Origin of the sequence: Pseudomonas sp. FYR_5 (genome assembly GCF_043106315.1) — a bacterium.
Taxonomy (GTDB): Bacteria; Pseudomonadota; Gammaproteobacteria; order Pseudomonadales; family Pseudomonadaceae; genus Aquipseudomonas; species Aquipseudomonas putida_Y.
This window is the reverse complement of sequence record NZ_JBICMK010000057.1, coordinates 1-99,480: the sequence shown is the minus strand read 5'-3', so window position 1 is coordinate 99,480 and position 99,480 is coordinate 1. Positions and strand designations below refer to the sequence as shown.

The window sequence follows — 99,480 nt, the reverse complement described above, 5'->3', positions numbered from 1 at the left end:
GTTTTGGCAGGCTTCAGGCCCTGATGGCAATGCAGGGTGTATAGTGCCTGCTCGGGTGACTGTCGTTCAGTGGCTCATAACCGAGATGCCAACATGTCCCAGACGTACCCCAACGCGGCCCAAAAAGCCCATGTGCGCATCTGCGAGCAGGTCGAGGCCTTCCTTCAGCATGGCGGCCGCATTCAGCAGGTTGCGATCGGTGTCACCGGTTACTCTGAAGGTGTCTCCAGAGCGCAGTGGAAAAAAGGGCGCACTGTAAAGCCTTGAGGATGCCGGCAGCCGCCGTGAAACGTTCCTTTCAGGTGATGGTTCACGGCTTGTGCATTCGCGAGGCGGAGTCCGGGGTGGTCATGAAAGCTGAGCCTTGCCTCGGAACCGGAACGCGATCAGAAACCTTCCAGAACAATCTTGCCGCGTGCTTTCCCGCTCTCGATCAAGGCGTGAGCGCGTTTGAGGTGCTCGGCGTTGATGGTGCCGTAGTGCTCACCGAGGGTAGTCTTGAGCACGCCATCATCGACCAGCTGTGAAATGCGATCGAGTAGTTGATGCTGCTTGATCATGTCCTCGGTCTGGTACAGCGAACGCGTGAACATGAGCTCCCAGTGCAGGGAAAGGGATTTGCGCTTGAGCGGCATGACATCCAGTTGTGCCGGGTCGTCGATCAACGCGAGCTTGCCTTGTGGACGTAGCACTTCGACCAGTTGGGGGAGGTAGGTGTCGGTATGGGTCAGGCTGATCACATGATCGACCGGGTTCAACTTGAGCGCTTCCAGTTGATGGGGGATCGGTTTGGTGTGATCGATGACATGATGTGCCCCCAGTTCCTTGACCCAGGCCTGGGTTTCAGGCCTTGAAGCGGTGCCGATGACAACCAGCTGCGTGAGTTTGCTGGCGAGCTGGACCAGGATCGAGCCCACCCCGCCGGCGGCTCCGATCACCAGAAGGCTTTGGCCCTGGCCCCCGTTTTCTTCAACACCCAGGCGGTCGAACAGCAGCTCCCATGCGGTGATGGAGGTGAGGGGCAGGGCTGCGGCACTGGCATTGTCCAGGCTGCGGGGCTTGTGTCCGACGATACGCTCGTCCACCACATGGCGCTCACTGTAGCTGCCAGCACGGTCGATGGCACCGGCGTAGAAAACCTCATCGCCAGGTTGGAACAGCGTGACCTCTGGCCCAACCTCGCGAACAACGCCAACCGCATCCCAGCCGAGAACCTGTGGTTGCTCACCGCCGCGGCTCGCGCGGATTTTCGTGTCGACCGGGTTGACAGCAATGGCCTTTACCTCGACCAGCAGATCCCGGGCTCCCGTCTTGGGTTCGGGCAACTGCGCGTCATACAACGACTGCGGGTCCTGGATCGGCAAACCGGGTTGGGTGTAAACGACAGCCTTCATTGGCGCAACCTCTTGGGTAGGGGAAAAGTGAGCTCAGGCTAGTCGTTTCGATTAAGGCGATAAACTGGCCAAATAGCGCAAGACTTTCTCTCCTTCAGTGAAAATGGTGTGAGGCGCTCGTTACCAAGCTTAAGCGCCTCACGCGCAACCGTCAGCTGGCGCTGTACCGCGGTGCAAGCTGGTTGCTGGACAATTGGCCGAACAAGGCCTGGCGGGCAGCTTCGTATTGGTCGAAGGCTTGCAGATCTTGCATTGACGGCAAGGAGATCAGCACCCCGTTGTCGAAGTCCTGCAGCGCACCGTCCACCAAGTCCTGGGCCGACATCACGATGCCGGGGTCGAGGTTTTCGACCGGTAAGCCGCCGATTTGCCAGAAGTCAGTGGCGGTGGCCCCGGGCAGTACCGCCTGCACCTGCACCCCCTTGCCTGCCAGCTCCTTGTTCAAGGACTGGGTGAACGCAGTGACGTACGCCTTGCTGCCGCCGTAGACGCCGTTGAGCAGTTCTGGCGCCAGGCTGACGATGGACGAGATATTGATGATCGCCCCCCGCTCACGCGCCACAAAGCCAGGTACAGCCGCATAGGTCAGGCGGGTGAGGGCGGTCACGTTCAGGCTGATCATTTCGGCCATGCGCTCGACATCGCTTTCCAGCAGGCTGGTATGGGTGCCGATGCCGGCGTTGTTCACCAGCATGCTGATGCTGGCATCTTCGCGCAGTTTGCGTTCTACCTTGGCAAGGTCATCTGTATTGGCCAGGTCGGCCGGGAGCACTTCCACGTTCTGCCGGGTTTCGGTGGTGAGCCGGCCCGCCAATGCGTTGAGGCGTTCCCGGTTGCGGGCCACCAGTACCAAGTCATAACCGCGGCGTGCCAACTGCTCTGCGTAGAGCGAACCGATGCCGGTGGAAGCGCCGGTGACAAGCGCGGTGCCTTTGAATGCCTGTGCCATGGTGATACTCCGTTGCTTTGAGTGGGTGGAGCCATGATGCAGAAGACGGTTATTGTCTTAAAGGACGTATATGGTAGTGTTTCAGGACATTGCTCAGTGGGGTTCAACCATGCACCGGGTCGGCTATTTGTTAACCGAAGGCTTTCAAATCATGTCCCTGGCAACGCAAACCGTGTTCGAGTTTGCCAACCTTGTCGCCGGCAAAGCGGTTTACAGGCTCGAGAACTTTTCTGTCGGTGGCGGCACGGTGCGCTCCTCGTTGGGGATGTCTGTCGAGACGCTACCTTTGGCCGCCCCTGGCCTGGCCGACACCTGGATGGTGACGGGTACGCTGACGCCGTTGACGTCGCCCGGTGAAGAGGTGCTGGACAGCGTGCGGGGCTTCGTCGACGCTGCGCGGCGCACTGCGGGCCTTTGCACCGGCTGTTTCGTACTGGCGCAGGCCGGGGTGCTGGATGGGCGGCGTGCTACAACCCACTGGGCCTACGCGAACAAGTTGCGTGAGTTACATCCGAAGATCGACGTCGAGGAAGACCGGATCTTCATCGTCGATGGGTCGATATGGACGTCCGCCGGGATGACCGCCGCCCTGGACATGGCCCTGGGCATGGTGGAAAAGGATCTGGGCAACGAGATAGCCAGGTCGGTGGCGCACAAGATGGTCATGCATCAACGCCGTTCTGGTGGGCAGTCCCAACATTCCGAGTTATTGTCGCTGTCGCCCAGGACTGACCGTATCCAGAGCGCGCTGGATTACGCGCGCGGCCACCTCAGCCGCCCATTGAGCGTGGAAGAACTGGCCCAGGTGGCGCACCTGAGCCCGCGGCAGTTCACCCGTGTATTCACTGCCGAGACCGGGCAATCACCCGCCAAGGCCATCGAGGGCCTGCGGCTCGAGGCTGCCCGGCTGATGATCGAGCAGAGCCGGCACAGCCTGGAGGTGGTGGCCAAGGAAACCGGGTTCAGGGACCGCCGGCACATGCGCGAGGTGTTCATCCGTGGGTTTGGCGTCCCTCCTCAGGCGGTGCGAAGGGATGCTCGGCAAGTGTGACCTGCGCTTTCGTTGAAGCGCTTTTATTCTTGCGCCATCCCCTCAGGTTCATGACGCACAACACAAGCTGCAGCACAATCAAAGCCCAGGCCTGGGCATGCCACCCCCAGACTGACCACAGTATGTTGCTGGCGATAAAACAGCAGAAGCCCACCATGCGCCGTCCTGGGCGGTGCGACCCGATGCACCAGGCTGCCACCACCGTGACCAGCATGGCCGGCCACTCCAGCAAGTCGATCCAGCTCTCCATCGAAGCGAGTCCCCAACATTAACCCATGGCACCAGGGCGGGTCGATCGTGCCCGACCTGGCCTGGCGCCTTTGATTCACGCGGCCCGTTGCTCACCCTTCAGCAGTTTTTTCTGGGCTTGCATGGCGAGCCCCAGCTCTTCCAGTTGGTCTTTTCCGAGCAGTTTTTTCGCGGTGGGGAAGAGCTCTTCTTCCTCTTCCTCGATGTGGCACCGAGGCCCGCGTCAGCAGGCCCCGGCAGCACTTTCACAGAATAGGTTTGCCCCCTGTCACGGCGTAGCGCGAACCCGAGATGTAGCTGGCTTCATCGGACCCCAGCAAGACATAGATTGGCGCCACCTCCACAGGTTGACCCGGCCGCCCCATCGGGTAACCGGAACCGAAATTTCTCACCGCCTCATCAGGCATGGTGGCCGGTATCAGCGGTGTCCAGATCGGGCCGGGCGCGACGCTATTGACGCGAATGCCCTGCTTGCCCAGCAATTGCGCAAGGCCTGCAGTGAAATTGGCAATGGCCCCTTTGGTGGCCGCATAGGCCAACAAGCTGGGTGACGGGTCGTCAGAGTTGACCGAGCTGGTGTTGATGATCGAGCCGCCTTTTGGCATCGAGGGCAAAGCGCGTTGGCAGATGCGGAAAATGGCGGTGATGTTGGTATCGAAGGTCTTTACCCATTCATCGTCGTCAATGTCGTCCAGGCTTTCATGGGCCATCTGGAACGCGGCATTGTTGACCAGGATATCGATGCGACCAAACTGCGCCACGGTCTTGTCGACGATGTCATGGCAATGCTGTTTCTGTGCCAGGTCGCCGGGCAGCAGCAGGCACTGGCGGCCAGCCGCTTTGACCCAGCGCGCGGTTTCCTGCGCATCTTCGTGTTCATTCAGATAGGCAATGGCTACGTCAGCGCCTTCCCGGGCATAGGCAATCGCTACCGCACGGCCGATGCCGCTGTCAGCACCGGTTATCAAGGCGATCTTGCCTTCGAGGCGATTGTTGCCGGTGTAGCTCTGCTCGCCACAGTCCGGATACGGCTCCATCCTGCGCTGGGAACCTGGAACGCTTTGCGGTTGGGAGGCGAATGGAGGGGTAGGGTAGTCGCTCATGCTGGAAGCTCCTGCAGGTTGAAACGCTCATTTCCGTTCGAAAGGCGCGCCAAGGCAGTGTTGAAGTGGATCTTCGTGCTGAGCGACGAGCGGTTGATGCACCCACTTCCAATGAATTTTTACCAACCGCCTGGCTCTACCGCTGACGGGGCTTGCTGGCATGGGTGAGGCCCACGTTATCAAGGAGCCTGCAGTGCCTCGAATCATCACGCCTTCCACGCCGGAGCATGAGATCGACCAGACGAGCGAGAGGATGTTCGGTACGCCCAAAGAGCGACTGGATTTCTATCGACGCGAAATTCAGTATGAGACCACCATCCTGGCCAACCGCACTGACGCTTATCTTGCTGCCCAGTCGTTCCTGGTGATTGCCTATGTGTCATCGATGGGCAACCTGAACCCAGGCTGGGGCGAGATGTTCACCTTGATGGTGCCGGCTTTTCTCGCACTGCTCGGCGTGCTCAGTACACTGAATGCCTGGCCTGGCATCCGCGCGGCCTTCCGGATTATCGAGCACTGGCAGATGAAGCAGAGCCACCTGCTGCGCAGCGAGCCGATGATGGGCCTGGCCTATGACGAGTCGCCGCTGTTCTGCGAGGCCGAAACCTCTCAGGCAGGGCACCGTAAATCGCTGCTGTTTTCCTTGCGCACGCCCTGGATTTTCCTGTGCTTCTGGGTTTTGCTGGGCAGCTATTCGGTTTTCATCCAGCTGGCGTGACCAGCGCGTGCTGGTCGGTGCCATGGGCGGCCAGCACGCGCTGAAGAGCATCAGGCTTAGCCTGCCAATGCCTTGATCAACTGCTCATTGAAAGCGGGGATGTCATCCGGCTGGCGGCTGGTAATGAGGTTGCCATCGACCACCACTGGTTCATCCAGCCACGTACCGCCCGCATTACGAATGTCATCTTGCAAGGTTTTGTAGCTGGTCATCCGCTTACCGTTGGCCAGCCCGCTCGATATCAGCAGCCACGCGCCGTGACAGATGACCGCCAGCGGCTTGCCGGCCGCATCATGGCTTTTTAGCAGCTTCTGCGCGCCGGGCATCAAGCGAATCGTGTCCGAGTTCTGTACACCGCCAGGCAGCACCAGGGCATCGTAGAGGTCAAGCTGTGCACTGTCGAAAGTCGCATCCACGCTGAACCCGTCGGCGGGTTCGTCATGGTTCCAGCCACGTACCGTGCCTTCTTTCTCGCTCAGGATATCGACCACTGCGCCGCTGTTTTCCAACGCTTCACGCGGGCCGGTCAGTTCCACCTGTTCAAAACCATCGGTGACCAGAAAGGCCACGCGCTTGCCGTTCAGTTGTGCACTCATCATTCTCTCCTCGTGCTGATAGGCCTTTCATAAGGGCCTGCAAACAGCGAGCAAAGTTCCTGCTCGATGCTTGGCGGTATGGGGAGAACAGGCTAACGGTTGCGTACGGTATCCAATGCAGGCGACCAGACTGTATGAGCGCAACGTGAACACGCCAGGGTGTCGTGAGGCTCATGGTAGGCCGGAAAACCGCAGTTCACGCAGCAATGCAACCCGGCGCCGGGCGGTGATCTGTACTCTGGGCGATGCTCGAACGGCAGCACTGAGAGGCCGGGACGTGTGTCTTGCTGGTTGTAGAAATACAAACTGAGGTCGCCATCGGTTTCCAGAAGGCCCAGTCGAACCTGGCCCAGGTGCTCGACACCTTGCTGGCGTAGCTCCATGAACAGCTCATTCGGTGAAATGTTCATGTGACGCAGCGAATGGATTTCGTACATGCCATCTTTCACTACCGTGACTGGCAGCCCGTCGATCCAGGCCTCGCAGGTTCTGTTTCGCCTCATGAGGTAGACCGTTCCTCGGTAAAGCATGAACAGTGTGAGGAAAACCACGGCCACCGGAAGCAGCGGTACATCTTCGTAAAAGGTCACATCGCCGGCCGCTGAGCCCAGGGTGAGAATGACCACGAGCTCGAACCGGGACAGCTGTCTGATACCGCGACGGCCACTGAACTTCAGAAAAAAGAACACGGCCAGGAAGGCCGCTGAAACACGCACGGCAACTTCCAGCAGAAAGGTAAAAGGAAAGTCGCCTATCAGCATCCGTTGCAGATCAAACGAAACCATTCGTTCCACCCTTCCTTCTGCCGGTTTCAGATAAAGGGTTGACCGTTCTCGCGCATGCCTGGTTCATCAACTTGGCCGGGCGCTCTCCGTGCACGTCACCAAGGAATCGGCGTGCCATCCCACGCCCAGAACGTTCCGCTCTGCGCCGGGCCGTGACGGCTCACAAGCGCCAGGATGCAGGTGGCGGCAAACGCGGGCGAGAACAGCTTGTCCGGCGGCACATTGCCCTGAAAGGGTCGGGAAAGCTGGGTGTCGGTGGTTCCGGGATGCAATGCAAGTACCGTTGAAGCGGGGTTCAGTCGCTTCAGCTCGATGCTTGCAGTGCGCAGAAGCTGGTTGAGCGCGGCTTTGCTGGCACGGTAGCTGTACCAGCCACCCAGGTGATTGTCGCCTATCGACCCGACTCGCGCAGACAGGGCGACGAAGGCCATCGGTTGCCGACGCAGCAGCGGCAGCAAGTGCTTGAGCAGCAGAACAGGGGCGAAACAGTTGGTTGTGAAACTACTCAGCAACCCCGCCATATCAAGCTGGGTCAGCGCTTTTTCAGCCCGTGCCGGGCCTTCTTGCAGCACGCCAAGCGTGCTGAAGACCAGGTTCAGCTGGTCGCAGCAGGCGCTCACCTGCGCAGCCTGTGTTTGCAGTGCCTGCTCGGACCGGGCGTCGCAGTCGAGGCGAACCAACCGTCGCCCGTGTTCCTTGAACAAGGTATCCAGCGCAGGGCTGGTGGTGGCTCGTCGCGAAACGGCGAACACCAGCCCGATGTCATCGCGCGCCAGCAGCTGCGTGCACAATGCCAGGCCAATCCCTTCACTGGCCCCGCAGACCAGCACGTTGGCGGGTGTGTGAAGGTCGTTGATCAGGCTCATCGGAGTGTCCTCTTGGCTGGGCGCTGGCGCCTCGTCCTGTGATGCCCGCCAACGTTCTTGCAACTGGCAGGGGTGAGCTCACAGCAGGATATAGTCACTGTACTGCCGTAAGCCGGCATGGGGCCCTTCGATCAAGTGCACGTAACGGTCGTTCACCCAGTCGATCGGCAGGCAATCGTCGACGTCCAGTACCGCGTCGGTATGCGGCTTGAGCCAGTCTGCCTGCAGGCGCTGTTTGCCCAGTTGCCTGGCCTCGGCCTTGTCCTTCGCCACCACCAGCAGGTAGCGGTGTGCCTCGCCAAACACCCCGGGCTCGTAGCCGCCAAGGTTGATGAAGAACAGCCTGGGATCATGTGGGCCAGGCGCTACCTGGCTGAACGCGACGCGGTAGCGGTCAATACCGTCGACTTCCATCCACGCGTCGATGTGCAGGCCCGTTCGGCTCCCGAACCAGGCTTGGCGCAGATATGGGTAGGCCTGTTCAAGTGAGTCCGCCTGCGCGAACACCACGTCGTGGACCTCGATATTCGCCCGTGGGTGGCGTCCACCGAGCATGACGACGTACAGCATGAGCAATTCCTTCTATCTCGACTTTCATGGGTGTTCGATAACGGGGCGCGAGGCTTGCAGAAATGTGCATGCTCGGCATTGAAATCTGTACATGCCCCAGCAAATATGTGTACAAGAGTCTACTATTGTATAATATTTCCCGAAGTCCTCGAGGTCAGAATGGCGCACCCCGCACGTTGGACCTGTTTGTGCCTGCTGCTAGCCGCCATGTCGTCGGCGGCAGACTGGCGAGCGGAGCTGCCTGCGGCGCAACGGCTGGGCGCCGGTGATTTCACATGGTTCGGACTGCGGCTGTATACCGCCCGGTTATGGGCAGTTGGCCCGGTTCAGGGCTGGAACCAGCCGTTCGCCCTTGAGCTGCTCTATCACCGGTCATTGTCCAGGGACACGCTGGTCAAGGCCAGCCTCAAGGAAATGCAACGCCTGGATGGCGGCAGCATGACGGCGCAGCAGCGCGCGGCATGGACCAGGGCGATAGAGCAGGCATTCGTGGACGTGAGCCCTGGCATGCGCATCACGGGCCTGTACCTGCCGGGGCAGGGTTGCCGCTTTTACGTAGACGGAAAACTGAGCCACGCGATCAACGATCCGGTGTTCGCCCGGGCCTTCTTCGCCATCTGGCTCGACCCGCGGGCCAGAGACCCCCAATTGCGTCAGCGGCTGCTTGGGCTGGCTGGCGATGACCGAGGAGCCTGAACATGTACAAAGCGCTGTTGCTGGCTGCCTGCCTGCTTCTGGGCAGTTGTGGCAATGTCGGTATTGAGCACTATGCCCAGGAGCAGCCGAAGCTGGACCTGGCGGCGTTCTTCTCGCGCCCGGTTCAGGCGTGGGGGATGTTCCAGAAGCGTTCCGGTGAGGTGGTCAAGCGATTCCATGTGCGCATCGACAGCCGACGCGAAGGTGAACGACTGATCCTCGACGAGCATTTCCTCTATAGCGATGGCACACGCCAGCAGCGTACCTGGACGCTGGTGCCGGACGGCCCCGGGCGCTGGCGGGGAACAGCGGGGGACGTGATCGGCGAGGCGCGTGGGGAAGTGGCGGGCAACGCGCTGCGATGGCGTTACCAACTGGATCTGCCAGTCGACGGGCGGCACTGGCAGGTAGACCTGGACGACTGGATGTACCTCATGGATGACGACACCCTGATCAACCGCTCGAGCATGAGCAAACTGGGCGTGGAGATTGGCCAGATCACCTTGTTCTTCCGCCGCCTGCCAGAGGGCACACCATGAACCTGAACGCGCTGACCCAGCTGGTTTCGACCGGCGAAGCCAAGGAACTTGAACTGCTGTCGCTGGAGGGGGGCTTCTACCTCCTGCGTGCCCTGACCGACGCCGGCCCCGTGACATTGAGCGATGCCCAGGGGCAGCCCGTGCGCGTGCGCTCCACGACCGAACTGCGGCAGTTGCTGGCCGACCTGCCGCCGGTGCCGTGCATGCTGGTGCAGCAGGTGGTGCACGATGAGATGTGCGGGCAGCGCGACGGCCCCATTGCGCCGCTGCGCGTACCGGTAACGCTCACCAGCCAGTGGTAGTCCGGACGATGCGCCTGGGCCTGGTGCTGGGTGACCAACTGTCGTTCGACCTGGCAAGTCTGGCGTCCCTGGACCCTGCTCGCGATGCGGTCCTGATGGCGGAAGTGGAGGGGGAGGCCCGATACGTACCGCATCATCCGCTGAAGATCGTTCTCATCTTCAGCGCCATGCGCCATTTTGCCCAGGCCCTGCGTGAACGGGGATGGCAGGTGCACTATGTCAAGCTGGACGCCGAGGGTAACAGCGGCAGCATCGTGGGTGAGTTGCGTCGATGGCAACAAACCTTGGGCGCCACCCACATCCACCTGACCGAGTGCGGGGAGTGGCGCCTGGAGCAGGCCTTGCGTGATGCTGCGCTGCCGCTTGTGTGGTTTCGCGACACGCGTTTTCTGTGCTCCCGTGAAGCCTTCGGGCGCTGGGCTACAGAACGTCGCCAGCTGCGTATGGAGCACTTCTACCGTGGCATGCGCAAGCGAACCGGCCTGCTCATGGAGCCTGACGGCAGCCCGGCAGGCGGGGCCTGGAATTTCGATGGCGACAATCGCAAGCCATTGCCACGGCAGCTGCGTGGCCCGTTCGCTGCGCATTTCGCGCCAGACGACATCACGGCAGCGGTGGTGGCCTTGGTGCGCCAGCGCTTCAGCGATCACTACGGGGGCGTCGACGGTTTCGACTACCCCGTGACCCACGCCGAGGCACAACAGCTCTGGCAGCATTTCCTGGATTTCGGCCTGGCGGCTTTTGGGGACTACCAAGACGCGATGGCCGAAGGTGAGCCGTACCTGTTTCATGCGCGCATCAGTGCGGCGCTCAACATCGGCCTTCTGGATGTGCGTCGTCTGTGCGACGACGTCGACAAAGCCTGGCGCGAGGGGCGTGTGCCGCTCAATGCCGCCGAAGGCTTCATTCGCCAGCTGATCGGCTGGCGTGAGTATGTGCGCGGCATCTATTGGCAGCGCATGCCGGCGTATGCCGGGCTCAATCACCTGAACAACGACCGGGCGCTGCCAGCGTTCTACTGGACCGGGCGCACCCGCATGCGCTGCATGGCGCAAGCCATCGGGCAGACCCTGCGGTTGGGCTACGCTCACCATATTCAGCGGTTGATGGTTACCGGCAACTTCGCCTTGCTGGCCGGTATCGTGCCAACCGAGATTTGTGAGTGGTACCTGGCGGTCTACATGGATGCCTTCGAGTGGGTCGAACTGCCCAACACGCTTGGCATGGTGATGCACGCCGACGGCGGCTACCTGGGGTCCAAGCCCTACTGCGCCAGTGGTCGTTATATCCAGCGCATGTCCGACCATTGCAAGGCTTGCAGTTACAGGGTCGACCAGGTGACCGAAGAGGAGGCCTGCCCGTTCAATGCCTTGTATTGGCATTTTCTCATTCGCCATCGCCCCCAGCTATCGGCTAACCCGCGCCTGGCCCTGGTCTATCGCAGCCTCGATGGCATGCCTGCTGGCCGTCGCGATGCCGTGTGGCAACGTGGCCAGTCATTGCTGGCGCGGCTCGATGCGGGGCAGGCGTTGTGAAAAAGAGCCTTCTGCCCAGCAAGGTTTGCGTGGTGTGTGGCCGGCCGTTCACCTGGCGCAAGCGCTGGGCACGCTGTTGGGAGCAGGTGCGCTACTGTTCCGAGCGATGTCGGCGGTCAGCGCCGCGCCGCGAGGCGCGCCAGCAGGGGCAGGGCCAAAGCCCATATCGGCATCAGTAGCAGGCCGGTTTCCAGCGCGCCCAATGGCAAGGCGACATCTGCCAGCCTGGCGCCACCTACATAGGCCAGGGGGCCGCCAAGCGCCCCCAGCAGTGCGCCGATTCGCCAGTGCCTGCCGGCCCATGCCAGGCTGTGACGCATCCCGCTGGCCAGCACCAACCACAGCAGCGCTAGCCACAGCGGCAGGGGCCAGGCGTCGAAACCGAACACCCCCAGTGCTCCCAGCACGCTGTCGAGCACGCACCCGGCAAAGGTGACGCGCAACAGCGCCTTGACCTCGGCGTTGACGTCCGGGCACAGGCGCAGGTGCACGGCCACGCCAGGAATCACCAGCAGCAACAACAAGGGCCGTTCGGCGCCCAGCACGCAGACCCACCAGCCGGCTTGCAGCCAGAGGGCATTGGCGATCAGCCAGCGGCTGGGCATCAGGCACCGCCAGGCAAGGGCGCGCGGCGTGCCTGGGGGGCTGCCCAGAGCAGGTGCGCTACGCCGATGGTACGTTCCTCGAAACCGCCCTGGCAGTAGCACAGGTAAAACTCCCACAGGCGCTGGAACATGTCGTCGTAGCCAAGGTCCGACAGCGCAGTGCGTGCCTGACGCAGGTTTTCACGCCAGTGTCGCAGGGTGTGGGCATAGTCCAGGCCGAAATCCTCCATGTGCACAAGGTTCAACCCAGTGTGCCGGCTGGCGGTGTCGAGCAACACGCTCAGCGAAGGCAGGGCGCCACCGGGGAAGATGTAGCGCTGGATAAAGTCGACCGAGCGCTGCGCCTGGGCATAGCGCTGGTCGCGGATGGTGATCGCCTGCAATAGCATCAGGCCTTCAGGCTTGAGCAGCGAAGCACACTGGCGGAAATACACCGGCAGGTAGCGATGGCCGACCGCTTCGATCATCTCGATCGAAACCAGTTTGTCGAACGTGCCTTGAAGGTCGCGGTAGTCTTCGCGGAGCACTTGCACGCGCTGCCCCAGCCCCAAGGCCTTGACGCGCTCCAGGGTATGGCTGTACTGCGCCTCGGAGAGCGTCGTGGTGGTGACCCTGCAGCCGTAACGGGTGGCTGCGTGGATAGCGAGGCTGCCCCAGCCGCTGCCAATTTCCAGCAGGTGATCCTCAGGGCTCAGCTCGAGTTTTTGGCAGATGCGCTCCAGCTTGTGCAACTGGGCCTGCTCCAGTGATTGGTCAGGGTGTTCGAACCGCGCAGCCGAATACATCATGGTGGGGTCCAGCAGCCGCTCGAACAGGGCATTGCCCAGGTCGTAGTGCGCCAGAATGTTGCGCCGGGCACCGCGCTTGTCGTTGCGGTTGAGCCGGTGCAGCAGGCGCAGGGCAGGGCGGCCCAAGCGGGCCAGGCCGCCCTCGAGCGCGTCGAGCACTTCGAGGTTGGCGACGAACAGGCGGGTCACCCGCGCCAGGTCGGGGCTGCGCCAATAGCCGTGGATGTAGGCTTCGCCCGCGCCGATCGAGCCATTGCCGGCGATCAGGCTCCAGGTGGCGTCATCGAGGATTTCCACCTCCGCCTGCAAGGGGCTGTCGGCATCACCGAAACTCCATTGCTGCCCGTGGCTGAGCAGGCGCAGGTGGCCGTGACGCAGCTTGCCCAACTGGGCGAGCACGGCGCTTCGTGCCAGCCCGCCGAGCAGTGGCGCAAGGCCTGCGAACTTGCTAACGCTCAGGGTGGGATTCGACATCATCAAGGTCCTCGCAAGGTTGGCCGAGCGCCAGGTCACCCTGGCAGGCGGTGTGGTCATGCACGGGCGTGCGTTTGAGCAACAGGCGGAGCGCTTGCCAGTAGATGGCCGAGACAGTGCGCAGGCTCATCCATGGGAAGTTCAGGACATACCGGCGCAGCGCTGCTCCATCCAGTGGCGTGCGGCGCAGGGCGAGGTCGGCCTCGAACACCTTTGTGCCGCCTTGCCAGTTCTGCATGTGAATGCGCACATGGTGCGCGTCCAGGAAAAAGCGCAGGCGATAGTCCATGTCCAGCGGCATGAACGGCGACACATGGAAGGCCTTGCCGACGCTGAAGGGCCTGGCAAGGTCGCCTTGCACCGGTAGCACGTAGTGAAAGCGTTCACGCCAGGGCGTGTTGCGCACTTCCATCAGGATCGCGGTCAGGCGCCCGTCTCGATCATGGCAGAAATAGAAACTCACCGGGTTGAACGACAGCCCCCAGCACCGCAGTTGCGTGAGCAGCTGTACCCGGCCTTCGGGCATATGCCCCGTCGCCTGCCCGACCAGCAAGCGTGCAGCCTGGGCCAGCGATTCGCCTTGGCGGGTCTGGGCGGGCAGGTAGTCGGTCTCGCGCCAGCACAACGGCGCCAGGCGCCAGCGCCCCAGCCAGCGTGACAGGCCCATCAGCCAGGTTTGTTCGTCCAGGTCCAGGTAGAACATGCCGATCCGGTAGCGGAAAGCGTGGGCCCGCGGCGTCAGCCGACGGTGGCTGATCCAGCCCAGGCAGAGGCTGCTGTTCACAGTTGCTCTCCGAAATGCGCGGCCACTTTCAGTGCGCTGACCACCCCGTCTTCATGAAAGCCATTGCCCCAGTAGGCGCCGCAGAAGTAACTGTGCTGTTGCCCCTGCAGTTGCTCCTGGCACGCTTGCGCGGCGGACGCGGCAACGCTGTACTGGGGATGGGCGTACTGGAAGCGGGCGATGACCTGCGCCGGGTCTATCAGTGCGGTCTGGTTGAGGCTCACGCAGAAAGTTGTCGGTGCCTGGATACCTTGCAGAATGTTCATGTTGTAGGTCAGCGCGGCGGAAGCCTGCTCGGGGCCGCCCAGGCGGTAGTTCCAGCTGGCCCAGGCGCGCTGGCGGCGTGGCAGCAGACGGGTATCGGTGTGCAGCACCACGTCGTTGCTGGCGTAATCGATCGCGCTGAGCACGGCGCGCTCCTGGTTGCTGGGGCTTTCCAGCAGTGCCAGGGCCTGATCGCTGTGGCAGGCGAACACCACATTGTCGAAACGTTCGGTGCCGGCCGCGCTCACAAGAGTCACCCCACCTTCGTCGCGGCCGACCCGGTAAACCTTGCAGTTGAGGCGAATGCGCTCAGCGAACGGTCGGCACAGCGGCGCGACATAGCTGCGTGAGCCGCCTTTGATCACCCGCCACTGTGGGCGTTGGTTGACTGACAGCAAGCCGTGGTTGCGACAGAAGCGCACGAAGAACTCAAGCGGGAAGTGGAGCATGTCTGCGCGAGACATCGACCAGATCGCCGACCCCATCGGCACGATGTAATGATCGATGAAGCGCTGCCCATAGCGGTTCGCCTGAAGGTAGGCGCCCAGCGTGGTGCTTGCATCGATACGCTGGTTGTCCAGGTCGGCCAGTGCCTGACGGTTGAAGCGCAGAATGTCCCGGATCATCCCCCAGAACCCTGGGGACACCAGGTTGCTGCGTTGGGCGAACAGGGTGTTCAGGTCGTGGCCGTTATATTCCAGGCCCGTGATCGGGTCATGCACGGAAAAGCTCATCTCGGTCGGCTGCGAAGGGACCTTGAGCTGGTCGAGCAAGCGGATGAAGTGCGGGTACGTCCAGTCGTTGAAGACGATGAAACCGGTATCTATTGCATGGCGCTGGCCTTTCCAGACCACATCAAGGGTGTGCGTGTGGCCCCCGACCCATTGCTCGGCCTCGAAAACCGTGACTTCGTGCTTGCGTGACAGCAAATGGGCGCAGGTCAACCCCGCGATGCCACTGCCGATGATTGCTATACGCATGGATCATCTTTCCTGTTCATGACGGGCAAGGCGTTGGCCCAGCGCCAGGCGCACGCGCGCGGGCAGCGCCCCGAGCAGGCGCAACACCCAGGTGAAAAGGCCGGGGAAGTTGATTTCCAGGGGGCGGCGGGGCAGGCGCCTGGCGATATGCCGGGCGGCACGCTGCGCAGACCACAGCTGTGGCATGGGGAAATCGTTGCGGCGGGTCAGTGGTGTGTCCACGAAGCCTGGGCTTACCAGGGTGACCGCGATGCCCTCGCGATCCAGGTCGATTCGCTGTGACTCCACCAGATAGCGCACCGCGGCCTTGGACGCGCCATAGGCGCCAGCGCGGGGCAAGGCCAACCAGGTCACCGAACTGCCCATCACCACCAGGTGTGGGCGCTGGCCGGCGCGAAGCAAGGGCAGTGCTGCCGCCAGGCAGTAGCTGACGCCCAGCAGGTTGGTGCGCATGACGCGCTCGACCAACGCCGGATCGAAATGCCCTGGCTCCAGGTACTCGCAGGTGCCGGCATTGAGAATGGCCATGTCCAGGCCTCCCCAGGCCTGCTCGATATGCGCAGCGATGCCGGCGACCTGCTCCGGGCTGTCAAGATCGCCAATGGCCAGCAATGCCTGCCCAGGAAACCGTTCGGCCAGCGGGGCAAGGCGGTGGGCGTTGCGCCCGCCCAAGGCGACCTGGTGGCCTTGCTCCAGGAGGACTTGCGCGAGCGCGGCACCGATACCGCTGCTGGCGCCGGTCAGCCAGCAGCGGCTCATGCCAGCCTGCCTTTGAGCCAGCGGATCGCAGTGCCCATGACGGGAAGGTGCTCATAAAGCAGGGCGCCGGCGTCGAAATAGTCCTGGTGAAAATGCACACGGTCGCGCCAATGCAGGCAGCTGCAGCCTTGCAACGTGATCGGCTGGCCGCCGGCCAGGCGCGGGTGGCAAAACTGCAGTGTCCAACGCAGGTAGCCCTGCCCGGGCTTTACCTCGTCGGCGCTGGTGAAGGTGTAGCGGATATCGGTGGCGTTGGCGTACAACTGCTGGAAGTAGGCGCGCAGGGCCTGCAGCCCCTGTATCTGGTGCAGGGGGTCACGAAAGGTGACATCGTCGCTGTACAGTTTATCCAGCGTGTCGAGGCTAGCCCCATCGAGGCAGGCGAAGCGCTCGGCGAATTGCTGTAGGTACGCAGACATACTGGGCTCCAGGCAATCCTGTACAAAATTGAGTTGTTGTACAGGTATAACTGAAGCCTAAGCCTTTATCTATACAAGTCAACGGTCTTGTATAGGTTTTTTTGTCAGTGCTTGGCCTGGCCCTGCTTCCGACGCAATTCCGCCACTTCAGCCTCCAGCTCGCGAACCCTTTCCTCGGCGAATACTTGCGCTGTGACATCGCGCTGGATGCCGATGTAGTAGGTCAGCTGGTCCGCCTCATTGTGCACCGGTGTGATGGACAGCTCATTCCAGAACAGGCTGCCGTCTTTGCGGTAGTTGCGCAGCACCTGGCAGCAGGGGCGGCCTTCGCGGATCGCCTCGCGGATAATTGCGATGCCCGGCTGGTCGTGATCCTCGCCCTGAAGGAAACGGCAGTCCTGATAGAGAATATCGTCAGCGCAGTAGCCGGTCAGGCGCTCGAAGGCCGGGTTGACGTAGATAAGGATGCTCTCATTGCCTTCCTGCTCGGCGACAACGATGCCATCGTTGGAATGTTCGACCATCAGTTGCAGGAGTTTTGCGTTGATCATGGGGCTCACCTACAGATATTTCGTATGCGATATGCGCCAAAGGCTTCCGGTGCAGAAGCTTTTGGCGCCGTTTGTTGCATGATGAACCAAGGAGGCTCGCCGCAGAAGGTGCATCTGGGTTTAGAATGTATCACCCCCTGGATGACACCTCGTTATGACCGACGCCACCCCACCCGAATTGCTACCCATGCGCGATGTGGTCAGCCTGACCGGCATCAATCCGGTGACCTTGCGTGCCTGGGAGCGGCGTCATGGGTTGATTCGCCCGCAGCGCACCGAGGGCGGCCATCGCTTGTACACCGCCCAGGATGTGCAGCGCATACGCGACATCTTGCGCTGGACCGCCAACGGCCTGCCCATCAGCAAGGTTGGCGACAGGCTCGCCGGCCAGCCTGAGGCGCCTGTGCAGCAGCCCTCGGCCTTTGACGACTGGCGCGCCGCCGTTGCGCGCGCTTCCAGGGCATTCGATGCGCAGGCGCTGGAAGCGATCCATGGACAGCTGTTCACACTTTTGCCAAAGGCCACGGTGCTGCGGGACGTGCTGATGCCGGTTTGGCATGACCTGGCTTCAGGCACTGCGCCAGGCCAGCGTAGCCAATGGTTGTTTCTCGATACGTTCTTGCGCGCCCGGCTGCTGCTGCGCTTGCAGATGAACCAGGCCGACGCCCCACGGGTACTGCTGGCAGGTACCGAGGGTCAAGCCGAATGCCAGGTATTGTGCGCCGGGCTGCTGTTGAGCAGCGAGCGACAACGCATCGACGTGCTCGGCTGCGGGCAGCCGCTGGAAGAGCTCCCGCTGCTGTGTGCAGCGGTGCAGCCTGCGGCACTGGTGATCGCGCTGCAGCCACCGGTGAGCCCTGCCTTGGCCAAGCGCCTGCGCTCGCTGCAGATGGAAATTGCTTGTCCGCTGGCCTTGACAGGCGAGGGGCTGGCCGGTGTGCAGGCGGCCTTGCACGGGCTGCCGGTGTGCCTGCTGGACGAGCATGGTGCTGACGTCGCGCGCGTGCTTGACGCCTTGCTCCGAGGGGCGCTGGACCTTTGATCTCTGCCCTGCGCCCTGCCAAGGTGGTGAGGTGCACAGTTCCGTAACCGCGTCTACGCTCTCTAAGCGTCATTAAACCTACGCTGAACCGATACGGCGCATTGTTCAAAGGAGCTGGCAATGACTGTGTTCGTAAAAAGCTTCAGTACGCATCGTGCGGAACATGCGAAAGGGTGGATGCTTGCACCGGTTATCCTGTTGGCTCTCCACAGTAGCGACCTGTTAGCCGGAGGCATCTTCATCTATGAGGCCGGCCAGGAAAGCAACGGCTTGGCCAATGCTGGCTCGGCGGCGCTGGCCACCGACCCCAGCGTGCTGATGAGCAATCCCGCAGGTATCGCCCTGCTGCCTGGCACGCAGATCAGCGCCAACGCGCAGGTAATCCTTGGCGACCTGCGTTACTCACGCGACAGCAACAACCAGTTCGACGGCAACGAGGGCGGCAATGCCCTGCAATACCTGCCGGGCGCCAGCCTGTTCATCAGCCACCAGCTCGATGACCGCTCGGCCATCGGGTTCGGCATGTACGGTAATTTCGGCCTGGCACTGAACTACGACGATGACTGGGCAGGGCGATACTTCACCCAGGAAGCAGCAGTGATTGGTGTGTCTTTCCAACCCACCTTTGCTTACAAGTTCACCGATGACCTCACCGTCGGCGTCGGCCCGCGCATGATGCTCGGCTATTACCGCACCGAGGTGGCCATCAATAACAGCCTGCTGGGATTGGTCGAGCGCCCCGATGGCCAACTCGAATACAAGGACACCGATTTCGGCATTGGGGTGAACCTGGGCCTGCTCTACCAACTCGCCCCTCGCACGCGAATTGGCCTGGCCTACACCAGCAAGGTGAAACTGGAGTTTGAAGACAATCCGCACGTCAGCAACATCAACAATCCCCTCATCAATGCCGCCCTGAACCGCCTGGCGGTAGACACGCTGGAACTGGAGATGAATGTACCGCAGACCGCGACATTCAGTGTGGCCCACCAGTTGGACGAGCAGTGGACATTGCTGGGCAGCCTGGGTTGGCAGGACTGGAGCGAGTTCGGTGACATCGGAGTCGAGGTGGACGCCAATGCTGCCGGGGTCAGCCGCACGGTCGATCGCAAGTACAAGGACACCTGGCACGCTTCGGTGGGCGCCCAGTACCAGTCTACCCGCCAATTGCGCTGGAGCTTTGGGGTGGGCTATGACAGTTCGGCCGTGGATGACAAGGACCGGACCGTGGACAACCCGATGGGCGAGGTATGGCGCTTCGCAACCGGGGTGAACTATCAGATTGAAGAAGGACTGGACCTGCATCTGGCGTACACGCTGGTCTGGCTCGGCGACATGGACGTGGAGCAGACCAAAGCGCGTTCCGGCGACACGCTGTCAGGCCGTTTCGATAACGCTGCCCTGCACATCGTCGGAGGCGGTGCAACCTGGCGATTCTGAAGACGCTCATCCTTGGATAACCGCTCCAACGTGGAAGGAGAAGTTGCATGAAAAGTAAGTCTCTTATTGCAACCGTTTGTCTCGCATCGCTGTTACTGCATGGGTGCACGAGCAAATACGTGGAGCCTGATGAGTATTCCGGATTTCTGAAGGACTACAGCAAGCTCAAGGAAGACAAATCACCTTCGGGTGCCGAGGTCATGCGCTGGATCAAGCCTGGCATCAATGCCAACCAGTTTTCCAGCGTCTATGTCGAACCCAGCCAGTTTTACCCTAAACCGCAACCCACCGCGAAAATTCCGCAGCAAACCTTGCAAGGCATAACCCAATATTACGATCAGGCGTTGAAGAACCGATTTTCCACAGTCCTGCCGCTGGCGACGAGCCCTGGGCCTGGTGTACTGGTGGTGCGCCCGGCGATCACTGGGGTGAGCGCCAAAACCAAGGGGCTGCGCCCGTATGAGGTTATCCCGATCGCGTTGGTGGCCGCCGGCATCAGTACGGCTACAGGTATTCGCGACCAGGACACCAGCGTGGCCACGGAGGCCGCATTCATTGATGGAAGTACCAATGAGTTGGTGGCCGAAGTGGTACGTAAAGGTGCAGGCGCTGAACTGGACAACTCCTCGCAGATCATGCAGGCCAAGGACGCACGTGCCGTGCTCGATGGCTGGGCAAAGGATATGGTCAGTTCATTCCAGGCGCTGAAGAAATAGCCCGCATGTTCCCCTGTCGCGGAGGTGCGCCAAGGGAGCGGAATGTGATGCATGAATGCAATGCTTCAAGGGGGCCCCGATGAAAACGGTCATGCTCAAAATCAAACATGAATGCCTGAAAGTGCTTCCGCCCACCGTGTTTTTTTTCGTGATTCTGCACATCGTTGCGCTGATTCGCGCACTTATGATCAAGGGCTCAGGGGTGGAGCTGCCTGTCTCTGCCTCGGTGCTGATCGCCGCTCTGATATTGGGCAAGTCTGTGCTGGTTGCCGATATGCTGCCTTTCATCAACCGGTTTCCCGACAAGCCGCTAATCTGGAACGTTGTCTGGAAAACACTCATGTATGCAATGGTCGCGCTGATCGTTCATTACCTGGAACGTCTGTATGAGTACTGGAAAGAGGCTGAGGGCTTGCTCGATGCAAACGCGATGTTGTGGGCATCCATAAACTGGCCTCGCTTCTGGGCTGTTCAGATTTTGCTGATGACATTGATATTCATGTATTGCGTCATCGCAGAGTTGGCGCGCGTCATTGGTCGCGAGCGCCTTAAACGCATGTTCATCGGCCCGTTACCGTCAAAGCAGTCCGAGATGTCGAATCACACCGGATAGCCGAACAGCCCGGCCGATCGAAACGCAGTGACTTTCAGTTGACGGGTAATACTATGTCGAAAAGAAATGGCTACCCGCTTTATCTACTTGCCTTGCTGGCACATACCGGACAAGGGCAAGCGGAAGACTCCGCAGAGCTTGCCAAGAAAGCGCTTAACCCGGTTGCGGCCATGTACAGCTTGCCGGTGCAATATAACTGGGACCAGAAAATAGGCCCGCGCGGCAATGGCAAGCGCAGCCTGACAAACATCCAGCCCGTTCTGCCTTTCAGCCTGAATGAAGAGTGGAACCTGATTTCCCGAACTATCCTGCCCGTCATCGACCAACACGGCCTGGGGGGAGCAGCGGACACCTCTGGCGTGGGGGATGTGACCCAGAGCTTTTTCTTCTCACCGAAACAACCCACTGCCAGTGGCTGGATACTCGGTGCAGGGCCGGCGCTGCTGATACCAACAGGCAGCAACGACGTACTGAGCAGTGAACAATGGGGGCTCGGGCCGACCGCGGTAGCCTTGAAGCAATCCAACGGTTGGACGCACGGCATATTGGCCAATCATATCTGGGGGCTGGAGGGCAGCCCTGCGGATGGAAAGGAGAAGGTCAATCAGACCTTCTTGCAGCCGTTTCTTTCATACACCAATAGTACGTTGACCACCTTTGGTATCAACAGTGAGTCCACCTACGACTGGCAATCCAAAGACTGGACGATTCCGCTCAACCTGACCGTTACCCAATTATTGAAGGTTGGCGGCCACCCCATTACCGTCCAGGCCGGCCCGCGTTACTGGCTCGATTCACCGGATAATGGCCCGGACGGCTGGGGCTTTCGCTTTGCTGTGACGCTGCTGTTCCCCCGCTGAGCCGGACAGTAAGCCAATAATAACAAAGCGGATTTTCAGTTTGCGGCTATGATCAGTAACCAGTGGCCTGCAGGCCTGTCCGAGCGGTCGTTGGCGAACGGTGGGTTTCGGCTCTGTATGAAGAGCCTTGATATTCGGTGATGCTGCGTTGAAAACAGCCTGACCTTCGTCCAAAGGCTTTTCATGCACCCTAGGCAACAGCCTAATTACGCAGTCGTCGCTACTTGGCATGCCAGAAGCCTCCTCCAAGGGGCGCTGATTCGTTTGACCACGGAGCTAAAGGATGGCGCGTCGCAACGAAGGCAATATGCTGGGCTTGCCGTTTAAGGCCTTGTGCTGTTTGGCTGTTTTGATCATTTGGCTGTTTGGCCCAGTGGGCATCGCGTTCTCCGCTGATGAGGCGGGTTCTGTGCCTACCCCCTCGATCGCGTCCGAGGGCTATGTGGAAACCGCTACCTGCCTTGGCTGTCACGTTACCCAGGCCAAGGCCTGGAAGGACTCGGATCACGGTTGGGCCATGCGTGATGCCACCGAGGCCAACGTGCTCGGCAACTTCAAGGATGCTCGCTTCGATGAGGCCGGGGTAACGGCGCGTTTCTTCCGTAGGCAGGGTGGCTTCTTCGTCAATACCGAAGGTGAGGATGGCCAGCCGGCAGACTTTCAAATTCTCTACACCTTTGGCCACTATCCGCTGCAGCAGTACCTGGTTGCCCTGCCCAGGGGCCGCCTGCAGGCTTTGACCATCGCCTGGGACAGCAGAGCCAAGGGCGAGGGCGGGCAACGCTGGTTCTCGCTCTACCCAGGCCAACGCTTCGCGCCCGATGACCCCTTGCACTGGACCGGTCGCTACCAGAACTGGAACGGCATGTGCGCCGATTGCCATTCCACTCGCTTGATGAAGCATTACGACGATCGTCAGGACAGCTTCGCCTCCACCTGGAAAGAGCAGAACGTTGGCTGCCAGAGCTGTCATGGGCCTGGCAAGGCGCATGTCGATTGGGCGAATAAAACCAAACCAGCCGAGCAAGCCTATGCATCGGCCAAGGACATAGGCCTGGCCGTCGATTACAAGGCGCTGGGCAGTCAGGGCATGGTCGAGCAATGTGCGTTCTGCCACAGCCGGCGGCAGACCCTTGGCGTGGGTCAGTTACCTGGTCATCCGCAGCTTGACCAGAGCCTCCCGGCAACATTGCGCCGTGGCCTTTACCACGCCGATGGTCAGATCGACGGTGAGGTGTACGAGTACGGCTCGTTCACGCAAAGCAAAATGTACAATGCAGGGGTGGGCTGCACCGACTGCCACAATCCCCATACCACCAAGGTCAAGATCGAAGGCAACGGGCTGTGCCTGCAATGCCACAACGGCAATCCACCGGTTGCCCGCTTCGCCACCCTGCAGGCCAAGGACTACGATACACCCGCCCACCATCACCATGTCGCTGGCAGCCCTGGCGCTCAGTGTGTCAGTTGCCACATGCCGACCAAGACCTACATGGTCGTCGACCCCCGTCGCGACCACAGCTTGCGGATCCCACGTCCGGACCTCGCCGGCAAGGTCGACAGCCCCGATGCCTGCACCGCCTGTCACAAGGATCAGCAACCGGCCTGGGCGGCCAAGGCAATCGAGCAGTGGTTTGGCAAACCGCAGCGGCCGGTGTTGTTTGGCGAGGCGTTCCAGGCGGTGCGCGATGGCCAAGGTATCCCGTTGAGCCTTTTGAATACGGTGCTGGCAGACAAGACCAAGCCAACCATCGTCCGTGCCACGGCTGCCGAACAGATGGCCGACCTGGGCCCCCAGGCCCTCATCAGTCTGGGCTGGGCGTTGAAAGATCCGAGCCCCTTGGTGCGAGCCTACGCCACCTCTGGTTTCTCGAGCGTGCCACCAGAGCAGCGTCTCAAGCCGCTGTTGCCCCTGCTCGAAGACCCGTCCCTGGCGGTGCGCGATGAGGCAGTGCGGGCGCTCGCGGATGTGCCCACGGCGCAATTGCCAGCCCAGTCGATGGAGGCGTTCAGCACCGCGCTGGCGGACTATGAGGCGCGGCTGCGTGGCAATGCCGACCTGCCTGGCGGGCGTTTGAACCTGGCCGTCCTGTTGAGCCGCCAGGGGCGTCAGCAAGAAGCCATGGAACAGTACCGTCAGGCACTGCGCCTTGACCCATACTTTGTGCCGGCGCGGGTCAACCTGGCCAATCTCGCAACGGCCGAACATCAGCTCGATGAAGCGGAAAGGGTACTGCGTGCGGGCTTGGCGCTGGACAAGATATCGGCCCCCGACCACGGCAACCTGGCGTACATGCTGGCCCTGCTGCTGGTGGAGCGACGCCAGCCCGAAGAGGCCGTGGGACTGATGGAAACGGCAGCGGTCGCGCTGCCAGGCAATGCGCGCATTCGTTACAACCAAGGTTTGCTGCTGTCGCGCATGAACCGTCGGGATGAGGCCTTGGTGGCACTGGAGCAGGGCCTCAAGCAGGCGCCTGACAACGCCGACCTGCTTTACTCGTTGATCTACCTGCATGCCTTGGCCGGTGAACGCAGTGAAGCCTACGCCTATGTGCAAAGAATGCGCAAAGCGGCCCCTGACGATATACGCCTGCAAGGCATCGAGCCTTATTGGCAAAAGTACGAAAGCACAAACTGAAGCTGGCGAGGGCGCGGTGAGCGGCTAGATTTACCTCGTTGCCTTCAAGCAGTTGCGAACATCCGTGGGGCCTCTTGTCGATGCCCCGACTGACTAGGACCGGACAGTGGATATACGCGAGCAGATTGCTGAACTCGAAGCCCATGTGGCGCAGAGCGTGCTGGGCCAGGCCGACACCATTCGTCATGTGATTCTTGGCTTGCTGGCCAATGGTCACGTCTTGCTGGAAAGCCTGCCTGGGCTGGCCAAAACGCGTACGGTCAAGGCGTTGGCCACGCATCTGGAAGCCAGCATGCGGCGCATCCAGTTCACCCCCGACCTATTACCGTCGGACATCACCGGTGGCGAAATCCTCCAGCAGACCGCACAGGGCAACGAGATCAAGTTTCAGCCTGGGCCGCTGTTCGGCAACGTGATTCTCGCCGATGAGATCAACCGCGCCCCGGCCAAGGTTCAGGCAGCACTGCTTGAAGCCATGGAAGAACGCCAGATTACCGTAGCTGGGCAGAGCTACCCGATGTCGGGCCTGTTCATGGTGCTGGCGACCCAGAACCCCATCGAGCAAGAAGGTACCTACCCATTGCCCGAGGCGCAGATGGACCGGTTCCTGATGAAGCTGCAACTGGACTATCCCAAGGTGGAGGATGAAGCCCTGGTGCTACGGCTGGTGCGCAACGAGGAACAACAGGCAGGCCACCCGCACCAGGCGCCTGGGCGTCTGCCCCAGGAAGTGGTGTTCGCCGCCCGCAGCGCGATCGCGTGCATCGAAGTATCGCCCGCGATCGACCGCTACCTGATCGATCTGATCAACGGCACCCGCCACCCGGCAGAGCATGATCCGGACCTTGGGCGTTGGATCAAGATCGGCGCCAGCCCGCGTGGCGGTATCAGCCTGGATAGGGTGGCGCGCGCCCACGCGTGGCTGGCCGGGCAGGAGTACGTCACCCCGGACGATGTGCGTGCGGTCATCCATCCGGTGTTGCGCCACCGCTTGCAGCTCTCTTACGACGCCGTCGCCGATGGCATTGGGGCCGACCAGGTGATCGACCGGCTGCTGGACAAGGTCGCCATCCCAGCCTGAACGGAGCGAGCCCATGCAACCGACCCAGGATGGCTTCGTCTACGCTTCGCTGAGCCAGCTGATGGCGTTCGAGTACCGCGTGCGCGGTTTGAGCTTTCTGGCGCGTCAGCCCTTGGCGAGCATTCTGGCGGGCAACCATGCCTCACGCCTGCGTGGCCGTGGCTTGAGCTTCGACGAGCTGCGCCGTTACATACCTGGCGATGACCTGCGACACCTCGACTGGCGCGCCTCGTTACGCTATGGCAAGCCGTTCGTGCGCACGTTTACCGAGGAGCGCGACCGGCCGACGCTGCTGCTGGTCGATCAGCGCATGAACATGTACTTCGGCTCCAGGCGCAGTTTCAAGTCGGTCACCGCTGCCGAGCTTGCCGCGTTGTCGGCATGGATCGCCCTGCAGGCCGGTGATCGGGTGGGCGGGCTGGTGTTCGACGATCAGCAGGTGGTGCACATCAGGCCGCTGCGCAGCCGCGCACGGGTGCAGGCACTTTGCGCAGCAGTGGTGCGCAGCAACAATCGCCTCAGTGCGTCAGGGCCGGACAGCGAGCTGGAGGGGCAACTCGACAATGCGCTGCGCACTGTCCTCGGCCTGGCCGGGCATGATGCGCTGATTTGCATCATCAGTGACTTTGCCGGCGTGTCGGAGCAGACCTTGAAGCTGTTGCGCCAACTGAGCGCGCACAATGATGTGATCGCCATGCAGGTGTATGACCCCATTGCGCTGGATGTCCCTGACAAGGGGCGTCTGAGCGTGACGCAGGGTGAGGTACAGATCGACCTTGAGGTTGGGCGGCGCCAGGTGCACCGGCCGTTGGGCGACTTTTTCTCCGGGCGCCTGCAGGACGTGGCTCAGTTGCTGCGCCGCAGCCAGATACCCCTGATGATGATCAGTACCGGCGACGAGGTGCTGGGCCAGGTACAGCGTGAACTGGGGCGGCTTGGGGGAAGTGCCCGATGAGTGCCCGGCCGTCGCCTGCCGCCATCGACCAGCTCAAGGAGCTGCCGTTGCCGGTACCGCCGTTCAGTTACGCCCCGCACACCTGGGGCTGGGCGGTATTGCTGGCCTTCGTGGTGCTGGCAGGGCTCGCTTATGCCGTGTATGCCTGGCGGCGCTGGCAGCGCAATCGCTATCGGCGTGAGGCGCTGTTGCGGCTCGACGCGCTGGTGGGGGCGCTGGCCAAGCCCGAGCAGCGTCTGGCGGCCCTGCGTGAAGTGCCGGAGCTGCTCAAGCGGGTAGCGCTTTCCATGCCCGATGCACCCGCGGTACACAGCTTGTCGGGCGCGCAATGGCAGGTGTTTCTGCAGCAGCGGGCACGCTTTGCCTTGCCTGGGCAGTTCGCCGCGCAACTGCACACGCTGGCTTATGCGCCAGACCTGCAGGTGCAGGCGATCGGCGAACCTGAGCTGCGGACCCTGGTGAACACCTGCAGGCGCTGGATCGAGGCTCATCATGTGGCAGTTTGATTACCTGTGGGTGTTCTTGTTGCTGCCCTTGCCCTGGGTCGTCTACCGTTTCATGCGCCCTTATCACGAGGCGCGCAGCGCATTGCGGGTGCCGTTTTTCTTCGCCATGAGCCGTGCAGTGAACCAGTTGCCGGGCACCTCGCCACCCTCGGGCGGACGCTGGCAAGTGCTCGTGAACCTGCTGGTATGGGGTCTTCTGGTGGCGGCCTGCGCGCGGCCCGTACTGGTGGAAAAGGCCATTGAGCGTGAGCAACCGATCCGCGACATGCTGCTGGCGATCGATATTTCGCAGTCCATGCAGGCCAAGGACTTTACTGACGCCAATGGCCGGCAAGTGGATCGGTTGAGCGCGGTGAAAGGGGTGGTCCGCGACTTCATCGCCCAGCGCAAGCAAGACCGCATCGGCTTGATCGTCTTCGGCACGGGCGCCTACCCACAGGCGCCCCTGACCCTCGATCATGCCAGCCTCTCGCTGCTGCTTGATGAAGTCGGTGTGGGGATGGCTGGGCCGAATACCGCCATAGGCGATGCCATTGGCCTTGCCATCAAGCTGCTGGACCAGGCCAATGAGCAGGAAAAGGTGATGGTGCTGCTGAGCGACGGCAACGACACCGGCAGCGCCATAACGCCTGAACACGCGGCAGCCTTGGCCAGTGATCGGAATATCGTGGTACATACCATTGGTATCGGCGACCCCCAGGCCAGCGGTGAAGACAAGGTGGACTTGCAGGCGCTGGAGGGCATCGCGCGTACCACCGGTGGCTGGTTCTTCCGCGCCGATGACCGGGGCGCGCTGGCGCAGGTGTATGCCACGCTCGACCGGATCACCCCGCACCGCGTCAAGACCTTCAGCCATCAGCCCAAGCGTGACCTGTTCTGGTGGCCACTGGGGGCGGCCCTGCTGTTGCTCGCCTTGGGGCATAGCCTGGCAGCCATAGCCGGCCCGTTGCGGGCACGGCCTGCGCAGGGGAGGCCGTGAATGGACATCGACCTCAGCGCCTTGCACCTGCTACGCCCTTACTGGTTGTTGCTGTGGCTACCGGCTGCGCTGCTGCCGTGGGCCTGGCAGCGGCGCCATGATCTGAAGCGGCAGTTGCACGGCGTGATCGCTCCACACCTGGTCGAGCATTTGCTCATCGTCCCCGAGGAGCAACAGCGGGTGCGGCCCGTTCACCTGCTGGCAGCACTGCTCGGCCTGGGTGCCCTGGCCGCCGCCGGGCCGACCTGGCAGCGAGATATCCCGGCGTTCGTCGACAACCGTGCGCCGTTGATCCTGGCGCTGGACCTGTCGCCCTCGATGGATGCCGACGACGTCCCCCCGTCCCGCCTGCAAGCCGCCAAACATACCTTGCACGACCTGGTGATGCGCCGCGCGGGCGCGCGTACAGCGCTCATCGTGTATGCCGGCAGCGCGCACCTGGTGCTGCCCGCCACGGAAGACCCGCAGTTGCTCGATACGTTTTTGCAAGCGCTGACCACCGATTTGATCGCCAAACCCGGCAAGGACGTGGTGGGCGTGATCGAAGTGGCGAAACGCTTGCTTGCTGCCGAACAGGTGCCCGGCACGCTGGTGCTGCTGACCGATGGCGCCGATGCCGGGCAGCTGTCGGCACTCGCGGGCGCGCTGAAAGGCAGCGACCTGCAGGTGATGGTACTGGCCGTTGGCAGCCACGACAGCGGTGTTTTGCATGACGCCCAGGGCCGTACCCGCGTCGATGCCGAAGGGCGCCCGCTACAGGCGGACTTCGATCAGCAGGGCTTGAGGCAGTTGGCCAAAGCCGTCAACGGCCCGCTGGGCAGCCTGACCCTGAGTGACGACGACCTGGACTGGATCGAACTGCATGCGCAGCAGCATTTTCAGGCAGCCCAAGGCGACGCGCAGCAGGTGCACTGGAAGGACGCCGGCTACTGGCTGTGCTGGCCGCTGGCGCTGATCGCGCTGTTGTGCCTGCGCCGTGGCTGGAAGGTGCACTGGATGGCCACCGTGCTGGTGGCGGCATTGCTGGGCACGCAGCCGCAAACGGCGCAGGCCGGGCCTGTCGCTGATGCCTTCTTCACGCCTGACCAGCAGGGTCGCTGGGCCTTTGAGCATGGCCATTACCCGCAGGCTGCGGCGCATTTCAACGACCCTTACTGGAAAGGCCTGGCTGCCTACACCGCCGCCGACTATGACGTTGCCCTGGTCAGCCTCGGCAAGGTCGATACCGCCCAGGCTTTTTTCTACCGGGGCAATATCTACGTGCGCCAGTTCAAGTTCCCCCAAGCGGTCCAGGCCTACCAACAGGCTTTGAAGCGGCAGCCGGTGTTTCCCGAGGCCAGCGCCAACCTGGCATTGGCACAGGCGCTGCTCAAAGACTACGAAGACCAGCAAAAGGCAGGTACACCAGACGAGAAGGCCGACAAGGTGGTGGAGGACCAGACACCCTCCAAAGGCGCCCGGCAGAAGCAGCAAACTCCGCAGGCCGCTTCGGACCAGGTCTGGCTGAACAACCTGACGACGTCGCCGGCACAGTTCCTCAGGCGCAAGTTCCTGCTTCAGGACGCCTCACGGCAAACCCCGGAGGGCACCCGATGAAACGCTTGCTGTTGCTGCTAGGGCTCTACCTGCCATTGCTCGCGGTCGCGGCACCCGAGGCACGCGTGCAGGTGCGGCTGCTGCCGGCCGGTGACACGGTAGTAGGCGCGACGCTCGAGTTGCAGATCGACTTATTGGTGGACACCTGGTTCACCCAGCCGGCCGTGTTGCCGGTGATCGAATTGTCGGGTGCTACGGTGAGCGCGCCGAGCGGTGAAGCGCAGCATCTGAACGAGCGAATCGACGGCAAGACCTTCTTTGGCCTGCGTTACACCTATCAGATTACCCCGCAAACGGCCCAGGCCTTCACACTCCCGGCGCAAACCTTTCAGGTGTTCCCCGGCCAGGCGGATGCCCCGGTCACGCTTACCAGCGAACCGCTGGCGTTCGCAGCCAAGGCCCTGGCCGGCGACGCGACTGTGCACCGCCTGGTGGCACGAAACGTCAGCCTTGAGCAACAAACACAACTGTCGCATTCGCCGTTGCGGGCAGGGGACAGCGTTACCCGCCGTGTTATTACGCAAGCCGAAGGTGCGCAGGCGATGCTGATACCGCCGCCACCGTTGGTCGACATCAAAGGCCTTAAAAGCTATGTACAAACCCCTCGTATTGCGTCGCTCAGTGATGGCCGCGGGGGCTCGATAGGCGGCCAGCGCGAGGACAGTGTGAGCTATGTGGTATCGGCTGCCGGACGTTACCAATTACCCGCGATCGAACTGCAGTGGTGGGACGCGGCTACTGGTGAGGCCAGGCAAGCAACGTTGCCCCCCATCGACGTCAACGCCATCGAGGGTGGTTACAAGGCGCCGTTTTCCATCGACCAGGACCTGCGCGCGCTCGGCCGTCAGGCCCAGTTGCGCCTGCCCGGTTACGGGTTGTGGGCAGCGGGCTTGCTGGTGCTTGGCGGAGTGCTGATTTACTTTGCACGGCCGTGGATGCAGGTGGTGTGGCGGCATTTGAAAGGCTGGCGAACAGCGCGGCGTACGGCGCGGTTGCAGTCTGCCGACCATGCCTGGCGGCAGGCGCGTGCACAACTTGCGCAAGACCCACCTCAGCTCGACGGGCTATACCTGTGGATCCGGCGGGTTACCGGGCAGCGCACGGTGTCAGAATTTTCCTTATCTTTGCCATCCTCATTGCGAATACGTCTACTAGACTGGCTCCAGAACCGTTACGGCAATGGCAGTGAAGTACGCCAGGTTGCGCCGTCACTGAGCCCGATTCTGCCAGCGCTGCGGCGAGCGGCGGTGAACGGGCGGCAGGTCAGTCACCCTGAAGGCTTGAAACCACTCAACCCATGAGTTTTTGCCTGAAGTGGATAGGCAGCACAGAGGAGGGATACTTCATGCTCGACCTGCACCGTACGCGCTGGTGGTTGACCTGGTTGCTCGTGTTGCCTTTGGCTGTGCAGGCCGCGAACCCGCTGCCTTCCTGGCGGGAGGGTCCTTCACGGCAAGCCATCGAAGCTTTCGTGGGCGCCGTGACCACCGAGGGCGGCAAAGATTACGTGCCCGAGGCCGAGCGCATCGCCGTCTTCGACAATGATGGCACGCTGTGGAGCGAGCAGCCGCTGTATTTCGAAGTGCTGTTTGCCCTCGACGAGGTCAAAAGGCTCGCACCGCAGCACCCGGAATGGGCCACCCAACAGCCGTTCAAGGCCGTCCTTGAGGGCGGCCAGCAAGCACTCATTGACAGCGGCATGGACGGTATGCTGAAGATCGTGGCCGCCACTCATGCCGGGGTCAGCACCGAGGCTTTTATCACCAATACCCAGCGCTGGCTGGCGAAGGCCGTGCACCCTCGCACCCACAAGCCCTTCACCGAGATGGTCTTCCAGCCCATGCTCGAGCTCTTGCAGTACCTGCGGGCCAACGGTTTCAGGACTTACATCGTTTCAGGCGGCGAGGTGGCCTTCATGCGTGCATTCGCTGAGGAAGTCTATGGGGTGCCGCCAGAGCAAGTGATAGGCACCATACTGGAAGCGCGCTTTATCGACGACAACGGTAAATTGTCTATCGAACGGCTGCCCAAGTTGCTGCACAACGATGATGGCCCAGGCAAGCCGGTGAGCATCGATGCTCATATCGGCCGTCGCCCTATCTTCGCCTTCGGCAACTCCGACGGCGACCTGCAAATGTTGCAGTGGACCATGGCTGGCGACGGCAAGCGCTTTGCCGGGCTGGTCCACCACACCGATGCGACACGCGAATGGGCCTATGACCGCGACAGCAAGGTCGGGCACCTGGACAAGGCGCTGGATGCCGCCATGGGTGCGAACTGGACCGTAGTCGATATGGCGCGCGAGTGGCAGCGCATCTACCCATTCGAAAGCAACCAGGTTCAATGAAAGAGAACCGCAGGGCACAGGGAACCAGCCAAGCAGTAGGTCGATCGTGCACGTAGTCGTGGCAAATGCCAGTAAACGTGATACGGAGAAACCGCCTTATGAAGTCCAGTAGAAGATGGATAACCACATTCGCGCTCGCCGCTACTGCGGCGGTGAGCGTGTGCACGGCGAGTGCCGCGGAAAAACCCAATATTCTGGTGATATTCGGCGATGACATTGGCCAGACCAATATCAGTGCCTACGGCAAGGGCGTGGTCGGCTATCAGACGCCGAACATCGACCGCATCGGCCAGGAAGGGATGCTGTTCACTGACTATTACGCCGAGAACAGCTGCACCGCTGGGCGTTCTACCTTCATCACCGGGCAGACACCGCTGCGCACCGGTTTGTCCAAGGTCGGTATGCCTGGGGTGCCCGTGGGCTTGCAGGCGCGCGATGTCACCATTGCCCAGGCACTCAAGGCGCAGGGCTATGCCACTGGCCAGTTCGGCAAGAACCATTTGGGCGACCGGGATGAATACCTGCCGACCAATCATGGGTTCGACGAGTTTTTCGGCAACCTGTATCACCTCAACGCCGAAGAAGAGCCGGAGCGTGAACTGTGGCCTAAGGATGATGAGGCATTCGTCAAGGCTACCTCGCCGCGCGGTGTGATCAAGTCGAGCGCCGATGGCAAGATCGAGGATACCGGTGCGCTGACCAAGTCGCGCATGGAGACCATCGACGACGAGACCACCCAGGCGGCAATCAACTTCATCGACAAGCAAGTCAAGGCTGACAAGCCGTTCTTCGTCTGGATGAACACCACCCGTATGCACCTTTATACCCATGTACGTGAGTCGATGCGTGGGCAGAGCGGCATGCCGGGCAATGAGTATGCAGATGGCATGCTCGAACACGACGGTGATGTGGGCAAGCTGCTCAAGACCCTCGATGACCTGAAGATCGCCGACAACACCATCGTGGTCTACACCACGGACAACGGTCCTAACCAGTTCTCCTGGCCTGATGCCGCGACGACGCCGTTCCGCAACGAGAAGAACTCCAACTGGGAAGGCGCCTACCGCGTGCCGGCGATGATCCGTTGGCCGGGCAAGGTCAAGCCGGGCACGGTGTCCACCCAGATGTTCTCGGGGCTGGACTGGTTCCCGACACTGTTGGCCGCAGCCGGTGACACTGACATCAAGGACCGTTTGCTCAAGGGCACCGATGTGGGGGGCAAAAACTTCAAGGTGCATCTGGACGGTTATAACCAACTGGACTATCTGACCGGCAAAACGGACAAGAGCGCACGTAACGAGTTCTATTACTTCAACGACGACGGTGAACTGGTGTCGATGCGCTTCGGCAACTGGAAGCTTGTGTTCTGCGAACAGCGCGCCCCGGGTGGCTTCGCCGTCTGGAGCGAGCCGTTCACCTGTCTGCGGGTGCCCAAGGTCTTCAATCTGCGTATGGACCCGTATGAACGCGCCGATGTCGTCTCCAACCAGTACTACGATTGGGTGACCAAGAACGACTACCTGATCTTCCAGGGAACCCGCAAAGCTGCCGCATTCCTGCAGACGTTCGTGGAATACCCGCCGAGCCAGCGTCCGGCAAGTTTCAGCATCGACCAGATCCGTGCTGACGTGGACAAGAAGATCGAAGAGAAGATGAAGCAATAACGGCAATGCCCCGCGCCCGCCCTTGGCGGGCGCATTCTTTCATACCCAGTGCGGACAGGCGTGTGAGTCCGTTAAGGCTTGATGATGCCAGCAGTCGTGAACCTTCCCCGCGCCGGCAGCCCCGGCACCACCGAAACGCAAGCACCGCTGCAATGGCTGATGCCTGCGGCGCTGCTGTTCGCCTCTGGTGGTGCAGCGCTGATCTATCAGGTGCTTTGGGTCAAGCAGCTGTCTCTGGTGGTTGGGGTGGAGGTGTATGCCATCACCGCTGGCATCAGCGCGTTTTTTGCAGGGCTGGCCATGGGCGGCCTGCTGTTCGGTCGCTGGGCTGACCGCTTGCGCCACCCGGTCAGGCTCTATGCGGGGCTGGAGTTGGCGGTCGCTTTACTGGCGGTGGCGGCGACCTTGGGGCTGGCGCAGAGTGCGGCACTGTTTGCCCGCCTGGAGGCAAATGTCGGCTTGCTGGCCTGGCTGCTGCCACTGAGCCTGGTGGGGCTGCCCGCCTTTTTGATGGGCGGAACCTTGCCTGTACTGGTTCGAGCGCTGACCCCCAGTGACGCGCAGACGGGGGAGGCGGGTGGTCGGTTATACGCCGCCAATACCGCTGGCGCAATCTGCGGCACCTTGTTGGCGGCATTCGTCTTGCTGCCCCTGCTTGGCGTCACCGGGGCCGCCTGCGTAGCGGGGGCGTTGAATCTGCTGGCCGCGCTGGGCGCCTGGTGCGGGCGCGGCAGGGATGAGCGGGCCTTGCCTACCTCTGCCACTGCCTCGCTGCCGCGCACGCCGCAGGCTCGCTTGGCCATCGCCCTGTATTGCCTGGCAGGCGGCGTGGCGCTCGGTTACGAAGTGGTGTGGACCCAATCGATCGTGCAGTTCATGAGTACCCGCGCGTTTGCCTTCTCCGTGGTGCTGGCCACGTACCTGACGGGGTTGGTCCTGGGCAGTGCACTGTATGCCCGGCGCGCCGACCGCATCCGCGACCCTTGGGGGCTGTTCGGCCTGCTGATCGCGTCTGCCGGGCTGTTGGCGTTGTTGCAGATTGCCGGGCTCGGGCGGTGGCTGGTGACCTGGCAGACCCTGCTGGAAAGCCATGTACTGCAACTGACCGGCAGCCAGTTGGCTGGAATGTGCGCGCGCTTTGCGGCTGCCGCAGTGTGCGTGGTATTCATCCCGACCACGTTGCTCGGGGCGGCATTTCCGCTGGCCCTGCGCCTGGCCGTGGACAGTGGCCAAGTGGGGCGGGACGTGGGGGCGGTGATTGCCCTCAATACCCTGGGTGGCATCGTCGGTGTCATGCTCACGGGGTTTGTCCTGGTGCCTGGAATAGGGCTGGTGCGAACTTTGGTGGTGCTCGCTTGCCTGGCGGCGGCCATCGGGGCAGTAGCGACATGGCGCGGCAAGGCCGTGCACAAGGGCATGCGGGCAGCGGTCCTGCTGGTTGGCGGCGCGACCCTGGTTTCCGGCGCACTTACCCCACCAGAACGCTTGGCACAGTTGTTACCAGGTGCGCGTAGCGGCGAACTGGTGTTCTACCAGGAAGGCCGCGGCGGCACGGTAGCGGTGGTCAACCAGCAGCGTCAGGGACAAGCGTTCAACCGCCTGTACATCCAGGGTGTGTCCAACACTGGGGATGCCATGCCGTCACTGCGCTACATGCGCCTGCAGGCGTTGCTGCCATTGCTGATACATCGCGGCGAGCCGCGCTCGGTGCTGGTGATCGGCTTCGGCACCGGGATCACCGCCGGTGCAATGCTGCGCTATTCAGGCCTGGAGCATCCGGTGGTTGCCGAACTGCTGCCGCAGGTACTGGCAGCGGCGCCGCTGTTCTCCGGTAACTACGACGCTGTGAACGATCCGCGCCTTGACATCCGCCTGCGTGATGGGCGCCGGGAGCTTTTGCGTAATGAGCAACGATACGACGTGATCACCCTGGAGCCACCACCGCCCTCGGCAGCAGGGGTGGTCAACCTTTACTCGCGCGACTTCTATCAGTTGGCAGCGTCTCGCCTGCAGGAGCATGGACTGGTGGCTCAATGGCTACCGCTCCCCACCCAGAACGACGAGGACAGCCGCTCGCTGGTACGCAGCTTTCTTGACGTGTTCCCGCATGCCTCGCTGTGGACCACTGAGTTTCACGAGATGCTCTTGATCGGCTCGGCAACGCCGATGGTGCTGGATGTACCGCGCATCCGCCAACGCTTCGAGCAACCCCAGGTTTCGGCTGCCCTGGCCCAGGTCGGCGTAAGCTCGGTCGAAGCATTGCTGGCCACCTGGGTGACCGACCGGCAAGGGCTTGAGCGTTATGCCGGCGATGCACAGCCGGTTACCGACGATCGGCCCCGTATCGAGTACGCGCCGTGGGTACGGCCGCGCGAAATCACCCGCGTGCTACCGGCATTACTGGCGCTGCGGGTAGCGCCGCCATTGGAAAATGCCAACCCCTCGGTGCTCGCCGCGGTGAATGATGAGTGGGCGTTGCTGCGTCGTTTTTATGGGCTGTCGCTGCTGGCCTACAACGGCAATCGCCAGGCCTGGATGCGCGAGGCGCGGGCCTTGGCGCCGATCAGCGCAGAGAATCCTTACATGCGCTGGTTTACCGGCGGTAGGCGCTGAACTGAACCCACGGTTAGAAACTGCGTCAGGCCTGGCTATTACTGCATGTTGCGCCTGCACGGGGCCATGGCTGGGGCCTGATCAGCACCGGAGGGTTCATCGCTCACGCGGAGTTTTCAGGTTTGGACGGGGCCGCGTGCCACTGCTCCTTGGGCACCCATTTGGGTTGCTCGGGGTCGCCCAGGTAGTGAGGCGACATGATTTGCACCCCATACTCATTGAACACGTCCTGGATATTGGCGTGCAACAGGCTCAGGAGCTGCGCGCGTGGCCTGGGCTCTGACGGAATGGCCTGGGCCACTAATCGATACTCGGGGTAGAAATCCGACAGCGCCGTCTGGAATACCTGGGGCGCGGGCGTTTGCAGCACGCCGTCGGTGCGACGAGCCGCTTCCAGCAACATCGCCTCGACCTGACGCCAGGGGGTGTCGTAGCCGATGGTCACCACGGTATCGACCACATAGCCTGGCCCTTCCACGATACGCGAGTAGTTCTTGGTCACCGAGCCGGTAATCATTGAATTGGGAAGTGTCAGCACTTCGCCAAGCCCGGTGCGTATGGATGTGGTGAAGATGCCCACTTCGGTCACCGTGCCCTCGTAATCGCCCACGCGTACAAACTCGCCGACGCGCATCGTGCGTGTGTAGGTAAGGATCAATCCGGCGGCCCCTTGGCCGATGACACTGGTCGCCCCCAGTGAAATCATCAGACCGAGCAACACCGAGAGCCCCTTGAAGGCATCGGTACCCGAGCCGGGTAGATAGGGGTAGGCCATCACCAGGGCGAATAGCCATATTGCCAGCGACGTCAGGCGCATGGTCGGTTGCAAGGTTTCGGCGGTCAGCCATTTCAACGTGCCCGGGCGTGCCATGCGCCTTAGCACACGTTTGGAGAAGGCGCTGATACCGCGGGCGATGAAGAAGATCGACAGCGCAACTACCAGGCCGGGCATGGCACGTAAAATGCCGCTGACCAGGTAGTTGAGCAGCTCCATCAGGTGGATATTGAGGCTTTCACCCCAAGACCTTGTGTAGGGGAACTGAGACAGCACGAAGCCCAGCCACTGGTAGCAGAACAACAACACGACCAACCAGTACAGCAGCCAGAGTGAGCGGTCGATCAGGTAGTACAGGTTCTGCAGGTCGAACAGTTGCGTGTGGCCGACCTTGAGGCGCTCGGAGTGTTTGCCCATCAGTTTGGGCAGCAGTCCCAAGAGCTTGCGTCGACAGTAGCCTGCGGCCTTTACCAGCATGAAGAACACCAAGGTTGCCGCAGCGCCGTAGCCTATCGCCGTGAGCAAAAAGCGCAGGCTACGCGCCTGACGGGTTTCCTCGACGACAAGGCGCAGGTTCTCGGCGGCCTGCTCGGCGGCTTCGCCTGCTGTAATGCTATCGGCCGCAGCATCCAGCGGCGTCACGATGAATGCACGGCGCCCCCCCAGCAGCACCAGGTAGCTGCGCAGAATAGGGTCGACGCGAACCTCCAGATCGTTTGTTTCCTGGAGTGTTTCCTCGATGACCTTCTTGGCGCGCTGGGCGCGCACCTTGGGTGTTTCGCCCAGCAGCGTCGCACGAAAGACCAGCACCGTGCGGTTGATGACGGTCAGCGGGGCGGGCTCGGCAATGACACCCTCTACCTCTGGCCCGGACTGAGGGTTGTCTGCATGGAGCAGGGGCGAGAACAGCAAGTGGGTCAGTAGCACCAGCCAAGCAGCCCGTCCGAACCTGCGCTTCTTGCCCATTTGACAGCCCCTGTGCCGGCGTGTGGATTGCTACCAGCATAGTCGGCTTCAGCCAGCATTCAGTGGCTTAGTTCGCGTGCAAGAGGATCACGAAGTTCTTCTTCATGTCTTCCACTACGGTCCATTTGCCCTTGGCGCCCGGTTCGATAATGAACGTGTCGCCAGCGGCCAGTTTGACCGGGGCGCAACCCTCAAGCTCGATGATGCAGCATCCACTCAAAACGTGGCAGAACTCCCAGACTTTGTAGTCAATGCGCCACGCCCCGGTGCTGGCTTCCCATTCTCCGGAAATGCGACCTTGCTGTTCATCGTGATAGTACTTGGACGTCAGCGTGTGAGGGGTACCTTCCAAAACTTCTTCAAAGAAGGGCAGGTCGCGCAGCGGTTGGATATCCAGTTCGCGGAACACGGTCAGTTTCTGGTTCATGGCTGTTTCTCGAGCACGTTGTGAGTAGGGCGATACATTAAATAGGCTTCACCGGTTACACCGAGCATCGGGTGCGGAACGATCTGGCAGGTTTTCACGATCTGAAATCCATGACGTTCGTAGAAGCGGCGTGCACCGTGGTTTTCTGCGTAATCGATCAGGCACAGTCCATCGAGGCCAGCGTCGTCAGCGCGCTGCTGGGCGTGGCGAAGAAACTGGGCACCCAGCCCCTGGCTCCGCCAGGCCTCATCCAGTGCCAGGCTGGATATGTACAAGGTATCGGGTATTTCCATGTCGGAATAAGGCGCGAGGACGGGGTCGGTCTCGGCTGGCCTGTCAGGCGTCGCGCGCAAGACATAGCTATGCATCATGCCGATGACGCGCCCTTCGAAAGTGGCCATCAGGCAGTTCTTGTATGAAAAGTCGCCCTGTTCTCTGGCATAGCGAGACGCACCGACACTCAGCAGTGCTTCTCCGGGGGCAGCGAGCTTGCTCCATATGTAATCGGCCATGCCCTCCGATGTCAGTTGAAAGAAGCGCGCAATATCATGCGCGTCCGAGACCCGAGCGGGTCTGAAGTCGATAGACATGTACAGTGCTCCCAAGGGGCCGCGTGGTCATTTTGCAAGGGCTAAGCCTTTGGCTGCGGGGCAGGGTAGACGGTTTCAGCGGTTCCCATGATGCTCTGCGCGAACACCATCAGCACGGCGCGCGACACTGCCCTCATGCCCTCATGCCCTCATGCCCTCATGCCCTCATGCCCACATGCACGTGGCGCTATAAAAGGTTCGGGATGGCTTGGGTATTGGATCGTGCAACCCCTTTCAAACCGCCGACGAAGCCTCTGTGCAGAGCGTCCGTAAATCCACTAAATTGTGGGTAAATGTAGAAAACAAGCGATAAGACGCAAATTAAGGGAATTAGCTCGCTTGATAGGGCCTGGCGTTAATTCTATAATTTTGTGGATTAACTGGCACAGAGCGGGCTAGGTATACACTATGTTGGATTTAAGCTTCAGCAAGCCGAGTGAGGTCGTGAAGCGCCTCTGCGATCGCTTGCGCACAGAGCGCTTGGCGCGGGACATGACACAGGCGGACTTGGCCGGGCGTGCCGGCATCGCCACAAACACAGTGTCCAACCTTGAAGCCGGGCGCAATGTCGGATTCGAGAACGTCGTTCGGGTGGCGATGGCGCTTGGCCGGACCAAGGAACTGGAAGGCCTGTTCCTGCCAAAACTGGACAGCATCGAGGATATCCGGCGCTACGAAAACAGCGCCAATCGTCTTCGTACCAAGAGGAAACCCGGCAATGCTTGAGCAGGTGAACGTCTTCTACGAAGGATGGGGGGAGCGATGGCAATGGGGCACGCTGGTCTCCACGACTGCCCTGACTGGTCGTCCACTGATTGTGTTCGAGTACAGCAATGAAGCCAGGCAAAGGGGCTTGGAGCTGTCGTCCTACACGCTGCCGTTGGAGGGGGCTCAACTGCGCCGAGACTTTCCAGACCACCAACTGTACTTGCCAGGGCCTGTTTACGACGCCTTGCCGGACGGATGGGGCATGTTGCTGATGGACCGTATGTTCAGGCGCCGCGGGCTCACCACAGCGCGCATCGGCTCACTGGAACGGCTGGCCTATATCGGTGGTAATGCCATGGGGGCCATGACGTTTGAACCCGTGGCGCCCGAAGGGCAGGCGTCTGAAGTCCACATCCCGCTGGAGCAGCTAGCCGCCGAAGTGCAGGAAGTGCTCCATGGAGACGGCGGTGAGTTCCTGCAGAGGTTGCTGCTGGTGGGTGGCTCGCCTCAAGGTGCAAGGCCTAAGGCCCTTGTCTATCGTGATCCCGAAACTGGCCGGTTTACAACTGCCGTGACGGCGGGCTTTGAAGCCTGGCTGGTCAAGTTCCCGGCCAAGGAAGAGCATGCCGAGGTGTGCGCTGTCGAAATGGTCTACGCCGAATGCCTGCGCATGTGCGGTATCGAGACCCCTGACACGCAGTACTTCAGCCTGCCTGATGGGTTGGCGGCGTTTGCCAGCAAGCGGTTTGACCGTCAGGATGGCCTGCGCGTGCCCATGCAAAGCCTCGCGGCCTTCACGGGGGCGAATTACCGGTCTCCAGGCGTGTTGGACTACGTCAATTTCCTTCGGGCAACCCAGATGTGTACCAACGACGTGCGAGAGATGGCGGTGGCCTTCGAACGTGCTGTCTTCAATGTAGCGTTCAACAACAGAGATGATCATCCCAAGAACTTTGCCTACGTCATGTCGCAGGACGGTCATTGGAGACTGTCGCCGGCCTACGATGTGACCTTTTGCGAGGGATCAGGTGGATATCACCAGATGGATGTAATGGGGGAGGCCCTGTCGATTACCCGCACACAAATGTTTCGGCTTGCCGAGGAAGCCGAGGTGCCCCCGGAGGTTGCAGGCAGAATGATTGACGGCATTTGTGAGGTGGCTAGCCAGTTTGCAAGCATCGCCGAGAACCTGTACCCACAGGTCATTACGCCAGACACCTTGCGCACGATCCAAGGCCGCATCGATCAGAACGTAGCTCGGTTACAGGGCAACGGTTGCCATTGAAGCAGGGAGGAGCGGGCGCTCAGTCGGCGCGCCGATTTTTGGCAAGGGATATCGAAGGGCGGGATGGTGATGCCCTCATGGAGAGACCACCAAGTTGATCGGATAGCGCTCGGCGCTGGTTGGGAACAGCAAAGAAGGAAATTGTTGGAGAGCGTCCGGGGAAGGCCCAATGCGATGGGCTAACCGGTGATCCTTTAGCATTGAGGTCTGCGCATGGAATATCGCGTTCGTCCCGCCACACGCAACGATGCAGCAGCGATTAGCCGCGTAGTTCTAGCCGCCCTGCGTGAGTCAAATTCACAGGACTACCCGCCTGATGTGATCGCTCAGGTTGAGCGGAGCTTTGCTCCTGAAGTCGTCACTGCACAACTTGCCAAGCGCAGGGTTTTCGTAGCCTTGCTGGGCGATAACATCGTTGGCACTGCCGGTCTTGACGGTGATGTGGTCAGAAGTGTTTTCGTTGACCCGGCTCACCAAAAAGGCGGCATTGGCCGGCATCTGATGGATGTCATTCATGCGACCGCTGCCCACGCCGGCATTGGGGCTGTACGTGTGCCATCGTCGATTACCGCCGAGAAGTTCTATGCCGCCCTGGGCTATCAGAAAATCCGCGACGAGTTTCATGGGGCTGAGCGCACCATCGTAATGGAAAAACGGCTCCAGGATTAGCCCAGGCTAGCTACCCGTTTATTCGGCAACGACTCAGCACATCCTTGAGATCAACATACAGATCGTGCCCATTCATGATGACGTCGTCCGTAGCTGTCCGGCAGCAGCCATGTCTTCGTCTTCAGCGGCAAGCACTTCTTTGAGTGGCGTCTCTCCCACCCCCATCGCTCGCTCGATCAGCAGTTCGCTTCCATTACCCTGAAGCATCGCCTGCAGGCGCCCGAACTCGTTGCACCAGATCGTCTCGATGTCCTTGTCGCGCTGCGTGTCGCGATCACGGCTCAATGCCACCGCACGCACCTGCATGCGGCCATTCTCGGCCTTGCCGCCCAGCTCCACGCCATAGCCTGGCGTGGCCGACTTGCGCAGTACTATCTTGCCCGCGTCAGCCCAGGCGGTGGTCATGCCTTCGCGCACTTCGTAGCCGAGTTCGGCCAGGCCCTTGAGCATGGCTTCGCGACGGGCGAGGGCGGCTTGCGCTTGCACATGCATGGCGAGCAATGCTTCGCAGCGGCTCGTCAGCTCGCTCACCGTGGCTTGCGGGCTGGTGGTCGTGCAAAGGCGGACCTGCTCGAGCAAGGCCTCGTTCCCGGCGCCCAGGCGGGTTTGTACTTCGTTTGCCAGTTCGTGGAGCTTGGCGAGCGAATCGCGACTCAGCTGGAAGTCGCGGCTTTTGTCGGCCAACTCGATCACCAGGCTGTCGAGCAGCAAGTTGCGCTGTTGCGCCTGGGGCTGCGCTTCGGCCCGGGCCAAGGCTTGTACGAAGGGCTCAGCACAGGCTGTGCCTTGCAACAGGTGCAGCTCGGCGATATGCCGGTCGATCTGCTGCAGGCGTGGGTCGCGGGTGGCTTGTGCTCGCTCGGCCAGCCACGTGGTGAGGTTGGGCGTGGGGGCTTCATCCTTGAGGCGCCGAGCCAGCGCGCGTTGCTGTTCGTCCAGGGTTTGCGCTTCCTTGCTGCTGCTCAATTGGGCGAAGCCTTGGGCAAGCAGTTGCTCGGCATTGTCCAGTTGGGCGCCATCGGCCAGTTTTTTCAGGGCTTGCACCACCTGCGGGGCGGTGTCGGTGCGACTGATCAGGGCCTTGAGCAGAAGCGCTGCATTTTCCTTCATGCGGCGCTGATGCTGGCGCTGCTCGGCCGCTTGCCGAATTGCGCGCTCCTCGCGGGCAAGCTGGTCGCGCCGCAGGTGTTCGATCTCGATGGGGACGGCTTTCTGCAATGCCTGGTACTGGTCCTCAGTGAGCAAGGCGCGCAACCGCGCTTGCCGTGCCCGCGTGGCCGCGCGCTCCTGCTCGCTCAGCTGGCCAAGCTTTTCAGCCTGAGCTTCCCAGCGGGCCACAGCCTGATCAAGGCGGCGCAGATGGCCTTCGCAAAGGGCGATGATTTCTTCACGGGTGACGATGCGCACCACCTTTGGGCCACTCATTGGCAGATCTCCTTGTCGTTGGATGCGGCCACCGGCTGCCCTGCCTGCATGGCGTCCTCGATGGCTGCGCGCAAGCGGGCGCGCTCGTTGTCGCCGTCGTGATACCAGGCCTGGGACGAAACGCGGTGGATCTGCGGAATCGCCCGGCGCAGTACCGAGGGCCGCCAGATTTCCCGGGCCCGGGCGCGTTCGAGCAGGGCGTGGCTGGGCGCGTCGCATTCGATGCCGATGGCATAGGTTCCGGTCTGCGGGCTTGCGATGGCGAAGTCCAGGCCAAACGCGTCGCCTTCGCTGGCCGGGGCGGCATTCCAGCCCAGGGACGCGATGAACGCGCCAACGATCCTGGCGAAGCCGTCGTGGCCCTGGTCGTGCCCATGCACCTGCGTGCTGCGGTCCGTCTGCAGGCGGCCAAGCAGCTTGCCGCTGTAGTCGAATTCGCCGGCACACAGCGCGCGTGCATATTCCAGGTAGCCTTGCAGGTAGTCGCGCGGGCTGGCGGGCGCGCGCTGGGTGTTGAGCATGTCCGAAATGTCGGCGATGGGCATCGAGGTGATCATCACCACCTTGCGCCGAGCACGGGTCACCGCCACGTTCAGGCGGCGTTCGCCACCGGTCTGGCCGAGCACCCCGAAGTGGCGGCGGAAGGTGCCCTGGCTGTTGCGGCCGAAGGTGGAGGAAAACACGATCACGTCGCGCTCGTCACCCTGCACGTTCTCGACGTTCTTGACGAACACCGACATGTCTTCACCGCCCTCGCTGCGTTCGCGCTCCTGGGCGTACGCGGCGCGGAAGGCTTCGTTTTCGGCGGCGTGGGCTTCCAGGTGCTCCTCGATCAGCTCGGCCTGCTTGCGGTTGAAGGTCACCACGCCCACTGACGGGCGCTGCGCGTAAGGCAGCTGCCAGAGTGCCTCCAGGTACTGCACGACACGCGTGGCTTCGGTCGCGTTGCTCTGGTTCTGGTACAGGCCCTCGACCTGGATCAGTTCCAGTGGCTTGAGCTGACGAATGCTCGCCTGGGGGTGGCGCACCGGCACGTTCAGGCGGTTGCCGTAGAACGAGGCATTGGAAAAGCCGATCAGTTCGCGGTAGGCCGAGCGGTAGTGGATCTGCAGGGTGGTGCTGGGCAGGGCGTTGCGCGCCAGTTGCAGCAGGTCTGGGCAGTCCTTGATTTCGCGGCGGTTCCAGGTGTCTTCGAACGCTTCGCGTTGTTCCTCGTCGGCGTCCTCGTCAGGCTCATCGCCATCGAACAGCTCGGCCTCGTCACTTTCGACCCGGCTGGAGAAGAACGCCGTCGGCGGCATCTGCTTCTCGTCGCCACTGACCACGGTGACCTGGCCGCGGAACAGCGTCGGCAGGGCAAACTCCACTGGCATCTGTGATGCCTCGTCGTAGATTACCGTGTCGAACAAACCGTTCTTCAATGGCAGCACCCGACTGGCCACGTCCGGGTTCATCAGCCATACCGGGCGCAATGTCATCAGCCCCAGCGGAGCACCCAGTTCGAGGAATTCACGCAGCCGGCGCGAGCGCTTGCCGGTCAGCCGGGTCACATCCTCCCACTGCTTGCGGCTACCCAGGCGCGTGGGGTCGATACCGGTGGCCAGCAGTTGGCGATTGAGCTCACGCATCCGTGTATCGGCTTGAGCCAGGCTGGCAACCTTGGCCTGGGCCTCCTCCTGGCTGAACAGCAGCTCCGGGTTGGCCTGTTCGATGCGGTGTTTCCAGCCCAGCCGCGCTTCGCGGTTGAGCAGGCGGCGCACGGCGGCGTCGAGCTGCTCTGAGGGCAGCAGGTCGAGTTGCGCCTGGCGCTGGCGCAGCAGGGCGAGCAGCTCCAGGTCAGCCTCGGCGAGCTGCCCGGCGCGGGCGCGGAAGCCCTGGTAGGCCGCCAGATGGGGCAAGGCGTCGTGCAGGTGGCTGAGCGCCAGTTCGTTGCTCAGGTTGTGTTCCACGGCATACCGCAACTGTTGAGCCAGTTCGTTGCCAAGCCAGTCTTCGAGCCGCTTGAGCTGGTCAAGGCTGGACTGGCGCACGCCTTGGCGCAGCAGCGAGGCATCCAGCTCTCCGAGCAAGGCCTCCAGGTGTTGTTTGTCGCCGGTAAGCACGGCATCGTCTGCCTGGTGTGCGCGGGGCGACTGTGCCAGTGCCTGCGCCAAAGCCTGGACCTCGACGAGCTGATGGATATCAGCCTTTACCAAGGCAGCCAGCTCCAGGCCTGCCTGCGGAGCAACGCCGTCCAGGGCCAAGGCCTGGTGAAGTGCAGCCAGTTCGGCGCGCAGAGGGCGCCATTGCTGTTCCAGGTCGATGGCCGCGCGCAGCCCTGGCAGGGCTTCATCCACACGCTCATTACCTTGAGCTTCGAGGAAATCGTGCAGACGCTTGCGTCTGAGCAGGTGCATCGGGTTCATGCGCGTCAGCCAGGAGCGAGCGGCCATGACCTTGGTGCAATCGCTTTCCAGGCCGCGCAGCGACTTGCTGTCTACCAGGCTCAAGGCAGGCGACAGTGCTGTCAGGTAATCGCCTTCGGGCAGTTGGTCGAGCTGCTGCTGCAGTTGCCGCAGCTCATTCAGCATCGCTTCGCCACGCGGCAGCTGCTCGCCGTCCTTGCTGCGGAACAGGGGGAGCCAGCGGGCCAGGCGCAGTCGCTGCTCCTGGCTCAGCCCGAGCAAGGTCGCCACATGGGCGGCCATCCATGCCCGGTACGGCGCAGGGTCGTCGATCTCGAAGCTGGCCGGGTGTGCTTGCAGGGTCGTCTGGCGCTGTAGCTCAGCCTGGCTGAAGGCCAGCAGGCTGTCGGTAAAGGCCTGCAGAGTGGAGCGGTCAGTGGCGAACGGCTGCAACTGCACCAGAGGGCTACCTTCGTAGCGGGCAGGCAGCCACAGGCGTATCAGCGGCGCACAGTTTTCTTCCAGGCGTGTCAGGCTGGCAACGTCAAGCACGGCCAGGCGCTGGCGCAACGCCGGGAATTCGAGCGGTGGCGGCCCGTCTTCGAGCTCGATCAGTTCGCCCAGCAGGCGCCGGTAGCTCAAACCGGTTGCCGGGTCCGGGCGGTGCAGGCTCTGGTGGAAGCGGTCCAGCTCGCCTTCGAGTGTCTCGATGCGCGCCGCCATTTGTTCGCGTTGGCGGAGCAGGCCCTGGCCTTCATCGCCACCGATGAACAGGGTTTCCAGCTGTTCGCGAATACTGCGGATGATCGGTTCGCGGTCGCGATTGACGTCGTTGAGCATGACGATACGCTGCCCCAGCCCTTCGGCTACCAGGCGCTTGTACACCACCTCCAGCGCCGCGTGCTTCTGGCAGACGATAAGCAGGCTGCGTTGGCGGCCGATGGCATCGGCGACCATGTTGACGATGGTCTGGCTCTTGCCTGTGCCCGGTGGCCCCTCCACCAGCAAACCCGGGCCTTGGCGCGCTTGCAGCACGGCCGCCTCCTGGGAGGGGTCGCTGGCGACGGTGAAATAGCGGTGCAGTTCCGCCGGCGGGGCCACGGCCTCGTCTTCCTCGCCGGTCCTGAGCCGCAGTGCGGTCTCGAGCCCGCTGCCGGCAGGCGAGAGCGACTTCAGCTGGCGCAGGTCCTCGCCGATGGCCTGGCCCATGAAGGTGACGTGAAACAACACGCCGGCACATGCCAGTTCGTCCTGGTAAGGCACGACCTCCACGCTGCTGGCCGGCAGCCCGACGATGCTGCGCGAGCGCGCAGTGGCAAGCATGCCGAACGCATCCATCACATCGCTGGCGCGGATCGAGGAGCGGCCAAGCAACTCATCGGCCGTCTTGCGCCAGCGCTTGCAGGCCTCGGCCCCGAGTACGCTTTCCAGCGCCGGGTTCAGGCGCACTTCTTCGCGTTCGCTGTCGAAGGCCAGGGCCGCAAGGCCGCGGTTGCCCACTTCCAGCAGCAGCTTCACCGGCCACAACAACAGCGGAATGATGCGTGTGCGCGTGGTGCCGCGCGGATCGCGACTGAGCAGGAAAGGGAAGCCCAGATACAGCCCATCGATGCCGGTGTCGCGTTTGTACAGTGCGCTCTGCCGGTGCAGCGCGTGCAGGCGCGAGGCAATCTGCGGCGTGGCCTGGAAGCATTCAGGGTCCAGGTTCACGGGCCGTTCGTTGCGCAGCAGCAGGTGGTCGAGCAGGGCGGCAGCTGGGTGGCGCTCGCTGTGCAGTTCGTTGAGATCGACCCGGGCGGTTGTCTTGCCGATACTCATGCGCACCAGCGGGCCGCGCATCACTGCGGTTACCACCTTCTTCTCGAAGAACTCGAGGATCTGCGACACATACTGCTGCTTTTGAGGTTCAAGCCACTGGCTTGCCGGAATGGCCAGCAGCACCAAGGCTTGGGGCAGCGGCATGCGCCGTTCCAGGCGGAACTGCTCGGCCCATGCATCCACTTCGGCAACGCCGCAGCGGGCGAACCCGCGTATGCGCTCATCGACGCTGTGGTAAAGATCCTGGCGCGGGTACTGTAACAGCGCTGTGGCAGCGTCGCTGTCGAACCAGCCGACTTCGACACTGTTCGCCAGCTCAGCCGCTTCCTGGATGATCGCGTCCACCGAGCGGAATTGGCCGATCGAAGCGCTGAGCAACACGATCAGGTCTTCCTCGGCGATGATCCGTCGTTCCGCCAACGCCAGCAGGCCGGGGTGCGCGGTATCCGGCAGTAGGCGTTGGCGTGCCTGCCATTCGCTGGCCAGCTTTGCCCGCGAGGTTGACAGCAGGTATACCCTCAACGTCTCTTCGACCAGTTCGATCTGCTGATGCAGGGCACGCTGACGCACCTGCTCGGCGCGCAGTTTGAGGCGAGAAAGCCAGTTGTCGGTCTGCAGTTGCTCCAGCAGGTCGGGCACCGAGCCACTGATCAGTCGGTAGCCTTCCAGCGGATGCTCCAGCAACCAGCCCGGGGTGACGATCTCACCGCGGTGGATCAGCGGGATTTCCGGGTTGAGCAGTTTCAGCGCGAGCATCAAACGGAAATCGTCCTCCAGCCCGTCATGCTGCACCACTTGGCGCAGGCCGGCGAGCAATGAAGGGGAAAGGCCGAGCTGCTCGGCCCAGGTGACGATGACGCCGCGCAACAGATGGTCGAGCGCCTGCTGCCAGTGCTCGGCGTGCGCGGCGGCGAGGGCGAAGACCGCCGGCTTGTGGTAGCGCGTATCGCCCAGTTGCAAGGCAGCACCTTCGCCGTCGTCGCGCTCGGTGAAGGGTGAAGCCGGCGCCTGCACCGGGCGCCCGTCAAGCCAGGCCTCGACCTCGGGCCATTGCCAGCGCTGGTGCCGGTCGCGTGCCAGCAGGCCGCGCAACAGCAGGTTCAGCTGTGGGTCGAGGTCGTCGGGAATCGGGACACCATTGGCCAGTACATGGATGAGGAAGGCATTGGCATGGATGCCCTCGAAGCAGGCCCCTGCGGTCAGTTGCTCGAGCAGGATCATGCCGAGGCTCCACCAGTCCGAGGCGGCCGCCACACCGCCGGCGATGGCTTCAGGGGCCATGTAGCGGCTGGTTTCCAGGGGCGAGACGATGTCCAGGTCGAACTCCGACAGGCGCGCCGAACCAAAGCCGCTGATCACCAGGTCCAGTGGCTCGTGGGCACGTACCAGCAGGCTGCTCGGGCGCAGGTCACGGTGGCGCAAGCCGGCCTCGTTGAAGGCGTGCAGTGCCTGGCCCAGCTCCCGCAGCATATGGCGCACGCTGTGGGCTTCACGGATCACGCCGCCGAGGTCGGCCAGGCTGCCGCCGGTCAGTTCCTCGACCACTTCGAATGCACGGCCATCCCAGCGGCCGGTGGCGATGATTTCGGGCACATGCTCGCGGGGCAGGCGGCGGATCACGTCATAGACCGCTGGGTCCGGCTCCGCACCTGGTCGATAAAGGGTGAGCACCGCCTGGCGAGCGGTTTCCTGGTGCACTGCAAGGTAACGCTCGCGGACGCCGTCGGTATTGCTGATCTGGCGGATCAGCGACCAGCCGTCGATCAAGGTTTCGCTGGCTGCGGGCGCATCGTCGACCGGGGCAGCCGGCACACCGTTGGCCGCTGCTGACTGGGCCGGCGAAGCATCGCACTGCAGGCACATCAGGTCGCCAGGGTCCATGGCATGGCCGTTTTCACAGACGAGGCCGGGCGCTGGAGATGTGTCCGTCGGCGGGAGATTGTCCACGGTATGGATGATCTGCGGGCGCCAGCCGTCAGCGTGGATCGGCTCCCCGGCCAGGTCCCAGTTGCAGGGGTGCTGGTCGACGGTGCCCTCGCAGAACATTTCCTGTACCGGGCGTGCGGTGTTGCAGTTTGGGCAATAGCGAATCATTGGGCGAATTCCGGTCAGTGGCGGTGCACGCTGGTGCTAACCTGGTGGCCTTGCGCGTTCAAAAGGTCGCGCAGACGCAGTACGTCATCACGCCGAGGGATCCCTGCCATCCACACGCTACCGTTCTCGTCGAACATCAGGTCAAGGGCCTGGTCAGCGGGTTGCAGGGGACGCTGGTAGCTGGCAAGGCGTTCATGGCCGAGCGGGGTCAGCAGGTTCAGGCGCTGATTGTCGCTGCCACGCAAGGCCAGGGATTGTTCGCTGCGTTTGTCGAAGGGGTCGCTGATCAACGCATCGATCAGGCCTTCGGCTTGTTGCAGTTGGGGTTGCAGTTGCTCCAGCGAGTAGCCGCTGTACACCAGAATGTCCAGTGGGCTCGACTGGCGAAGACCTTGGAGCATGGCGAGCAGGGCAGGGAACTGGTCGAAGGGTTCGCCGCCGGAGACGGTGATGCCCTCAGCCTCGGCCAGCCAGGGCATCAGTTGCTTCAGCAACTGTGCGATGCCCGCACGGCGCTTGCCTGGCCCCCAGGTGTCGACGGAAATACACCCTGCGCAGCGGATGCTGCAGCCCTGAAACCAGATGCCCAGGCGACGACCAGGGCCGAGGGTGGTGACCGGGAAGTGCACGCGGGACAGGCTCAGTTCCATGGTCAACGGCGTTCCAGGGTCAATTCGCCGACACCCAGACGGCTGATGGTGAAATGCTCGCCAGGTTGAGCGTCCTGGTCGAACAGGGCCCGCGCCAGCGGGTTGAGCAGATGCGCCTCGAGCTGGTTGCGGATGCCACGGCCGCCGTTGGACAGGTCGCGCAGACACAAAGCGTGCAATGCCTGGCGCGCCTCAGGGGCGATGGCCACGTGCAGTTTCTGCTGCTGCAGGTCCTTGAAGGTGCCATCGACCATTTGTTCGAAGATCTGCTGACCGACATCCTCACGAATGAAGTCGAACACGATGACGTTCTCGCCGATACGGTTGAGGATCTCCGGACGATTGAGCACCTGCTTGAAATGCCGGTCGATCTCGCAGTGGACTTTCTCCCGAACCTGCTCGTAAGGCTCGCCCGGCAGCACGTTGGCAATGCGCTCGCCATTCTCGCCCAGGCGGTAGATGCCCAGGTTGGAGGTGAACACGATCAGCGCCTCGGAAAAGTACACCCGGTCACCGCGACCGGAGGTCAGTACGCCGTCGTCAAGAATTTGCAGGAACTTGTCGAGGATGCGCGGGTGGGCTTTTTCGATCTCGTCGAACAGCACCACACTGAAGGGTTTCTCGCGAATCGCATTGGTCAGTTCGCCACCGACGTCGTAACCGACATAGCCGGGTGGTGCGCCGATCAGGCGCTGGTCGGCATGTTCTGCACTGAATTCCGACATGTCGAAACGGATATACGCGCTTTCGTCGCCGAACAGCAGGCTGGTCATGGTTTTGGCCAGCTCGGTCTTGCCCACCCCGGTCGGCCCAGCCAGGAAGGCTACGCCACGCGGGCGATTGCCCTTGCGGCTGGCGCCGACGCCGGTCATTGCCCGCTTGACGATGTCGAGCATGTGGGTCACGGCGTGGTCCTGGCCTTTTACCCGTTGGTGCACCAGTTCTTCGCCCTGGCGAATGCGCTGGCGATCGATGCGCAGCCAGGGGTCTTCGGTGACACCCACTTTATACCGGCGCACGGCATCAGCGATCTGCACCATGCCCACACCTTCGACCCGTGCGAGTTGCGCGATGGCGCTGAGGTCGAGCAGCAGCAGGCCTTCGGTGTTCTGCACGAAGGCGTCCGCGGCCTGGGCGAGCGCTTCCAGACTCGCCTCTTGGCTACCGGCGAGCCCCTTGAGCAGCGCCGGGGCCAGGGCGCGGCGGGCCAGTTGGTCAGGTTTGGAAACGGGAATGTGGCGAATCCGGGGGTTGTCGACCAGCAGCCAGTCCGGCAGGTCGCCTTCTTTCTCCACCAGCCACAGCAGCGTATTGAAGAAAGGCTTGCGCGTTTGTGGCTGGGGCCGGCTGCGCGCCTGGTGGGCATGCACCAAGGCCTGAGTGAACAGCTGATGCTCGGCCGCGCTCAAGGAATCGCTACGTACCGCCAGGCGCGAGGCGAAGTCGATGATCAGGGCGACAGGCGTATCGGTGCGTGCCAGCAGCCGCTGCATGGTGGCGGCCAGCAGGTCGATACCCGCAGGCGCGGCGCCGTTCACCGGGGTCAGGCCGAGTTCCTGGAGCAGGGCTTGGCCCGGTGCCGGGTCGTTGCCGGGCTTGCCAAGCACACGAAAACCAGCCACCGGGTCCCAAGCCAGCACATGGCCATAGCCGGTGTCGAGCAGGGCATTGCACAGGGTCTGGTTGAAGCTCTGGGCCGTGACCGTGCCAGGAACGACCTCACAAGCCTGGAGGTCGCGGATGTTGCCCGACAGGACGAATTGGCTTTTCAGTGGCAGGAAGCGGACGAGGTCACGCATCCAACGCGGGGTTTGAAACGGTGTAGTCCCTGACATGTTCAACTCGTCTAGGTTGTATCCTTGGCAGGGTATTGGTCCTTGCGCGCATTTTCCAGTATTGCTGTCTGAAAGTTCAGCGCGTTGGAGGGCAGCATTTCAAGTATGCCTCGATACGTACCAAGGATGGCAGCCAGACAAGTCCATGAGTTCAGCAATGGTAGATTTCGGCGCTGATTCAAGGAATTGTGCGTGGTGCTATGGGACAGCGGCGCAGGCTGTAATAATGGGGGCAATTACACGGGCCATGTCATGCTGACCATCACCAATAACGTGCATCTGCCGGATGCCGACATCGAACTGACATACATTCGCGCGCAAGGCGCGGGTGGGCAGAATGTCAACAAGGTGTCCAGCGCGGTGCACCTGCGCTTCGACATCCCGGCATCGTCGCTGCCCGAGTTTTACAAGGAGCGGCTGTTAGGGCTGCGTGACAGTCGCATCACCGGTGACGGCGTGTTGATCATCAAGGCCCAGCAGTACCGCACCCAGGAGCAGAACCGCGCTGACGCACTGACGCGTCTTGCCGAGTTGATCATCGCTGCCGGCAAGACCGAGAAGAAGCGCCGCCCCACCAAGCCGACCCTCGGCTCGAAGACCCGCCGGCTCGAAGGAAAAGCCAGACGCAGCACTATCAAGAGGGGGCGGGGCAAGGTGGAGTTCTAGGCTCTGTACGAAAAGTCTTGAGACGCAGGTCAGGCAAGGCGAAAACAGCCGAGGAACGGCCGGGGTCGCGCCCGACTGTACTGGAGTACATGAGCATTCCGAGGCTGTTTTCAACGCAGCATGAACAAGTATCAAGGCTTTTCGTACAGCGCCTGGGCTCTACAGTGCGGCTGCATCAAGCGCATGTACGGCTGGCTAAAAGAGAGTGTCAGATGAACAGCCCGCCCGACGACGCCTAAAGACTGTCAGGATCCCAAGGAAACAGCCGCATCCGCGAGTTCAGCTACCTGCAAAAGGATTACCCGGACAGCGACACATTCACCCTGTATTTCTCCGCGCCGAGTGATGTGCGTGACGTCGCCTTTCACATCGAAAACCCGCGCGAGGTCCTGGGCCTCGAAGACAGCCAATGGATGTATTTGCCGGTCAGCCGACAGACCCGAAGGATTTCCACCACCGACAAACGCGGGGCGTTCATGGGTAGCGACTACTCCTATGGCGACCTCGACCAGATCGACAGCACTACCCACAGCGAAACCGAGGACTTCATCGCCGGTACTCGCTCTCGGCTGCGCTTCAACCAGTTGCAGTACAACGTCGCGCTGGACGACCGCCTGTTCACGCAGACTGCGATCAAGTGCGGGCTGATAGCCGGCGACTTGCCGGAATACGCCGTGTCTGCCCATCCTCGGCATGCTGACGTTGCTGACCACGTCGATGACGGTGTACGGCAGTATGTACCTGTTGGATATCGATTTGAACATCGGTACCACACTGGTGACGTTCCTGGTGGTGGGCGTCGTGGATTACGCCGTTCACCTGCTGTCACGGATCAGGATGCTGGTGCAGAAGGGCATCGAGATCGACGAGGTTATCCTGGCGGCCATGCAGGGCGTCGGGCGCTCGACGGCGGTCAACGTCGTGATCTTCTCGATGGGCTTTGTCGCGCTACTGTTCTGCGCCTACAAAACCGTCATTGACCTGGGTGTATTGGTGATACTGGCGCTGTCATCCAGCGGCTTCATTAGCATTTTGCAGGTCACGCTGATTTCGCCGTGGTTCTTTGCCGCGATTGTGCCGCAGCCAGCAGTGCAAGAGGGTGAGCAGCCGGGGGTGGGGCTGTGCCAGGCTAAATCGCCGGGGCGCCTGCGTGCTGAAAACGGCACCGTGCGCCATGGCCGTTCAGGGGCAGCGGAGCGGATTCAGCGGGCTTTTTCCAGGTGTTCGAACTGGCATCGCATCTGAGCATCTTTGAGGCTCAGCTCAAACTCAACCAAGCCGTCATGCACTTGCTGCAATGTCTGGATCTGCCCCATCAATTCCTGCTTTTTGCTATCGATGGCCTGCATGGCCAGATCCCAGGGCAGCGCCTGGCCGCGATGATCCTGCAGAATGGCCTGCATTTCCTTTAGCTTGAAACCGAGTTGCTGAGCGCATTTGATGAAGGTCAGCAGTTCTACGCTTTGCTGGCTGTAGATGCGGTACTTGCCTTCGCGCTGCGGGGGGGGCAGCAGGCCGATTTCTTCGTAATGTCGAATGCTTTTGACGGTGGTGCCCGACAGCTGGGCCGCTTTGCCGATGTACATGAAAATCCCTTTTTTGACGCATCAGAAGCGAAAAGATGTCGCGTGCTCGTACAGGCGCGCGACATCTTTGCACGAGCATCAGGGTGTGGGAAGCCTGGACAAGGTGTCACAGCAGGGAGGCTCGGCCGGGCAGCGCAGGGGCACGGCCCGACCGGGGCCGATCAGCGGCTGGCGACTGCCTGGACTTGTTTGAGCCAGGCTTCGCGCTGTTGCGGCTTGGAGCCCAATATCGGACCGAAGGTCAGGGTTTTCAGGGTTTTTATGCCGCAGAACTCCAGGGTGGTCTTGCGCATTTGGTGCAGGCCCGGCATGCGATACACCCACCGGTAGTACCACGGTGGCGTGTCCATGGTCACCAAAAGGTGAGCCGTGCGGCCCTTGAGCAGCTTATCCGGGAAGGGCGAGCCCTTGCGGTACTTGAAGGCAAAACCGGGCAGAAACACGCGGTCGAAGAACCCCTTGAGCAACGCCGGAATGCCGCCCCACCAGATCGGGTACACCAATGTCAGGTGTTCGGCCCAGGTAATGTCGTTCTGTGCGTCGATCAAATCGGGCTCAAGCAACTGGATCTGGTTATAGCCATCGTGCAAGACCGGATCGAAATCCAGGGTGCCCAGGCGCAGCAGGCGCACCTCATGGCCTGCTTGCGTGGCGGCCTCGACATAACGTTCGGACACAGCGCCGCAAAAGCTGTTGTTCGAAGGGTGGCCGAGGATTACGAGCATGCGTTTGCGCTTCATGACAAACTCCAGGTAATGAAGTGCCAAGGGTAAAGTCTGCCCCTTACGGTAGAGTCAAGCCTTGCCGGTTAGCGGTAGAGACAAACAGTCCAGCAGCGCTCGGGTGTCGCCCGGCAAACCGTTGAATGAGGGGGCGCAGAAACGCAATGTGCGTTTTTCCGGCAGCTACGAGTGGATTACAGTGGAAGCACCGAGGGGGGCGGTGTCTAACGTGCAATCCGTCACCCAGTCGCTGTTAAGTCACACCTTCATGGAACAACAGTGTCCAGCCATGTCGCAGCATCAGATTGCGACCTCACCGTCGATATCTTCGTCCGATTTACAGCGTGGCCCGCATTGGCGAGCATGGTTTGCGCCAGGTTTTCCGGCAGGGTGGTGAGGTTGCGCCCGCTTCGGATGTCAGCCTCCAGCAAACCCAGGAACGCACCGATGGCAGGGGCCTCATGGATGGCTTCTACGCGGCTGACCACGACTTCCCCGGCGTGTACGTCGAATGCGATCTTGCCACCCGTGTCGAGGCCTAAAAGCTGGCGAACGGACTTGGGCACTGTGACCTGCCCCTTCGAGGTCAACGTGGCGATTTCGTGGAGGCAGGCATGAGCGTTCTCCCGGACGTATTGATTGAGTGGTAAGGAATAACCCTTACATGGTCAATCTTGGTTTTCTGCTGATCAAGCAAAGGCGGGGAGGACGCTCAGTAGCGCCGCAGGATGAGTTACACCACCTCTCGGGACACGATCCTCTAAAGACTGTCAGGGTCCCCAAAGAACATCTGTATCCGCGACCGCAACCACCGCTCCGCCGGGTCATTGTCCTGTGCCCCGCGCCAGGCCATGTGCAGTTCGAAACTGCGCACGGGTATCGGCAGATCCTCGGCCCGCAAGCCGCCGGCGGCTGTCAGTGCATCCGCCGTGTAGTCCGGTACCGTAGCCACGATATCGGTGCCTGCCAGCAAGCTCCCCAGCCCGTTGAACTGCGGTACCGCCAGCACCACGTGGCGCTTGCGGCCGATTTCCTCGAGGGCTTCGTCGATGAAACCGGACAAGTCCCCGGCAAACGACACCAACGCATGGGGCCGGGCGCAGAAGTCATCCAGGGTGATGCTGCCGGGTACGCTGTCGGCGCGCAGCAGTTTCGGCATGCTGCGGCGCAGCACCTTGCGCTTGGCGTTGGCCGGCAGTTCGCTGGTGTAGCTGACACCCACCGAAATCTCGCCCGAGGCCAGCAGGGTTGGCATCAGCAAGTAGTTGACCCGTCGCACCACCAGCACGATACCGGGCGCTTCGGCACGTATGCGCTTGAGCAGTTGCGGCAGCAAGGCGAACTCGGCGTCGTCCGACAGGCCGATGCGGAACACCGCATTGCTGGTGGCCGGGTCGAATTCGGCAGCGCGGCTGACTGCAGTGGAGATCGAATCCAGCGCCGGTGACAGCAGGGCAAAGATCTCGTGGGCTCGTGCCGACGGCTCCATGCTGCGCCCTGTGCGCACGAACAGCGGGTCATCGAACAGGTTGCGCAGGCGCGACAGCGCCGCGCTGATGGCCGGTTGGCCGAGAAACAGTTTTTCTGCGGCGCGGGTCACGCTGCGCTCGTGCATCAGCGTTTCGAACACAATCAGCAGGTTGAGGTCTACACGACGCAGGTCGTTTCGATTCATCGGTGCGCTTCGCCTAATGTGGGGCAGAGGTGAATCTTAAGGCCAAAGGCTGTTACCCTGCACGGGTTTAGGGGGACCAATCGCAGGGAAAGTCAGGTGCCCAATCGATGACAAGCATGTCGACTATTAATGGCCACTGATGGTCTAACGGGCAAAGCCCGGATAGAGTCAGTGGTAATTAGAGGTTCACAAAGGCGAGGTATGCGATGTCCCGCATGATCCGTTTCCACAAGTTCGGCGCTGCTGATGTGCTCCGTTGCGAAGACCAGGCCGAACCGTCACCCGCTGCCGACGAGGTGCAGATCCGTGTCGAAGCGGTTGGCGTCAGCTGGTATGACGTGCTTTGGCGCCAGAATCTGGCACCGTCCCAGGCACGTCTGCCAGCAGGGATCGGTCATGAAATGGCCGGGGTGGTGACGGCGGTCGGTGAAGGGGTCGATGACATTGCCGTCGGTGACCGGGTTGCCAGCTTCCCGGCCACCAGTGCCAACGACCACCCGGTTTACGGCGATGTCATCGTATTGCCGCGTACGGCCATTACTCGCTACCCGAATGTGCTCACCCCGATCGAGGCCAGCGTGCACTACACCCCGCTGCTGATTGCCTATTTCGCCTACGTCGACCTGGCACGGGCCAAGGCCGGGCAGACAGCATTGGTCACCGATGCCAGCCATTGCGCCGGGCCTGCCTTCGTGCAGCTGGGCAGGGCCCTGGGGCTGAAAGTGTTCGCCGCCACCAAGGATGCGGCGCAGCGAGAGTACCTGCTGGGTCTGGGCGCAGACAAAGTGATTGTCACTGAAGAGCAAGACCTGCTGTTGCAGATTGGCAAGTACACCGATGGCCGCGGCGTGGACATGGTGCTCGATGGCATGGGTGGCCCGCAGATGTCGCTGTTGGGCGATGTGTTGGCGCCGCGTGGCAGCCTGGTGTTGTACGGCCTGCAAGGCGGCAACCAGACACCGTTCCCGGCCTGCGCGGCATTCCAGAAAAACATTCAGTTCTATGTGCACTGCATCGGTAATTTCACCGGCAAGCCAGAGCTTGGCATCAGCCAGGACCAGGTGGCACTGCAGCGTGCCTTGCGCGATATCAACCAGTTCACCGCCGACCAACTGCTGACGCCGCAGATCATCAAGGTGTACCCGTTCGAGCAGGTGGTCGAGGCGCATCGTTACATGGACCAATGCCCGTGCGGCGGGCGGGTGGTGCTGGACATGGCGCAACACTGACGGTTACTGAAATGACCAGAAAACCCGGGCAGGCCCCGGGTTTTTTGTGCGCGGGGTAAAGTGATCCAACTTTTTAAGTAGGACTGTTCCTACAATAAGTTGCGACGCGGACTACATATAAGTCAGTGGTCTTTGGGGTTTCAGAAATATCCCGCCAAATATTCAGCCTTGAACGCTTTTCCCTTGCGAGCCACTGTGAACTGACGCGGTCGCTGAATGGTTTTTTTACCGTGAACTGTGTCTTCAATTCGCGCTGCCTCCCTCTCGATAATGGCCCAATGATAGTTTGTGCAAGGAACGTGGGATGAGCATGGCTATGCCTGGTATAGAGCAGCATGTGACAGCGACAGGGCATCGCAGTGGTGGTTTTTTCTCGATGGCTTGGCGACAGTGAAGGGTTCCGTCATTACTTTCATTTGGTTGTAGGAAATTTCTTCTGGGTAAGTTTGGCGCATGTTCAAGTTGAAATGGTTGGTACGGCATGCGCTGGCTGCATGAAGTTGATGAGGTGATTGCGTGACTGCTATTCACGACCAGGCGATGCATTATATCTACCAGCAAGTACTCGAGCGCTTGTTGAACCACATGTCTCAGGCGCAGCGCGCTTCCTTGCAGTTGTTGATACAACGCCTGTTGGTTGCTGCAGGTGGGCCCGAGTACATCGGTACTTTCAGCTTGCAGCTATTGCAAGGTAGCGACCGCCATAGCAGCCGGCTGCTGGCCATGTTGCGTGCCGCGCAACTGAGTATTGCCCTGCGTTCGCCGGTAACCTTCCAGTTGCGGGTATTGGTGGTCAGCCTGCCGGTTGCCGACAGCGCCACGCTGGAAGCTCACGAGCGCAGTTTTAGCGCCCTGTTCATGCAGGATGACCCGCGGGTGCAATTGCAGATGATCGAGGGGCGCGCAGTGGTGCCGTTCAGTTGTCGGCTTTCGGTAGTGCCTGAGCGCTGGCTGCTTGCCAGGGATGCGTTGTTGATGTTCGGCCACATGATCGATGCCAGGCCTGAAGCCCTGCTGGGTTGCCGCTTACACCTGGAGCTGGCGGGGGCTGTGGATCATGCGCTGCAGTCGGCGGTGCCTCCCGATGCATTGGTCACTGCCGTGTCCGGGTTCCAGCGGCGCCGATACCTGGCGTGGGCCCGGCGTAGCCTGCGCCTGGCCGGCGAGCGTGGCCCGCATGCAGTGCACCAGTGCCTGGCGGCACTGACCCAAGGTCTGAGCCGATTGCACGGCGCTGTTGGGGGCGCACCGGGTGGCCAGCACGGGCTGATACCGGGCGCCGTACCGGAGCGTGCGACGGTGCGGCTGATTGCTATTGATGACCTGCTACCGCACTTGCTTGAAGAGCAGCAGCTTGACGCGATGCTGGGTTGTCACTTCGAGGCTGCTGCGGATGCTTTGCCGCTGTCTGAGTTCGTCGACTCGCTAGCCACGGCACAGTTGCATGAACTGCGTGCCCGCAGCCTGGAGCCGCAGGCCGGTCGCCCAGCGCTGAAGCTGGCAGGGCAGGCGGGTGGCAGCAAGCATCGTGACGCCACCCCGTTGCTATTTGGCAAAGCCTACGGCATCAATCAGGCCCAAATGATGTGCCTGCTGTTCAGCCCGTTTGCCAGGCAGGGGAAAAACCTCGAGCGGTTCTTGCAGTGCCGGCATGCCGACATGGTAGTGGCGTTGCCGTACCTGCACAGGGCCTTGCAAGGCAAACCCTGCCCTGATGCAGTCAAAGCCTGGCTGGTGAACACCAGTGGCCTGCCGTTGGGGCAACTGCGGCAGATTTATGATGGCCAGTTACCGCTGACGGGATGGCGCCTGCTTAACAACCTGGCCCGCCGCGATGTACACCTGAGGCTGCTGCCGAAACAGGCGTTGGGGCGGCGGCGTGGTGCTGCGGGGCTGCCTTGATGGGGCGAGCGGCCCCTGGCGAGTTCGCGTATCGCAAGGTGTATCGCTACCTGGAAGCGTTGATCGACCAGGCTGCCGGCGTTGACACATGCCGGTTGCCGTCATTGCGTGAACTGTCCCGGCGGCTGCGGGTGTCGTTGGCCACGGTGCAGAGTGCCTACAGCCTGCTGGAAGAGGAGGGCCGCGTACATTGCCTGCCGAGGTCGGGCTATTACGTACAAAACGCTGGCAAAGATCAGGCTGTAGAGGTGGCGCGGCAGCCTCCCTTGCCGACGCAGCCACTGTTGGAGCGCATTCTGCTTGGTCACGAACGGCGTTTGGCGCGTCGGCGTGATCGCAGCGTCGCCTCGTGGGAAGCGGTTGGCAGCGCCCGTTTGCGTAGCGCTGTCGCTGAGCGATACACCCGCTGCTCCAACCAGTACTGGCAGGCCGATGACGTCCAGTTGGCCCCCGATGTGCTGGCGTTACTGGAGACACTGCTCAGGGCACTGGCCATGCAAGGTGGTACTGCGTTGGTGCATTCGCCCTGTTGCTGGCAAGTGTTGCGCGCCTTGGCGCGTGTCGGCATGCGCGTGCTGGAGGTACCACGGGATGCCCGTGGCAACCCCGAACTGCACGCTTTGGCCCAACTGCTTGGGAGCGAGCCGGTAAGCCTGTTGGTCATGCCGTCTTGCCTGGGCATGCCACAAGGGCGGCTGGTTTCACCGTATTATCAGCAGCAGCTTGGGTTGTTGCTCGGCCAACACCCGGTATGGCTGCTGGAAAACGACCTGGACAGCGAGCTCTGTTACGACGGGCCGCCGAGCACACGCCTGCGTGACTGGATCGACCCGCGCTGGCTGTTGGTGATGGGCACGTTCGAGGCCGCGGTGGGGGCAGAGGCGCCGTATGCCTATTTACTGAGCCGTGACACCGTGTTGGCCAAGGCATTCGCCGAGCGAGCGTTTCGGCTTGCGCCGCTTCGCTTGCAGGCGCTTGCTCATATGCTCGGCAAGGGGGAAATCGAAACGCACCTGGTACAGCAGCGCACAGACTTGCAAAGGCGTACGCAATATCTGGCGCATGTGCTGCAGTCGCAATTCGGCCAGCGCGTGGTCTTCGAGAGGCCGCAAGGTGGGCAAATGCTGTGGGTGAGCTTCCGCCAGCCGCTGGCGTGGGACGATATTGTCGCAGCGTTGGCAGGTTCTGCATTGCATGCACTACCGGGCGAGCAGTTCGGTCTGCCGGGGCATTACCCTCAACACCTCGCATTGATCTGGCTGCGGGGGGACCCGGATGAGCTGCAACTGGCGGTAAGGCGACTGGCGCAGGCGCTTGAGGTGCGCTGCGGGCGAAGCACCCGCTTCTCAAGTTGAGATCAAGGCGCTTGCAGGCACCGGCATGTGCTGCGAAGGGGCCGACAAGTCAAGAGAACGAGTCAACGGGCTGACCCACGGCTCTTGTCAGCTACGCTTTTCTGTATGTATAACCAGTGTCTGTTTTTGCTACCTGATGCCATCCCGTGATTGCCCATTCCGTCGACGACCCGTTCTACTACCTGCATAACTTCCGCCAGGTAGTGTCGTGGGTCGAACAGCGCTACCAGGACCTGCTCGATGACCAGGAACTGGCCTTCATCCGTGCCTTCAGTCAGTTGCAAGCGCCATCCCAGGCCTTGATGGTGCGTATGGTCATGCGCAAAGGCGAGTTGTTTCGCAGCGATCGGCTCGACTACGCCGAAATCGGCGATACCGCGCTGGCGCTGCAGCCGTTGCTGGCCCTTGGCTGGGTAAGGGAGCCCGAGCAACTGGAGCTTGAACAGCTGTTCGTGTTGCTGCGCAAAGAAGAGCTGGCCCGTTGCTTCGCCCGACAACTGAGCCGCCCGCGCGCAGCCAAGCATGAGCTGTTGGCACAGTTGCAACCCCTGGCGCTGGCGGCGCGGTCACTGGGCGAATGGTTTCCCGACAGCGAGGTGCGCATTCTGCAGTGGTGCCTGCAACCTCTGTGCGACCGCATGCGCCTGCTGTTCTTCGGCAACCTGTACCAGGACTGGTCAGACTTCGTCCTCGCCGACCTGGGCTTGCTGCGTTACGAGCAGGTACCGTTCAGCTCTGATTCTCGCGCCCTGCAGCAACGTGCCGATGTCGACTTGGCGATGGCGCTGCACCAGTGCGCCGAGCGCCTGGAGCAGGGCGGCGACCCGGTGCCGATCCTTGCCACCCTGCAGGGCCTGCACAGCGACAACCCCTGGCTGGCCCGGCGCCATGCGCGGCTGCAATTCGCCGTGGGCCAACAATGCGAGCGCCTGGGTGAATGGGACCTGGCCACGGCCGTGTATGCGCAGTGCAACCATCCCCAGGCGCGCATTCGCCAGGTGAGGGTGCTGGAGCGCAGCGAACAGTGGCACCAGGCCCATGCACTGGCATTGCAACTGGCTGCGGCACCGGCCAACGCGCTGGAGGAGCAGGCGCTGCAGCGCATGCTGCCACGGCTGGCGCGCAAACTCGGCGGCCCGCCCCAGCGGCGCCAGCGCACCACGCCGCTGGAACTGATCGAGCTCGAGCTGCCCCGCGGGCATGCTGCGCTGGGCGTTGAAGAAGCCGTGCGTCAGCACCTGATGCAAGAGGGGGGGCAGGCGCATTACGTGGAGAACACGCTGTTCAACAGCCTGTTCGGCCTGTTGTGCTGGGAGGCCATCTTCGCCCCGGTGCCCGGCGCATTCTTCAACCCGTTCCAGGCCGCACCACAGGACCTGCACGACAACGACTTCCAGCAACGGCGCAGTGCACTGTTCGAGCGCTGCCTCGGGAAGCTCGACGATGGCAGCCATCGTCAGGCGATTCTCGACTGCTACGTGGCCAAACAGGGGCTGCAGTCGCCGTTCGTGTTCTGGTCCATGCTCAGCGAGGCGCTGCTGGAGCAGGCCTTGGCCTGCCTGCCGGCCGCTGCGCTCAAGCAATGTTTCCTGCGCCTGTTGCAGGACATTCGCAGCAACCGTGCCGGCATGCCCGACCTGATCCAGTTCTGGCCCGAGCAGGGCCGTTATCGCATGGTCGAGGTCAAGGGGCCTGGTGATCGCCTGCAGGACAATCAGCTGCGCTGGCTGGAGTTCTGCCGGCAACACGGCCTGCCGGTCGCGGTGTGCCACGTGCGCTGGAGCGAATCGCCTTGAGTTACAGCGTAGCGGTGCGCGCCTTGTGTGAGTTCAGTGCCAAGGTTGGCGACCTGGACCTGCGTTTCACGCCGTCGCCCACCGCCCAGGAGGGTATCGAAGGGCATCAGCGGGTAGTGGCACGGCGTGCTGCTGGCTACGAGTCGGAAATCACCCTTGAAGGCCAGTTCGAAACCCTGACGGTGAGGGGCCGTGCCGATGGCTATGACCCTGGCAGCAATCGCCTGGAAGAAATCAAGACGCACCGTGGCGATCTGGCGCGTCAACCGGCCAATCACCGTCAGTTGCACTGGGCACAGGCCAAGGTCTATGGCTGGTTGATGTGCCAGGCGCGACAACTGCCGGCCATCGAGGTGGCGCTGGTGTACCTCGACGTGGACAGCGATGGCCAGACGCTGTTCAGTGAGCACTGTTCGGCTGCCGAGTTGCGGGCCTTCTTCGAAACCCAGTGTCGGCGCTTTCTGGGCTGGGCCCGATTGCAGCAACAACGCTTGGCCGAACGTGATCAAGGTCTGCTGGCGCTGAGTTTCCCCTACCCACAGTTCCGAAAGGGACAGCGGCAGTTGGCTGAAACCTTGTACAAGGCGGTTAGCACCGGCCGTTGCCTGATGGCCCAGGCCAGCACCGGCATTGGCAAGACCCTCGGTACCTTGTTCCCGTTGCTGAAGGCCATGGTGCCGCAGCAGCTGGACAAGCTGTTTTTTCTCACCGCCAAGACACCAGGCCGGGCGCTCGCCTTGGACACCATGCGCCAGATCACCGATGCCACGCCACAACCTGCGTTGCGCACACTGGAGCTGATCGCTCGCGACAAAGCCTGTGAATACCCGGACAAGGCCTGTCATGGTGAGTCCTGCCCATTGGCCGCAGGCTTCTATGACCGTTTGCCGGCTGCGCGCGAGGCTGCTGCAGCAGTACCGTTGCTCGACCGAGCCAACCTGCGTGAAGTGGCCTTGGCGCACCAGGTATGCCCGTACTACCTGGGCCAGGAGATGGCGCGCTGGGTCGACGTGCTGGTCGCCGACTACAACTACTACTTCGACGCGCATGCGTTGCTGTTCGGCCTTACCCAACTCAACCAGTGGCGAGTGGCAGTGCTGGTGGACGAAGCGCATAACCTGGTCGAGCGTGGGCGCGGCATGTACAGCGCCAGCCTTGACCAGGGCCAGCTGCTGGCGTTGCGCCAGAGCAAACCGCCTGGGCTGGTCAGTGCGCTGGAGCGCCTCAACAGGCAATGGAACGCGCTGTATAAAGAGCAGCGTGCGCCGTACCAGACCAGCGAGTCGCTGCCTGAAGGGCTGTTGCGCGCCCTGCAGCAGTGCGTTGGGCTGATTCAGGAGCAGATGAACCAGGCGCCCACGCACATGGACCCCCAGGTGTTGCAGTTCTATTTTCAGGCCTTGCAGTTCTGCCGGGTTGCCGAACTGTTCGACGAGCACTTTCTGTTTGACATCAGCCAGCGCCAGGGCCCGCGCAAACGGCGGCTGGCCACCCTGTGCCTGCGCAATGTCACCCCGGCACGGCTGCTGGCACCACGCATGCAGGCGGCGCGCAGTGTGACGCTGTTTTCCGCCACGTTGAGCCCACGGCACTTCTACAGCGACCTGCTGGGCATGCCAGCCGATACCGCCTGGCTGGAAGTGGCCGCCCCGTTCCGTGCCGAACAGCTGGAAGTGCGCATTGCCAGCCAGGTGTCCACCCGTTACCAGCAGCGCCAAGCCTCCCTGGCGCCGATCGTTGACCTGATTGCCCGGCAGTATCAGCGCATGCCGGGTAACTACCTGGCGTTCTTCAGCAGCTTCGAATACCTGCAACAGGTGGCAGGGTTGTTGGCCGAGCGGCATGGTCAGATTCCGCTGTGGGCACAGGCGCCGGGCATGGACGAGGCGGCCCGTCAGGCATTTCTCGATCGCTTTGTCGCCGATGGCCGAGGTGTGGGCTTTGCCGTATTGGGCGGTGCTTTCGGCGAAGGGGTGGATTTACCCGGCACGCGGCTGATTGGCGCGTTTGTCGCCACCCTGGGGCTGCCTCAGGTCAACCCGGTCAACGAGCAGTTCAAACAGCGCCTGGGGCGGCAATTTGGTGCGGGTTTCGATTACGCGTATCTCTACCCGGGCGTGCGCAAGGTTATCCAGGCGGCGGGCCGGGTTATTCGGGGTGACCAGGACCGGGGCGTACTGGTGCTGATTGACGAACGCTTCGCCGAGCCCCGGGTGCAGCAGATGTTTCCCGACTGGTGGCCGGTGGCTATTATCTAGCGGTCTTTGCCTTGGGCGATCAGCTGCAATCGGGAGGGTGACCAATCCACTCATGCTGGCACACCGCTGCAAGGCGGCCCAGCCGCGTCAACCGGGCATTCCATCTGCCCGGGGCCGCAGCAGGATCGGCAGGTAATGGCGCAGGAACAGCAACAGCGCCAGGCTCCAGCACAGTGTAGAAACGCTTACCCCCAGCGATGTGAACAGCGGCAGAATCACCCGGGTCAGGGTCGCCAGTTGCATCAGGGCAAAGGCCCAGGCAATGCTGGTCGGTACCTGCAATGGCCTGCCGGTGTGGCCCAGGCTGACCCGCGCCATCATGGCCAGGATCAGCCCGGTCATGGCGCCAACGGTTAGCGCGTGGGTCACCAGGCTCGGGCTCAGGGCCACCCCGCTGTGCCACAGCGCCATGCCCAGGCAGGCCAGGGCGATCCAGGCGTAGGCCAGGTGCAGCGACCACAGCAACGGTACGCGCCACAGGCCACGGTCGTGCCACAGCACCAGTCGGGTCGCGTGCAGCGCGAACAAGGCGAAAAACAGCACCGCCAGACTTGCTTGTGGTGTATCGGCCAGGCCGGTGGCGAACGCCAGCGGTACTGCCACGCTGAGCAACAGACAGGCACGGTCCAGCCAGGGACGGGCAGGGGCTGCGCCAAGGTTACCCAGGCCGCGGCGGGTAAAGAACGGAATGACCCGGCCGCCGAGCACGGTCATCATCGCCGTCACCAGCCACAGCCCGGCAAATATACCGCGACGCTGCCACCGTTCGTCCTGGTGTAACCAGCCGGCCAAGGTCAACCACTGGCAGGCGGCAATCAACAGCACCAGTACGACGATAGGGTAGTTGTTGCGCAGGCGCCGTTGCACGATCGGTCGTGCCAGGGTCAGTGCCACCAATGGCAGGAAGCTGCCCTCGACCAGTACCAGCACGCTACCCGGTAGTGGCAGAAACCAGCTCACCCGGCCCAGCAGCCAAAGCAGGAACAAGCCCTGCAGCGCCCGCCCGCTCAAGCCCGGGATGCCGCTCCAGCTCTGTACGGCGGTCAGCAGAAAACCCGCGATAACGGCGGTGGCGAAGCCGTAAAGCATCTCGTGGCGGTGCCAGGCGAGCATACCGCCGGGCGGTGCAGGGGCCAGGGCCCCGGCCAGTACGCCGGCCCACAACAGCAGGGCAATCAGCGCAAACAAACTGCCACCCAGGAAGAACGGGCGAAAACCCAAACCCCAGACGGCTTGGCGCGGGCGTGAAGCAGTGGGTTGCAAGAGCATGGGCGGTCCTTGGTTCGTTCAGTAGGCCTCAATTGGGGTAAGATCACGATCCGTGCCAGTTTGCAAAGCCCTTGAATATCAAGGTGATGGCACTTCTCAGGGTCCGAATGACACGTGCGTTTTGCAGTCATTCGGACTGGCTTGTATGTCGTTTTGACTTGCTTCAGGGTTCGCCTGGTTCAGTGCCGGCTGACGCTTCGCTACAGGATTCACGCTTTGTCCGACCTCTCGAAAAATCCGCTGCTGCAGTACATGGCCCGTCTGGCCCCATCCAGCCAGCAAACCATGCGCTACATTCTTCAGGACGCCGCCGACCGGCTAGGTTTCGTCGACTGCAACATCGTCGATGTGCCTTGGCATCGGCTCGAGCCGGGCCATGTGATTGCACTGGTGGCTGCCCTGCGTGCTGATGGCTACGCGCCCAACAGCTCGTCGCTGTACGTCAACGCGATTCGCGGGGTGATGAACGAGGCCTGGCGTCAGGGCCTGATCGACCACGAGCAGCTGTTGCGCATTCGCGAGGTCAAGCCGGCCACAGGCTCCCGTCTGCCGCCAGGGCGCAACCTGCGCCGCAGCCTGATCCGCGAGCTGATGGATGTGTGCGCAGCCGACCCGCGGCCACAGGGGGTACGTGATGCGGCGATCATTGCCTTGCTGTACGGCACCGGCATGCGCAAGTCGGAGTCGGTCGACATCGACCTCGACCAGGTCGACTTCGAGGCGCGCAGCCTGCAGGTAGTGGGCAAGGGCAATCACCAGTTGGTCAAGTATGCACCGCCGTGGGCGTTCGAGAAGCTGCAGGCGTGGCTTGAACTGCGCCGCCAGGACCTGCCTGCCGGGGCGGAGGATGACCCGTTTTTGTTCAACCGCATCCGTCGCGGCAGCCACATTACCCGTGCGCGCATTACCAAGCATGCGATCTACTACATTGCTCGCCAGCGCGGTGCGCAGGTGGGAGTGAAGATCATGCCGCACGATTTTCGCCGTGCATTCATCACCCGGGTGATCGAAGAGCACGACCTGTCGATTGCGCAGAAGCTGGCGCACCATGCCAATATCCAGACCACGGCCATCTATGACCGGCGTGATGACAATGAGCGTCGGCGTGCCGTTGACCGCTTCGATTACTGAGGTCTGATCTTTAGGGGCTGCAAAGCTGCCCCATTTTCACGGGTGCCGGCACCGAAACAGGGCCGGCGCACGCCCCCGCTTTGTGCGCCATCCCCCCGTATGCCCGATGCCAGAGCGGCCGCAGCATAAGTTTCATCATCCTTCACCTGCGGAGTTGGCCCGCAACCTGCTATATCCAGCCTGCGAATTTGATCGAGTGGTCAGGCCGTGCGCGCTGGCAGGCGCCCGCGCCGGACCCTCTAAACGGCCAGCAGGCCACGGATTTCAGGGGCCGCAGGATGTCGCTCGCGGAGCAGATCGAACAACAACAAGACGATGCAGGCTGGAGTGCTCACCTGCAGTTGCGCTTTGTGCAGCGTGACAGCGTGACCCGCCTTGGTGCGTGGAAGCATTTTGGACCTCTTTTGGTGCAGCGGCCTTTCTATCCGGAGGGTGCGCCGTGCCATGTCTATGTCTTGCACCCGCCGGGCGGCATCGTCGCCGGCGACCGCCTGGAACTGGATATTCACCTGGAGCCGGGTAGCCATGCGCTGCTGACCATGCCCGGCGCCAGCAAGTTCTATCGCAGCATTGGCCCGACCGCGCGGTTGGCCCAGCGCTTTCACCTGGCCGCGGGCAGCACCCTGGAGTGGCTGCCACAGGACAGCATCTTCTTCTCCGGCGCCCGCGCCAGCCTCGCCAGCCGTTTTACCCTCGAGCCGGGCGCCCGCCTGTTGGCTTGGGAAACCCTGTGCCTGGGCCGCCCGGTCATGCAAGAGCGTTTCGACCACGGCGCCCTCGACAGCCTTTTGCACATCGTACTGCCTGACGAGGTTGGCCTGCATGAGCGCCTGCGTCTCGAGGGCGGGCACCTGGACAAGCTGGGTGGGCATCCGCTACTCGCCACTTTCTGTGCCGCACCGGCCGATCAGGCCGTGCTGGAGCAGGTTCGCCCGCTACTCGATGAACTGGGCAACCCGGCCGGTGCGACCCTGCTCGGGTCGTTGCTGGTGATCCGCCTGCTCGACCATGACAACCAACACCTGCAACGCACCCTGCAACGCCTCTGGCATGTGCTGCGTCCGGCCATCCTCGGCCTGCCCGCCTGCCCGCCGCGTATCTGGGCTACCTGAGAGAGCGCCATGGAGCTTACCCCGAGAGAGAAAGACAAACTGCTGCTGTTCACTGCCGCGCTGCTGGCGGAGCGGCGTCTGGCCCGTGGCCTGAAGCTCAACTACCCGGAGGCCGTGGCGCTGATCAGCGCCGCAGTGCTCGAAGGCGCCCGCGATGGCCGCACAGTCGCCGAACTGATGAGCCTGGGGCGCGAAGTGCTGACCCGTGAGCAGGTGATGCCCGGTATCGCTGAAATGCTTCACGACGTGCAGGTCGAAGCGACCTTCCCGGATGGCACCAAGTTGGTGACCGTGCATGACCCCATCGTCTGAAACCGCCAAGGAGCGTTGCATGATCCCAGGTGAAATCCAGGTCGCCGCGGGCGACATCGAGTTGAACAGTGGCCGAGAAACGGTCAGCGTCAGCGTGGCCAACCATGGCGATCGGCCGGTGCAGGTCGGCTCGCACTACCACTTCTACGAGGTCAACGACGCGCTGGTGTTCGACCGTGCGCCCACCTTGGGCTTTCGCCTGGACATTCCGGCCGGCACTGCCGTGCGCTTCGAGCCGGGTCAGGCGCGTACCGTGCAACTGGTGGCTTACGCCGGCAAGCGTGAGGTCTATGGTTTTCAGGGCAAGGTGATGGGCGCGCTGGAGGGTAGGGCATGAGCCGTATTTCCCGTCAGGCCTATGCCGACATGTTCGGGCCCACGGTTGGCGACCGCGTGCGCCTGGCCGACACTGCGTTGTGGGTGGAGGTCGAGAAAGACTTCACCATCTACGGCGAAGAGGTGAAGTTCGGCGGCGGCAAGGTCATTCGCGATGGCATGGGGCAGGGCCAGATGCTGGCGGCCGAGGCCATGGACCTGGTATTGACCAATGCGCTGATCATCGACTACTGGGGCATCGTCAAAGCCGACATCGGCATCAAGCATGGACGCATCGCGCTGATCGGCAAGGCCGGCAACCCCGATGTGCAGCCGGGCGTGAACGTGCCGGTCGGGCCAGGGACCGAGGTGATTGCGGCCGAGGGCAAGATCGTCACCGCCGGAGGTGTCGATTCGCATATCCACTTCATTTGCCCGCAACAGGTGGACGAGGCATTGAACAGCGGTGTCACCACGTTCATCGGCGGCGGAACCGGGCCGGCCACCGGCACCAATGCCACCACCTGCACGCCCGGGCCTTGGTACCTTGCGCGCATGCTGCAGGCTGCCGACAGCTTGCCGATCAACATCGGATTGCTCGGCAAGGGCAATGCCTCGCAGCCTGAAGCGCTGCGCGAGCAGATTGCCGCAGGTGCTGTCGGGCTCAAACTGCATGAAGACTGGGGCTCTACGCCAGCGGCCATCGACTGCTGCCTGGGCGTGGCCGAGGAAATGGATATCCAGGTGGCGATTCACACCGACACCCTCAACGAGTCGGGCTGTATCGAAGACACGTTGGCGGCCATCGGCGACCGCACCATCCACACCTTCCATACCGAAGGAGCCGGTGGCGGCCATGCCCCGGACATCATCCGTGCGGCGGGGCAGGCAAACGTGCTGCCATCCTCGACCAACCCGACCCTGCCTTACACGATCAACACCGTGGACGAGCACCTGGACATGCTCATGGTCTGTCACCACCTGGACCCGAGCATCGCCGAGGACGTGGCCTTTGCCGAGTCACGCATTCGCCGCGAAACCATCGCTGCCGAGGACATCCTTCACGACATGGGCGCCTTTGCCATGACCTCGTCCGACTCCCAGGCCATGGGCCGGGTTGGTGAGGTGGTGCTGCGCACCTGGCAGGTGGCGCACCAGATGAAGTTGCGCCGCGGGCCGCTGGCACCAGACACCCCTTACAGCGACAACTTCCGGGTCAAACGTTACATCGCCAAGTACACCATCAATCCGGCATTGACCCATGGCATCGGTCACGAGGTGGGTTCGGTGGAGGTCGGCAAGCTGGCCGACCTGGTGCTGTGGTCGCCAGCGTTCTTTGCGGTCAAGCCGGCCCTGGTGCTAAAGGGCGGGATGATCGTTACCGCGCCAATGGGCGACATCAACGGCTCCATCCCCACGCCCCAGCCGGTGCACTATCGGCCGATGTTCGGCGCGCTGGGTGCGGCGCGGCATGCCACACGCATGACATTCCTGCCTCAGGCGGCAATGGACCGCGGGCTGGCCGAGGAGCTGAACCTGCGCAGCCTGATTGGCGTGGTCAACGGCTGCCGGCGGGTTCGCAAGCCGGACATGGTCCACAACACCCTGCAGCCGCTGATCGAAGTCGATGCGCAGACCTATCAGGTGCGTGCCGATGGCGAGCTGCTGGTCTGCGAACCGGCCAGCGAACTGCCGCTGGCCCAGCGCTATTTCCTGTTCTGAGGAGCACCCATGATTGTCTTGAACCGCCGTATCTCCGAACCCGGCACGCGGGTTGTCAGTGGCACTGTGACCCTTGATGTGGACAGCCGTATCAAAAGCCGCCTGCGAGTAACTCTGGACGATGGCCGCGAAGCCGGGCTGATGCTGGAGCGCGGTCACCTGCTGCGCGGAGGTGAATTACTGGCCGATGCCGAGGGCACTCAGCTGATCCGCGTGTTGGCGGCGCCCGAAGCGGTGTCGACGGTGCGCTGTACCGATCCACACCTGTTGGCCCGCGCCGCCTACCACTTGGGTAACCGCCATGTGCCGCTGCAGATCGAACCCGGCCTGCTGCGCTTCCAGCACGACCATGTGCTGGACGACATGCTGCGGGGGTTGGGCCTGACGGTAGAGGCCGAACAGGCCCCGTTCGAGCCTGAAGCGGGTGCCTACCAAAGTGCACCGCATGGCCACAGCCACAGCCACAGTCATGCCCATGGCCACGACCACCCGTTCGTTCGCCTGCCTGCCCATTCCTGAACTGCCCTGGAGCAACCGATGAAAAAGACTTTCGCCCTGTTTCTGTTGATGCTGGCACTGCCAGCCTTCGCCCATCCAGGCCATGACAGCAACCCGCTGCAGGACGGCCTGCTGCACCCGCTGACCGGGCTCGATCACCTGCTGATGCTACTGGGCACCGGCGTGCTCGCCGCGTTGACCCGGCGCAACCTGACGTTGCCCCTGGCTACCCTGGCGGCCATGTTCGGTGGTGCCGTGTGCGGTCACCTGTTCGGCGATGTGCTGGGCATGGAGACCCTGATTGCCGTTTCGCTGCTGGTGGCTGCCGGGGCGGTGCTGCTGCCGAGCCGCCAGTTGCTGCTGGCCATGGCCATGCCGGTGTTCGCCTTGTTCCATGGCTGGGCCCATGGTGTGGAAGCTACGCCGAGCGCTTTCTGGCAATTCAGCGCGGGGTTTGTCGCGGTCAGCGGCTTGCTGCTGGCGGCAGGCTTTGCAATCGGTTGCCTGCTGCGCCGCCACAGCGGCCTGCAGAAGGCCTTTGGCGGTGGCCTGTTGGCCGGCGCCGCGCTGGTGCTGGCCGGTTGATGAACAGCGACCTGGCGCTGCTGCGCCTGCTGCAGTTGGCCAGCCCCGGCTTGCCGGTGGGTGGTTTCACCTATTCGCAAGGCCTGGAGTGGGCGGTCGAGGCCGGCTGGGTTCGCGGCGTGGACAGCTTTGCCAGCTGGCAGCGTGAGCAGGTTCACGACACCTTGGCTTGCCTTGACTGGCCAGTATTGGCACGTCTGTACCACGCCTGCCAGGCCGAGGACGCCGAAGCGTTCTACCACTGGAGCCGGTTCTTGCTGGCCAACCGCGAAACCGCCGAGTTGCGCCTGGAAGAACAGCAGCGCGGCGCGGCGCTGGCGCGGTTGCTCGACGGTTGGCAACTGGGCCAGGCACCGGCCTGGCGCACCAGCCTTGAGCTGACCCAGTTGGGCGGCATGGCCTGGCTGGCCGCGCACTGGGCCATCCCGTTGCGCCAACTGGCTTTGGGCCATGGCTTTGCCTGGCTGGAGGGCGCAGTCATGGCCGGGGTCAAGCTGGTGCCGTTCGGCCAGCAGGCTGCCCAGACCTTGCTGCGCGACCTCGGCGCCGACTTGCCCGCTGCACTGGACCAGGCACTGGCCCTGGGCGATGACCAGCTCGGCGGCGGCCTGCCGCTGCTGGCCATCGCCTCATCGCGTCACGAAACCCAATACACCCGTTTGTTCCGTTCCTGAGGACTGCCTTCATGCAAAGCTATCAACAACCCCTGCGCATCGGTGTCGGCGGCCCGGTCGGCTCTGGCAAGACCGCACTGCTGGAAGCGCTGTGCAAGGCCATGCGCGATCACTACCAGATTGCCGTGGTCACCAACGACATCTATACCAAGGAAGACCAGCGTATTCTCACCGAGGCCGGCGCCCTTGAGCCGGAGCGCATCGTCGGTGTGGAGACCGGCGGCTGCCCGCACACGGCCATTCGTGAAGACGCGTCGATGAACCTGGCGGCGGTCGAGGCGCTGGCGCGCAAGTTCGGTAACCTCGAAGTCATTTTCGTGGAAAGTGGCGGTGACAACCTCAGCGCCACGTTCAGCCCGGAGCTGGCCGACTTGACCATCTACGTGATCGACGTGGCCGAGGGCGAGAAGATCCCGCGCAAGGGCGGCCCAGGCATTACCAAGTCTGACTTTCTGGTGATCAACAAGACCGATCTGGCGCCTTATGTAGGGGCTTCACTGGATGTGATGGAGCGCGACACCCAGCGCATGCGGCCGCAGCGGCCCTGGACCTTCAGCAACCTGAAGAAGGGCGAGGGGTTGCAGGCGGTGATCGATTTTATCGTCGAGCGCGGTATGCTGGGTGTGCGAGCCTGACAGATCGAGGTCTCTTTGCGCTCATGCCCGCGAAGAAACCAACGCAGTGGATGGCACCGGCTCCGCCGGTGTTCGCGGGTGAACCCGCTCCTACGATGGCCTGTGTCCCTCCGGTGTGCGTCCGTCACCGATCAGGCGTAGGAGCGGGTTTACCCGCGAATACGGTGGCGGCGGCAACGGTGAACGGCCAGGGATATTGGCCAGCAGGCCCGGCCCTTTCGCGGGTGAACCCGCTCCTACGATGGCCTGTGTCCCTCCGGTGTGCGCCCGTCACCGATCAGGCGTAGGAGCGGGTTTACCCGCGAATACGGTGGCGGCGGCAACGGTGAATGACCAGGAATATTGGCCAGCAGGCCCGGCCCTTTCGCGGGTGAACCCGCTCCTACGATGGCCTGTGTCCCCAGGTGTGCGTCCGTCACCGATCAGACGTAGGAGCGGGTTGGGCCTGCCCCGTGACAACGGACGCCAAGAAGCTGGCTATAGAGCCAACTGCCTTAAGCCTTTTGCGTACTCGTTCGATGAGCGGTACCGGCTCATCCCGAGTGGGCGATATGCCCCTCGGCCAGTTCATCGGCGCCGTCATCCTCGCCAGGCAGGGCGGTGATCACGCTGAAATCGCTGACTTCTACCTTGCCGCCGCCATAGCCCAGCAAATGGAAGGAAAACGCCTTGCGCTCGGTCGGGTTGTCGAAGCTGAACTCCATCTCCAGGGGCGCGTCGGCGGTGACCTTTACCTCTTCTGGCAGGCCTAACGGCACGTCCTGTTCCAACTGCTTGGCCTTGAGCCGTATATAGGCCGCACGTTTGGGATCCAGCGAGCGTACCTTGACCCGCACGCGGGTGTGCGAGCCTCCAGGCATTTCCAGGTACTGGGCGCCAATCAGGTTGTCGGCCCAGTCATCGTGAATGCGCTTGCGCAACTTGATCGGCGAAGGGCCGCCGAACTGGTAACGCAGGTTGAGCGGGGTTTGCAGCAGGGATTGGTCGAGCACCCCGACCAGGGCGCCGATCTGCTGGCCCAGCAGGCTGTCGGCCGGACCGAGGTAGCGGGCCTGGTCGGCGATGAAACCTTCACTGGCATAACGCCGGCAGCGCTGCTGGAAGTCACATTCGGTGAACAGGCCCTGGCCGTTGTGGTAGCGCAGCATGCCGTTGGTGTAGGAGATCATTTCGCGGCCGTTGTCGTAGTCGCGGTACAACGAGCGGCCGCCAAGCGCGACAGGAATGGGCAGTGCGAAGTAGTCGAGCAGCGAGGTGGCCAGGTCGATATGGCCGTAAGTGCCGTGCTTGATGGTTGGCAGTTGGGCCTGCTCCGGCGCCAGGGTAAGGTTGAAACCCCAGGACGAGGCCAGGCGCACGCCATCGATGCCGTGGGACTCGTCGGAAGTCAGCACCACCAGTGTGTCCTTGAGGACGCCCTGGCGCTCGAGGTTGTCAAGAAATGCCCCGACCGCGTCATCCAGATAGGCGACCGCTGCCTGTTTCGCTGTGTCGTAGCGCTTGAGGTACTCGGCCGGCGCCGAATAGGGCTGGTGGGTGCCCACGGTGAGCAGCGTCAGCATCCAAGGCTTGTCCTGCTTCTGCAACTGGCCGACATAGCGCAGGGCGCCTTCGAAGAAAGCGCGGTCATCCTTGCCCCATGGGAAGTTCAGGTAGTTCTTGTTGCTGAACCACTCCTGGCCATGCACCGAATCGAAACCGATGTGCGGCATGATGCGGTCTTTGGCCATGAAGCGCAGGCCCGCGCCTTGCAGGTAGTGGGTGGTGAAACCGGCCTGGCGCAATTGTGCCGGCAGGCAGGCCTGGTTGCGTGCGTTCTGGGTCAGCAGTTCCACGCCCTTGGGCGTGCCATTGGCCAGCTTGTCGTAATCGCCGCACAGCATCGCATACAGGCCACGGATGGTCTGGTGGGTGTGCAGCACGTAGTCTGGGGTGTTCATGCCGCGCTCGGCCCACTTGCTGAGCCTGGGCATCAAGTCCTCATTGAAACGGCTGTTCAGCGCCTGGCGGTTAGGCCGCAGGTAGGCGCCCGGGATGCCTTCCATGGTAATCACCAGCAGGTTGCGGGCGCTTCCCGGGCCGGCAAGCAGCCTTTGCCCATGCAGGTCGGATTGAGTCAGGCCGCTGCTGGCGAGCGGGGTGAAGGTTTGCGTGCGGCCCATCCAGCCTTCGACCTGGCGTTGCAGGTTACCGACCCCGGCAGACATCAACTGGTGGGGGAGGTTGTATTGCCGCCACTGGTCGGCATCGGAAGGTAGCAACTGCTGGCTGCCCCAGTGCGTGCCAAACAGCAGTACGGGTATGGCCCAGGCCTTGTGCGGCAGTGGCTGGCTGGCCTGTGCACGGCTGCGCCATGCGAAGGCCAGCCAGGCCAGCAAGCCGCCACCCAGAGCCCAGGGCAGCCAGGCATGGGCCAGGCTGCCACCGGTCGAATTCTCCATGAACTGCGGGTCGACCAGGTAGTTCAGGTCGGCGCTGGTGGGCAGTCGGCCCACTGCGCTCACCAGTTCGGCCGAGGCCACCCACAGCGCCGCCCAGGCCAGCAGCACGGGCAACGCAAGCCACCACGGCCTGCGGTGTAGCAGCACGATCAACAGGCTGCCGAGGGCGAGGTCTGACAGGTAACCGAACGGGTTGGACCAACCCAGCATGGCGCGCGTACCCAGTGGGATCACCAACACCAGGGCCGCCAAAGCGGTAAGCCGGGTGCGTGGGTGGTCGGACAGGCTCTTCACAAAAACTTCCCTTTTGCCATTAAATCGTCATGCAACTGTGCTTGATGATAACAGGGCAGGGCAGGGAAGGCGGTCGATTACAAGGTTGGTAACCAAAGCCGGGGTCGTTCGCACAGCCCCGGCCGATGGCAACTATCAGAAGTAATAAGGGAATTTCAGGCTGAAAGAAAAGTCCGGTGCGTCATCGGTCAGACCAATGGACAGGTTGGGCACGATGGTCAGGTTGTCGGTGGCGGCGAAGGTCATGCCGATGTTGAAGTTGGCCGCGTTGTAATCGCTGTTGGAGATCGATTGCCAGTCGCCGCCATCAGGTTTGATCTTGCTCTTGCGGGCGAACTGGTCGGATACCGAGAACGACATGCTCATCTTTTCGTTCAGGGCAAAGGCGATGCCGCCGCCAATCTGCCACGAGTCACCAAGCTTGACGTCACCCGGCACCTTGCTGTTCACCTGCGGACTGATGTCGCTGAACGAGTCTTGCATGTTGTAGGTGTAGGACAGGCTGCCGAACAGCACAGCCGGGTCGAAGGTCTTGACCAGCGAGATGCCCGGTGTGATCGACCATACGCCGTTGCCAGTCGGTAGGCTTTCCGGTACCGCGAGGTTGTTGTTGCCATCCACCTCACGCAGTTTGATGCCATAGGGGTCCTTGCCGGTCGGTGCCTTTATTCGCAGGGTGGCCACTGCGTCCGGCCAGGTTTCGTCCTCGTCGAGGAATTTATAGGCCACCCCAACGTTGATATCGCCGATTTCCGGGTCGCGGGTCACGCTGGCATCGGAGGTGGTTGCCCCGGCCCCTCCCGCACCGCCAGACGAGTAGGTGGACTCGCGGTAGACCACGGGGACGTTGATATCGAACTGCCAGCGCTGTGCCAGGTTATAGCGCGCGGTCATGTCCAGGGTCCAGTTGTCAGCCTTGATCCGGTCGAGGTTGATGCTGCCGAGGAAGATCGAGTCCAGTGCCAGAAAGCCATTGAGGGTCAGCGCACGGGTATCGTAATGGGTATAGGTGAGGCCGGTTTCGAAGCTGAACTTGCCCCCGCCAAAGAATCCGCTGGCTTCGTCATACAGGTTGGTAACGCTTTGCGCCGGCTGGGAGTCGGCCGTCAGTGCCTGACCGTAGGAGCTACCTGAAGTGCCCGGTGCCCCAGAGGCAACGGTTTGCGCACCTTTTACCCCCTCGGCGGGAGACTTGACCAGGCGTCTGGGTTGCGTTGCTGCAGGGGCCTCTTCGACCTGGCGTACACGTTGTTCCAGCACCATCAGTGCCTGTTGCTGTGCCTCATAGCGGCGTTTGAGTTCAGTCAGTTCCTGTTTCAGCGCTTCGACCTGTGGGTCAGCGGCTGCGTAAAGTGCTGTGGCTGGGGCCAAGGCAGTCAAGCACACAAAAGCTCTGAGCGTAAAAGATCGGTACATGGAGTTGCCGTCCCTTCCAACTACTTTCGATGAGACTGAGCGTAGATCAGTATCCGAAGGTGCGAAGACCTTTGAGCTGGTCGAGGCTACCGCTGAGCGAAGCCGCTGTCGGCACGCTCTCACGCATGACAACGTTCAGGCTGGTGACGTTGTTGACCAGGTTACCGTTGCCGAGCAGCGTCGAATTCTGCAGCAGGCCACCCTGGGCCAGGCGTTGCACGCTGCTGCCCTGGTTGTTGCTGGCATTGATGTTGAGCTGCACGCCCACACCGCTGGAAGACACACTGAGTGCGCCGGCGCCATTTTCCCCAACCAGGGTCTGGCCGGCGGCCAGTACCTGGCCGTGCTGTTGTACGGCGGGGGCCTGGTTGGCTTTGGTCACGTTGATATCGACGTTGTTGTAAGCGGCGTTGTTGTCACCGGCTGCACGCACCACCTGGGTCACACCTTCGGTGGTGGTCAGGCCGTTGCCGCCCGTTACCACGCCAGTCCCGGCAGCAGAAGCGCTGCTCGGCGCCTTACCTGCGCCTTTTTTATCAATCATCGATACATAGAACTGGGGCTTGATGGTCGATTGCTGAACCTGCAGCGTGGACGTTGCCCCGATCACATCCCCTTTGGCATTTTGCCAGGTGCTGGACATGATGATACCGAAGCTCACGATTCGTCCGGGCATCACATAGCGGCCCCGCAGGTTCGCCAGCTCCTGGTCCTTCAGTTCGATGGGTTTGAATGTCTCTGCGTGACTGGGCAGGCTGGCTGCCAGACAGACCATGGCCAACCACAATGAAGTCTTCATGAAATGCTCCCTGGAGCATCATGCTCCTTGTCATTAGAACAGTCGTTAGAAGAAGTCGCTTCTGATGAAGCCGAAGTCCAGCAGCTCTGAGTCCTGCACGGGGGTGAAGTTGTTCACCCGGTCCTTGGCGGTCAGTGGCAGGGGCGGGTCGAGCAGGATGTTGTTCTTGTCGTAACCCTGGCCGATCACCGCGAAGATGATGCCGTTCCAGCCCTTGAGGAAATCGTCGACCTTGTATCGCTTGTGGCCCAGCACCGGGTCACCGATGTACACCCAGCCTTTGTCGACCTTCTGCATGACCACGAAGTGCTTGTAGCCGCGCACATCCATCAGTACCACGACGGGAATCCGCACGCTTTGCAGGGTTTCGGGCGCCACCCGGTAACCGCGGGCACGCATCCCGAGGCTTTCGATATAGCGCTTCATGTCGAGCATCGAGAAGCCTTGCGTGCGCACAAGGTCCTGGTCGGCGTGGGCCAGCATGCCTTCGATGATCTGATGTTCGTCCACGTCCAGCCAGTAGGCCTGACGCAGGATGGTGGCCAGCGCGGCGGCGCCGCAGCTGAAGTCGGTCTTTTGTTGCACCAGGTCGGCGAACTTGCGTTCACGCAAGCTCTGGATCGGTTTGAACACCACGGCGCCGCCCGGCAGGACGGACAGGGGCATTTGTGCAGCTTCGCTCACGCTGGCCAGGCACAGCAAAAACGCCAAGGCGAAAATACGCATGATCGGGTGCCTTACGGTGTGTTGAAGAAAGGCCCCCCGAAGGGGGCCTCAAGCACAGCGGTCAGAACGAGGTGTTGGAGATGGCCAGCGAGTTGCTTTGCTGGTTGCCCACACCGGCTGCTACGTTGACGCCCAGGTTACCGCTGCCACCATTCACCGAACCGCTAAGGGTTGCAGTGTTGGTAACTGGGTTGGCCCAGCCGGTCGGGGTCAGCACTTGGAAGGACACAGTATTGCTCAAGTCGTAAGCGCTGCTTTCGCTGTAGCTCTTCGAAACGTCGTTCGAGGATTGTTTCGATTGCTCGCCAGACTTCGAGAAGTCGGATGCCGAAGCATTCTCGTACGAAGAGTCGTGAGACTTGGAGTACGAAGAGTCCTTGGACTTGTCATACGCCGATTCACGCGACTTGTCGTAGTTGGAGTCGAATGCTTTCTCGAACGACGAGTCGTATGCACTTTCGCGCGACTTGTCGACCGATGCATCCAGCGATGCACTCAGCGAGCCATCGAAGGACTTGGAGTGGGAGCGCTCATAACGGCCATAGTCGGTGGTATGGGTACGCGTGGCGTTAACTTCAGCGTCCAGCGAAGCTGCCAGGCTGGCGCTGCTCGACGCGCTGTGGCTGCCGCTGGCAGAGCCACTGGCACCCCAGCCGCTCGAGCCACTTGCGCTCGAGTTGTGGGAGCCGCTGGCATTGCTGGAATGCGAGCCGCTGGAGTCCCAGCCACTGGAGCCGCTGGAGCTGGCGCTATGCGCACCGGCGAGGCTGAAGCTCGAGGACGAGCTGCGGTCGTCGGTCGAGTTGAACGAGCCATCACGCGAGCTTGAACCGCTGGCCGACTTGGTGATGGTAATCGTATCCACCCGGTAGGTGCGGTCAGCGCTGTTGTTTACAATCAGGCCTGGGCCGTCCTGATTGGCCGACGCGGTGGCGGTGGCGTTACCCAACGGTGCACCGGTGTTGGCGATGGCCATGGTGTTTTTCTGCTGGTTGAGGTCGCCACCGGCAATGTTGATGCCAATGTTGCCCTCAGCGCCGCTGGCTGAGCCGCTCATCACAGCCGAAGACTGGGTCGAGTAGTTGTCGACCCGGTTGTTTCTGCTGGTTTGCACAACGTCAGCCGTGGCATTGGCCATGCCGAACACGAAGCTGTTGTCCAGGCTCGAGTCAGAGCCTGCGTTGGCAATGGCAGCGGCGTTATCTTGCTGGTTGCCGTTACCGGCCGCCACGTTTATGCCAACGTTGCCGCTGGAGCCGGTGCCAGAGTCACTCATCTCGGCATCGTTGATGGTGCCTTGGTTGGTGATGCGGTTACGCGTGCTGGTTTGGGTATCCCAGGCATTGGCCGTTGCATACACAGGGATCTTGGTGGGTGGAGGCGTGTGATGACCATTGTTATGGTGGCCGTTATGGTGGTCATTACGCCGATCATTTTGCCCAGCTTGTACAGCAACAGCCATGACCGCAGCAATTGCGAAAACCAGAGGCTTGATTGCCATCGAGGGTTTCATGGTGATTCTCCGTACGCTATTAGGTTAAGTGTCGTTCTTAACTGCAGGGTCAATCCGCGACCCGGATGCTCAAGGTGTTGGCCATTCGGTTTCCCACCCCGGCACTCTGGTTCAACTGGATCACCCCGTGGCTACCGGTGAAGGCCTGGTCACTGGTGGTGACCTGGCGATAGCCTGCTGGAATGTCAGTTGCTCCGGAGTTGTTGATCAGCGCCACGTTTTGTTGCATGAGGACGCTGTCGTCGATGCTTTGCGGCTGCGCACCAATGCTGATGTTCAGTGCGTTGGCTTGCTGGGTGTTGGCGCCTGCGCTCTGGTTGATCCCCAGGGCGCCGCTGCCGTTGCTGAAGGCGTTGCCCTGGATGGTCGAGCGGGCGTCCATTGCAGGGTCAGCGGGCGTATTGAGCCGTTGCCGGATCTGGGTGCTTGCACTGGCTTCGGGGCCGACGGCGATGGCACGCGCATTGACCTGCTGCTGCATGTCGCCAGCAGCCTGGTTGACAGAGAGGTTCCCCTGATAGCGACTGCCGGAGCTGTCGATATCGGCGTTGTTGATGACGGGAACCAGGGATTGCGCGAAGACCGGTGCAGTGCAAAGGGCGGCCAGCATCAGCAGAGTGCGCTTCATCTCACTTGCCCCCGCCGGTCAGGATCTGCAGCGGCGCGAGGCCACGCTGCACGCTTGAGTTGACCATGTTCGAGATACCGTTACCCGACCCCGTACCGCGCCCGCCCGCCAAGTTGGGGAGCTGGTTCTGGTTGCCGAGGTTGCCCCCCAGGTTGTTGGTTTGTTGGGTGATCATGTTGCTGATGCCTGCACCACTGCTGATGCTGGCGAAGTCGCCATCGCTCAGCTCGCTGGTTTGCTTGAGCACGTGAGCTGAAGGGTTGGCATTGATGGTGGTAGGGCTCGGGTCTGGGATCAGAGGGGGGATGGTCGCGTTGCGCACTTGCACATCGCGCTTGATGATGATGATCCCCTTGTCCGCCTGAGCCGTCAGGCTTAGTGACCCCAGTACACAACCCACCAGTAATAGGTGATAGAGGCGATTGTCACTTTTCCTCACGACGGCAACTCCTTCTTTGAGCGCTGGCCCTGTTCAGCGATGCGTACCACAGAGCAGAAGGTGTGCCGCTTTTTAGAATCCTTTTCGGATCAGATAGTTAGCGCTGAGGGCTGACAAAATGCGGCGCATGCTGTCTCAGGCGTGAAACAGCTTGCCGTGATCGTTGCCGGCAAAGGCAGCGGTGGCCTTGAGTGGAAGGGTTTTTGCAGAGTGTGTTTCATGAGCGTGACACTGGCCCCAGGTCGGGGGAAAGCCCCGCAATTTCGGGGGCTTTGCCCCGCCGGGTTGTGTCAGAGGCTTAACACTCGGCAGGGCATGATGGCTCATCGCCGCTAAGTAGCGTAGCAACCGCCTGCAAGGCCACCAATTGGCGCTGCGGCCAATTGCCATCCAGTATTTGGTGCGGTTGGTTGTGCCGCTTCAGCCAAGCCAGGCTGTCCTCGAAAAAGCCTTGACGATCGCTGAGGTCGGGTTGGCAACGCTGGCCATCAGCAATCCAGTCCACCCCTTGCGGGCTGAGCAACAGGTGCAGGTCATAACGCCGTGCCAGCAGTGCTTCTTCCAGCCAGGTTGGGCAATCGTCGAATAGCGCGTGGCTCCAGAGCATGTTGCTCAGCAGGTGGGTGTCCAGAATTAGCAGCGGTGGCGCCTGCTCGCGGGCACGGTCCTCCCATGCCAGTTGCCCACGGGCGATGGCGGGAATATCGGCGTAGCAGGTGTCACGGCATTGCTGGTCGATGAAATGGCGCACGTACTCGCCCACCACCACGCCACCAAAATGTGCCTGGATCACCCCGCTAAGCCAGCTTTTGCCACTGGATTCAGGGCCGCACAGTACCAGCACTTTCATTGATTGCTGCGCACTCATGGCTGTACCAGCGCCGGGTCGCGGCGCCATTCCAGCCAGCCGCGTACAGCAATCAGGGTGAGCACGGCGAAGAAGCCTGCGGTGAAATACAGCTGCTGATGCAGGTATTGGCCCACATAGATAATGTCGACCACGACCCACAGTGGCCAGCACTGCAGGCGTTTCTGCGCCATCCACAGTTGCGCCACCAGGCTGAAGCCGGTCAGGGTGGCATCCAGCCAGGGCAGGGCGGCATCGGTCCAGTTGGCCATGGCCGCGCCCAGGGTTGCGCTCAGCAGCGCCCCGGCGGCCAGCCCGGTGAGCAGTGCCGGGCGTTGCAGACGGGAGACCTGGCGGGCGTCCTCAACGTGGTCGGGGCGTTTCCATTGCCACCAGCCGTACAGTTGCAGGATGGCGTAGGCCAGTTGCAGCAACATGCCCGAATACAGCTTTACCTCGTAGAACAGCCAGCCATAGATCAGCACCATGACCAGGCCGATCGGCCAGCACCAGGCGTTCTGCTTGACCGTGAGCCAGACAGCGGTTACGCCGAGGACGGCGGCAATGAGTTCAAGGCCGGACATCGGCGATCCTTGGAGGCTACGGGGGAGGGGCGCGATTGTAGCGGGTCGGCCGCGGAAGGTGTAGGGCGCAGCGGTGGGATGCCCCTTGGTAGGAGCGGGTTCACCCGCGAACACCGGCAGCGCCGGTGCCATCCACCGCGTTGCTTCCTTCGCGGGCATGCCCGCTCCCACAGGTGCGCAGGCTTCAAGGTCACTCGATACCTGCAAGAGCAGGCATGCCCGCCCACCAAGGGCTTGTTCTCAGACCCGGAACTGCCGCAACAACTGCTCCAACTCTTCGCTCAATCGCCCCAGCGCCGCCCCGGCATCGCTGGACTGACGGGCCGCATCGGCGGTCTGCTGCGACAACCCGGCGGTATCCAGCACATTGCGGTTGATCTCTTCGACCACATGCGACTGCTGCAAGGTGGCGCTGGCGATGGAGGCATTCAATGCGGTGAGGTTGTTCAGCACCTGGTTGATGGCGTCCAGGCTGGCGCCGGCCTCGCGTGCCTGTTCGACGGTCTGGCGCGATGCCTCGCTGCTGGTGTCTATGGCCTTGACTGCAGCGTCCGACTGGCTCTGCAGGTGCTCGATCATGGTATGAATCTCGGCCGTCGATTGCGCTGTACGCTGGGCCAGCAGTCGCACCTCGTCGGCGACCACGGCAAAGCCTCGGCCTTGCTCGCCGGCCCGTGCCGCCTCGATGGCGGCATTCAGCGCCAGCAGGTTGGTCTGTTCGGCAATGGAACGAATCACGTCCAGCACACCACCAATGCGCGTGCTGTGCCCGGCCAGGTCGCGGATTACCTGTACGGCCTGATCGATGGTCAGCGACAGGCGGTCGATCTGCGCCAGGCTGCCGTGGATGGCCTGCTGACCATGGGTCACCTGTTGTTGTGCCGTACGCATCTCTCCGGCGGCCTGTTCTGCAGTCTTGGCCACGTCCTGCACGGCGTAGGTCACCTCATTGACTGCAGTGGCCACCTGGTCCATCTGTAGCGATTGCTGGGCGCTGTGCTGTTGGGCGGCACCCGCGTTGTCACCGACGTGCCCGGCGGATTGGGCCAACGCGTGGGCCGCGCCTTGCAGTTGGCCGACTACGCCTTGCAGTTTGCCGTTGAAACGGTTGAAGTGCTCGCCCAGGTGGGTGATCTCGTCGCGGCCATGGGTGTCCAGGCGCCGGGTGAGGTCGCTTTCTCCGCTGGCAATGTTGCCCATCGCCTGCACCGCTTCCTGCAGCGGGCGGGCTATGCTGCGGGCAATCAGCATGACCACCAGCGCCATCAGCAGGGCAATGCCCACGCCAACCAGCGAAGCGTCGCGCAACTGGCGAGCGAATTCGGCCTGCACGTCATCCACATACACGCCTGAACCGATGATCCAGCCCCACGGCTTGAACAGCTGAATATAGGAAGTCTTGGCTACCGGCTCACTGGCGCCGGGCTTGGGCCAGCGATAGTTGACCGGGCCGGCGCCCTGCTGACGGGCAAGGGCGACCATTTCGTTGAACACGGCGAAACCATCGGGATCGCGAATGGCTGAAAGGTCCTGGCCGTCGAGCTTGGGGTTGGCCGGATGCATGATCATCTTCGGCCCCAGGTCGTTGATCCAGAAATAGTCGTCATGGTCGTAGCGCAGCGCGCGCACCACTTGCAGCGCCTGTTGCTGGGCGGTTTCGCGGCTGAGCGTGCCGGCAGCTTCCAGGCCTTGGTAATAGGCCAACACACCCGCGGCGGTCTGCACCACATGGCGGGTTTTCTCCGCCTTGGCCTGGTAAAGGTCACCATGGATCTGCCGCAGCATCAGCAGGCCCAGGACCACCAGCATGGCCACCGCTACCACAAGGATCAGCCACAGGCGCCGACTGATTGACATCGATCTCAGAGTGTTCATCCATCAGCTCCCGCATTGTTCTTTTTATTGAGGTGCATCGAAGCATGCTTTGCAGCGAGCCCCCACTCGACTAATGGCTAAGTGCTATGTTGGTGATAGTCTGCAACAGGTCGTTAAAGCGATTGCCAAGGGGCTCTGTCAGGATTTCGGCCGCGCAAGATGAAACCTTTAACAGGCGTGAACTTTTCCACTGGCGTTGCGCCCAACAGTCGCTGTAAAACAGCCGGGCCGTGTAAGGCAATCTCAAGCGAATCAAGAATAAGGGGCCTGCGACAAGCAGCGCTCCATCCGGGGGAATGATGGATTTTTGGACTGCCTTCCAGGCAATCATCTTAGGCGTGGTCGAAGGGCTGACGGAGTTTCTGCCGATCTCCAGTACCGGCCACCAGATTATCGTCGCCGACCTGATCGGTTTTGGCGGCGAACGGGCCATGGCTTTCAACATCATCATTCAGCTGGCGGCGATCCTGGCGGTGGTGTGGGAGTTTCGCAGCAAGATATTCGAAGTGGTCTTCGGCCTGACCCGTCAGCCCACGGCGCGCCGCTTTACGGGCAACCTGCTGTTGGCGTTCATGCCGGCGGTGGTGCTGGGTGTCCTGTTCGCCGACCTTATTCACGAATACCTGTTCAACCCCGTCACCGTGGCGGCGGCACTGGTGGTGGGGGGCATCATCATGCTCTGGGCCGAGCGCCGTGAGCACCGCGTGCAGGTGGACCATGTGGACGACATGCGCTGGAGCCATGCACTGAAAATCGGCTTCATCCAGTGCCTGGCGATGATCCCGGGCACGTCGCGCTCCGGTTCGACCATCATCGGTGGCCTGCTGTTCGGCCTGTCGCGCAAGGCAGCGACCGAGTTCTCGTTCTTTCTGGCAATGCCGACCATGGTCGGTGCGGCGGTGTATTCGGGCTATAAGTACCGCGACTTGTTCCAGCCCGGCGATCTGCCGGTGTTCGCGCTCGGCTTCGTGACCTCGTTCATCTTTGCCATGATTGCCGTACGGGCATTGCTCAAGTTCATTGCCAACCATAGCTACGCGGCATTTGCCTGGTATCGCATTGTGTTCGGCCTGTTCATTCTGGCGACCTGGCAGTTTGGTTGGGTCGACTGGTCCACGGCGCATGGCTGAGGCGCTGCGTGGGCAACGGGCTGAAGGTGTGCGCAATGTGCACCTGAAGCTGCTGGTGTTGGGCGTGCTTTGCCTGTTGCCCGGCTTGGGGGCGGCGCGCATGGCCTGGAACGATCAGACCTGGTGGCCGTTGGCGTTGTACCCGGCCATGAGCCTGATCAGCCTGTTGCTGTATTGGCAGGACAAGCAGCAGGCACGTACGCGGGCCTGGCGTACACCCGAGAAAGTGCTGCATGCCAGTGAATTGCTCGGTGGTTGGCCGGGGGCGCTGTTGGCACAGCAGCTGTTTCGGCACAAGACCCGCAAGGTTTCGTTCCAATTGGTGTGCTGGGGGATTGTGCTGGTGCACCAGGTGTTCTGGGCAGACTGGCTGTTTCTTGACGGGCGTTATCTGCCCTTTGGTTGATGTGCAGTTGTACCGGCCTCTTCGCGGGTAAAGCCGCGAACGGGCCGGCACAGCTAGATCACATGACCAACCCCACTTGCAACCGCTTGGGCAACCGACGCACTACCAGCTGGTGCGACCGCTGCAACACGTCACACAGTTCATCACGCCCCATCGGGTAGGGTGGCGTCATGCTGACCCACCGCGCCCGCGCCAGGTACGGAGCTGGCCGTATCCCCGGGCGATCGCAATAACCCAGAAACAGCTCGTCGGCCACCTTGAACGATAACCCGGCACCCGCCAGGTCGAGCACCGCGAACATCTTGTTTTCTGCCACCGAAAACACTCGGATGCCGCCCCATTTGTAGTCTTCCCGCGAACCTGGCAGGCTCAGGCAAAACGCCGCTACCTGGGCTTCGCTCATTTTTCGTTCAGACATACCGCTCTCCACAAGCCTCGAATGACGCCGCCAGGTGATCGATCCACACCCGGACCGCAGGCAGCAAGCCACGCCGGTGTGGGTAAACTGCCTGCAGGTAGCCACCCGGCAGCGACCAGTCTGGCAGCAGGCGCACCAGTTCGCCGCGTTCCAGTTCCTCTTCACAGAACATGCTGGGCAGCGCAGTGAACCCCAGGCCGGCACGTACAGCAGCGTTACGTACTACGAAATCATCGATCGCCAGGCGCGGTTCCAGCGCTATTTCCTGCTGCTTGCCATGGGGGCCGAACAGGCGGAAGTGTACCAGCCGGTCTGCTTCGGCTGCGCCCAGCACGGGCAATGATGCCAACTCGCCCGGTTCGCGAATGTGGTCGGCAAAGCCGGGCGCGGCTACCAGTTGCATTTGTGCCTGGCGCAGGCGGCGGGTAACCAGGGCCGGATCTTCGTCGCCCAGGTCGCGTACGCGCAACGCTACGTCAATGCCTTCGGAAATCAGGTCGACCCGGCGGTTGAGCAATACCATGTCCAGTTGCACCAGCGGGTACTGCTCAAGAAAGCGGCTGATCACATCCGGCAGGAAGGCGTGTGCCAGTGCCACCGGGCAGGATACCCGTAAACGCCCGCGCGGCTCACTGCTCATGCTGGCCACGGTTTCGTCAGCGGCTTCGGCCTCCAGCAGCATGGCCTGACAATGATGCAAGTAACGTTCACCCACTGCGGTGAGCTTGAGTTGCCGTGTGGTGCGCTGCAACAGACGTGTGCCCAGGCGCTCTTCAAGCTCGGCGATACGCCGCGACAGGCGCGACTTGGGGATGCCCAGCTGGCGCCCGGCGGCGGCAAATCCGCCAGCTTCGACGACGCGCGCGAAGTAGAAGAGGTCGTTGAGGTCTTGCATGGGAATGTCTCACTGTTCCATCTGTGGGACAAACTAACGCATTTTTGCTTACTTATCAGCTATTGATCACTTCGGTAGGATCTTCCCCATCGTGATCGCCCACAGATGCGGTCTTCAATCACAGGAGAGTCCCATGAAACTGTTGCACATCGATTCGAGCATCCTGGGCGACAATTCCGCCTCGCGCCAGTTGAGCCGCGAAGTGGTCGAAGCCTGGAAGGCTGCAGACCCAAGCGTTGAAGTGATTTACCGCGACCTGGCTGCCGATGCCATCGCCCACTTCTCCGCCGCCACCCTTGTGGCTGCAGGCACCCCTGAAGACGTACGCGACGCGGCCCAGGCTTTCGAAGCCAAGCTGAGCGCCGAGACGCTCGAAGAGTTCCTGGCTGCCGATGCCGTGGTGATTGGTGCGCCAATGTACAACTTCACCGTGCCGACCCAGCTAAAAGCCTGGATTGACCGCGTGGCCGTCGCCGGCAAGACCTTCCGCTACACCGAAGCCGGCCCGCAAGGCCTGTGCGGCAACAAGAAAGTGGTGCTGGTTTCCACCGCGGGTGGCCTGCACGCTGGCCAGCCGACTGGTGCCGGGCACGAAGACTTCCTGAAAGTGTTCCTGGGCTTCATCGGTGTTACCGACCTTGAAATCGTCCGGGCCCATGGCCTGGCCTATGGCCCGGAGCAGCGCAGCCAGGCGATCGATGCTGCACAGGCGCAGATCGCCAACGAGCTGTTTGCTGCTGCCTGATCAAGGGAATGCGGTGGATCGCAAGAGTGGCCCCTGTCGAGGCACAAGGCCACTCCAACCTGTAGAAGAGTGACTCAGACCACCGGGATAAGCGGATCAGCTGCCGCCAAGGCCGCTTCCCGGTCAGCCGCTGGCGGATAAATCCACACTGAATTGATCTGGCGCTTCAGCGCCTTGGCTTCGGCCTTGTCCTCCGGTGGTGAAACCTCACGGTCCCATCCTTCGGTATAAACCGCACCCCAGGCCCCCAGGTCCAGGCACGTCACGTACTTGGGCTGGCTGTAAGCCACTGGTGCTACGCCAAGCAAATCGGCTGCGGCATTGTTGCCCGCATGGCGCCCCAGCGGAATCGCGTGCTGGCACGACATCACGGCATGATTGCCAAGCGCGTCACAGGTGGCGTAAGCCACATCTCCAGCTGCATACACGGCCTCATTGCCCTTGACCTTCAGGTTGCCATCGACATGCAAGCGGCCGCGGTTGTCGCGCTCGCCGCTGATTTGTTCGGTGAGCGGGTTGGCCTTGAAGCCAACCGTCCATACCACCGTGCTGGTGTCGATACGCTGGCCGTTGTCCAGCTGCACTCCGGCAGGGTCTGCCGAAACCACCGTGGCACCGCAAACCCACTCTACGCCCAGGGCCTCGCATGCCTGCTCGATGGCCGGTCGGATGCCGTCACCCAGGGCTGCACCAATGTTTGCGCCGCGGTCGATTACCACTACGCGCAAACTGACGTCTTCACCCAGTATCGCGCGCAAGCGGGCCGGCAGTTCGGTGGCCGTCTCGATGCCGGTAAAACCGCCCCCGGCTACCACCACGGTGTTGCGTGCCGGCATGTTCGGCAGGCTGGCCAGTGACTTCAGGTGGGTTTCCAGGCGTGCAGCGCTGTCGAGCGTGTCGACATCGAAGACATGCTCGATGCCGACCATGTCAGGGCGATCGAGCACACTGCCGCAGGCCATGATCAGGCGGTCGTAGGGCAGGGCGCAGCGAGTGCCGCTGCGGGTGCGGTAGCCCACGCGACGGGCTGCCTCATCAATGTGGAATGCCGTGCCCTGCACGAAGCGGACATTGACAGCGTCGAACAGCGCCTGCAGTGGTGCGGCCATGGTATGCACGTCTGGCTCGTAGAAGCGCGGACGCACAGACAGTTCAGCCTGGGGCGCGAGCAAGGTGACCTCGACGTCCTTGCTGCCGTTGAGGTCAAGCTGGCGGATGGCGCTGAGCGCGCTCCACAGGCCGGCAAAGCCCGCACCAATGATCAGGATCTGCTTCATGGTTGTGCTCCTTTGAAGTTCGGTGGACAAGGTAGACCTTATTGCCGGTCAACGGTGTTACCAGTGCTTGCTGGAGTGCTTCAGAATGTTGGCGGCGTGATCACCCAGATCACCACGGCATCCACTTCACCGGGGTTGCCGTAGCGGTGTGGTTCCTGGCTCGGGAAGCTGAAGCTGTCGCCTTCACTCAGCTGGAAATGCCGCTCGCCTACCCACAGCTCAAACGTGCCGCTGAGGAGGTAGCCGGCTTCTTCACCGTCGTGGCTGTAACTTTGCTGGCTGTAGGTTCCCGGAGGGAAACGGGAGTGCAGCATCTCCAACTGGCGGTTGGGCTGGGGGGTGAGCAGTTGATCGACGATGCCGTCTTCATAATGCACGCTCAGGCGGCTGTTGCGCCGCACCACATAGCCTTGGTCTTCGGGCGCGGTGGTGGCCTCGCTGGCGAAGAACCACTGGATGGTCACGCCCAGGCTGCGGGCGATGTTGAACAGCGCCGGGATCGACGGATAGGACAGGTTGCGCTCCAGCTGGCTGATGTAGCCTGCGGTCAGTTCACTGTGTGCGGCCAGCTCCGCCAGGGTCATGCCGCGGCGCTTGCGCAGGCCGCGGATGCGGGTGCCGAGGAACTGCGGCGCGGCGCCCCCGGGTTCGCTGGCGGGAGGCTGGGAGGGTTGGCTCATGCGCGTCGGTCCATCGCAAAAGCCGCAGTATGTACAGCCTCAGAGCGACCAGGCAACCGTCAGACCATCGTGAATCGCTTCTTCGGCCGTGCGCGGCGCCAGGCAGTCGCCAATCCGCCGGACGTCCACCACACCTGCCAGTTCGGTGGCCAGGCGGTCTTGCGGTTGATGCCCCATGCACAGCACCAGGGTGTCGATGCCTTCGAAGATCATCGGATCGCCGCTGGCGGTGTGCTGCAGGTACACCGTGTTGTCGTCGCTGCCATACAGGCGTGCGTATGGTGTGACAGGGATACCCAGGCGATGCAGCTCGCCGGCCAGTTGGTCACGTACATAAAGCGGCAGGCTCTCGCCGCAATGAGTGCCATTGACCGCCAACTGTACCTGATGGCCTTCACGCACCAGGCGTTCGGCGATACCGGGGCCGATCCAGTCACAGCGCCAGTCGATCACCAGCACCGAACGCCCCGGTTTCACCTCATTGCGCAGCACTTGCCAGGCGTCCACTACCTGAAGCTCGCCGGTACGTTCGAACGCGGGCCAGTAGGGGGTGGCGCCGGTAGCAGCGATGACCAGATCAGGGCGCTCACGTTCGACCAGTGCGCGGTCGACCCGGGTGTTGCGCACCACTTCTACCCCCGCCAGGGCCATTTCCCGTTGCAGGTTGGTGCTGGCCCCCCCGAACTCGCTGCGCCGTGGCAGCAGTTGGGCGAGCAGCACCTGCCCACCGAGCTGCGGGCCCGCCTCGTACAGCGTGACCTGGTGCCCGCGCGCGGCAGCCACGGCGGCGGCTTTCATGCCGGCAGGCCCGCCGCCGGCGACCATTATGCGTTTGGGCGAGGAAGTGGGCGTAAGGTGCCCGTACTGTAACTCTCGGCCGGTTTCCGGGCGCTGGATGCAGGAAATGGCCAAGCCGCGATGGAAATGGCCGATGCATGCCTGGTTGCAAGCGATGCAGGCGCGCACGTCTTCAACCTGGCCGCGTTCGGTCTTGACTGGCATCAACGGGTCGCAGATCAGCGCCCGGGTCATGCCGCACACATCAGCCTGACCGCGGGCCAGGATCAGCTCGGCTTCCTGGGGCTGGTTGATGCGCCCGGTGACGAACAGGGGGATGGCCAGCTGCTGCCTGAAGGTGCCAGCCTCGCGGGCCAGGTACGCCGGTTCGATGGCCATCGGTGGCACGATATGGACCGCGCCACCCAGCGAGGCCGAGGTACCGGCGACGATATGCAGGTAGTCGAGCTGGCCCTGCAAGGCCACGGCAGCAGCCAGTGACTCGTCCTCACTCAGGCCCTGGCTGTCGCGCTCGTCAGCGCTGATGCGCAGGCCGATGATGAACTGCTCATCGGTGGCGGCGCGCACTGCGGCCAGCACTTCGCGCAAGAACCTCAGGCGCTGATCCAGGTCACCGTTGTAGCCATCACTGCGTACGTTCACCCGCGGGTTGAGAAACTGCGCGGGCAGGTAACCATGACTGGCCACCACCTCGACGCCATCCAGCCCGGCCTGGTGCAGGCGGCGGGCGGCGCTGGCGTAGCCCTGGACGATTTCGTCGATCATTGCCTGGTCCAGCGCACGCGGCATCACCCGGAAGCGCTCATTGGGCACCGCAGAGGCCGAGTAGGCTACCGCCAACAGGCCGTCTGCCGACTCCATGATCTCCCGCCCGGGGTGAAACAGTTGCGACAGCACCACGGTGCCGTGCGCGTGGCAGGCCTCGGCAAGCTGGCGGTAGCCGGCGATGCAGGCATCGTCAGTGGCCATCAGCACATGCGAGGTGTAGCGGGCACTGTCGTGCACCCCGGTGACCTGCAGCACGATCAGGCCGACGCCGCCGGCAGCGCGGTCGCGCTGGTAGGCGATCAGTTTGTCGTTGACCAGGTTGTCGGTGGGCAGGCAGGTGTCGTGCCCGGTGGACATGATGCGGTTCTTCAAGCGTTTGCCGCGGATCTGCAAGGGCTCGAACAGGTGAGGGAAGGCGGTCTGCATCAGGCGGCTCCGGTACGGGTTTGTTATTTTTTCTTATAAAAGTGTATCGATAGTAAAAAATCAACTTGTTTTTTTACTAGTGTCTGTCTAGGTTTTCCTCACTCGCGTGGCGAGGGTGTGACCTCAGAACAACAAGAAAACGGGCCCGTCGGGCACCGGAAGGAGGAAGCTACGATGCAGCTATTTCCACGAATGACCGGCCTTTGCGCAGCCTTGCTGGCCCTTGGCCTGGGCAATGCGCAAGCTGCGCAGCAGATGGTTGTGGTCGGTTATGGCGGCGCAGGCCAGAAGGCCCAGGATGAGGCGATCTTCAAACCCTTCAGTGACCAGGACGGCAGTCAGTTGATTCAGAGTGAATACAACGGCGAAATGGCACGTATCCAGGTCATGGCTGACACCGGCCACGTCGATTGGGACGTGGTGCAGATCGAAGGCCCTGACTTGATGCGCGGCTGCGACGAGGGAATATACGAGCATCTGGACTGGCAGCGCCTGGGCCATGCAGACGAACTGATCCCGGCAGCCGCACAGGATTGTGGGTCGGCCGCGCTGGTCTGGAGCGTGGCTATTGCCTATGACCGCAACAAGCTCGCCCAGGCGCCGGCCTCGTGGGCCGATTTCTGGGACATCAACAAGTACCCTGGCAAGCGTGGCCTGCGCAAGCGTGCGGTGTACAACCTGGAATTCGCGCTGTTGGCTGACGGGGTCAAGGTCGAGGACGTTTACCGGGTACTGTCTACGCCGGCGGGTGTCGAACGGGCCTTCGCCAAACTCAGCGAACTCAAGCCCCATATCCAGTGGTGGGACGCCGGCGCTCAACCCGCGCAATGGCTGGCAGCCGGTGACGTGGTGATGACCTCCACCTACAGCGGACGAATTGCGGTGGCGGCGCAGCAGGGCAGCCCGTTGGCCGTGGTATGGCCTGGCAGCCTGTACGGTATGGACTATTGGGCGATCATCAAAGGCTCGCGGCATGTCGACCAGGCCAAGCGGCTGATTGCCTATGCCAATCAGCCGGATACCCAGGTGCGGTATGTGCAGCAGATACCCTATGGGCCGACCAATACCCAGGCCGCAGCCAGGCTTGACCCGTCCCTGGCCAATTGGGTACCCACGTCACCACAGAACCTGCAAGGGGCGCTGGCCATGAACGTGGAATTCTGGGTCGACCATGGCGAAGAATTGGAGCAACGCTTCAACGCCTGGGCCAGCAAATAGCGTTCAGTTAAGGGGCAACAAGATGACTGCAACGGAACAAAGCCTGCGTCGGGAGTTGGCTGCCTGCTACCGGCTGATCGCACATTTTCGCATGAGTGATCTCATCTTCACGCATATCTCCTTGCGCTTGCCTGGGCCGGAGCACCATTTCCTGATCAACCCGTATGGCCTGCTCTTCGATGAGATCACCGCTTCCAGTCTGGTGAAGATCGACCTGCAAGGGCGGCCGGTGGGGGCTGCCCGTCACCCAGTCAACCCAGCCGGGTTCGTCATTCACAGTGCCATTCACGCTGCCCGCGAGGATGCCCAGTGCGTGCTGCACACCCACACCCGCGCAGGTTGCGCGGTGGCCGCACTGGAATGTGGCCTGCTGCCGGTCAGCCAGATGTCCATGGAGTTTTACGGCAATGTGGCTTACCACGCCTACGAGGGCATCGCGCTGGACATGGATGAACAGCAACGGCTGGTGGCCGACCTGGGCAACAAGCCGGTGATGATACTGCGCAACCATGGGCTGTTGACCACGGGGCGCAGTGTGGCTGAAGCCTTCCTGCGCATGTACTACCTGGAGAAGGCTTGCGAGATCCAGTTGGCGGCGCAGCGTGCTGGGCAACTGATTTTCCCGTCGACTGATGTGTGCAGTCGTACCGAACGGCAGTTCAACGCGCCGGGGAGCGGCTTGAAGCAGGGGGAACTGACCGACCCGGATGCGCTGCAATTGGCGTGGGCGGCGTTGTTGCGAATGCTGGAGAAGGTGGCGCCTGGTTATCAGGATTGAACCTGTGCTTGCTGATTTGGTTGCGTAGATGTCCAGCCAGATAGCGGGCGGACGGAACAGTCACTGTAGTGCAACCATTGGTTTCAACTGTGCTGGTCCCTTTGTGTGGAATACCTTTATGCTGTAACGAAATATGTCTAAAAAGCCTGCAGAAGGAAGTCGCAATGCCACTCAAGGACCTGCTTATCGCCCTGGTGGTGATTGTCGCCTGGGGAGTCAACTTTGTGGTCATCAAGGTTGGCCTCGACGGGCTGCCACCGATGTTGCTGGGGGCATTGCGTTTCTTGTTGGTGGCGTTCCCGGCGATCTTGCTGGTCAGGCGGCCCAAACTGCCGTGGCGCTGGCTGATCGCTTACGGTGCGACCATTTCACTGGGCCAGTTCGCGTTCCTGTTTCAGGCCATGTACAGCGGCATGCCGCCAGGGTTGGCTTCGTTGATCCTGCAGTCGCAAGCCTTCTTCACCCTCGGTTTTGCAGCGTTGTTTCTCGGTGAGCGGCTGCGCCTTGCCAGCGTGCTGGGGCTACTGGTGGCGGCCAGTGGCCTGGCGCTGATCGGCAGCGAAGACGGCGGCCATGTGCCCATGCTGGCGCTGGTGCTGACGCTGTGTGGCGGCGCAATGTGGGGCCTGGGCAACATCATTACCCGACGGTTTGGCTCGGTCGACCTGGTCGCGTTGGTGATCTGGGGCGGGCTGATACCGCCACTGCCATTTCTGGCACTGTCCTGGTGGCTGGAAGGCCCCGAGCGCATTGGCCATGCCTTGGCCAATATCAGTTGGAGTTCGGTGCTGGCCCTGGCGTATCTGGCCTTTGTGGCCACCATGCTCGGCTACAGCCTGTGGAGCAAGTTGCTGTCGCGCCACCCGGCAGGCAAGGTGGCGCCGTTCTCGCTGCTGGTACCGGTGATTGGCCTGAGTTCGTCGGCTTTGCTGCTGGGAGAGCGCCTGACCGCTACGCAGGGCTGGGGTGCATTGCTGGTGATGGTCGGCCTGCTGGTGAATGTGTTTGGTGCGCGCATCGGTCAGCGTTTGCGGGCAGCCAACGCGTAAGGCGCTTCAATCTGCTGAGCTGCGCTCTGTTAGAATCGGCCTCTTTTTGCCAGGCCAACGGAGCGCATCCATGATCATTTCCACCACCAGCCAGCTCGAAGGCCGCCCGATTGCCGAATACCTGGGCGTGGTCAGTTCCGAATCGGTGCAGGGCATCAACTTCGTGCGCGATTTCTTTACACGGTTTCGCGACTTCTTCGGCGGCCGTTCGCAAACCCTGGAAAGCGCGTTGCGCGAGGCCCGGGAGCAGGCCACGGAAGAACTCAAGGCCCGGGCACGACAGTTGCAAGCCGATGCGGTAGTGGGGGTGGACTTTGAGATCAGCATGCCGTCGGTACAGGGCGGCATGGTCGTGGTATTTGCCACCGGTACGGCAGTACGCCTGAAGTAAAGCCTGCGGCCATTGGTCGGCTACAAGGTTCTTGTCCGGTCGGTCCGCAAATGACCAGCTAGTCTCACTCTCACAGGCCGCGTTTCCTGGGCAACTTGTCTGGTTGCCGACGCGACCGCCACCGGAGGGAGACTGGGCATGAGCGAATCCTTTTTCGAAGACCTGAACGATGCGTTCCCGATCAACAGCCAGGTGCGTTGCGGCCAGGCGGCATTTCGCCTGGGTTTCGCCCACATGACGCTGGATGATTCCGAACAGCTCCAGCCTGCACATTTGCAGCGCAGCAAAAAAGGCCGCTTCATGCCGCGGGTACCGATCAAGAAGTGATCCCGCGTCTGCACACGCCCCCCGCCCAACGGCGGGGTTTTTATTGCCATTCGTTGATCCGCCTCATGGTATTGCCCGGTAGCGCTCGCCGGATGGCCCGGCCTGTGGTTTTCTGACGCGGCATTCCAGCGACGGAGGATTGAATGCTCATGCGAGTCAGGGAAGAAACCTATTGGCAGTGGGCCGACGCACAGTTGCACAGCCGCTGCCACGACGAAGCACTCAGCGACGGCACCACACTGGACGTGCAGGTGCGCTTGTCGCGCCTGGGGGCGACGCAGCTGTTTCTGGGGTTGTACGCCGGGAATGGGCGGGCGTTGCTGGAAGAGTATTACCCTGCGCTGCCGGGCGAGACCATGACCCGTGCGCTGGTGTGGGGTGTCGACCGCGCCCGGGCGATGGCAACGGGCGCCTTGCCTTTGCCGGAAACCCGCTTGCAGCGGCGCCAGGCATGAAAAAGCCCGGCCTGTGCGGGCCGGGCTCTGGTAAGGGTACGAACCCTCAATTCAGCGGTTCGATCACCTTGACTGCCTGCTGCTCACGGGCAGCGGGCCATTCTTGTTGCAGGGTCTGCAGCACGCGGCTGACGAATTCGGTGTCGGCGGCGGCTTTCTTGCCGACGTAGCCTTGGCCACGGCGGTAGACCTTGAAGCGGGCACGCATGCTGGGCAGGTGCTCTTCAAATTCATCTTCGACGGTGTTCGGTGGCAGGCGGTCGAGGCGCACTTCACCGGTTTGGCTAACCCACAGCAGATGGTCGTCAAGGCTGTCCTTGCGCACGGCGAACAGCTGGGCCAATTGGTCGATAGTCGGATTGTTGTTCAAGTTCATCATAAAGCCCCCATTACCCATTCATAGGTGATTTTCACAGTTGGCGCTACACGGTGTAGCGCACTACCAAGGCTGCTACAGCAGCATCGCAACAGGGGCTTTCTCACGCTGCCTTTTGGACAGTTTCCCTCTCCACGGACGGCCTGCGTTACCGCGCAGGCCGTCTGGAACACCCTTGCCACCGCTCCCGATCGGGGAGACGGCTTCATCATGCCCAAGCGCGATGAACGGCGTCAACCGTTTTGTAGTGATTTTTTTTGCTCACTACATTCTGTCGTTTTGTCCGACAATCACCGCTGGCGTTACAAGCCGGAAAGGATGTCGAAGGCGGCTTGCACCCGCGCTTGGTTGGGGTAATTCCGATTGGCCAGCAACACGACTGCCAGTTGTTCTGCCGGCACGAACGCGGCGTACGCGCCGAAGCCATTGGTGGAGCCAGTCTTGTTGTACCAGGCTGCCGGTAGCGCGGGCAGGGCCGGTTGCAAGCGAGTGGTTGCCTGCGGTTCACGGATCAGCAGCGAGCTGTTGCCATCGATCAGAGTGCGCAGCGTGGCCGGGTAGGGGTAGCGTTCCCAGCCCAGTCCTTGCGTCATGGCGCCAACCTGGAAATAGCCTTGCTGGGTAATGGCGGTGGCTTTCACCAGGGCCGGTGGCAGGCCCTGCGGCTGCATGTGCAGCCGCACATAGCGCAGCAGGTCGCTGGCGCTGGTTTTGATGCCGTATGCCTCGTCGGCGTAAGGCCCGGGCCCCACACGCACCGGCTTGTCGGCGGCGTCATACCCTTGGGCATAAAGCCCCTGGGCGCTGGCCGGAACCTGAAGGTAGGTATTCTTCAGGCCCATCTTCGCCAGCAGGCCTTCAGTCATCAGCGTGGAGAACGGTTGGTGCTGCGCCCGGGCGGCCAGGTCACCGAACAAACCCAGGCTGGGGTTCGAGTAGCAGCGCTGGGTGCCGGGTTTGGCGCGAGGTTGCCAGTGGCGGAAGAAATCGACGACCTGTTGCGGCGATTGCACAGTGTCGGGGAACTGCAGTGGCAGGCAATCGGCGCTATAGGCGCCCAGTTCCAGCACGGTCGCGTCGCCGATGGGGACACCGGCCAGTGCCGGGTGATAGCGCTTGGCCGGGGCGTCGAGGTCAAGTTTGCCCTCGGCGCTGGCAAGTGCGGCCAGGGTGGCAGTGTAGGTCTTGCTCAGCGAACCGATCTCGAACAGCGTATCGCGGCTGACCGGTACGTTGTCGGCCTTGCTGGCCAAGCCGTAGCTGAAGTAATGCGCATGGTCGCGTGCATAGATGGCCACAGCCATGCCGGTAATGCCTTGTTCCTGCATGAGCGGGCGGATGATCTGGTCGACCTTGGCCTGTAACTGGTCGTCGGCCTGGGCGCTGGCATGGCCCAAAGCAAAGGTAATGGCGGCTGCAAGTGCAGCCAGACGTGGGCGGAGCATGGCGAGTCCTTGTTGTGGAACGTGTCCGTTGAGCGATACCACTCGGGGTTCCGGCGTTAGCGACGGAGAGCCAGAGACCTTATCGTCTGCCCAGCCACAATGACAAGATGGATACAGTGATGAAGTATTTGCGCATGTTATTTGACAATTTCACCTTGGCCTTGCTCGGGGTGGTACTCATCGCCACCGTGCTGCCTTGCTCGGGCGATGGCGCGGTGTATTTCGGCTGGCTGACCAACCTGGCCATCGGCCTGTTGTTCTTCCTGCATGGCGCCAAACTGTCGCGTGAAGCCATCATTGCCGGTGCCGGGCACTGGCGCCTGCACCTACTGGTGTTCTCCTGTACTTTCGTACTGTTCCCGCTGCTGGGCCTGGCGTTCAAACCTTTGTTCGTACCGCTGGTGGGTAACGAGCTTTACCTGGGCGTCCTGTACCTGTGTGCCTTGCCTGCGACCGTGCAGTCGGCCATTGCCTTTACCTCGCTGGCCCGCGGTAACGTGCCGGCGGCCATCTGCAGCGCGGCGGCCTCCAGCCTGCTGGGTATCTTCCTCACACCGTTGCTGGTGATGTTGCTGCTGGGTGCCAGTGGTGATACAGGTTCCGGCCTGGATGCGGTGTTGAAGATCACTTTGCAGTTGCTAGTGCCATTCGTTGCCGGGCAGATCGCGCGGCGCTGGATCGGTGCCTGGGTCAAGCGCAATGCACGCTGGCTCAAGGTGGTGGACCAGGGTTCGATCCTGCTGGTGGTGTACACCGCCTTCAGTGAGGCCGTGGTTACCGGGCTGTGGCATACCGTATCGCCGCAGCACCTGGCGGGGTTGTTCGTGGTGTGCGCGATTCTGCTGGCAGTGGTGCTGTTCGGCACACGCATGCTTGGCAAGGCCCTGGGCTTCGACCTCGAGGATCGCATCACCATCCTGTTTGCCGGCTCCAAGAAAAGCCTGGCTACTGGTGTGCCCATGGCCCAGGTGTTGTTCGTGGGCAGTGGCATTGGCGCGATGATCCTGCCGCTGATGCTGTTCCACCAGATACAACTGATGGTGTGTGCTGTGCTGGCGCAGCGTTATGCCAGCCGTGAGCAGGCGGTGGAGGCTTCGGCGGTGTCTTGAGCGCCTTTACGTTCCCATGTAGATGCTGTGTTGGTGGTCAAGCTTTTCTGCGGTGCTGAGAGCTGAAAAGCTTGGTCGTACAAAGGGTTGATACCCGCGAAGAGGCCAGGGCTGCTGGCCAATCTCCACCCG

General features: G+C 62.2%; 94 protein-coding genes and 4 pseudogenes. 53 read left to right on the top strand and 45 right to left on the bottom strand.

From position 1 onward, the window contains the following. Nucleotides 1–93: 93 nt before the first annotated feature. Nucleotides 94–267, top strand: coding sequence for a hypothetical protein (locus ACF8RA_RS09030; protein ID WP_176684067.1), 174 nt, complete (start codon nucleotides 94–96; stop codon nucleotides 265–267). 119 nt (nucleotides 268–386) lie between these two features. On the opposite strand, the gene ACF8RA_RS09025 is transcribed toward ACF8RA_RS09030, so the two are convergent. Together ACF8RA_RS09025 and ACF8RA_RS09020 are read right to left on the bottom strand one after the other, a co-directional pair. Next, nucleotides 387–1,394, bottom strand: coding sequence for a zinc-binding alcohol dehydrogenase family protein (locus ACF8RA_RS09025; protein ID WP_176684066.1), 1,008 nt, complete (start codon nucleotides 1,392–1,394; stop codon nucleotides 387–389). A 151-nt stretch (nucleotides 1,395–1,545) separates the two neighbouring features. After that, on the bottom strand, nucleotides 1,546–2,343 hold the full coding sequence (locus ACF8RA_RS09020; protein WP_392487957.1) for an SDR family NAD(P)-dependent oxidoreductase: 798 nt from the start codon (nucleotides 2,341–2,343) through the stop codon (nucleotides 1,546–1,548). A 109-nt stretch (nucleotides 2,344–2,452) separates the two neighbouring features. Between ACF8RA_RS09020 and ACF8RA_RS09015 the strand changes: the two genes are divergently transcribed. After that, complete coding sequence (locus tag ACF8RA_RS09015) at nucleotides 2,453–3,394, top strand: GlxA family transcriptional regulator (RefSeq protein ID WP_176684159.1); 942 nt, start codon at nucleotides 2,453–2,455, stop codon at nucleotides 3,392–3,394. On the opposite strand, the gene ACF8RA_RS09010 is transcribed toward ACF8RA_RS09015, so the two are convergent. The 3 genes and pseudogenes from ACF8RA_RS09010 to ACF8RA_RS09000 all read right to left on the bottom strand — a co-directional run bounded on the left by ACF8RA_RS09010 (nucleotide 3,336) and on the right by ACF8RA_RS09000 (nucleotide 4,746). Further along, a complete protein-coding gene (locus ACF8RA_RS09010; RefSeq protein WP_223271121.1) occupies nucleotides 3,336–3,593 on the bottom strand; it encodes a hypothetical protein in 258 nt (85 codons plus the stop codon). The genes ACF8RA_RS09015 and ACF8RA_RS09010 overlap by 59 nt on opposite strands. A gap of 126 nt (nucleotides 3,594–3,719) precedes the next feature. Further along, a pseudogene (locus ACF8RA_RS09005) lies at nucleotides 3,720–3,851 on the bottom strand (hemerythrin domain-containing protein); the annotation flags it as partial. Between the two features lie 37 nt (nucleotides 3,852–3,888). After that, nucleotides 3,889–4,746, bottom strand: a complete 858-nt coding sequence (locus tag ACF8RA_RS09000; protein WP_103444542.1) for a glucose 1-dehydrogenase — start codon at nucleotides 4,744–4,746, stop codon at nucleotides 3,889–3,891. Between the two features lie 193 nt (nucleotides 4,747–4,939). Here ACF8RA_RS09000 and ACF8RA_RS08995 point away from each other — a divergent pair, with 193 nt between their 5' ends. Beyond that, a complete protein-coding gene (locus ACF8RA_RS08995; RefSeq protein ID WP_176684064.1) occupies nucleotides 4,940–5,464 on the top strand; it encodes a hypothetical protein in 525 nt (174 codons plus the stop codon). Between the two features lie 56 nt (nucleotides 5,465–5,520). Here the strand turns inward: ACF8RA_RS08995 and ACF8RA_RS08990 are convergent, their stop codons facing one another. The 4 genes from ACF8RA_RS08990 to ACF8RA_RS08975 form a co-directional block, all read right to left on the bottom strand. Beyond that, nucleotides 5,521–6,060, bottom strand: a complete 540-nt coding sequence (locus ACF8RA_RS08990) for a type 1 glutamine amidotransferase domain-containing protein (protein WP_392519086.1) — start codon at nucleotides 6,058–6,060, stop codon at nucleotides 5,521–5,523. A gap of 92 nt (nucleotides 6,061–6,152) precedes the next feature. Continuing rightward, nucleotides 6,153–6,845: a DUF421 domain-containing protein gene (locus tag ACF8RA_RS08985; RefSeq protein WP_392487955.1), complete on the bottom strand. Its 693-nt coding sequence runs from the start codon at nucleotides 6,843–6,845 to the stop codon at nucleotides 6,153–6,155. A gap of 95 nt (nucleotides 6,846–6,940) precedes the next feature. Continuing rightward, complete coding sequence (locus ACF8RA_RS08980; protein WP_392519084.1) at nucleotides 6,941–7,711, bottom strand: SDR family NAD(P)-dependent oxidoreductase; 771 nt, start codon at nucleotides 7,709–7,711, stop codon at nucleotides 6,941–6,943. A 78-nt stretch (nucleotides 7,712–7,789) separates the two neighbouring features. Further along, nucleotides 7,790–8,281, bottom strand: coding sequence for a DUF1543 domain-containing protein (locus ACF8RA_RS08975; RefSeq protein WP_176684060.1), 492 nt, complete (start codon nucleotides 8,279–8,281; stop codon nucleotides 7,790–7,792). 159 nt (nucleotides 8,282–8,440) lie between these two features. Between ACF8RA_RS08975 and ACF8RA_RS08970 the strand changes: the two genes are divergently transcribed. Genes ACF8RA_RS08970 through ACF8RA_RS08950 form a run of 5 tightly spaced genes read left to right on the top strand, consistent with a single transcriptional unit; the run spans nucleotide 8,441 to nucleotide 11,532 of the window. Continuing rightward, nucleotides 8,441–8,977 (top strand): chalcone isomerase family protein, encoded by a 537-nt coding sequence (locus tag ACF8RA_RS08970; protein WP_176684059.1) that lies wholly within the window; start codon nucleotides 8,441–8,443, stop codon nucleotides 8,975–8,977. A 2-nt stretch (nucleotides 8,978–8,979) separates the two neighbouring features. Next, nucleotides 8,980–9,516, top strand: coding sequence for a DUF3833 domain-containing protein (locus ACF8RA_RS08965; RefSeq protein WP_003254010.1), 537 nt, complete (start codon nucleotides 8,980–8,982; stop codon nucleotides 9,514–9,516). Beyond that, the gene (locus ACF8RA_RS08960; protein WP_021782287.1) at nucleotides 9,513–9,818 is read left to right on the top strand and encodes a DUF6482 family protein; all 306 of its coding nucleotides are present in this window, start codon (nucleotides 9,513–9,515) and stop codon (nucleotides 9,816–9,818) included. Before ACF8RA_RS08965 ends, ACF8RA_RS08960 begins: the two co-directional genes overlap by 4 nt. Before the next feature lie 8 nt (nucleotides 9,819–9,826). Further along, nucleotides 9,827–11,353: a cryptochrome/photolyase family protein gene (locus ACF8RA_RS08955; RefSeq protein WP_176684058.1), complete on the top strand. Its 1,527-nt coding sequence runs from the start codon at nucleotides 9,827–9,829 to the stop codon at nucleotides 11,351–11,353. Beyond that, nucleotides 11,350–11,532 carry a DUF2256 domain-containing protein gene (locus ACF8RA_RS08950; RefSeq protein ID WP_176684057.1) on the top strand — a complete coding sequence of 61 codons (183 nt, stop codon included), beginning with the start codon at nucleotides 11,350–11,352 and terminating at the stop codon, nucleotides 11,530–11,532. Before ACF8RA_RS08955 ends, ACF8RA_RS08950 begins: the two co-directional genes overlap by 4 nt. Here ACF8RA_RS08950 and ACF8RA_RS08945 read toward each other — a convergent pair. The 7 genes from ACF8RA_RS08945 to ACF8RA_RS08915 all read right to left on the bottom strand — a co-directional run bounded on the left by ACF8RA_RS08945 (nucleotide 11,470) and on the right by ACF8RA_RS08915 (nucleotide 16,977). Continuing rightward, nucleotides 11,470–11,958, bottom strand: coding sequence for a DUF2878 domain-containing protein (locus tag ACF8RA_RS08945; protein ID WP_392487953.1), 489 nt, complete (start codon nucleotides 11,956–11,958; stop codon nucleotides 11,470–11,472). The genes ACF8RA_RS08950 and ACF8RA_RS08945 overlap by 63 nt on opposite strands. Continuing rightward, nucleotides 11,958–13,220, bottom strand: coding sequence for a class I SAM-dependent methyltransferase (locus tag ACF8RA_RS08940; RefSeq protein WP_392487952.1), 1,263 nt, complete (start codon nucleotides 13,218–13,220; stop codon nucleotides 11,958–11,960). Before ACF8RA_RS08940 ends, ACF8RA_RS08945 begins: the two co-directional genes overlap by 1 nt. Next, the gene (locus tag ACF8RA_RS08935) at nucleotides 13,195–14,004 is read right to left on the bottom strand and encodes a DUF1365 domain-containing protein (RefSeq protein WP_176684054.1); all 810 of its coding nucleotides are present in this window, start codon (nucleotides 14,002–14,004) and stop codon (nucleotides 13,195–13,197) included. The genes ACF8RA_RS08940 and ACF8RA_RS08935 overlap by 26 nt, the downstream gene beginning before the upstream one ends. Further along, a complete protein-coding gene (locus ACF8RA_RS08930) occupies nucleotides 14,001–15,248 on the bottom strand; it encodes an NAD(P)/FAD-dependent oxidoreductase (RefSeq protein WP_392514691.1) in 1,248 nt (415 codons plus the stop codon). The genes ACF8RA_RS08935 and ACF8RA_RS08930 overlap by 4 nt, the downstream gene beginning before the upstream one ends. A 3-nt stretch (nucleotides 15,249–15,251) precedes the next feature. Beyond that, complete coding sequence (locus tag ACF8RA_RS08925; RefSeq protein WP_392519079.1) at nucleotides 15,252–16,007, bottom strand: SDR family NAD(P)-dependent oxidoreductase; 756 nt, start codon at nucleotides 16,005–16,007, stop codon at nucleotides 15,252–15,254. Beyond that, nucleotides 16,004–16,426, bottom strand: coding sequence for a nuclear transport factor 2 family protein (locus ACF8RA_RS08920; protein WP_209966531.1), 423 nt, complete (start codon nucleotides 16,424–16,426; stop codon nucleotides 16,004–16,006). The genes ACF8RA_RS08925 and ACF8RA_RS08920 overlap by 4 nt, the downstream gene beginning before the upstream one ends. A gap of 104 nt (nucleotides 16,427–16,530) precedes the next feature. Next, on the bottom strand, nucleotides 16,531–16,977 hold the full coding sequence (locus ACF8RA_RS08915; RefSeq protein WP_176684050.1) for a PAS domain S-box protein: 447 nt from the start codon (nucleotides 16,975–16,977) through the stop codon (nucleotides 16,531–16,533). A 154-nt stretch (nucleotides 16,978–17,131) separates the two neighbouring features. On the opposite strand from ACF8RA_RS08915, the gene ACF8RA_RS08910 reads away from it, so the two are divergent. The 15 genes from ACF8RA_RS08910 to ACF8RA_RS08840 all read left to right on the top strand — a co-directional run bounded on the left by ACF8RA_RS08910 (nucleotide 17,132) and on the right by ACF8RA_RS08840 (nucleotide 36,027). Next, nucleotides 17,132–18,019, top strand: coding sequence for a MerR family transcriptional regulator (locus ACF8RA_RS08910; RefSeq protein ID WP_176684049.1), 888 nt, complete (start codon nucleotides 17,132–17,134; stop codon nucleotides 18,017–18,019). A gap of 177 nt (nucleotides 18,020–18,196) precedes the next feature. Continuing rightward, the gene (locus ACF8RA_RS08905; RefSeq protein WP_176684158.1) at nucleotides 18,197–19,459 is read left to right on the top strand and encodes an OmpP1/FadL family transporter; all 1,263 of its coding nucleotides are present in this window, start codon (nucleotides 18,197–18,199) and stop codon (nucleotides 19,457–19,459) included. Between the two features lie 47 nt (nucleotides 19,460–19,506). Then, nucleotides 19,507–20,175: a DUF3313 domain-containing protein gene (locus tag ACF8RA_RS08900; protein ID WP_209966527.1), complete on the top strand. Its 669-nt coding sequence runs from the start codon at nucleotides 19,507–19,509 to the stop codon at nucleotides 20,173–20,175. Nucleotides 20,176–20,254: 79 nt separating this feature from the next. Beyond that, nucleotides 20,255–20,788, top strand: a complete 534-nt coding sequence (locus ACF8RA_RS08895) for a hypothetical protein (RefSeq protein ID WP_176684047.1) — start codon at nucleotides 20,255–20,257, stop codon at nucleotides 20,786–20,788. Nucleotides 20,789–20,841: 53 nt separating this feature from the next. Continuing rightward, nucleotides 20,842–21,648, top strand: a complete 807-nt coding sequence (locus tag ACF8RA_RS08890; RefSeq protein WP_176684046.1) for a transporter — start codon at nucleotides 20,842–20,844, stop codon at nucleotides 21,646–21,648. Between the two features lie 283 nt (nucleotides 21,649–21,931). Further along, the gene (locus tag ACF8RA_RS08885; RefSeq protein WP_392487949.1) at nucleotides 21,932–24,286 is read left to right on the top strand and encodes a tetratricopeptide repeat protein; all 2,355 of its coding nucleotides are present in this window, start codon (nucleotides 21,932–21,934) and stop codon (nucleotides 24,284–24,286) included. Between the two features lie 106 nt (nucleotides 24,287–24,392). After that, nucleotides 24,393–25,367: a MoxR family ATPase gene (locus ACF8RA_RS08880; protein WP_176684044.1), complete on the top strand. Its 975-nt coding sequence runs from the start codon at nucleotides 24,393–24,395 to the stop codon at nucleotides 25,365–25,367. Nucleotides 25,368–25,380: 13 nt separating this feature from the next. After that, a complete protein-coding gene (locus ACF8RA_RS08875; protein ID WP_325950882.1) occupies nucleotides 25,381–26,322 on the top strand; it encodes a DUF58 domain-containing protein in 942 nt (313 codons plus the stop codon). After that, complete coding sequence (locus tag ACF8RA_RS08870; protein WP_176684042.1) at nucleotides 26,319–26,828, top strand: DUF4381 domain-containing protein; 510 nt, start codon at nucleotides 26,319–26,321, stop codon at nucleotides 26,826–26,828. The genes ACF8RA_RS08875 and ACF8RA_RS08870 overlap by 4 nt, the downstream gene beginning before the upstream one ends. After that, complete coding sequence (locus ACF8RA_RS08865) at nucleotides 26,815–27,807, top strand: vWA domain-containing protein (protein ID WP_392487948.1); 993 nt, start codon at nucleotides 26,815–26,817, stop codon at nucleotides 27,805–27,807. The genes ACF8RA_RS08870 and ACF8RA_RS08865 overlap by 14 nt, the downstream gene beginning before the upstream one ends. Then, nucleotides 27,808–29,403 (top strand): VWA domain-containing protein, encoded by a 1,596-nt coding sequence (locus tag ACF8RA_RS08860; RefSeq protein WP_176684040.1) that lies wholly within the window; start codon nucleotides 27,808–27,810, stop codon nucleotides 29,401–29,403. It abuts the gene before it with no gap. Further along, nucleotides 29,400–30,704, top strand: a complete 1,305-nt coding sequence (locus tag ACF8RA_RS08855) for a hypothetical protein (RefSeq protein ID WP_392487947.1) — start codon at nucleotides 29,400–29,402, stop codon at nucleotides 30,702–30,704. Before ACF8RA_RS08860 ends, ACF8RA_RS08855 begins: the two co-directional genes overlap by 4 nt. Before the next feature lie 44 nt (nucleotides 30,705–30,748). After that, entirely contained in the window at nucleotides 30,749–31,750 is a 1,002-nt protein-coding gene (locus ACF8RA_RS08850) for an HAD family hydrolase (protein WP_392519074.1), read from the top strand. 98 nt (nucleotides 31,751–31,848) lie between these two features. Beyond that, on the top strand, nucleotides 31,849–33,414 hold the full coding sequence (locus ACF8RA_RS08845) for an arylsulfatase (RefSeq protein WP_176684037.1): 1,566 nt from the start codon (nucleotides 31,849–31,851) through the stop codon (nucleotides 33,412–33,414). A gap of 84 nt (nucleotides 33,415–33,498) precedes the next feature. Then, the gene (locus ACF8RA_RS08840; RefSeq protein ID WP_176684036.1) at nucleotides 33,499–36,027 is read left to right on the top strand and encodes a fused MFS/spermidine synthase; all 2,529 of its coding nucleotides are present in this window, start codon (nucleotides 33,499–33,501) and stop codon (nucleotides 36,025–36,027) included. A gap of 103 nt (nucleotides 36,028–36,130) precedes the next feature. Here the strand turns inward: ACF8RA_RS08840 and ACF8RA_RS08835 are convergent, their stop codons facing one another. The 3 genes from ACF8RA_RS08835 to ACF8RA_RS08825 form a co-directional block, all read right to left on the bottom strand. Then, the gene (locus ACF8RA_RS08835) at nucleotides 36,131–37,768 is read right to left on the bottom strand and encodes a mechanosensitive ion channel family protein (protein WP_392519071.1); all 1,638 of its coding nucleotides are present in this window, start codon (nucleotides 37,766–37,768) and stop codon (nucleotides 36,131–36,133) included. 67 nt (nucleotides 37,769–37,835) lie between these two features. Beyond that, nucleotides 37,836–38,195, bottom strand: a complete 360-nt coding sequence (locus ACF8RA_RS08830; protein ID WP_392487945.1) for a cupin domain-containing protein — start codon at nucleotides 38,193–38,195, stop codon at nucleotides 37,836–37,838. Then, nucleotides 38,192–38,785 carry a GNAT family N-acetyltransferase gene (locus ACF8RA_RS08825; protein ID WP_021782299.1) on the bottom strand — a complete coding sequence of 198 codons (594 nt, stop codon included), beginning with the start codon at nucleotides 38,783–38,785 and terminating at the stop codon, nucleotides 38,192–38,194. The genes ACF8RA_RS08830 and ACF8RA_RS08825 overlap by 4 nt, the downstream gene beginning before the upstream one ends. Before the next feature lie 408 nt (nucleotides 38,786–39,193). On the opposite strand from ACF8RA_RS08825, the gene ACF8RA_RS08820 reads away from it, so the two are divergent. The 3 genes from ACF8RA_RS08820 (at nucleotide 39,194) to ACF8RA_RS08810 (ending at nucleotide 41,447) form a co-directional block, all read left to right on the top strand. Beyond that, entirely contained in the window at nucleotides 39,194–39,511 is a 318-nt protein-coding gene (locus tag ACF8RA_RS08820; protein WP_021782301.1) for a helix-turn-helix domain-containing protein, read from the top strand. Beyond that, entirely contained in the window at nucleotides 39,504–40,778 is a 1,275-nt protein-coding gene (locus tag ACF8RA_RS08815) for a type II toxin-antitoxin system HipA family toxin (RefSeq protein WP_392519069.1), read from the top strand. Before ACF8RA_RS08820 ends, ACF8RA_RS08815 begins: the two co-directional genes overlap by 8 nt. Before the next feature lie 213 nt (nucleotides 40,779–40,991). Next, nucleotides 40,992–41,447, top strand: coding sequence for a GNAT family N-acetyltransferase (locus ACF8RA_RS08810; RefSeq protein ID WP_279934964.1), 456 nt, complete (start codon nucleotides 40,992–40,994; stop codon nucleotides 41,445–41,447). A 72-nt stretch (nucleotides 41,448–41,519) separates the two neighbouring features. Here ACF8RA_RS08810 and ACF8RA_RS08805 read toward each other — a convergent pair whose 3' ends face one another. The 4 genes from ACF8RA_RS08805 to ACF8RA_RS08790 are packed head-to-tail and all read right to left on the bottom strand — an operon-like array spanning nucleotide 41,520 to nucleotide 51,653. Continuing rightward, on the bottom strand, nucleotides 41,520–42,872 hold the full coding sequence (locus ACF8RA_RS08805; protein ID WP_392519067.1) for a hypothetical protein: 1,353 nt from the start codon (nucleotides 42,870–42,872) through the stop codon (nucleotides 41,520–41,522). Further along, on the bottom strand, nucleotides 42,869–49,168 hold the full coding sequence (locus ACF8RA_RS08800; RefSeq protein WP_392519065.1) for an AAA domain-containing protein: 6,300 nt from the start codon (nucleotides 49,166–49,168) through the stop codon (nucleotides 42,869–42,871). Before ACF8RA_RS08800 ends, ACF8RA_RS08805 begins: the two co-directional genes overlap by 4 nt. Before the next feature lie 14 nt (nucleotides 49,169–49,182). Beyond that, nucleotides 49,183–49,818, bottom strand: a complete 636-nt coding sequence (locus ACF8RA_RS08795) for a 4Fe-4S cluster-binding domain-containing protein (RefSeq protein WP_176684157.1) — start codon at nucleotides 49,816–49,818, stop codon at nucleotides 49,183–49,185. A 2-nt stretch (nucleotides 49,819–49,820) separates the two neighbouring features. After that, nucleotides 49,821–51,653, bottom strand: coding sequence for an AAA family ATPase (locus tag ACF8RA_RS08790; protein WP_176684029.1), 1,833 nt, complete (start codon nucleotides 51,651–51,653; stop codon nucleotides 49,821–49,823). A gap of 252 nt (nucleotides 51,654–51,905) precedes the next feature. On the opposite strand from ACF8RA_RS08790, the gene arfB reads away from it, so the two are divergent. From arfB to ACF8RA_RS08775, 3 genes and pseudogenes are all read left to right on the top strand, one after another. After that, nucleotides 51,906–52,319, top strand: a complete 414-nt coding sequence (arfB, locus tag ACF8RA_RS08785) for an alternative ribosome rescue aminoacyl-tRNA hydrolase ArfB (RefSeq protein ID WP_176684028.1) — start codon at nucleotides 51,906–51,908, stop codon at nucleotides 52,317–52,319. A gap of 242 nt (nucleotides 52,320–52,561) precedes the next feature. Beyond that, nucleotides 52,562–53,002: pseudogene (locus ACF8RA_RS08780) on the top strand (outer membrane lipoprotein-sorting protein); the annotation flags it as partial. After that, nucleotides 52,998–53,452, top strand: a pseudogene (locus ACF8RA_RS08775) (transporter); the annotation flags it as partial. The pseudogenes ACF8RA_RS08780 and ACF8RA_RS08775, both read left to right, overlap by 5 nt. A gap of 69 nt (nucleotides 53,453–53,521) precedes the next feature. Here ACF8RA_RS08775 and ACF8RA_RS08770 read toward each other — a convergent pair. From ACF8RA_RS08770 to ACF8RA_RS08755, 4 genes and pseudogenes are all read right to left on the bottom strand, one after another. After that, nucleotides 53,522–53,905 carry a MerR family transcriptional regulator gene (locus tag ACF8RA_RS08770; protein WP_176684027.1) on the bottom strand — a complete coding sequence of 128 codons (384 nt, stop codon included), beginning with the start codon at nucleotides 53,903–53,905 and terminating at the stop codon, nucleotides 53,522–53,524. 161 nt (nucleotides 53,906–54,066) lie between these two features. Continuing rightward, on the bottom strand, nucleotides 54,067–54,645 hold the full coding sequence (locus ACF8RA_RS08765) for an NAD(P)H-dependent oxidoreductase (protein WP_392519062.1): 579 nt from the start codon (nucleotides 54,643–54,645) through the stop codon (nucleotides 54,067–54,069). Between the two features lie 282 nt (nucleotides 54,646–54,927). Next, a pseudogene (locus tag ACF8RA_RS08760) lies at nucleotides 54,928–55,226 on the bottom strand (type II toxin-antitoxin system PrlF family antitoxin). A 161-nt stretch (nucleotides 55,227–55,387) separates the two neighbouring features. Then, nucleotides 55,388–56,302, bottom strand: a complete 915-nt coding sequence (locus ACF8RA_RS08755) for a LysR family transcriptional regulator (RefSeq protein ID WP_003253946.1) — start codon at nucleotides 56,300–56,302, stop codon at nucleotides 55,388–55,390. A gap of 206 nt (nucleotides 56,303–56,508) precedes the next feature. Here ACF8RA_RS08755 and ACF8RA_RS08750 point away from each other — a divergent pair, with 206 nt between their 5' ends. The 5 genes from ACF8RA_RS08750 (at nucleotide 56,509) to ACF8RA_RS08730 (ending at nucleotide 64,842) form a co-directional block, all read left to right on the top strand. After that, nucleotides 56,509–57,531: a zinc-dependent alcohol dehydrogenase family protein gene (locus tag ACF8RA_RS08750; RefSeq protein WP_176684025.1), complete on the top strand. Its 1,023-nt coding sequence runs from the start codon at nucleotides 56,509–56,511 to the stop codon at nucleotides 57,529–57,531. 516 nt (nucleotides 57,532–58,047) lie between these two features. After that, complete coding sequence (locus tag ACF8RA_RS08745; protein ID WP_392519060.1) at nucleotides 58,048–59,433, top strand: hypothetical protein; 1,386 nt, start codon at nucleotides 58,048–58,050, stop codon at nucleotides 59,431–59,433. Beyond that, nucleotides 59,433–60,788 carry a GntR family transcriptional regulator gene (locus ACF8RA_RS08740; protein WP_176684023.1) on the top strand — a complete coding sequence of 452 codons (1,356 nt, stop codon included), beginning with the start codon at nucleotides 59,433–59,435 and terminating at the stop codon, nucleotides 60,786–60,788. The genes ACF8RA_RS08745 and ACF8RA_RS08740 overlap by 1 nt, the downstream gene beginning before the upstream one ends. 146 nt (nucleotides 60,789–60,934) lie before the next feature. Beyond that, nucleotides 60,935–62,584 (top strand): VRR-NUC domain-containing protein, encoded by a 1,650-nt coding sequence (locus ACF8RA_RS08735; protein ID WP_392487938.1) that lies wholly within the window; start codon nucleotides 60,935–60,937, stop codon nucleotides 62,582–62,584. Beyond that, nucleotides 62,581–64,842 carry an ATP-dependent DNA helicase gene (locus ACF8RA_RS08730; protein WP_392519058.1) on the top strand — a complete coding sequence of 754 codons (2,262 nt, stop codon included), beginning with the start codon at nucleotides 62,581–62,583 and terminating at the stop codon, nucleotides 64,840–64,842. The genes ACF8RA_RS08735 and ACF8RA_RS08730 overlap by 4 nt, the downstream gene beginning before the upstream one ends. 87 nt (nucleotides 64,843–64,929) lie before the next feature. Here ACF8RA_RS08730 and ACF8RA_RS08725 read toward each other — a convergent pair whose 3' ends face one another. Next, nucleotides 64,930–66,111 (bottom strand): NnrS family protein, encoded by a 1,182-nt coding sequence (locus ACF8RA_RS08725; protein WP_176684020.1) that lies wholly within the window; start codon nucleotides 66,109–66,111, stop codon nucleotides 64,930–64,932. Nucleotides 66,112–66,327: 216 nt separating this feature from the next. On the opposite strand from ACF8RA_RS08725, the gene xerC reads away from it, so the two are divergent. The 9 genes from xerC (at nucleotide 66,328) to ureG (ending at nucleotide 73,095) form a co-directional block, all read left to right on the top strand. Continuing rightward, entirely contained in the window at nucleotides 66,328–67,242 is a 915-nt protein-coding gene (xerC, locus tag ACF8RA_RS08720) for a tyrosine recombinase XerC (RefSeq protein ID WP_021782337.1), read from the top strand. Between the two features lie 278 nt (nucleotides 67,243–67,520). Next, on the top strand, nucleotides 67,521–68,354 hold the full coding sequence (locus tag ACF8RA_RS08715) for an urease accessory protein UreD (RefSeq protein ID WP_392487936.1): 834 nt from the start codon (nucleotides 67,521–67,523) through the stop codon (nucleotides 68,352–68,354). A gap of 9 nt (nucleotides 68,355–68,363) precedes the next feature. Then, entirely contained in the window at nucleotides 68,364–68,666 is a 303-nt protein-coding gene (locus tag ACF8RA_RS08710; RefSeq protein ID WP_003253929.1) for an urease subunit gamma, read from the top strand. Nucleotides 68,667–68,685: 19 nt separating this feature from the next. After that, nucleotides 68,686–69,003 carry an urease subunit beta gene (locus ACF8RA_RS08705; protein ID WP_010953752.1) on the top strand — a complete coding sequence of 106 codons (318 nt, stop codon included), beginning with the start codon at nucleotides 68,686–68,688 and terminating at the stop codon, nucleotides 69,001–69,003. After that, a complete protein-coding gene (ureC, locus tag ACF8RA_RS08700) occupies nucleotides 69,000–70,703 on the top strand; it encodes an urease subunit alpha (protein WP_392462364.1) in 1,704 nt (567 codons plus the stop codon). Before ACF8RA_RS08705 ends, ureC begins: the two co-directional genes overlap by 4 nt. Before the next feature lie 9 nt (nucleotides 70,704–70,712). Continuing rightward, nucleotides 70,713–71,222, top strand: coding sequence for an urease accessory protein UreE (ureE, locus tag ACF8RA_RS08695; protein ID WP_392519056.1), 510 nt, complete (start codon nucleotides 70,713–70,715; stop codon nucleotides 71,220–71,222). Between the two features lie 18 nt (nucleotides 71,223–71,240). Further along, nucleotides 71,241–71,786, top strand: a complete 546-nt coding sequence (locus ACF8RA_RS08690; RefSeq protein ID WP_021782341.1) for a HupE/UreJ family protein — start codon at nucleotides 71,241–71,243, stop codon at nucleotides 71,784–71,786. Beyond that, nucleotides 71,786–72,460: an urease accessory protein UreF gene (locus ACF8RA_RS08685; protein ID WP_176684017.1), complete on the top strand. Its 675-nt coding sequence runs from the start codon at nucleotides 71,786–71,788 to the stop codon at nucleotides 72,458–72,460. Before ACF8RA_RS08690 ends, ACF8RA_RS08685 begins: the two co-directional genes overlap by 1 nt. 11 nt (nucleotides 72,461–72,471) lie before the next feature. Beyond that, complete coding sequence (ureG, locus tag ACF8RA_RS08680; protein ID WP_176684016.1) at nucleotides 72,472–73,095, top strand: urease accessory protein UreG; 624 nt, start codon at nucleotides 72,472–72,474, stop codon at nucleotides 73,093–73,095. A 533-nt stretch (nucleotides 73,096–73,628) separates the two neighbouring features. On the opposite strand, the gene ACF8RA_RS08675 is transcribed toward ureG, so the two are convergent. The 10 genes from ACF8RA_RS08675 to mcpP form a co-directional block, all read right to left on the bottom strand. Continuing rightward, a complete protein-coding gene (locus ACF8RA_RS08675; protein ID WP_392462362.1) occupies nucleotides 73,629–75,830 on the bottom strand; it encodes an LTA synthase family protein in 2,202 nt (733 codons plus the stop codon). Nucleotides 75,831–75,965: 135 nt separating this feature from the next. After that, on the bottom strand, nucleotides 75,966–77,246 hold the full coding sequence (locus ACF8RA_RS08670) for a hypothetical protein (protein ID WP_176684014.1): 1,281 nt from the start codon (nucleotides 77,244–77,246) through the stop codon (nucleotides 75,966–75,968). Nucleotides 77,247–77,292: 46 nt separating this feature from the next. Beyond that, nucleotides 77,293–78,045, bottom strand: coding sequence for a hypothetical protein (locus ACF8RA_RS08665; RefSeq protein ID WP_176684013.1), 753 nt, complete (start codon nucleotides 78,043–78,045; stop codon nucleotides 77,293–77,295). A gap of 45 nt (nucleotides 78,046–78,090) precedes the next feature. Further along, nucleotides 78,091–78,771 carry a C39 family peptidase gene (locus ACF8RA_RS08660; protein WP_176684012.1) on the bottom strand — a complete coding sequence of 227 codons (681 nt, stop codon included), beginning with the start codon at nucleotides 78,769–78,771 and terminating at the stop codon, nucleotides 78,091–78,093. A 61-nt stretch (nucleotides 78,772–78,832) separates the two neighbouring features. After that, on the bottom strand, nucleotides 78,833–80,284 hold the full coding sequence (locus tag ACF8RA_RS08655; RefSeq protein ID WP_176684011.1) for a heme utilization protein: 1,452 nt from the start codon (nucleotides 80,282–80,284) through the stop codon (nucleotides 78,833–78,835). Between the two features lie 49 nt (nucleotides 80,285–80,333). After that, on the bottom strand, nucleotides 80,334–80,912 hold the full coding sequence (locus tag ACF8RA_RS08650) for an adhesin (RefSeq protein WP_176684010.1): 579 nt from the start codon (nucleotides 80,910–80,912) through the stop codon (nucleotides 80,334–80,336). Nucleotide 80,913: 1 nt separating this feature from the next. Then, nucleotides 80,914–81,351 (bottom strand): hypothetical protein, encoded by a 438-nt coding sequence (locus tag ACF8RA_RS08645; protein WP_176684009.1) that lies wholly within the window; start codon nucleotides 81,349–81,351, stop codon nucleotides 80,914–80,916. A 298-nt stretch (nucleotides 81,352–81,649) separates the two neighbouring features. After that, nucleotides 81,650–82,219: an AAA family ATPase gene (locus ACF8RA_RS08640; RefSeq protein ID WP_392462359.1), complete on the bottom strand. Its 570-nt coding sequence runs from the start codon at nucleotides 82,217–82,219 to the stop codon at nucleotides 81,650–81,652. Then, on the bottom strand, nucleotides 82,216–82,782 hold the full coding sequence (pnuC, locus tag ACF8RA_RS08635; protein ID WP_176684007.1) for a nicotinamide riboside transporter PnuC: 567 nt from the start codon (nucleotides 82,780–82,782) through the stop codon (nucleotides 82,216–82,218). The genes ACF8RA_RS08640 and pnuC overlap by 4 nt, the downstream gene beginning before the upstream one ends. 240 nt (nucleotides 82,783–83,022) lie before the next feature. Further along, nucleotides 83,023–84,657 carry a methyl-accepting chemotaxis protein gene (gene mcpP, locus ACF8RA_RS08630; RefSeq protein ID WP_209966432.1) on the bottom strand — a complete coding sequence of 545 codons (1,635 nt, stop codon included), beginning with the start codon at nucleotides 84,655–84,657 and terminating at the stop codon, nucleotides 83,023–83,025. A 299-nt stretch (nucleotides 84,658–84,956) separates the two neighbouring features. Here mcpP and ACF8RA_RS08625 point away from each other — a divergent pair, with 299 nt between their 5' ends. Both ACF8RA_RS08625 and ACF8RA_RS08620 read left to right on the top strand, forming a co-directional pair. Beyond that, complete coding sequence (locus ACF8RA_RS08625; RefSeq protein WP_176684005.1) at nucleotides 84,957–85,787, top strand: undecaprenyl-diphosphate phosphatase; 831 nt, start codon at nucleotides 84,957–84,959, stop codon at nucleotides 85,785–85,787. Further along, a complete protein-coding gene (locus ACF8RA_RS08620) occupies nucleotides 85,780–86,193 on the top strand; it encodes a DUF1294 domain-containing protein (RefSeq protein WP_392462357.1) in 414 nt (137 codons plus the stop codon). The genes ACF8RA_RS08625 and ACF8RA_RS08620 overlap by 8 nt, the downstream gene beginning before the upstream one ends. 58 nt (nucleotides 86,194–86,251) lie before the next feature. Here ACF8RA_RS08620 and ACF8RA_RS08615 read toward each other — a convergent pair whose 3' ends face one another. Both ACF8RA_RS08615 and ACF8RA_RS08610 read right to left on the bottom strand, forming a co-directional pair. Continuing rightward, nucleotides 86,252–86,611, bottom strand: a complete 360-nt coding sequence (locus ACF8RA_RS08615; protein ID WP_392462355.1) for an MmcQ/YjbR family DNA-binding protein — start codon at nucleotides 86,609–86,611, stop codon at nucleotides 86,252–86,254. Then, nucleotides 86,604–87,506, bottom strand: a complete 903-nt coding sequence (locus tag ACF8RA_RS08610) for a LysR substrate-binding domain-containing protein (RefSeq protein ID WP_003253907.1) — start codon at nucleotides 87,504–87,506, stop codon at nucleotides 86,604–86,606. The genes ACF8RA_RS08615 and ACF8RA_RS08610 overlap by 8 nt, the downstream gene beginning before the upstream one ends. Before the next feature lie 133 nt (nucleotides 87,507–87,639). On the opposite strand from ACF8RA_RS08610, the gene ACF8RA_RS08605 reads away from it, so the two are divergent. After that, entirely contained in the window at nucleotides 87,640–88,251 is a 612-nt protein-coding gene (locus ACF8RA_RS08605) for an FMN-dependent NADH-azoreductase (protein ID WP_392462353.1), read from the top strand. A gap of 74 nt (nucleotides 88,252–88,325) precedes the next feature. Here ACF8RA_RS08605 and ACF8RA_RS08600 read toward each other — a convergent pair whose 3' ends face one another. The 3 genes from ACF8RA_RS08600 to ACF8RA_RS08590 all read right to left on the bottom strand — a co-directional run bounded on the left by ACF8RA_RS08600 (nucleotide 88,326) and on the right by ACF8RA_RS08590 (nucleotide 92,200). Next, nucleotides 88,326–89,528, bottom strand: a complete 1,203-nt coding sequence (locus ACF8RA_RS08600) for an NAD(P)/FAD-dependent oxidoreductase (protein WP_392462351.1) — start codon at nucleotides 89,526–89,528, stop codon at nucleotides 88,326–88,328. Nucleotides 89,529–89,608: 80 nt separating this feature from the next. Further along, on the bottom strand, nucleotides 89,609–90,208 hold the full coding sequence (locus tag ACF8RA_RS08595; RefSeq protein WP_176684000.1) for a helix-turn-helix domain-containing protein: 600 nt from the start codon (nucleotides 90,206–90,208) through the stop codon (nucleotides 89,609–89,611). A gap of 39 nt (nucleotides 90,209–90,247) precedes the next feature. Then, nucleotides 90,248–92,200, bottom strand: a complete 1,953-nt coding sequence (locus tag ACF8RA_RS08590; RefSeq protein WP_392462349.1) for an FAD-dependent oxidoreductase — start codon at nucleotides 92,198–92,200, stop codon at nucleotides 90,248–90,250. Nucleotides 92,201–92,374: 174 nt separating this feature from the next. Here ACF8RA_RS08590 and ACF8RA_RS08585 point away from each other — a divergent pair, with 174 nt between their 5' ends. The 6 genes from ACF8RA_RS08585 (at nucleotide 92,375) to ACF8RA_RS08560 (ending at nucleotide 96,418) form a co-directional block, all read left to right on the top strand. Continuing rightward, on the top strand, nucleotides 92,375–93,418 hold the full coding sequence (locus ACF8RA_RS08585; protein ID WP_176683998.1) for an ABC transporter substrate-binding protein: 1,044 nt from the start codon (nucleotides 92,375–92,377) through the stop codon (nucleotides 93,416–93,418). After that, nucleotides 93,372–94,196, top strand: coding sequence for a class II aldolase/adducin family protein (locus tag ACF8RA_RS08580; RefSeq protein ID WP_392462347.1), 825 nt, complete (start codon nucleotides 93,372–93,374; stop codon nucleotides 94,194–94,196). Before ACF8RA_RS08585 ends, ACF8RA_RS08580 begins: the two co-directional genes overlap by 47 nt. 164 nt (nucleotides 94,197–94,360) lie before the next feature. Further along, nucleotides 94,361–95,245 carry an EamA family transporter gene (locus ACF8RA_RS08575; protein ID WP_392462344.1) on the top strand — a complete coding sequence of 295 codons (885 nt, stop codon included), beginning with the start codon at nucleotides 94,361–94,363 and terminating at the stop codon, nucleotides 95,243–95,245. A 70-nt stretch (nucleotides 95,246–95,315) separates the two neighbouring features. After that, nucleotides 95,316–95,636 (top strand): YbjQ family protein, encoded by a 321-nt coding sequence (locus tag ACF8RA_RS08570; protein ID WP_003253898.1) that lies wholly within the window; start codon nucleotides 95,316–95,318, stop codon nucleotides 95,634–95,636. A 138-nt stretch (nucleotides 95,637–95,774) separates the two neighbouring features. Beyond that, nucleotides 95,775–95,963 carry a hypothetical protein gene (locus ACF8RA_RS08565; RefSeq protein WP_021782365.1) on the top strand — a complete coding sequence of 63 codons (189 nt, stop codon included), beginning with the start codon at nucleotides 95,775–95,777 and terminating at the stop codon, nucleotides 95,961–95,963. Nucleotides 95,964–96,106: 143 nt separating this feature from the next. Continuing rightward, a complete protein-coding gene (locus ACF8RA_RS08560; RefSeq protein ID WP_176683996.1) occupies nucleotides 96,107–96,418 on the top strand; it encodes a hypothetical protein in 312 nt (103 codons plus the stop codon). Nucleotides 96,419–96,464: 46 nt separating this feature from the next. Here ACF8RA_RS08560 and ACF8RA_RS08555 read toward each other — a convergent pair whose 3' ends face one another. Together ACF8RA_RS08555 and ampC are read right to left on the bottom strand one after the other, a co-directional pair. After that, a complete protein-coding gene (locus tag ACF8RA_RS08555) occupies nucleotides 96,465–96,797 on the bottom strand; it encodes a hypothetical protein (RefSeq protein WP_392462342.1) in 333 nt (110 codons plus the stop codon). A gap of 299 nt (nucleotides 96,798–97,096) precedes the next feature. Continuing rightward, nucleotides 97,097–98,239 (bottom strand): class C beta-lactamase, encoded by a 1,143-nt coding sequence (gene ampC, locus ACF8RA_RS08550; protein ID WP_392462340.1) that lies wholly within the window; start codon nucleotides 98,237–98,239, stop codon nucleotides 97,097–97,099. Between the two features lie 107 nt (nucleotides 98,240–98,346). On the opposite strand from ampC, the gene ACF8RA_RS08545 reads away from it, so the two are divergent. Next, nucleotides 98,347–99,348 carry a bile acid:sodium symporter family protein gene (locus tag ACF8RA_RS08545; RefSeq protein WP_176683994.1) on the top strand — a complete coding sequence of 334 codons (1,002 nt, stop codon included), beginning with the start codon at nucleotides 98,347–98,349 and terminating at the stop codon, nucleotides 99,346–99,348. Nucleotides 99,349–99,480 lie beyond the last annotated feature (132 nt).

Coding starts and splice junctions, on each gene's coding strand:
- ACF8RA_RS08705 (WP_010953752.1), top strand. CDS start 68,686: ATGATCCCAGGTGAAATCCAGGTCGCCGCGGGCGACATCGAGTTGAAC.
- ACF8RA_RS08580 (WP_392462347.1), top strand. CDS start 93,372: ATGGCGAAGAATTGGAGCAACGCTTCAACGCCTGGGCCAGCAAATAGC.
- ACF8RA_RS08800 (WP_392519065.1), bottom strand. CDS start 49,168: ATGATTCGCTATTGCCCAAACTGCAACACCGCACGCCCGGTACAGGAA.
- ACF8RA_RS08890 (WP_176684046.1), top strand. CDS start 20,842: ATGTCGAAAAGAAATGGCTACCCGCTTTATCTACTTGCCTTGCTGGCA.
- ACF8RA_RS08560 (WP_176683996.1), top strand. CDS start 96,107: ATGCTCATGCGAGTCAGGGAAGAAACCTATTGGCAGTGGGCCGACGCA.
- ACF8RA_RS09000 (WP_103444542.1), bottom strand. CDS start 4,746: ATGAGCGACTACCCTACCCCTCCATTCGCCTCCCAACCGCAAAGCGTT.
- ACF8RA_RS08655 (WP_176684011.1), bottom strand. CDS start 80,284: ATGAAACCCTCGATGGCAATCAAGCCTCTGGTTTTCGCAATTGCTGCG.
- ACF8RA_RS08905 (WP_176684158.1), top strand. CDS start 18,197: ATGCTTGCACCGGTTATCCTGTTGGCTCTCCACAGTAGCGACCTGTTA.
- ACF8RA_RS08710 (WP_003253929.1), top strand. CDS start 68,364: ATGGAGCTTACCCCGAGAGAGAAAGACAAACTGCTGCTGTTCACTGCC.
- ACF8RA_RS08970 (WP_176684059.1), top strand. CDS start 8,441: ATGGCGCACCCCGCACGTTGGACCTGTTTGTGCCTGCTGCTAGCCGCC.
- ACF8RA_RS08790 (WP_176684029.1), bottom strand. CDS start 51,653: ATGTCAGGGACTACACCGTTTCAAACCCCGCGTTGGATGCGTGACCTC.
- ACF8RA_RS08665 (WP_176684013.1), bottom strand. CDS start 78,045: ATGAAGACTTCATTGTGGTTGGCCATGGTCTGTCTGGCAGCCAGCCTG.
- ACF8RA_RS08555 (WP_392462342.1), bottom strand. CDS start 96,797: ATGATGAACTTGAACAACAATCCGACTATCGACCAATTGGCCCAGCTG.
- ACF8RA_RS08805 (WP_392519067.1), bottom strand. CDS start 42,872: ATGAGTGGCCCAAAGGTGGTGCGCATCGTCACCCGTGAAGAAATCATC.
- ACF8RA_RS08910 (WP_176684049.1), top strand. CDS start 17,132: ATGACCGACGCCACCCCACCCGAATTGCTACCCATGCGCGATGTGGTC.
- ACF8RA_RS08845 (WP_176684037.1), top strand. CDS start 31,849: ATGAAGTCCAGTAGAAGATGGATAACCACATTCGCGCTCGCCGCTACT.
- ACF8RA_RS08990 (WP_392519086.1), bottom strand. CDS start 6,060: ATGAGTGCACAACTGAACGGCAAGCGCGTGGCCTTTCTGGTCACCGAT.
- ACF8RA_RS08865 (WP_392487948.1), top strand. CDS start 26,815: ATGTGGCAGTTTGATTACCTGTGGGTGTTCTTGTTGCTGCCCTTGCCC.
- ACF8RA_RS08925 (WP_392519079.1), bottom strand. CDS start 16,007: ATGAGCCGCTGCTGGCTGACCGGCGCCAGCAGCGGTATCGGTGCCGCG.
- ACF8RA_RS08840 (WP_176684036.1), top strand. CDS start 33,499: ATGCCAGCAGTCGTGAACCTTCCCCGCGCCGGCAGCCCCGGCACCACC.
- ACF8RA_RS08795 (WP_176684157.1), bottom strand. CDS start 49,818: ATGGAACTGAGCCTGTCCCGCGTGCACTTCCCGGTCACCACCCTCGGC.
- ACF8RA_RS08955 (WP_176684058.1), top strand. CDS start 9,827: ATGCGCCTGGGCCTGGTGCTGGGTGACCAACTGTCGTTCGACCTGGCA.
- ACF8RA_RS08835 (WP_392519071.1), bottom strand. CDS start 37,768: ATGGGCAAGAAGCGCAGGTTCGGACGGGCTGCTTGGCTGGTGCTACTG.
- arfB (WP_176684028.1), top strand. CDS start 51,906: ATGCTGACCATCACCAATAACGTGCATCTGCCGGATGCCGACATCGAA.
- ACF8RA_RS08975 (WP_176684060.1), bottom strand. CDS start 8,281: ATGCTGTACGTCGTCATGCTCGGTGGACGCCACCCACGGGCGAATATC.
- ACF8RA_RS09025 (WP_176684066.1), bottom strand. CDS start 1,394: ATGAAGGCTGTCGTTTACACCCAACCCGGTTTGCCGATCCAGGACCCG.
- ACF8RA_RS08595 (WP_176684000.1), bottom strand. CDS start 90,208: ATGAGCCAACCCTCCCAGCCTCCCGCCAGCGAACCCGGGGGCGCCGCG.
- ACF8RA_RS08755 (WP_003253946.1), bottom strand. CDS start 56,302: ATGAATCGAAACGACCTGCGTCGTGTAGACCTCAACCTGCTGATTGTG.
- ACF8RA_RS08815 (WP_392519069.1), top strand. CDS start 39,504: ATGCTTGAGCAGGTGAACGTCTTCTACGAAGGATGGGGGGAGCGATGG.
- ACF8RA_RS08620 (WP_392462357.1), top strand. CDS start 85,780: ATGGCTGAGGCGCTGCGTGGGCAACGGGCTGAAGGTGTGCGCAATGTG.
- ACF8RA_RS08610 (WP_003253907.1), bottom strand. CDS start 87,506: ATGCAAGACCTCAACGACCTCTTCTACTTCGCGCGCGTCGTCGAAGCT.
- ACF8RA_RS08615 (WP_392462355.1), bottom strand. CDS start 86,611: ATGTCTGAACGAAAAATGAGCGAAGCCCAGGTAGCGGCGTTTTGCCTG.
- ACF8RA_RS08810 (WP_279934964.1), top strand. CDS start 40,992: ATGGAATATCGCGTTCGTCCCGCCACACGCAACGATGCAGCAGCGATT.
- ACF8RA_RS08820 (WP_021782301.1), top strand. CDS start 39,194: ATGTTGGATTTAAGCTTCAGCAAGCCGAGTGAGGTCGTGAAGCGCCTC.
- ACF8RA_RS08640 (WP_392462359.1), bottom strand. CDS start 82,219: ATGAGTGCGCAGCAATCAATGAAAGTGCTGGTACTGTGCGGCCCTGAA.
- ACF8RA_RS08900 (WP_209966527.1), top strand. CDS start 19,507: ATGAAAAGTAAGTCTCTTATTGCAACCGTTTGTCTCGCATCGCTGTTA.
- ACF8RA_RS08825 (WP_021782299.1), bottom strand. CDS start 38,785: ATGTCTATCGACTTCAGACCCGCTCGGGTCTCGGACGCGCATGATATT.
- ACF8RA_RS08590 (WP_392462349.1), bottom strand. CDS start 92,200: ATGCAGACCGCCTTCCCTCACCTGTTCGAGCCCTTGCAGATCCGCGGC.
- ACF8RA_RS08885 (WP_392487949.1), top strand. CDS start 21,932: ATGGCGCGTCGCAACGAAGGCAATATGCTGGGCTTGCCGTTTAAGGCC.
- ACF8RA_RS08985 (WP_392487955.1), bottom strand. CDS start 6,845: ATGGTTTCGTTTGATCTGCAACGGATGCTGATAGGCGACTTTCCTTTT.
- ACF8RA_RS08545 (WP_176683994.1), top strand. CDS start 98,347: ATGGATACAGTGATGAAGTATTTGCGCATGTTATTTGACAATTTCACC.
- ACF8RA_RS08670 (WP_176684014.1), bottom strand. CDS start 77,246: ATGTACCGATCTTTTACGCTCAGAGCTTTTGTGTGCTTGACTGCCTTG.
- ACF8RA_RS08650 (WP_176684010.1), bottom strand. CDS start 80,912: ATGAAGCGCACTCTGCTGATGCTGGCCGCCCTTTGCACTGCACCGGTC.
- ACF8RA_RS08725 (WP_176684020.1), bottom strand. CDS start 66,111: ATGCTCTTGCAACCCACTGCTTCACGCCCGCGCCAAGCCGTCTGGGGT.
- ACF8RA_RS08920 (WP_209966531.1), bottom strand. CDS start 16,426: ATGTCTGCGTACCTACAGCAATTCGCCGAGCGCTTCGCCTGCCTCGAT.
- ACF8RA_RS08690 (WP_021782341.1), top strand. CDS start 71,241: ATGAAAAAGACTTTCGCCCTGTTTCTGTTGATGCTGGCACTGCCAGCC.
- ACF8RA_RS08960 (WP_021782287.1), top strand. CDS start 9,513: ATGAACCTGAACGCGCTGACCCAGCTGGTTTCGACCGGCGAAGCCAAG.
- ACF8RA_RS08860 (WP_176684040.1), top strand. CDS start 27,808: ATGGACATCGACCTCAGCGCCTTGCACCTGCTACGCCCTTACTGGTTG.
- ACF8RA_RS09030 (WP_176684067.1), top strand. CDS start 94: ATGTCCCAGACGTACCCCAACGCGGCCCAAAAAGCCCATGTGCGCATC.
- ACF8RA_RS08915 (WP_176684050.1), bottom strand. CDS start 16,977: ATGATCAACGCAAAACTCCTGCAACTGATGGTCGAACATTCCAACGAT.
- ACF8RA_RS08980 (WP_392519084.1), bottom strand. CDS start 7,711: ATGAGCCTGATCAACGACCTTCACACACCCGCCAACGTGCTGGTCTGC.
- ACF8RA_RS08565 (WP_021782365.1), top strand. CDS start 95,775: ATGAGCGAATCCTTTTTCGAAGACCTGAACGATGCGTTCCCGATCAAC.
- ACF8RA_RS08715 (WP_392487936.1), top strand. CDS start 67,521: ATGTCGCTCGCGGAGCAGATCGAACAACAACAAGACGATGCAGGCTGG.
- ACF8RA_RS08740 (WP_176684023.1), top strand. CDS start 59,433: ATGGGGCGAGCGGCCCCTGGCGAGTTCGCGTATCGCAAGGTGTATCGC.
- ACF8RA_RS08870 (WP_176684042.1), top strand. CDS start 26,319: ATGAGTGCCCGGCCGTCGCCTGCCGCCATCGACCAGCTCAAGGAGCTG.
- ACF8RA_RS08895 (WP_176684047.1), top strand. CDS start 20,255: ATGAAAACGGTCATGCTCAAAATCAAACATGAATGCCTGAAAGTGCTT.
- ACF8RA_RS08575 (WP_392462344.1), top strand. CDS start 94,361: ATGCCACTCAAGGACCTGCTTATCGCCCTGGTGGTGATTGTCGCCTGG.
- ACF8RA_RS08830 (WP_392487945.1), bottom strand. CDS start 38,195: ATGAACCAGAAACTGACCGTGTTCCGCGAACTGGATATCCAACCGCTG.
- ACF8RA_RS08660 (WP_176684012.1), bottom strand. CDS start 78,771: ATGCGTATTTTCGCCTTGGCGTTTTTGCTGTGCCTGGCCAGCGTGAGC.
- ACF8RA_RS09020 (WP_392487957.1), bottom strand. CDS start 2,343: ATGGCACAGGCATTCAAAGGCACCGCGCTTGTCACCGGCGCTTCCACC.
- pnuC (WP_176684007.1), bottom strand. CDS start 82,782: ATGTCCGGCCTTGAACTCATTGCCGCCGTCCTCGGCGTAACCGCTGTC.
- ACF8RA_RS08965 (WP_003254010.1), top strand. CDS start 8,980: ATGTACAAAGCGCTGTTGCTGGCTGCCTGCCTGCTTCTGGGCAGTTGT.
- ACF8RA_RS09015 (WP_176684159.1), top strand. CDS start 2,453: ATGCACCGGGTCGGCTATTTGTTAACCGAAGGCTTTCAAATCATGTCC.
- mcpP (WP_209966432.1), bottom strand. CDS start 84,657: ATGAACACTCTGAGATCGATGTCAATCAGTCGGCGCCTGTGGCTGATC.
- ACF8RA_RS08770 (WP_176684027.1), bottom strand. CDS start 53,905: ATGTACATCGGCAAAGCGGCCCAGCTGTCGGGCACCACCGTCAAAAGC.
- ACF8RA_RS08685 (WP_176684017.1), top strand. CDS start 71,786: ATGAACAGCGACCTGGCGCTGCTGCGCCTGCTGCAGTTGGCCAGCCCC.
- ACF8RA_RS08625 (WP_176684005.1), top strand. CDS start 84,957: ATGGATTTTTGGACTGCCTTCCAGGCAATCATCTTAGGCGTGGTCGAA.
- ACF8RA_RS08600 (WP_392462351.1), bottom strand. CDS start 89,528: ATGAAGCAGATCCTGATCATTGGTGCGGGCTTTGCCGGCCTGTGGAGC.
- ampC (WP_392462340.1), bottom strand. CDS start 98,239: ATGCTCCGCCCACGTCTGGCTGCACTTGCAGCCGCCATTACCTTTGCT.
- ACF8RA_RS08570 (WP_003253898.1), top strand. CDS start 95,316: ATGATCATTTCCACCACCAGCCAGCTCGAAGGCCGCCCGATTGCCGAA.
- ACF8RA_RS08855 (WP_392487947.1), top strand. CDS start 29,400: ATGAAACGCTTGCTGTTGCTGCTAGGGCTCTACCTGCCATTGCTCGCG.
- ACF8RA_RS08750 (WP_176684025.1), top strand. CDS start 56,509: ATGTCCCGCATGATCCGTTTCCACAAGTTCGGCGCTGCTGATGTGCTC.
- ACF8RA_RS08945 (WP_392487953.1), bottom strand. CDS start 11,958: ATGCCCAGCCGCTGGCTGATCGCCAATGCCCTCTGGCTGCAAGCCGGC.
- ACF8RA_RS08940 (WP_392487952.1), bottom strand. CDS start 13,220: ATGTCGAATCCCACCCTGAGCGTTAGCAAGTTCGCAGGCCTTGCGCCA.
- ureC (WP_392462364.1), top strand. CDS start 69,000: ATGAGCCGTATTTCCCGTCAGGCCTATGCCGACATGTTCGGGCCCACG.
- ACF8RA_RS08585 (WP_176683998.1), top strand. CDS start 92,375: ATGCAGCTATTTCCACGAATGACCGGCCTTTGCGCAGCCTTGCTGGCC.
- ACF8RA_RS08875 (WP_325950882.1), top strand. CDS start 25,381: ATGCAACCGACCCAGGATGGCTTCGTCTACGCTTCGCTGAGCCAGCTG.
- ACF8RA_RS08605 (WP_392462353.1), top strand. CDS start 87,640: ATGAAACTGTTGCACATCGATTCGAGCATCCTGGGCGACAATTCCGCC.
- ACF8RA_RS08930 (WP_392514691.1), bottom strand. CDS start 15,248: ATGCGTATAGCAATCATCGGCAGTGGCATCGCGGGGTTGACCTGCGCC.
- ureG (WP_176684016.1), top strand. CDS start 72,472: ATGCAAAGCTATCAACAACCCCTGCGCATCGGTGTCGGCGGCCCGGTC.
- ACF8RA_RS08765 (WP_392519062.1), bottom strand. CDS start 54,645: ATGAAGCGCAAACGCATGCTCGTAATCCTCGGCCACCCTTCGAACAAC.
- ureE (WP_392519056.1), top strand. CDS start 70,713: ATGATTGTCTTGAACCGCCGTATCTCCGAACCCGGCACGCGGGTTGTC.
- ACF8RA_RS08850 (WP_392519074.1), top strand. CDS start 30,749: ATGCTCGACCTGCACCGTACGCGCTGGTGGTTGACCTGGTTGCTCGTG.